This is a genomic window from Mesorhizobium sp. WSM4312 (assembly GCF_002294875.1).
Classification (GTDB): Bacteria; Pseudomonadota; Alphaproteobacteria; order Rhizobiales; family Rhizobiaceae; genus Mesorhizobium.
The window spans coordinates 54,851-166,450 of the sequence record NZ_NSFU01000005.1 but is presented as its reverse complement, the minus strand read 5'-3'; the positions used below and the strand labels follow the sequence as shown (position 1 = coordinate 166,450).

Below are 111,600 nucleotides of genomic sequence, written 5' to 3'. Positions count from 1 at the left end.
CGGCGATGACGGCAAGGCGACCTTCCCTGTTACCGTCGATCAGTTGCCCTCGACCACCAAGCTGGTCAACGGCAAGGTGACGGTGCGCATGCGCGAAACCGGTGGCCGCGCCATCGAGCGCTCGCTCGACATCGGCATTCGCCCGCAAGGCCATATGATCGGCATCCGTCCGGACTTCGCCGACGAAGAAGTGCCGCAGGGCGGCACGGCCAAATTCAGTCTGATTGCGGTCGATCCGGCCGGCAAGCGCGAGGCGCTGAAAGGCGCGCAGTGGACGCTGGTCAAGGTCGAACGCAATTACCAGTGGTACCGCTCCAACAATTCGTGGAGCTACGAGCCGGTGACCTTCACCAAGTCGATCGCCAATGGCCAGATCGACCTCGGGGCCGATGGCGACGCCACCGTCTCCGTTCCCGTCGATTGGGGCCAGTACCGGCTCGAGGTCGAAACCTCCGATCCCGAGGGACCGGCCACCAGCTATGAGTTCGACGCCGGCTGGTATGTCGCCTCGACCACCACCGAAACGCCTGACGGCCTGGAGATCGCTCTCGACAAGGACAATTATGCCGCGGGCGAAGTGGCCAGGCTGAAGGTCTCGCCGCATTTTGCCGGCGAGCTTCTGATCAATATCGGTTCCGACAAGCTGTTGAAGACCATCACGGCCACCGTCCCGGCCGGCGGCAGCACCGTCGACATTCCGGTCGGTGACGATTGGGGCGCCGGCGCCTATGTCACGGCCACCCTGTTCCGGCCGGGCGACGCGCAGGAGACGCGCATGCCGGCCCGCGCCATCGGCGTGAAATGGCTGAAGGTCGATCCGGGCGCCAAGAAGCTCGCGGTCACGCTGACGCCGCCGGACAAGACGATGCCGCGCCAGCAGCTGTCGATCCCGGTTTCCGTAGCCGGCGTGCAGCCGGGCACCAACGCCTATGTCATGGTCGCCGCCGTCGATGTCGGCATCCTCAACCTGACCAACTACAAGGCGCCCGACCCAGAGAACTGGTTCTTCGGCCAGCGCATGCTGGGCATGGAGATCCGCGACATCTATGGCCGCCTGATCGACGGCTCGCTGGGCACCACCGGCAAGCTCAGGACCGGCGGCGACGGCGCCAACATGCAGGCGCAAGGTAGCCCGCCCACCGAAAAGCTGGTCGCCTTCTTCTCCGGCCCGGTCCAGCTCGACGCCGACGGCAAGGCACGGATCGACTTCGACATCCCGCAGTTCAACGGCACCGTGCGCGTCATGGCAGTCGCCTGGACCAAGGAAGCGGTCGGCCATGCCCAGTCGGATGTCATCGTGCGCGACCCGGTGGTCATCACCGCCGGCCTGCCGCGCTTCCTGGCCCCCGGCGACAATGCCGTGATGCGGCTTGACGTGGCCGACACCGACGGCCCGGCCGGCGACTATGCCTTCTCGATCGACACGACAGGCGACCTGTCGACGGGCGACAAGCCGCTGCCCCAGAAGCTGACGCTCGCCCAGGGCAAGCGCCAGACGCTGACCGTGCCGCTGATCGCCAAGACGCCGGGCAATGCCTCGCTCACCATCAAGCTGGCGCACGCCGACGGCACCAAGGTCGAGCAGACGCTCTACGTGCCGGTGCGCCCGGCGCAATTGCCGGTCACCACGCGCCTTGTGGTCGACCTCAAGGGCAATGGCGGCGCGCTGCGCGTCGACAAGGAACTGCTGGCGGCAAGCCTGCTTGATGGTGCTTCCGTCAGCGTCGGCGTTTCGCAGACGGCTGCCTTCGACGTGCCCTCGCTCCTGATGACGCTCGACCGCTACCCCTATGGTTGCGCCGAGCAGACCACTAGCCGCGCCATGCCGCTTCTCTATGTCAACGAGATGGCCTCGGGCGTCGGCATGGAAAGCGACCCCGACCTGCATGGCCGTATCCAGGACGCCATCTACAAGGTGCTGAGCTACCAGTCCTCGAGCGGCAGCTTCGGCCTGTGGGGCCCGGGCTCCGGCGATCTGTGGCTCGACGCCTATGTCAGCGAGTTCCTGACCAGGGCGCGCGAGCAGAAATACGATGTGCCGGCTCTGGCCATGAACCAGGCGCTGAGCAATCTGCAGAACTCGCTCGGCTACGACCAGAGCGTACAGGACCGCGGCAGCGAGATCGCCTACGCCCTCTACGTCCTGGCCCGCAACAAGAAGGCCTCGATCGGCGATCTGCGCTACTACGCCGACACCCAGCTCGAAGCCTTCTCGAGCCCGATGGCCGTTGCCCAGCTGGCGGCGAGCCTTGCGCTCTACGGCGACACCCAGCGCTCGGAGGCGACCTTCAAGACCGCGCTGCAGCTCGCCAAATCGAGCACCGACTACGACTGGTACCGCTCCGACTACGGTTCGGCGCTGCGTGACGGCGCGGCAATGCTGTCGCTGGCGGCGGAATCGAAGCCGGTTTCGTCGGTCGTGCCGGAGCTGATCAAGCTGGTGACCCGGCAACGCGCCGAAGTGCGCTGGACCAGCACCCAGGACGATTCCTGGATGCTGTTGGCGGCCCGCGCGCTGAAGGAGGGCAATGATTCGATCACGCTCTCCGTCAATGGCGCGCCGCATTCGGGTGGCTATTCCAACCAGGTCAACGGCTCCGAACTGGTCGAAAGCCCGCTCGAAATCGCCAACACCGGCAAGACCCCGCTGCAGGCCGTCGTCACCACCGTGGCGTCGCCGATCCAGCCACTGCCGGCCGGCGGTGACGGCTTCAGCATCAGCCGCACCTACTACAAGCTCGACGGCACCGAAGCCAATGTGACGGAGGCAACCCAGAACGAACGCTATGTCGTCGTGCTCAAGGTCACCGAGCAGAACAGCTGGCCGTCGCGCCTGCTGGTCACCGACCTGTTGCCGGCCGGCTTCGAGATAGACAATCCGGGCCTGGTCTCCAGCGCGCAGTTGACGAACTTCTCCTGGCTGGCGCAGACCGACGCGGCTCATCTCGAATTCCGCGACGACCGTTTCGTCGCGGCGTTCAACCCGGCCGACGGCGATCACGACCACAATCTGACGCTCGCCTATGTCGTGCGCGCGGTGACGCCGGGCACCTATGCCCATCCGGCGGCAACCGTGGAAGACATGTACCGGCCGCAATACTCGGCCCGCACCGCCACCGGCATGATGGAAATCAAGGCGCCGTAAGGTGCCTGTGGTGAACATGAACAGGACGATGGCGCTGCCCCTCATCCGCCTGCCAGCACCTTCTCCCCGTATAGAGACGGGGAGAAGGGGACTGCCGCAATCGTCAGCGCCGATTCTGCAACTTTGGAAATTGGCGAAAGCCTTTGTGAAGGCTCCTTTCTCCCCGTCTCTGTACGGGGAGAAATGCCCGACAGGGCAATGAGGGGCGACGCCATGCTTTCAAGAAGATTCCTTCGCCGCGCCGCCATAACGGCAGCTTCCTGCGCCGGCATTCTCGCGGTGTCCGTCGCCACCCTCTGGGAACTCGACCGCGCCTTCCCGCCGCCGCTGCCGGCGGAACTCACGGTCTCGACCGAAGTCCAGGACCGCGACGGCCAGCTGTTGCGCGCCTTCGCCACGCCGGACGGCTACTGGCGGCTCGAAACCCGGATCGACCAGGTCGACAAGCAGTTCGTCGACATGCTGGTCACCTATGAGGACAAACGCTTCTGGGACCATCAGGGCATCGACGTGCTGGCGCTTTGCCGCGCAGCCGGCCAGTTCGGCGCCAGCGGCCACATCGTCTCTGGCGGCTCGACCCTGTCGATGCAGCTGGCCCGTCTGATCGAGCCGCGCGAAAGCCGCAGCCTCGGCTCCAAGATCAAGCAGATGCTGCGCGCCATCCAGATCGAGCGGCGGCTCTCCAAGCGCGAGATCCTCGAACGCTATCTGACGCTGGCGCCCTATGGCGGCAACCTCGAAGGCGTGCGCGCCGCCTCGCTTGCCTATTTCGGCAAGGAGCCGAAGAGACTCACCGTTTCGGAAGCCGCCCTGCTCGTCGCGTTGCCCCAATTGCCGGAGAAGCGCCGGCCCGACCGCAACCTCGCAATCGCCCACGCCGCCCGTGACCGCGTGCTGACCCGCATGGTCTCGTCCGGCCTGATCGGCGAACGCGAGGCCGCGCGCGCCGCCCTTGACGACGTGTCGGGCCTGCGCCGCGCCTTGCCGGCGCTTGCCCCGCACGCCGCCTATGCGATGCTGCCCAGGGCCGTTCCCGGCGAGCCGCTCAAGCTGACGATTCGCAAGAGCGTTCAGGAAGGACTGGAACAGGTGGCCAGGGACGCCGCGACCAAGCTCGGACCGCGTCTGTCCGTCGCCATGGTGCTGGCCGATTCCCGCACCGGCGACATTCTGGGCGAAGTCGGCTCGGCCAATTTCTTCGATGCCAGCCGCTCCGGCTGGATCGACATGACCAAGATCGTGCGCTCGCCCGGCTCGACGCTGAAACCGTTCATCTATGGCCTCGCCTTCGAACAGGGGCTGGTGGCGCAGGAAACGCTGATCGAGGACAGCCCGGTCGATTTCGGCGGCTACCGGCCCAAGAATTTCGACATGGGCTATCAGGGCGATGTCAGCGTCCGGCAGGCACTGCAATTGTCGCTCAACGTGCCGGCGATCCGCGTGCTCGATGCGGTCGGCCCGGCGCGGCTGACCGCGCGCTTCCGTCAGGCCGGCGTCAACCCGATCCTGCCGGTCAACGAGGCGCCGGGCCTGGCCATCGGCCTCGGCGGCGTTGGCGTCACGCTGCGCGATCTCGTCCAGCTCTATACGGGGCTCGCCAATGGCGGCAAGACGCACACGCTGCATGACGGCACCGAGCCGACGAATGCCGAGCGCACCACCGCCACCATCCTCAACGACCAGGCGAACTGGCAGATCATCGACATCTTGTCGGGGGTCAAGCCACCGGAAGGCGCCTTGCAGCGCGGCATCGCGTACAAGACCGGCACCTCCTACGGCTACCGCGACGCCTGGTCGGTCGGCTTCGACGGCCGCTACGTCTTAGGCGTCTGGGTCGGTCGCCCGGACGCCAGCGCCGTGCCGGGCCTTTCCGGCTATGTCTCGGCCGCTCCCATCCTGTTCGAGGGCTTTGTCCGCTCAGGCCTTGCGACCGTGCCGCTGCCGGGCAAGCCGCCCGGCGCCTTCACCCCCAAGCGCGAGGAGTTGCCGGTGACGCTCGCCCGCTTCGGCGCTGGCGCCGATGGCCTGGTGCAGGCGACGCCGACCGAGCCCGCGCCGACGATCATCTTCCCGCCGGACGGCGCCCGCGTCGACCTCGCCACGAATTCCGCCGACGCCACGCCGCTGGTGCTCAAGCTGCAAGGCGGCCGTGCGCCGTTCCGCTGGCTTGCGAACGGCAAACCGCTGGTTGGCATCGACCGCCGCCGCACCGCGACCTGGCAACCGGACGGCACCGGTTACTCGACGCTGACCGTGATCGACGCGGCCGGGCGAGCGGCCAGCGTGAAAGTGTTCGTTGAATAGAGTGAGCCAGGCGATTCTGCGGGTTGGCTTTTACGCGCTGACGGTTGTCGCTTCCGTTCTGCCGGCACATGCCGATGCCCTCCCCGCCGGCTTCGTCCGCCTCGCCGATATCGCCCCGTCCATCCGCCAGGACATCCGCTACGCCGGCGCGGACAATTTCCTACACCGCAAGGTGACCGGCTACGACGCACCACTCTGCATTCTCACCTTGCAGGCGGCGCAAGCTCTTGCCGGCGTCCAGCAGGCAATCGCCGCTCGAGGCCTGACGCTGGTCGTCTTCGACTGCTACCGCCCTGCCCGTGCCGTCGCCGACATGGGCGACTGGACGCGACAAGGCGGGCCGCCCGATCCGCAATGGTATCCCGGGGTTCGGCGTGGCGACCTCATCGCCAAGGGTTATGTTGGTGAGTTGTCGACCCATTCGCGCGGTTCGACCGTCGATGTCGCGATTGCGCGGGCCGACGGCCCATCCGTCGCCAAACCCGCCTGCGGCGCCATCGATGCCGATACGCTCGACTTCGGCAGCGGTTTCGACTGTTTCGACCCGACGAGCGAGACGGCGCATCGCCCGCTCGGCAATGAAGCGACAGCAAACCGCAAGCTGCTCGTCGAGGCCATGCGTGCCGGCGGTTTCAAGAACTACGCGCGGGAATGGTGGCACTATACGCTCCGGCATGAGCCCCTTCCCACCCAGCGCTTCGATTTCCCGGTGAGCGCCGAGTGATGTGCCGGACCGTGCGGCCTTGCCTCGGCACCGCGCATCCCTAGTTAGGACCTCGAATCCGCGCCGGGCGCCGGCGAGGAAAATATTTCCCGATGCAGCAGGAGATCGTCGAAGATTTTCTTCAGGAGGGCAAAAAAGGCAACATTCGATGCATCTAATTTCTATCAATTCGCTAGATTTGGCCCGGGTTCAACGGAGGCAGAAATGACCAAACCTCATTTCCGGAAACTGCTCGGCGCACTGGTCGCCACATCTGTCCAGTTCGGCACGCTCGGTTTCGCGTTTGCCGACACCACCATCCTCAACGTGTCCTATGATCCGACGCGTGAGCTCTACAAGGCCTATGACGAGGCCTTCGCCGCCCACTGGAAAGCCGAGACCGGCGAGGCGATCACCATCCAGCAATCGCATGGCGGATCGGGTGCCCAGGCCCGCGCCGTGATCGACGGCCTCGACGCCGATGTGGTGACGCTGGCGCTCGAGGGCGACATCAACGCAATCGTCTCCAAATCGAAGAAGATCAATCCCGACTGGCGCAAGAAATTCGAAAACAATTCAGCGCCTTACACCTCGACCATCATCTTCCTGGTCCGCAAGGGCAATCCCAAGGGAATCCACGACTGGAGCGACCTGGTCAAGGACGGCACCCAGGTGATCACACCCAATCCGAAGACCTCCGGTGGCGCCCGCTGGAACTATCTGGCCGCCTGGGCTTACGCCAACGCCCATGATGGCGGCGACGAAACCAAGACCAAGGAATTCGTCGGCAAGCTCTACGCCAATGCCCCGGTTCTCGACACCGGCGCGCGCGGCTCGACCGTCACCTTCGCGCAAAAGGGCATCGGCGACGTGCTGATCGGCTGGGAAAACGACGCCTATCTGGCACTCGACGAATTCGGTGCCGACAATTTCGAGATCGTCTATCCGCCGACATCGATCCTGGCCGAGCCGCCGGTGGCTATCGTCGACGCCAACGTCGATGCCAAGGGCACGCGCAAGGTGGCCGAAGCCTATCTCGGCTGGCTCTATTCCAAGGAAGGCCAGACGATCATCGCCAAGAACCACTATCGTCCGGCCAAGCCCGAACTGGTGGCGCCGGCGGATCTGCCCAAGACCCCCGACATCAAGCTGATCTCCATCGACGATCCGCTTTTCGGCGGCTGGAAGAAGGCGCAGCCTTATCATTTCGGCGATGGTGGTATATTCGACCAGATCTACAAGCCGGCCCAGTGAGGTTGGGCAGAGCCCGAAGAAGCCCGTGAATGCGCTTCTTCGGCGACAATCTGGTTGAGTGAGAAGGGACGATCCAGAACTCCATGACCACAGCACCCGCTCAGGCGGGGTGGCGATTCAGGCAGCCGAGTGTCATTCCAGGTTTCGGATTGACGCTCGGCTTCTCGCTTGCCTACCTCACCCTCATCATCCTCATTCCGCTGTCCGGGCTGATCTGGCGCTCGGCCTCGCTCGGCTGGGCTGAATTCTGGGCGATCGCCAGCGACCGCCGCACCATCAATGCGCTGGAAATCAGCTTCGGCACCGCCTTCCTCGCGGCGGCCGTCAATGTCGTCTTCGGCACGCTGGTCGCCTGGGTACTGGTGCGCTACCGCTTTCCCGGCCGCCGCATCGTCGACGCCATGGTCGATCTGCCCTTCGCCCTGCCAACCGCGGTCGCCGGCATTGCGCTCACCACGCTGTATGCGCCGAATGGCTGGATCGGCAAATTGCTGATGCCGCTCGGCGTCAAGGTTGCCTACACGCCGCTTGGCATCGTCGTGGCACTGGTCTTCATCGGCCTGCCCTTCGTCGTGCGCACGGTGCAGCCGATCATGGAGGAGATCGACAGGGAGGTGGAGGAAGCCGCCGCCACGCTTGGCGCCAACCGCTTCCAGATCATCACCCGCGTGCTGTTTCCAGGCCTGGCACCGGCCATCATCACCGGCTTCTCGCTGGCCTTCGCGCGCGGCGTCGGCGAATACGGCTCGGTCATCTTCATCGCCGGCAACCTGCCCTACAAATCCGAGATCGCGCCGCTGCTGATCGTCATCCGGCTGGAGGAATACAATTACCCGGCGGCGACCGCGATCGCGGCGATCATGCTGGCTCTATCGTTCGTCATGCTTCTGGTCGTCAATCTCGTGCAGACATGGAGCCGCAAGCGCTATGGCTGATCCCGAAATCAAATCCTACGAACCCTACCATGAGAGCCGCTCGGCCGCGGTGACGGAAAGCCGTCCCGCGCAAGCCGTGCTGATGGCGATCGCTTTTGTCTTCCTCGGCGTCTTCCTGCTCTTGCCGCTGATCATCGTCTTCCACGAGGCGCTGGCGAAAGGCATCAGTGCCTATACGCTGGCATTGGGCGAGCCGGACGCTCGCTCGGCCATCCGTCTGACGCTGCTGGTCGCAGCGATCTCTGTGCCGCTCAATGTCGTCTTCGGCATCTCCGCTGCATGGGCGATCGCCAAGTTCGAGTTCAAGGGCAAGGCGTTTCTCACCACGCTGATCGACCTGCCCTTCTCGGTCTCGCCGGTCATCTCGGGCTTGGTCTATGTGCTGCTGTTCGGCGCGCAAGGGTTGCTCGGTGAGTGGCTGAAGGCGCATGGCATCCAGATCCTGTTCGCCGTGCCTGGCATTGTGCTGGCCACCGTCTTCGTCACCTTCCCCTTCGTCGCCCGCGAACTGATCCCGCTGATGCAGGAACAGGGCAATGGCGACGAGGAGGCCGCCCTTTCGCTCGGCGCCAATGGCTGGCAGACCTTCTGGTATGTCACGTTGCCCAACGTCAAATGGGGCCTGCTCTACGGCGTACTGCTTTGCAACGCGCGCGCCATGGGCGAATTCGGTGCGGTGTCGGTGGTGTCGGGCCATATCAGAGGCCTGACCAACACCATGCCGCTGCATGTCGAAATCCTCTACAACGAGTACAATGCCGTCGGTGCTTTTGCCGTCGCTTCACTGCTTGCCGGGCTGGCGCTCGTCACGCTGGTCTTGAAAACACTGCTCGAGATGCGCTACGGCGCCGAACTCGCCGCGACGCGCGGACACTGACTAAATGCATGTCGCCCAAAAGTGGGAGCCGGTTTTGGGACAACGACATGCATCAACTACAAAGGGATTTGTATGGAAGTTCGCGTTGCCAACGTGCGCAAGGAGTTCGAGCGGTTTCCGGCGCTCCATGACGTGTCGCTCGACATCAAGTCGGGCGAGCTGATCGCCTTGCTGGGGCCGTCCGGCTCCGGCAAGACGACGCTGCTCAGGCTGATCGCCGGGCTGGAACGGCCGACGCGCGGCAAGATCTTCTTCGGCGACGAGGATGCTTCGCAGAAGTCGATCCAGGAGCGCAATGTGGGCTTCGTCTTCCAGCACTATGCGCTGTTCCGGCACATGACGGTGGCCGACAATATCGGCTTCGGCCTGAAAGTCCGGCACGGATCCTCGCGGCCACCGGCGCAGGAAATCCGCCGCCGCGCCTCCGAGCTTCTCGACCTCGTCCAGCTTTCGGGGCTGGAAAAGCGCTATCCGGCACAGCTCTCCGGCGGCCAGCGCCAGCGTGTGGCGCTGGCGCGTGCCATGGCGATCGAACCCAAGGTGCTTTTGCTCGACGAGCCGTTCGGCGCGCTCGATGCGCAGGTGCGCCGCGAACTGCGCCGCTGGCTGCGCGAGATCCATGACCGCACCGGCCACACCACCGTCTTCGTCACCCACGACCAGGAAGAGGCGCTGGAGCTTGCCGACCGCGTCGTGGTGATGAGCCAGGGCCGCATCGAACAGGTCGGCACCGCCGACGATATCTACGACACGCCGAACTCGCCCTTCGTCTACGGCTTCATCGGCGAATCGAGCTCGCTTCCCGTCAAGGTCGAGAATGGCGAGATCTGGCTCGCCGACCGCCCGATCGGCCTGTCGGCGCCGCACGCGCCCGAGGGCGAGGCGACGCTGTATTTTCGCCCGCACGATGTCGAACTGCTCGACGGCTGCAGCGGCTGCATCGCCGGCACGGTCGCAGCCAGTCGCCGCGTCGCCGGCACACGGCGCGTCGAACTCGAAATCGGCGGCGAGCGCCAGCGGGTCGAGATCGAGCTGCCTGTCGGCCATCCCGCGGCCCAGAAGAGCCGGGTGGCGTTCCGTCCGGGGCGTTGGAAGCTGTTTCCGGCGGCGTGAGACCACGGCGACTTTGGTATGCCAAAGGGACTTCTCGCCCGATGGCAGTGACCTAATCTTTCATCCGCTATACAGCATGACCCTCTTGAAAGAAAATCCTACGATCCACCTGTTCGGGCAACAGTTTTTCTAGCAACAAGACCCAGGCCCTCGCCTCGATGCCTCGCCCCGCCCCCTGCGCCACGGCTATGGTTAGCATACGCATTGCATCCGGAGCCTTTTTCATGAAGCGATTTTTCCTCGGCGTTGCCACTGTTGCCGGCCTGTTCCTCGCATCCTCCCAAGCCTGGTCGGCCGACAAGCTGCTCAACGCCTCCTATGACGTTGGCCGCGAACTGTTCGTCCAGGTCAACAAGGCCTTCGTCGCCGGACATCCGGGCGTGACCGTCGACCAGTCGCATGCCGGCACCTCGGCGCAGGCGCGCGCCATCGCCGAGGGCCTTGGCGCCGATGTCGTCACCTTCAACCAGGTCACCGATGTCGATTTCCTGGTCAAGAAAGGGCTCGTCTCCGCCGACTGGCAGAAGGACTTTCCCGACAATGCCTCGCCCTTCTATTCGCTGCCTTCGTTCCTTGTGCGCGCCGGCAATCCCAAGCACATCAAGGACTGGAACGATCTGGTGCGCGACGACGTGCAGGTGATCTTCCCCAACCCGAAGACCTCCGGCAATGCGCGCTACACCTATCTGGCGGCCACTGCCTACGCCAAAGAAGCCTTCAAGGGCGACGACGCCAAGGTGAAGGAGTTCATCACCAAGCTGTTCAACAACGTGCCGATCTTCGACACGGGTGGCCGCGCCGCGACCACCACCTTCGTGCAGCGCGAGATCGGCGACGTGCTGATCACCTTCGAATCCGAGACGCGCGGCATCCGCAAGGAGTACGGCGACGACAAGTTCGAGCAGGTGACGCCCTCGGTCAGCCTGCTCGCCGAATTCCCGGTGGCGATCGTCGACAAGGTCGCCGACCAGCACGGCACGCGCGAACTGGCCAAGACCTATCTCGATTTCCTCTACACGCCGGAGGGCCAGGACATCCTCGCCCAGAACGGCAACCGGGTGCGTGATGCGGCCGTCGCCGCCAAATACAAGGCCGATTTCCCACAGATACGCCTGCTGACCGTGGAAGACGTCTTCGGCGGCTGGGACAAGATCCAGAAAGAGCATTTCGCCGCCGGCGGCCTGCTCGACCAGGCCTATGGCAGCCGCTGACGGTTGCAGCATCGATTGAGTAGATGAAGAAAGCCGGCAACGAGCCGGCTTTCTTCGTTTCTGCCATCCACCAGGACGAATACGGCGCCATCCCGGCAAAACGTTACAAAGAATCAACGCGTTTGTGCCTAACGTGCCATTCGGCGTCTTGTTTTCGCGAAATATCATCGCGCGGCGAAATCGTCATTATTTGCACACAAACAGCCGCCAGATGCGGGGTGGTTGGGGCTTCAACGGGTTGACTCGGGCATGCTGACAAAAAAAGGCAAATACGGCCTCAAGGCCCTCGTGCATCTTTCCGGCTTGCCGGTCGGCCAATTGGCCTTCGTCAACGACATCGCGGTCGCCAACAACATCCCGAAGAAATTCCTCGACGCCATCCTGGGCGAGTTGCGCAATGCCGGCTTCGTCCAGAGCCGCAAGGGCAAGGAAGGCGGCTATCGCCTCGCCCGCCCTGCCTCCGAGATCAAGATCGGCCATGTCGTACGCGTGCTGGACGGCCCGCTGGCGCCGATACCCTGCGCCAGCCGCACGCAGTACCAGCGCTGCGAGGATTGCGACGAGGCGACCTGCCAGGTCCGGCACATGATGCTGGAAGTGCGCCAGGCGATTGCCGAGGTGCTCGATAACAGAAGCCTCGCCGCCATGCGCGATGCCGATAACGACGATTTCCCGGTCGAGCTGTCCTCGCAGATTTAGATCGACGGCCAGGGGCGGCGTTTGTCATCGTAAGATTCCATGATCGCCCATGGCGATGCCATGACAGGCGACGGGTACCGGCTCATGAATTGGCCAGCAGATGCATTGCGTCCGCGACGACATCGGCGACGGGACGCGTCGCGTCGATCGTCAGCGCCCGCTCATCGCTGCGCGGCGGCTCAAGGATGGCGAACTGGCTGTCGACCAGGCTTGCCGGCATGAAATGGCCCTTGCGGCTGGCGACCCGCTGCCTCGCCGTCGCCGGGTCGATCCCCAGATAGAGGAAGACGAGGTCGGGGCAAAAACCGCGCAGGCGCTCGCGGTAGCTGCGCTTCAGCGCCGAGCAGGCCGCGACCACGCCCTGCCCTTCGCCGATCGACGTCACGATGCGCTCGCCGATGGCGTCGAGCCAGCCTTCGCGCAACTGGTCGGTGAGCGGCTCGCCGCTTGCCATGCGCGCCACATTCTCCGGCGGATGCAGCCTGTCGCCTTCGATGAAGACGGCATCCAGTCCGGCCGCCAGCGCGATGCCGACAGCCGACTTGCCGCAACCGGCGACACCCATCACCACGATGGCCGGGGGCGCCGCGCCGGGAACGCCCGCCGGCGCCTGTGCTGCTTCTTCGTCCACGGCTAGAGCATGATGCCGAAAAGTGTGAAGCGGTTTTCGGACGACATCATGCTCTATCTCCTTGATTTAGAGGCGGATTCAGATTTCGGGTCGATTCGGCCTGGAATCATCCGGCTCTAGCGGCTTGCCGGCGCGCGGCCGTAGAGCAGCAGCATGGCGACGATGACGACGCCATAGGTGATCTGCCGCCCCGCCTCCGGCATCTGCATGACCGACAGGATGGATTGCAGCAGCGTGATCAGGATGACGCCGGCGACGGTGCCGAGATAGGAGCCGCGCCCGCCCAGGATCGAGGTGCCGCCAAGCACCACGGCGGCGATCGATGGCAGCAAATACGCATCGCCCATTGACTGCGCCGCCTTCGAGGCATAGCCGGCCAGCAGCACGCCGCCGAAGGCCGACAGCCCGCCGGAGACGGCGAAGGCGATCATCACCACGCGCCTTGTGTCAATGCCGGAGAGATACGCGGCGCGCTCGCGGTTGCCGATGCCGTAGACGGTGCGGCCAAAGCCGGTGCGGGTCAGCACGAAGACCATCGCGGCCCCGATCAGCGCCCAGATGATGACGGCGTTGGGAACGCCCGGAATGGCAAAGCCGGTGGCGAGGTAGCGCATCGCACCCGTGGCCGAATCCTGGGGCGAGAAGCCGCCGGTGTAGACCACCATCAGCCCTTGCGCGACGGCGTTGGTGGCGAGCGTGATGATCATCGAGGGAATGCGCAGATAGGCGACGCCGATGCCGTTGACGATGCCGATCAGCACGCCGCAGAAGATGCCGAACGGAATGGCCAGCGCCACGCCGAGCGGACCGTAGGCCGCCGCCGCGCAGGCCATCATCGCGCCCGCCGCAACCGACCATGGCACCGACAGGTCGATCTGGCCGAGCAGGATGACCAGCATCATGCCGGTGGCGATGACGCCGAGGAACGAGGCCACCTTCAATTGCTGCAGCAGATATTCAGGCGACAGGAAGCTTCTGGAATAGAGGCTGCCGAGGAACAGCAACAGCACGATGCAGGCGAACGCAGTCAGCACCGCCGGATCGGCGCGGCGGATGAATTTCGGCATGCGGCCGGCAATGCCGCCAAGCGTCGTTTCGCTCACAGGAACCACTCCAGCCGGTTGCGGACCCGAAACAGGGCGAAGGCGCCGAGGCTGACCGCGATCAGCAGGATAACGCCCTGGAACAGCGGCTGCCAGAGCGGATCGAAATCGAACACGAACAACAGATCGCCAATGGTGCGGAAGGCCAGCGCGCCGAAGATGGCGCCGATGGCGCTGCCCTTGCCGCCGAACAGCGAGACGCCGCCCAACACCACGGCGGCGATCGAAAACAGCGTGTAGGCGTTGCCGCTGGCATAGGCAGCGTCGCCCGTATAGGTGAAGAAGGTCAGGAACAGCCCGCCGATCGCCGCCAGCAGCCCGGCCAGCGTGTAGGCGGCGAATTTGCCGCGCCTGATCGGCACGCCCGACATATAGGCCGCCGTCTCCGACGATCCTGCAGCGTAGGCAGCGCGGCCAAGCACCGAGCGGCTGAACGGCACCCAGATCAACAACACGATGGCGAACAGCACGACGAGGCTCGCCGGCACCACATCGAAGACGCGTCCGGTCATCGCATCGGCCAGATCCTCATTGACCGAGCCGCCCGGGAAGGGCCGCAGCAAAAGGCCGATGCCGTAATAGACGGCCCCGGTGGCGATGGTGGCGACGATCGGCTGCAGCCGGCCGTAGATGACGATGGCGCCGTTGACGGCGCCGCACAGAAGACCGACCGCCAGCACGGCGATGACGCCGAGCGTCGTCTGCATGGGCGTGCCCACCACCAGCCAGGAGGCCAGGCAGTTGGTCAGGAGAAAGATCATGCCGACGGATAGGTCGATGCCGGCGGTGATCACCACCAGCGTCTGCGCCATGGCGACGAAAGCGAGCAGCACGCCCTTGTTCGCCGCCGTCTGCACCACATTGGCGGTGAAGCCGGCCGGATGGTTCGAGGTGTAGATGATGAACATGACGATGAAGATGCCGAGCGCCAGCAGCGTTCCGCGCTGCTCCGCCAGCCAGTAGCGCCAATCCTTCACGCGCTTGCTCCCAGGCCCACCGGGCTCTCCTCGCCATGGATGTTGAGCGCGCTTGCAATCAGCGCCCGCTCGGTGATCTCGGCGCCGACCAGTTCGCGCTTGACCGCGCCGTCATAGAGCACCAGCACGCGGTCGCAGCAGCCGATCAGCTCGTCATAGTCGGTCGAATAGAACAGGATCGCGGCCCCGGCGTCCGCCAGCTTGCGCATCAGCTGATAGAGCTCCTGCTTGGTGCCGACATCGATGCCGCGCGTCGGATCGTTGAGCAGGATGATGCGCGGCTGGCGCATCAGCCATTTGGCGATGACCACCTTCTGCTGGTTGCCGCCCGACAGCGCGCCGACCGGGATATCGAGACCCGCCGTCTTGATCGCGAGCAGGCCGACCATGTCGTCGATCAGCCGCTGCTCGGCGGCGCGGTCGATGATGCCGCCTTTGGACAGCCGGTCGAGCGCGGCGAAGGACAGGTTCTCGCGCACTGTCATCGGCAGCATCAGTCCTTCGGTCTTGCGGTCTTCAGGAATGAGCGCCATCCCGATACGGTCCTCGCGGGCCGCCGCGGGACTGCTGATCGCCACCGGCTTGCCGTCGATCAGCACCTCGCCGGAAAGGCCGCGCAGCACACCGAAGAAGGCTAGCAGCAATTCGCGCTGGCCCTGGCCGTCGAGACCGCCGAGGCCGACCACCTCGCCTGCCCTGACGGTCAGCGAGATGTTGTGCAGCCGGTCGGTCCAGGAGAGCTTGCGGGCTTCAAGCCTGGGTGCGGCTGTAGCCGGCACGGCCGCCGGCTTGGGCGGGAAGATGTGACTGTATTCGCGGCCGATCATCAATTCGACCACCTCATTGTCGCTCTTGGAGCCGGCCTTGTAGCTGGCGACATTGCGGCCATTGCGGAACACCGTGCACTGATCGGCAAGTTCGGCGATCTCGTTCATGCGGTGCGAGATGTAGAGCAGCGCCAGCCCTTCCGCGCGCAGCCGCTTCAGGACGCCAAAAATCTTCGAGACATCCGCCGCCGTCAGCGCCGAGGTCGCCTCGTCGAGGATGAGAATGCGCGGCTTCCTGGCCAGCGCCTTGGCGATCTCGACCATCTGCCGGCGCGACAGCGGCAAATCCTTGACCAGCGCCAGCGGATGGATGTCGGCCGCGCCCGCGCGCGCCAGCGCCTCCTCGGCGATGCGTCGCTGTGCCCCGCGGTCGATCATGCCGAAGCGTTTGGGCGGATCGGAAATGACGATGTTGTCGGCGACGCTGAGATCTGGAACCAGCGACAGCTCCTGGAAGATGCAGACGATGCCTGCCTGGTTGGCGGCGGCCGGTGACAGGAAGGTCACCTCCCGGCCATCCAGCGTCATGCGGCCCTCATCAGGCGCCACGACACCGGCCATGACCTTGATCAATGTCGACTTGCCGGCGCCGTTTTCGCCAAGGATGGCGTGGATGCTGCCGGATGTGACGACAAGCTCCGCCTTTTCCAGAGCTCGCACTCCACCATAGCGCTTGGATATGCCTTCCATCCGGAAGAGCGGAACCGCACTGTCCATCGGCCCTCCCCGGGGCGCTTTGATCATCAGCATATCAAGTGACCGGCGCCGCGGGAGATCCCACGGCGCCGGGATTGCAGCTACTGGTCCGCCTTGGTCTGGCCCATGATTTCCTGCGCGGTGAAATTAATGCCGCAGGTCGGGAAGGAATTGCCGACGAAGAAATTATCGGATTGGTCGGGGAAGAAATCCTGACCTGCCTTGAAGTTCGGATCCTCGACGATGGCAAGCGGCAGCTTGACCGACTGCGGGACGACATTGCCTTCAAGCGCTGCGATCGCCGTCTTGATGGCAACCGCCACCTGCGCCGGACCGGTACCGGCTGACGAGCATTTCAACCCGTCGGCCGCGTGGGCCGCGCAGAACTTACGGAAGCCGTTCTCGGTCTCGCCGCCGAACGGCACGAAGGGATGCTTGGCATCGATCATCGCCTGCACGATACCGGTGTCGCCGCCCTGCCCGGTAACGCCGTCGAAGGGGCCGTTGGTGGCGATCGCATCGGCCGAAGCTTTTTGCGCGACGCCGTCATCCCACTTGCCGACGACCTCGGTGACGGCCCATTTCTTGCCGGAGGCATCGAGAACCTCGTGGATGCCGTTGTGGCGATCAGTGTCGACCGAGGTCCCGGCAACGCCGCGCACTTCGAGGATCTTGCCGCCATTCGGCACATGGGAGATCAACCATTTGCCCCATAGTTCGCCAAGACCCTTCTGGTCGACATTGACGTTGATGGCGTCCTTGGTGTCGAGAATGTTATCGAAGGCAACCAGCACGACGCCGGCTTCCTTGGCGCGCTTGATCACAGGCCCGAATGCGGTCGGGTTCTGCGCGTTGACGACGATCGCGTCATAACCGGAATCGATGAAGTTGTTGATCGCCGAAATCTGCGCCGGCACGTCCTCACCGGTCGAGACGACCTTGAATTCCTTCAGCTTCGCGGCGACGTCCTTCTGTGCCGCATAGGCCTTTGCGGTCTGCACCATCTGGATGCGCCAGGTGTTGGCGATATAGCCGTTGGCCAGCGCGATGCGGTACGGCCCGGCCTTCTTGGGGAACTTGAAGAATTGCGTGTCGGCTGCCCAGGGCGCGAAACAGTCAGGCTCGGAAGCCGGACCCTTGACGATTTCGGGACCCGCGGCAATCGCCGACGAGCTCAACATTACGAATGCAGTGGCGGCAACGATGCCACCGACGAGTGACTTGATCATCGATAATCCTCCCGATTGCAGTTCTGATTTGTTGCTTCAGTTTTATGCAATTCCCGCGTTTCCGGCAGGCCCTCCCGCCTTGCCCAGTCACGCCTGTCAGGTGCCAACGACCTTCGCGCCAACCTCCCCTTTGCCGTCCCCATCGACCGAAGAAAAACTATCATATTATACATAATAAACAAGCGTGAGCTGTTGCTTATGTATAATAAACAAGCGGAACACTTCGGACGCGAGGCTCGTTCTGAAAAATGGTAGCGCTACCATAGCGTTGTGTAAAGCGCCATTTGAGCGCCTTCTAAAAAGCGGGTTCAGCGGGCTGTACTCTCGCGGCGCTTGAGCTCGAAGCCGAGATCGACGACCCGCTCCTGTGGTCGGTCACCGGCGATCGCCGCCAGCGCCATGGCGACGGCCCGCCTGCCGATTTCGTAGCGGTAGGTGCGGATGCTGGTGATCGAGGGAAACGCCACCTGCATCATGTCGAGATCGTTGAAACCGACAATGCCGATGGTCTTGGGCACATCGATCGCGGCGCGATGGCACTCGAACAGCACGCCGAGCGCGATGTCGTCGTTGTTGCAGAACACGCCGTCGAGCGTCGGCATCTTGGCCAGGGCATCGCGGAACAATTCGCGGCCGAGCGGCACGCTGGACAGCACCGGCGTGGTGGTGATCAGGCGCGGATCGAACAGTCCGGCCTTCTCCATCGCCGCGCGGTAGCCGGCAAGGCGTCGCTGCGAGCGCGGGTCCATGCGCGCACCGATGAAGCCGATGCGGCGATACCCCACCTCGATCAGGTGCTCGGTCGCCGTCCTGCCGCCGTCGAGATGCGAGAAGCCGACCATCATGTCGATGGGATCGGGCCCGGTCTCCATCACCTGCACCACCGGGCAGCCGGCATTCTCCAGAAGTTTTCGCGAGGTTGGCGTCTGGTCGATGCCGGCGACGATCAATGCTGCCGGCCGCTGCGAGCCGAACAGCTGCAAGAGTCGCTCCTCCTCGAGCCCGGAATAGTGGGTATTGCCAAGCTGGATGCGGAACGGACTGTCCGACAGGCTGTCATAGATGCCGCGCACCACCTCGGCGAAGACGTTGTTGGTGAGCGACGGCACCAGCACGCCGAACACCTCGGCACGCGCCGAAGCCAGCGCCCGCGCATTGGGGTCCGGCACATAGCCGAGTTCGTCGATGGCGGCCTGGATCTGGCGGCGCAGATCCTGGCTGACGCGCTCCGGCTCGCGCAGCGCCCGCGACACTGTGATGGCGCCGACGCCGGCCTTGCGCGCGACATCCGATATGGTCGGGCGGCCGCCGCCCCGGCGCGAGCGCGGCTTGATCAAGGCCACCGCCCGCGCATATGGCCGCCGAAGCGCGCCCGCAATACGATCATCTGAGCTGTCGCCATCTCACCGGCCTGTTGCCGCAACCCTTTGCCTCTGGGGTCGCGCAGCCCTTGCCCATTGTCAAGCCGAGGCGCGCCTCAGGCTGCCATGACGGCCCTGCCCCTTGCCTTCCACATGAACAGCCCTATCGCCACTATGTTCAGCAAATTCCAGGCGATGCCATTGAGGAAGGCTACGGCGTAGGAGCCGGTCAGGTCGTAGATCCAGCCCGACATCCAGCCGCCGATCGCCATGCCGAAGATCGTCGCCATCATGACGATGCCGATACGCTGGCCGGCCTCCTTGGCCGGCAGATATTCGCGCACGATGATCGCATAGCAGGGCACGATGCCGCCTTGCGACAGGCCGAACACCAGCGACACGACATAGAGCGAGGCGAGCCCGTCGAACGGAATATAGAACAGCAGCGACAGGCATTGCAGCACCGAGCCGATGACCAGGGTCTTGGCGCCGCCGATGCGATCGGCAACGAAGCCCGAGGCAAGCCGGCTGACGACGCCCGCCGCCATCATGATCGACAGCATGTCGGCGCCATGTGCAATGCCGTATCCAAGATCCATGCAATAGGCGACGATGTGCACCTGCGGCATCGACATCGCCACGCAGCAGCCAAGGCCGGCGATAACCAGCAGCGCCTGCAGCGCCGCCGGCGACATTGGAATCGGTTGCACAGACCGGCTTCCCGGCGACCCAGCAGCGGCAGCCTCCGGAGCGCCGCGCCGCAGCATCAGCACCAGCGGCACCATGGTGACCAGGCAGAAGATGCCGATGGCCGCATAGCTGAAGCGCCAGCCTTCCACCTTGATCAGCGTCGGCATGATGGTCGGCCAGAGCGCGCCGGCGAGGTAATTGCCGGCCGCCGCCGCCGTTACCGCGACGCCGCGCCGGCGGTTGAACCAGTGCGAGATGTCGGCGATCAGCGGCCCGAAGATCACTGACGTGCCGACACCGATCAGCACACCCTGGGCAAGGGTGAATTGCAGGATCGAGGTCGAAAGTGCGGCAAGCAGGAGGCCGGCCGAGAGTGCTACGGAGGAAATCAGCGCCGGGATCCAATACCCCATGCGATCGATGGCGCGGCCGACCAGCACATTGCCGGCGGCGAAGCCCACCATGGTCGCTGTGTAGGGCATGGATGCCGCGGCGCGGTCGACGCCGAACTCGGCCTGCACCGCAGGCAGCACCACCACGACGGCCCACATGCCGACCGCACCGATCGTCGCCAGCACCATCGAGATGGCCAGGCGCATCCAGGCGTAGGAACTGTCGATGCCGGGGCTCGGCCGGCTCAAGTCGGTTCGGGTCAAAGGCGTTTCCTGTCGACGGTTACGAAAACCGGCTGCCGTTTGCGCCACTATCGGCGCATTCTCGGGACGCAGCAGCGCCACGGCGGGCAAATCCGTGGCTCCAGAGCGGACAAGAAAGCGGGAACCGACGCCAATGTCTGGAGTTTTCCGATCATCAAGCCGCAAAGGAGTCCCAGCCATGACCGCTGCCAGGCAGAAATGGTCGGCCGAGGTGACCGAGCACAGCGACGCCATGGATCTCGAGGATCACATCTTCGAGTCCGACGATGCCAGGAAGATCGCCGCCTCGCTCAAACGGTCGGCCGAACACAGCCATCGCCGCAAGGCCGAACCTTTCCAATCCGCCATGTCGATGCTGAATTTCTACATCAACCGCGCCGGCAAGAACCTGCCCGCCACACGCCGACGAGTGCTTGAGCGCGCCAAGGACGAACTGCGCGTGGCCTTCGGGCGCGAGAAGGAGGATTAGCTCCGGCCTCGGGTGTGTTGAGATTCAGGTCAGGCCGAGCCGAGAAAAACTGCCGCTCGCAGGCCGGCGTCACCTGAATATCAACAACCTAGCGCGACTTGATCACGTTGTCGGTGTTGGCGAGCAGCTTGCGCACCGCGGCGCGCGCCGCGTCCGGGCGTTGCAACCGGATGTTCTTCTCGATCGCCTCATGCAGCTTCTGCACGTGATTGAGGTCGTCGACCGCTCGTGTGGTGAAGGTGAAGAGATGGTCGAATGCCGACTCGATGAGCACGCCGAGCGGCACCAGGAGGTCGTTGCCGGAAGCCCGCAGGATGGCCAGGTGAAAACGCGTATCGGCGCGCGTGCGCTCCTGCAGGGTGGCCGCCTCCCCCATCTCGCGGCAGGCCTGGCTGATCTCGGCCATCTGCTCGTCGGTCCGACGCATGGCGGCGAAGGCGGTGGCTTCCGGTTCGATGATGTGGCGGAACTCCTGCACCGTCTTGAGGAACACCTCGCGGTCGGGCGACGTCGCGTACCAGGCGAGCACGTCGCGGTCGAGCAGGTTCCAGCGTTCCCTGGGCTCGACCCAGCTGCCGATCTTGGGGCGCGAGGCCAAGAGGCTCTTGGCCATCAGCATCTTGATCGCCTCGCGCACCGCCGACCGGCTGACGCTGAAGGTTTCCGACCATTTCGCCTCATTGGGCAGGATGGTGCCGGGCGGGTAGTCGCCGCGCACGATCCGCAGGCCAATTTCGCTGGCCAGCGACGTGTGCACGCTGGCGCCGGGAATGCGCGCCGCATCGGATCGGCGAACGCCGGGCTGGCGCTCGGCGGATGCCGGCTTTTTCGGCGCTCTTTCCTTGTTCGGCTTTGCGTCCCGCATGGACTTCAGAAAGGCCGGTTTGCGGAACCTGTCAAGCGCGGCGCGGGCGCTGGGCCGCAAAGCCCGCTTCTATGCACAACCCAGCCGCGATTTTATCCCCGTTCGGCCTATTTGACATATTTGCGCCAGCTATGCTCCGGACGGAAGTCGAGCATGTCTCGCGCCTTGCGATTGGAAAGCAGCGTCTCGTATTCGCCGAGTTCGGCCTTGACCGGCACATCGGGATAAAACCGCCGCAAAAGTTCGGCCGTCGGCAGGTCGGACGAAGTGTCGTCATTGGCGGCGTTGAACACCTGGTAGCCGAGCCCGTCCTTCTCGATGGCGCGCAGCGTGATCTGGCCGAGATCGCGCGCGTCGACATAGCTCCAGGCGATGCGCTTGCGGAAACCCGGATCGGCGAACCATTTCGGGAACAGCGAATATTCATGCGGCTCGATGACATTGCCGATGCGCAAGGCATAGATGTCGGTGCCATTGCGCTGCGCGAAGGCTCGCGCCGTCTTCTCGTTGACGACCTTGGACAGCGCATAACTGTCCATTGGGTCGACGTCATACTCCTCGTCGAGCGGGAAATATTTGGGGTCACGCGGCTCGTTGGCGAACACTAGGCCATAGGTCGTCTCCGAGGAAGCGACGATCACCTTGCGGATGCCGAGCTTCACCGCGGCCTCGATGACATTGTAGGTGCCCATCGCATTGATGCGGAACACTTCATTGTCCGGCGTGATCATGATGCGCGGGATGGCGGCGAAATGCACCACCGCATCCACCGGTTGCGGGCGCAGCGACGGGTCGAATTCGTGCAGTCCCATATAGCTCGACAGCGCGTTGAACACCTGCCCGCTGTCGGTGATGTCGGTGATCAGCGTGCGCACCTTGGGATTGTCGAGCGGCTTGGTGTCAATGTTGAGCACCTGGCAGCCGTGTTCGACTAGATATTGCACGACATGACGCCCAGCCTTGCCGCTGCCGCCGGTGAACATGATCCGCTTCGTCATTGTGGTCTCCATGACAGGCTCTGGAATTGCCGTCTATTGTCAGACAATATTGCTTTCTGCAACCGCATATGGCTAAAACAGCGGCGCAATTATCGATAATCCGGAATAGGACGACGACATGAACACCACCACCGCGCGCGAAAAGATCGGCTTCATCGGCCTTGGCCTGATGGGGCACGGCATTGCCAAGAACATCGTCGACAAGGGCTATCCCCTGACATTCCTTGGCCGCAAGAACCGCAAGCCGGCAGAGGACCTTCTTGGCCGCGGCGCCAAGGAAGCGTCGACCTCGCACGATGTGGCAGTGGCGTCCGATATCGTCTTCATCTGCGTCACCGGTTCGCGCGAAGTGGAGGCCATCATCCGAGGCCCCGGCGGCCTCAAGGAAGGCTTGAAGAAAGGCTCGGTCGTTGTCGATTGTTCGACCTCGGACCCGGTCTCTACCGTGGCGCTTGCGGCCGAACTCAGGGCGCTGGGCATCGACTTTGTCGACGCGCCGCTGAGTCGCACGCCGAAAGAAGCCTGGGAAGGTACGCTCGACGCCATGGTCGGCGCACCCGACGCCGTCTTTGCAAGGGTCAAGCCGGTAATCGAGACCTGGGCCGGCCGCATCGTGCATATCGGTGACACCGGCGATGGCCACCGCATGAAGCTGCTCAACAATTTCATCTCGCTGGGCTACGCCGCCATCTATTCCGAGGCGCTGGCCCTGGCCGAAAAGGTCGGCATCTCGCCACCGCGTTTCGACAGCGTCATCCGCAATGGCCGCATGGATTGCGGCTTCTACCAGACCTTCATGCGCTGGACACTGGAAGGCGACCGCGACGCCCACAAATTCACCATCGCCAACGCCTTCAAGGACCTGACCTATCTGGAATCGATGGCGGGTGCCGCCGGCATCGCCAACCCGCTCGGCAACGCCACCAAGAACTCCTTCGCCGGCGCCCATGCCACCGGCCCGGCCGAACAGTTCGTGCCGATGCTGGCGACCCATATCGGCAAGGTCAACGGCGTCGATCTGATGCCGACCAAGGATGGCAAGAAGCAGACGATCTAAGGCTGTAACTCTTTGTTTGACGCAATTCCCCAGGGAAAGCGCTATGCGCTTTTCCCGGGAAAACCGTTTCACACTTTTCCTGGAATTGCTCTAACCGCCGGACGGCTAACGCCGCCGGCTGCCGATCCCCTCATCGGTGTCGGCAAGCAGCTTGTGCACGGCATTGCGCGCCGCCGCCGGCCGTTGCAGGCGGATGTTCTTCTCGATCGCCTCGTGCAGTTTCTGCGCCCGGGTCTGGTCGCTGATCTGGCGTGTCGTGAAGACGAAGAGATGGTCGAGCGCGGACTCGATCAGCACGCCGAGCGGCACCAGAAGGTCGTTGCCCGAGGCCCGCAGGATGGCGAGGTGGAACCGCGTGTCGGCACGGATGCGTTCCGGCAGGTTCGCAGCCTCGCCCATCTCGCGGCAGGCCAGGCTGATCTCGGCCATCTGCTCGTCGCTGCGCCGCATGGCGGCAAAGGCGGATGCTTCCGGTTCGATGATATGGCGGAACTCCTGCACGGTGCGCAGGAAGGTTTCACGGTCGGGTGCGGTCGCGTACCAGGCGAGCACGTCGCGGTCGAGCAGGTTCCAGCGCTCCTTCGGTTCGACCCAACTGCCGATCTTGGGACGTGATGCCAAAAGACTCTTGGCCATCAGCATTTTGATCGCCTCGCGCACCGCCGAGCGGCTGACGTTGAACGTCTCGGCCCATTTGGCCTCGTTGGGCAGGATGCTGCCGGGCGGATAGTCGCCGCGCACGATCCGCAGACCAATCTCGCTGGCGAGCGAGGCATGAACACTGGACCCGGGAAAGTGCGCCGCATCCGCCCTGCGCACGACCGCCGGATCGCGGCTGGCTTGCGCCTTGGCCCGGCTGGCTTGCTTCTTTGCCTTGTCCTGGGGCATCCACGTTCCAATACGGTCGACCGCCTGTCGCCCGGAGATACCCCGAACCTGTGGCGCGCCGATCCCGTCACCGAAAAATCCAAACCACGGACGCGTCGAGGCCGGAGCCTGTTGCCCCTTGCCACGGCGTCTCGCTCAGGAATTGACGGGGCGCCCGTCAGACGGGCGCCCCGGATCGAAAGACCTATTTCTGGATGCAGGTGTCGACCGTGTCCTTGGTGCACTCATCGAGGCCGGTGAAGACCGGATCGTCGACCTTCTTGCCCGTGATCAGGTCGATCATCACCGACGGCGCCTTGTAGCCCATTTCAAAGGGCCGCTGGCCGACCAGGGCGGTGACCAGGCCGTCCTTGGCGATCGCCACTTCGTCGCCGATCGTGTCGGCGGCGCCGATGACGAAGTCGTTCTTGGCCAGCCGGTCCTTCAGCGGTCCAACCAGGTCACGATAAGGCTGCGGCGCGCCGAACAGCGGCCAACCGCCCATGATGCCGAAGGCGTCGAGCTTGGGGTTGGCGGCGAGGATGTCCGTCATCGCCTGAACGCCCTTGGCGCCGTCGTCGTTGGTGAACACCGGGCAGCCGGCGACTTCCGTCCATCCGCCTTCACCGGCAAGTGTCGCGAGACCTTCCTTGCCCGTCAGAGCGTCGCGCATGCCTTGTGCGCGGCGCAGGATGTTGTCGGCAGCCGGATTGCCTTCGATCGTGCAGATCGTGCCGCCATTCGGCTTGGCCTTCTTGATGTACTCGCCGATCTTCTTGCCCATCAGATAGTTGTCGGTGCCGAGATAGGTCTTGCGAAGGGCTGCATCTTCCTTGGCAAGGTCGGCGTCGACGGTCATGATCGGGATCGACGGATTGGCGCTCTTGATCGTCTGCGCGATCAGCGGCGCGTTGGACGGCGAAATCGCCATCGCCACCGTGTCGGGCTTGCTCAGCATATCCTGGACGATCTGTGCCTCGCCAGCCTCGTCGGAAGTCGACGCCGGACCGGTGTAGAAGCACGCATATTCCGAACTCGCGTTCTCCTTGTTCCATTTCTCGCAGCCCTGATGGATGGCTTCGAAGAATGGATTGTCGAGACCTTTCACCACGATGACGAGCTGCTTCTTGGCCAAAGCCGGCCCGGCGCCCAGCGCCATGGCGGCGACGGCGGCGAGCAATACTGTTTTCCTCATGTCAGTCCTCCCTTGGAAACAGACGGACACGGCGTGCCCGCCATACAAATCGACCTGATGCGAGATGGCAGAGCCAACGCTCGTGCCGCCGTGCAAGGCCGATAAGCATTTTCAGATGCGACCGGACCGCCAACATGCCGGAACGGCCGATAACCTCCCACCGGTCCCGCCGCAACAATGGTTTGGGACCGGATATCTTTCTCCGACCGTCAACTAATAACGGCGCGGCGCCAACGTCAATTGCTATTTGTCCTACAAAACGGATTTTTCAGAGGCACATGTCGCTATTCGTCTGACAAATAGCCCATTTCGACAATTGACGCCCGTGCGGGCATTCGCGTAAATGCCGAAGATCGTTGCTTCCGGGAGGAATGGGGAGCACGATATCGGAGCTGCGACCTGGAAAAGGCATGCAGCAAGACATGGGAGGCAACAGGCTGGTGGCGGTTCTCGAACTCACCAACATCTCGAAGCATTTTGGCGCCATCCAGGCTGTCAACGACGTGTCGCTGTCGATCGAACCCGGCCAGGTCGTCGGCCTGATGGGCGACAATGGCGCCGGCAAGTCGACGCTGGTCAAGATGATCGCCGGCAATTTCCATCCGAGCCATGGCACCATGCGCATGGACGACAAGGAATTGATCCTGAACAAGCCGGCGGAAGCCCGCCAGCACGGCATCGAGATCGTCCACCAGGATCTTGCGCTCTGCAACAATCTGACAGCGGCCGCCAATGTCTATCTCGGCCGCGAGTTGCGGCGCGGCGTCGGTCCATTCCGCATCCTCGACTATGCCGCGATGTACAAGCGCGCCGGCCAACTCTTCGCCGAGCTGAAGTCCGAGACCCGCCCGCGCGATCTCGTCAAGCAGATGTCGGGCGGCCAGCGCCAGGCGGTTGCGATCGCCCGCACAATGCTGTCGCAGGCCAAGATAGTGCTGATGGACGAACCGACGGCGGCGATCTCGGTCAGGCAAGTCGCCGAAGTGCTCAACCTGATCCGCCATCTGCGCGACCAGGGCATAGCGGTGGTGCTGATCAGCCACCGCATGCCCGACGTGTTCGACGTCGCCGACCGCGTCATCGTCATGCGGCGCGGACGCAAGGTCGCCGACAAGGCAATCGCGTCGAGCTCGCCCGAGGAGGTCACCGGGCTCATCACTGGCGCCATCGAGCAGGTCTCGTGAGCGCGGCTAATCCGGATTTCACCAGGCTGGCGTGCATCGCCGCCGGCAGGAAAGGTCGATAATGGCAGTCACCCTTGATCAGACGATCGCGCAGAAGCAGCACACTTTCCTGTCGCGGCTGTTCTCCACCCAGACCTTCTGGGTGGTGATCGCCGTCATCCTCGCCTGCATCTTCCTGTCGTTCGCCACCGACGCTTTCGCAACCTCGAAGAACCTCTACAACATCACCCGCAACATCACCTTCGTCGCCATCGTCGCGCTCGGCATGACCTTCGTCATCATCACCGGCGGCATCGATCTGTCGGTCGGCTCGGTACTGTGCCTGTCGTCGATGGTGCTGGCCGTCACCATGCATGCCGGCTATTCGATCGAAATCGGCATCCTGGCCTCGATCGCCACCGCGCTCGCCATCGGTGCCTTCAACGGCATCCTGACCGCCTATCTCGGCTTTCCACCTTTCGTGGTGACGCTCGGCATGCTGTCGATTGCCCGCAGCCTGGCCATGGTCGCCTCCAACAACACCGTCGTCTTCCAGTTCGGGCCGGACCATGACAAGCTGCTGGCGCTCGGCGGCGGCGCCTGGGTGTTCGGCATCGCCAATCCGGTGCTCTACATGATCCTTTTGGCGCTGATCACCGGCTTCATCCTGCGCTGGACCAAGTTCGGCCGGCACATCTTCGCCATTGGCGGCAACGAGCACGCGGCAACGCTGACCGGCGTCCCAGTGAAGCAGATCAAGGTAGCCGTCTACATGATATCGGCGCTGTCGGCGGGAATTGCCGGGATCATCCAGACCGGATGGCTCGGCGCCGTCACCACCAATCTCGGCACCGGCATGGAGCTGCAGGTCATCGCCGCCACCGTCATCGGCGGCGCCAACCTGGCCGGCGGCGTCGGCACCGCCTTCGGCGCCATTGTCGGCGCGGCCCTCATCGAGGTCATCCGCAACAGCCTTGGCCTGCTTGGCATCAATGCCTTTTGGCAAGGCACCTTCATCGGCGGCGCCATCCTGCTGGCGGTGCTGTTCGACCGCATCCGCAATTTCAGGCGCAACGACTGACATTTAAGTGCCTGTCCTTCTCCCTCATGGGAGAAGGACATTGCCAAGCGCTGTTCGTTCCGGTTCCTATCGCTCAGTCTGAAAATCAGCCGGAGCGAGCCACCACCGTTTGCCGCCAACAGCCTATGTCTTGACGGAAACAGGCAACCGGCAGCACAATCTCCAGGCAGGCGAAGGGAGGCCAGTCGTCTGCGGGAGGATATACCCATGACGGAAGCGATCAGGCTCTACTGGGGCCGGTTCGGACATGTTTCTGTCCTGAATGTCGCAAGCGACTTCGTCACCCATGCCCATGTCGAGGCGCATATCATCATCTGGCTCGAAGGCACCGCCGGCGAGATGACCATCGGTCGCGAGACGGTAAGGCTCGGTTCCTGCACCGCCGCCGGCATCAATTCCTTCCAGCCGCACAGCCACGTCCTGTCGCAAAACGGGACGCCCGGTCTGTTCCTCGCCTTCTACATCGATCCCGATTGGGCGCGCCGTCGACGCGACCTGCCCTCCTCCGCGCCGCTGTTTGCCCAGGCGGCGATCACGCTGGAGCCCTGGCTGCACCAGGCCGCCGCCAGCCTGCTCGACCATCTGACCGACAATGAAAGCGTCGACGATGTTGCCAATTACGAGATCGAGCGCTTCATTGATTCGGTGCTCGATGCCGCCGATGCGTCGGCGCCGCAGGAGGCGCGCACCCGCACCAACACCCTGCAGGATTTCCGCGTCCGCAAGGCCATCCAGCTGATGAAGGCCAATGTCTGCGAACGCATCTCCTTCGACGATGTGGCGCGCAGCGTCGGCCTGTCGCGGCCGCATTTCTTCGCCCTGTTCAAGGAACAGACCAATCTGACGCCCAACGTCTACTGGAACACGCTGCGCATGGAGGAAGCCGTGCGGCAGCTGCATTGGTCGCAGGAGCCGCTGATCTCGGTCGCCTGCAATCTCGGCTTCACCACGCAGGGCAATTTCTCGCGCTTCTTCCGCGACCATGTCGGCGTGCCGCCGACGCTTTATCGCGAGGCCGCGCGGGCAACCGCCTGAGCCTGCTTTTTTCAGACTCCTTGATACGCGCACAAGACGCATTGATAAGCGTCAGCCAGGCCACCGCCCTACCCTTGCCCGACTATCGCATTCGCAAGGGAACGTCCTATGGCAAAAGTCACCATCTCCAGCGTCATCGACGCGCCGGTCGAAAAGGTCTGGTCGCGCATACGCGACTTCAACGGCCTGCCGGGCTGGCATCCGCGCATGGTCGAAAGCCATATCGAGGATGGCAAGGACGCCTCGACGATCGGCTGCGTGCGCAATTTCGAGCTGATCACCGGCGCGCGGCTGCGCGAAAAACTGCTCGACCTTTCCGATGAGAACTTCCTCGTCAGCTATTCCATCCTGGAAACGCCGCAGCCGCTGACCAACCACAAGGCGACGCTGCAGCTCAGGCGTGTCACCGATGGCGACCGCACCTATGCCGAATGGACCGCCAGCTTCGATGCAGCCCCCGAAGAAGCCGACAAGATCGCCGCCGGCATGGGCACCAACGTCTTCCAGGGCGGTTTCAACGCCCTGAAGAGTCATTTTGCCGGCCAGAGCTGAACTGGGCTTCAGAACAGGAGCGTTCCATGGCGCTTGCCCTCCAGACTTTCCCGACCGTGAAGGACGCCAATGCGGCGCTGAAGGCGCCCGGCACCCGCTATCTCGGCGGCGGCACACTCGTGGTCCGCGCCGCCAATGAAGGCGATGTTTTGGTCTTCGGCCTTGTCAGATCGACCGACCCGGCGCTCACGGCCATCACGGTCGCCGACCGCAAGGTCCATGTCGGCGCATCGGTGACCATGGCGGCGATCGCCCATCATCCCGAGCTCGCCATCCTTGCCAAGGCCGCGCGCGCCGTCGGCGGTCCGGCGATCCGCAACATGGCGACCGTCGGCGGCAATCTGTTCGCGCCGGCACCCTATGGCGATTTCGCCGTGGCCTTGCTGGCGCTCGACGCCATGGTCGGCACCGAGGATGGCGAATTGCCGATCGAGACTTTTCTCGCCAAGCGGGACGGCAGCCGCTCCATCGTCACGTCAGTCGGTTTCACACTGCCAAAGGCCGACGGCTTCCGCTTCCTGAAAGTGTCGCGGGTCAAGCCCAAAGGCGTTTCGGTGCTCAGCATCGCGGCCGTCCTGGAACAGGCCGCCGACGGCACCGTGTCCTCGGCGCGGATCGCGCTTGGCTGCATGGCGGACCGGCCAATGCGGGCCAAGGCGACGGAAAAGGCGCTCGAGGGAAAGAAACTCGACCAGAACGGCATCGCGGCAGCATTGGCCGCCGCCACCGAGGGCATTGCGCCGGTCACCGATCCGATCGCCAGCGCATGGTACCGCGCTGAAGTCCTGCCGGTCCATCTCGGCCGGCTGCTGCTGGCCTGAAATCACCGTTGGGGGGCGCGCGTCTGTCCGATCCGTCGGGCAGGCGCGCAAGGAGGAAACATGGCGAAGATCCCGGTTCAATTCACGCTCAACGGCTCCGAGAAAGCCGAATTCATCGACAGCGGCACGACGCTGCTCAACGCTCTGCGCGACAAGATCGGCGACACCTCGCCGAAGGGCGGCTGCCACCAAGGCACATGCGGCGCCTGCTCGGTCATCATCGACGGCGAACTCAGGCTGTCCTGCCTGACCTTGGCCGAAACCTGCAATGGCGCTGCCATCACCACGACATCGGGCCTCGCCGAAGGCGGCGTGCTGCATCCGCTGCAGCGCGCCTTCCTCGACACCTTCGCCACGCAATGCGGCTTCTGCACGCCGGGCATGATCATGGCCGCCAAGGTGCTGCTCGACCACACGCCAAACCCCAGCCGCGACGAGGTGGTGGAGGCGCTGTCCGGCAATATCTGCCGCTGCACCGGCTACGAGCCGATCATCCAGGCAGTGCTCACGGCGGCCCGTGCCAATTCGCAGAACGCGGCCTGAGGGACCAACGATGGAATTGCGCAAGAACTACTTCGCCGATGTCCGCAAGGACGATCTGCACGAAATCGGCCAGCCCCGGCCGCGTTCGGATTCGCCCGGCCATGTCACCGGCAAGACCGCCTTTTTCGCAGACCGCAGCTTTCCCGGCATGCTGCACCTGAAGATGGTGCGCAGCCCGCACCACCATGCCCGCATCCGCTCGATCGACACATCCGAGGCGGAGAAACATCCGGGGGTCGTCAAGGTACTGACCGCCAAGGACGTGCCGCACAATGTCTACACCATCCTGATCCTCATCCAGATCGGCCCTGAGGACGAGACGGTGCTGGCCGACGGCAAGGTGCGCTGGAAGGGCGAGGCCGTGGTGGCGGTGCTTGCCGAGACCGAGCGCGCCGCGCAGGAGGCCGCAGCCAAGATCAAGATCGACTACGAAGTGCTGCCGGCCGTCTTCGACATGGAGGAAGCGCTGAAGCCCGGCGCGCCGCTGGTCAACGAATATCACGGCCAGAACTATTACCTCTATGACAGCGGCGAGTGCCGCAAGGTGCGTTTCGGCGATGTCGAGGCGGGCTTTGCCGGCGCCGACCATATCCTGGAGCAGAGCTACCAATCCTCGCCGATCGAGCATGCGCCGACCGAGACCACCGGCTGCGTGGTGGCGCCCGAAGGCAATGACCGCTTCACCTGCTACACCAACACGCAGGCGATGTTCTTCACCCTCGACAACACCTCGATCATCCTGCAGATGCCGGGCAGCAAGCTGCATTTCGTCGGCGGCACGGTCGGCGGCGGTTTTGGCGGCAAGGTCGACGTCATCGTCGAGCCCATCGCCATCCTCGGCGCCAAGCTCACGGGCCGGCCGGTCTCCTTTGTCTACAGCCGTGAGGAGGAAATGCAGATATCCTCGCCCCGCGCGGCCGAAAAAGTCGTCATCAAGGACGGCGTGATGAAGGACGGCCGTATCGTCGCCCGAAAGGTCACCGGCTACACCGATGCCGGCGCCTATTCACGCCACTCGCCCTATGGCGCGCAGAAGGGTGCCGGACACTATCCGGGCCCCTACACCATCCCCAATGTCTGGATCGACACCTATTGCGTCTACACCAACCGCACGCCGTCCTCGGCCATGCGCGGCTTCGGCGTCACCATCGGCGACTTCGCGCTGGAGGTGCAGATGGACAAGCTGGCGCGGCTGATCGGCATGGACCCGCTCGAATTCCGCTTCATCAACGCCTATCGCGACGGCGACATGAAGGCGCATCGCCAGCCGACGGAAGGGGCAGCGCTCATCGAGTGCATGCAGGAAGCCTCGCGCGCCGCCAACTGGCCGGTGGCGGAGAAATTCATGGCGATGTCCTCCTACAGGAAGGGAGCCTGATATGGCGATCCGGCGTGGACGCGGCGTCGCTGCGATCAACTATCCCACCGGCATGAATCTTGGCGGCGACCCGACCCAAGCGCTGGTCCATTCGACGCCGACCGGCAATTTCATGGTGACGCTTTCGTCGGTCGATCTCGGCCAGGGCATGAAGCAGATCATGGCGCAGATCTGCGCCGAGACCATCGGCGTGCCGACCGACCGCGTCGTCGTCGACACCGCCGACACCGACACCGGCCCGCACTGCATGGGCACCTTCGCCTCGCGCGGCACCCACCGCGCCGGCAACGCCGTCATCCAGGCGGCCAGGGAAGCGCGCCAGGTGATGCTGGAAGTCGCTGCCGAGGAACTGGAGGTCAACGCCTCTGACCTCGAGACCGACGGCCAGGGCAACATACTGGTCAAGGGCGCACCGCAGAAATCGATCTCGATCTTCGATGTCGCGCTGTCGGCGCATTTCAAGCGCGGCCGGTCCATATCGGGCCGGGGCATGTTCCTGATCCCGCGCTCCTACCCGGACAAGGAGACCGGCGCGATGAAGCCCTCGACCTGCTACGCCCACGCCTGCACCGTGGCCGAAGTCGAGGTCGATGACGAGACCGGCGAAGTCACGGTTTTAACGGTCAAGAACGTGTTCGAGATCGGCCGCGCGCTGAACCCGAAAATGGTCGAGCAGCAGCTGGTCGGCGGTTCCTGGATGGGCATCAGCCACGCGCTCTATGAGACCACCGAGCCCTATTATCCCAACCGCGACCATGGCGGAACCGATTTCAACCAATACCTGATGCCGGGTCCCGGCGACCTCGCGCAGACCGAGATCATTGTGCTGGAGCGGCCGTCGGCGGACGGGCCTTACGGCGCCAAGGGTCCGGGGGAAATGTGCGCCAACCCGCAGATACCGGCGGTCGCCAATGCCGTCTTCGACGCGGTCGGCGTGCGCATCGACACGCTGCCGATCACGCCGGAACGCATCCTGCGCGCGCTCAAGGCGCAAGCGGCAAACTGACATGCCCGAGCTCAGCGCCGAGACTGTCGCGACCTCGCCGGAGGCGGTAGCGCAGCACCTTGCCGCCTCGTGCTACCTGGCCGACGACAGCCTTTCCACGGCCATCTTCCTGGCGATCCGGCTGGGCAAGCCCCTGCTGCTCGAAGGCGCGCCCGGCGTCGGCAAGACCGAAGCGGCCAAGGCGATCGCCGAGCTGCTCGGCCGCGATTTGGTGCGGCTGCAATGCTATGAGGGCATCGACGCCGCTCACGCGCTCTACGAATGGAACTACCAGCGCCAGCTGCTCGCCATCCGCCATGCCGGCGAGCATGAGATCGACATCTATGACGACCGTTTCCTGATCGCCCGCCCGCTCCTGCAGGTCTTGCGGGCACCGGAGCAGCGCGTGCTGCTGGTCGATGAGATCGACCGTTCCGACCATGAATTCGAGGCGCTGCTGCTGGAATTCCTCTCCGACTTCCAGATCAGCATTCCCGAGCGCGGCACCATCCGCGCCGCCGCCCAGCCGATCGTCATCCTGACCTCGAACCGCACCCGCGAACTCGCCGAAGCGCTGCGCCGCCGTTGCGTCTACCACTGGATCGGCTATCCCGAGGCCGAGCGTGAGGCCGCCATCATCATGCTGCGCGCCGGCGATGTCGCCGAGGCCACCGCGCGCGCCGTGGCGGCAGCCGTGCAGACCATCCGTGCCCGGCCGCTGGCCAAGCCGCCCGGTATCGCCGAAGCGGTCGAATGGGCCAACGCCGCCACCATTCTGGAAAAGGGCGGCAGCCCATGGCCCGAGGCCTTCCGCCGCGCCATCGGTGTGCTGATCAAGGACGAGGAAGATCTCTCCTACATCGCGCCCGAGCTTGGCCGCATCGTCGGGGAGGCGCTGGGGTGAGGGCGCTGCCTCGCCCGGCCGCGCCCTTCCTCGGCTTCGGCCGGCTGCTACGCCGCTACGGTTTCGCCGTCGCACCCGAACAAATCTCCGGCTTCATGCAAGCCGTGACATTACTTGGCCCACGCTCAATGTCTGACATCCACGAAGCCGCCCTTGCCACGCTGGCGCCGCCACCCGATCGCCGCGACGAATTCGAGGTCCACTTCCAGAGCCATTTCTACGGCAACACGTCAGCCGTGGTCGAAGGCGAAGCAGACGAGGAAACCCGCATCAAGGATGATGGCGGCGCCGACGATGAGCGGACCGAGGCCGAGCGTAGCCGGGAAGGCGGCGAGCTATCCTCGGCCCTGGAACAGTTGAGCACGCGCGACTTCCAGCGCGACGACGACAGGCTGACCGCCTTTCGCCGAAAACTGTCCTCCGCTTTGCCCGCCCGCCGCTCCTTCCGCACCGTGCGCACCCCTTCGCGTGGCAAGCTCGATCTGCGCCGCTCGCTCAGGGAAATCGTCAGCGCCGATGGCGACGTGCCCTCGCCGCTGCTGCGCCGCCGCCAGACCGTGCCGCGCAAGCTGCTGCTCTTGATCGACGTCTCCGGCTCGATGAAACTGCACACGGCGGACTATCTCAAGCTGGCGCATGCCGCCGTGCAAGGCGCCGGCCGCGCCGAGATATTCACCTTCGGCACGCGGCTCACCCGCATCACCTCGGCCCTGCGCATCCGTGACCGCGATCAGGCGCTGGCCCGCGCGGTAGCCCAGGTCGACGACTGGGACGGCGGCACCCGCATGGGGCCGACGTTGCTCGCCTTTCTCTCCGTGCCGCGCTTCTCGTCCTTCGCGCGTGGAGCAGCAGTCATCATCCTGTCCGACGCTCTGGAGCGCGGCGACCATGCCGAACTGGAGACCGCGATGCGCCGGCTGAGCGCCCGCGCCTTCCGGCTGTCGCTGGCCACGCCTTTGGCCGGCGACCCGCGCTTCCGGCCGGCAACGGCAGCGCTGCGCGCCATCCTGCCTGATCTCGACGATCTCATCGACGGCTCGTCGCTGACCAGCCTCACCGATTTCATCCTGTCGCTCGCCCGCCCTGCCCCCACGGCATCGACAATCTGGAAAAGGGTATCGTGATGCAGAAAGCCATCGACGCGCATTTCCACATCTGGCGCCAGAAGGATCAGCCCTGGCTGGTCGGGCCGATAGTGCCGCGCATCTTCGGCCCCTACGAGCCAATCCGTCGCGACTATCCGATCGGCGAATTCCTCGAGGACCAGAAGAGGTCAGGCGTCGAGAAAGCCGTCTATGTCCAGACCAACTGGGCGAAGGAGGATTTCGAGAAGGAAGTCGCCTTCCTGCAGACGACCGCTGACGAGACCGGCTGGCCGCATGCCATCGTCGGCTATGCCGACATGACGGTCGACGATGTCAGGCCTCAGATCGACCGGCTGATGCAATACAGGCTGCTGCGCGGCATGCGCATGCAATTGCACTGGCACGAGACGCCGGCTTTCCGCTTTGCCGCCTCGGCGGATCAGGTCATCGACCCCAAGGTGCGGGCCAATGTCGCGAGGCTGAAGGATTACGGCCTGTCCTTCGACCTGCAGCTCTTCCCCGCCCAGATGAAGGACGGGCTGACGCTGGTCGGCGAGAACCCCGAGACCAACTTCATCCTCACCCATGCCGGCATGCTGACCGGCGCGGATCAGGAAGCCACCGAGGCCTGGAAGGCCGGACTTCGCACGCTTTCGGCCGCACCAAACCTCTATGCCAAGCTGTCCGGTCTCGGCACCTTCGTCCACCGCAACGACCCGGCGCTGATTGCCTATATCGTCGACAACGCCATCGATATTCTGGGTGCGGATCATCTGATGTTCGGCTCGAATTTCCCGATCGAGAAGCTCTGGACCAGCCATGCCGAGTTGATCAAGGCGCACCGCGATGCGGTGGCGAAACATGGTGCAGAAACTGAGGCCGGCATTTTCTGGAACACGGCCGAAAAGGTTTATCGGCCAGTGTAGCGCTCTCTTCCTTCTCCCCTTTGTTTGGATCGGGAAAATCGCACACCTGTTCGCGATGTCCCCGGTCCAAACACCCTTGCGGGAGAAAGGTGGCCTCGCGAAGCGAGATCGGATGAGGGGTGCTCCAGGGAACACCACGCCTCACTCCGCTGGAATACCCCTCATCCGTCTCGGCGCTGCGCGCCGATCCACCTTCCCCCACAAGGGGGAAGGAAGAAGCCGCCACACAACCCTTACTGCGTCGGCAACATGCCTTCGACGTCGCTTGCCGCGTCATAGAGCGCTTCCTTGGGTGAGGCCGACTGGTCGACGATGCGCGACAGATTGTCGACGATCGTCTGCGTGACCTTGACCCCATTGTGGCCCGGGAAGGCATACCATGGAACCATCAGCGGCATCTGGCTGAGCCCGGCCTGGAACAGCGGGTTCTTCTTGTAGAAATCGCCGAGATACTCGGGAGACTTCGCCGCCAGTTCGTTGTTGGGGACATAGCCGGTACCCGGCACCACGACGGAGGCGCCATAGGGGCCGGCGGCGAATTTCGCGAACTTCCAGGCGGCCTCCTGCTTGGCCGCGTCCTTGGTCAGGATGACCACGGCATTGCCGCCGGTCGGCAGATGGCCGTTGATCGGATCGATCAGCGGGATCTTGGCCGTGCGCAGGGTGAACTTGTCGCCGACATTCTTGATCGTGTTGACCAGCGCACCGGTGGTCTGGAATTCGAAGCCGACCTTGCCGGCCGCGAACGCCTGTTCGCCCGCCGGCTTGGTGAAGACCGGCATGCCGCCTTCCTTCACCATGCGCTCGAGGGTCTCCACCGCCTTCTCGCCTTCCGGCCCGTTGAAGGCGACCTTGCTTTCGTCCTCGTTCAGCATCTTGCCGCCGGCGCCGAACAGCAGCGCCGAGAACATCCAGTCATCGCCCTGCCAGCGGAAGTCGATGCCGTCGATGCCATTGCCGAGCGCCTTGATGTTGCCGCCGAGCGCGATGACCTCGTCCCAGGTCTTGGGCGGATTGTCCGGATCGCCGCCGGCCGCCTTCACCAGGTCGGCGTTGTAATACATGATCGGATTGGAGGTGGCGAAGGCGAGGCCAACCTGCTTGCCATTGACCTGCGCCAGTTTCAGAATCGTGTCGGAGAAGCCGAGCTCCGCCATATTGCCTTCCTTCTTGACCAGCGGGCCGAGATCGACCGCAACGTCGCGCTCATTGAGCATGCGCAGGCGGTTGAGGCCGATGAAGGTGATGTCGGGCATCTCGTCGGTGCCGGCCTGGCGAAGGATGGTCTGGATGCCCTCTTCATAGGTTGCCGACGGGCTGGCGAACTGGATCCTGATGTCGGGATTTTCCTCCATGAACTTCTTCGAGATCGTGTCCATCACGTTCTTGAAGAAGCCGGGCATCGGGTAGTGAACCGTCAGCGTCGTCTCGGCATAGGCGGGAAGGGCCGCCGCCAGTGACACCGCTGCTGCGGCAAAAATCCTAGAAATATGCTTCATCGTTCGTGCTCCTTGTTGGTCCGATCAGCCTTTGAGACCGGTCATGGTGATGCCCTCGACGAAGCGTTTCTGCGCGAGCAGGAAGGCGGCGACGAGAGGAAGGGTGATGATCAGCGTGGCGGCCATCAGCGCGCCGTAGTCGTCGCCGGCCTCGGCGGCGCGGAAATACATCAGGCCGAGCGGCGGCGTGGCGTAGGCCTGCTTGCTGACGACGATCAGCGGCCAATAGAGATCATTCCAGTGCGCAACGACGGAAAAGATCGCGAAGGCGGTGACCGCCGGCCAGGCATTGGGCACGATGACGCGCGCGACGATGCCGAGTTCGGACATGCCGTCGAGCCGCGCCGCGTGCAGCAGGTCGTCGGGCATGGCGCGGAAGAACTGCAGGAACATGAAGATCGCGAACACCGAAATGGTGAAGGGCGCGACCAGCGAGGTGTAGCTGTTCAAGAGCGACATCCTGTCGAAGGCGACATAGAGCGGCAGCGCCGTCGCATGGATCGGCACCAGCAGGCCGAGCATGACCAGCACCATCATCAGCCGCGCGGCGCGGAACTTCAGCTTGGCCATCGCATAGGCGCAAGGGATCGCCACCACGACCTGGAAGAAGAAGATCAGGCCGCACACGATGACACCGTTCCACAGCAGCGTCGCCATCGGCACCTTGGCAAACGCCTTGGCGAAATTCTCGGCGAAGTAGAAATGCTGCGGGATGAGCGCCAGCGACGAGGTGAAGATGTCGCTCTGCGTTTTGCCCGCGGTCGAGATCATGAAGATATAGGGCGCAAGGATCATCAGCGCGCCGAGCGAAAGCAGCGCGAAGCGGATGATGCGGCCGGCCGGGATGCTGTTCATGTGTAATGCACCCGCCGGTCGAGCACGCGGTATTGCAGAAGCATCAGCACGATCAGGATCGCCAGGAAGACGACCGTCATCGCCGAGGCGTAGCCGACGCGCAGATAGACGAAGCCTTCCTGCTAGATGGTGAAAAGCAGCACTTCGGAGGCCTTGTTGGGGCCGCCGTCGGTAAGCATCTTCACCGTTTCGAAGACTTTCACCGCATTGGTGATGCTGATGGTGACGACGAACAGCGTCGTTGGTCCGAGCATCGGCCAGGTGACCAGGAAAAACCGGTCGAGCGCCGATTTCGCGCCGTCGACATGGGCGGCGGCATAGAGCTCGCGCGGGATGGCCGTCAGGCCTGCCAGGAACAGCACCATGTTGAAGCCGACCGACTGCCAGATGCCGATGATCGACAGGCTGTAGAGCACGGTGTTCGACGCGCCGAGCCAGTTCGGGCCGGGAATGCCGGCAAGCGAAAGCAGCGCGTTGAGCGGCCCGATCGTCGGGTGGAAGATGTATTGCCAGACGGTCGCCATGGCGACAATCAGCGAGGCGACCGGCAGGAAATAAACGGTGCGGAAGAAACCGCGCGCCCGCCCCTCGCCTTCGATCAGCAGGGCAACCCCCAGGCCAAGCACGATCGACACGGGCGCGACGATGGCCGTATAGACCGAGGTGTTCCACAGCGACCGGCGGAAGGTGCGGTCGTTCAGGAGATGCGCGTAGTTCTCGAAGCCGACGAAGCGAAACTTGCCGTAGCCAAGCTCGAAATCGGTGAAGCCGAGGAAGATGACGGCGGCCACCGGCAACAGCACGAACAGCAGCAACAGCACGATGGCCGGCGCCGCCAGCAGCCAGGCGGTCCGGTCTTCGCTGCGCGCACGCAGTGCCGCGGCGCTCGCGACATTGCCCGCCAGCGCGACGCTAGACATAGGCCGGCTCCTGCCGCGCACCCGCCGCGACGCGCAGCCGCTTTCCTTCCGGCCCGAAGACCATCGCCTGCTCAGGGGCCAGGACGAGACCCACCTTCATTCCTCCGATCAGGTCCTTCGCCTCATGCGGTGCCAGCTTGGCGACGACGGCGTCGCCGGAGGTCTCGAGCCGGCAATGGGCAATGACTTCCGAGCCGAGGAACTCGAGCCGTTCGATCATCCCGGCAAGGCCGCTCCGGCCGCTGGGAGACAGTTTGACGAATTCCGGCCGGATGCCGAGGCTGACCGGGCCGTTCGCCACCTTCTCCAGCAAAGCCAGCCGGATGCCTTCGAAACCGACACGGCCGTTTTCGGCGAACGCCGGGATGATGTTGATCCTCGGCTGGCCGACGAAACGCGCGACCTCGATATGGGCGGGATCGTTGTAGATCATTTCCGGCGCGGCGAGCTGCAGCAGATTGCCGCCGATCATCACCGCCACCCGGTCGGCCATCGAAAGCGCCTCGGCCTGGTCGTGCGTCACATAGAGCGTCGGCACGCCGGCGCGGCGGTGCAGTTCGACGATCTCGCCGCGGGCATGGACGCGCAGATTGGCATCGAGGTTGGAGAGCGGCTCGTCCATCAGGAAGATGCTGGGATGGCGCACCATGGCACGCGCCAGCGCCACGCGCTGGCGCTGGCCGCCCGACATCTGCCTCGGCTTGCGGTCGAGCAGATGGTCGATCTTGAGCAAACCCGCCATCTCGCGGACATCGCGTGCGATGCCGGTGCGAATATCCTTTTGGCCGGGCAGCAGGGGGCCGACCAACGGCAGGCGCTGCGACCGGCTCAGCCGCTTCATGGCGAGCGGCACGGCGATGTTCTGCCCAGCCGTCAGATGCGGGTAGAGCGCGTAGGACTGGAACACCATGGCGATGTTGCGGTCGGCCGCGGCGACCGGCGACATGTCCTTGCCGCCGACGAAGATTTCGCCGCTGTCGGCATGGTCGAGCCCCGCCAGAATGCGCAGCAAGGTGCTCTTGCCGCATCCGGAAGGGCCGACGAGCGCGATGAATTCGCCGGCTTCGACATCGAGGCTAACGCCATTCAGAATGGCGTTGCCACCAAAGGATTTTTTCAGCCCGCGAAGCGACAGCGCGCTCATGACGCCACCCGCTTTCGGACCTTGTGCGCCTCGTGCGGATAGACCTCGGCCACCACGTCATCGAGGACGTAAGCCGTCATGCCGGGTATGGCGACAATCTCGCTGGCGACGGTGTCGCCGAATTGATGCCCGAGTTGATGGATGACGGCGCCAAGCAGCCGTTCGCCCGGCATGTCGCGCTCCATGTCACCGACCACGAAGGCGGCCGACGGCCCCCATACAAGCGACGTGCTTTCGTAGTGGCCTTGCCATGCCCGGTGCATGTGGCCGCTTGCGAACAGCGCGACATCGTGCGCGGCGATCAGATCGTAGAGGCGCTGGCGCTGCGCCGGCCTGACGCTCCAGTAGCCGGTGTCGCCCTCGCCGGGCGCATCGACGAACAGCGGCTTGTGGGCGAAGAGGGCGATGCTCCGGCCGCCACGGCTTTCCAGCACGGTGCGCAGCCAGTCGAACTGCGCCTCGTCCTCCGCATCGTCGAAGCCCATCAGCAGGCTGTCGAGGCCGATGAGGCGCCATCTCCCTGCATCCTCCATCCAGTAGTCGTGCCCAACCAGCCGGCGCCAGCGCTCAAGGCGCCCGGCATTGACCGGCTGCAACGAACCCGGCAGGTGGCCGACATCGTGATTGCCGGGCACCAGCAGCATCGGCGTGGAGATTTCCCGCATCAGATCCATGCAGAAGGCGATATCGTCATCCTTGTCGGCACCGTCGACACTGAGGTCGCCGGTGTGGATGACAAGGTCGGCGCCGCTCTGCTCGATCCAGGCGGCGAGCGGTGCCCAATTGCCGTTGAAATGCGGCTTGGTCGGACCGAAATGGGTGTCTGTAATCTGAACGATTTTCATGCCGGCTCCACCATACGAGCCGCGCCCCAGGCAAGCGGTATCGCATGGGGCTTCCTTAGTGCCGTTCCATGTCACTTCCTTAACAGCGGCCGGGATAAACCGCGCAATTGCAGGCAACGGTCGTCGAAGAGGGCTGGAGGCACGCACCGCAACGCGGAAACCGAAAAGATTTCAGTCGCTTACCGCCGGTGCGCGACACATTGGCTGCGCTCACAATCTTGTGACGGCGCGCGAAAAGCTCACTTCACCTCGAATTGCGGATCGACCGGGATCTGCATCGCCGTCACCAGATGGTTGGTTTGGCCGGCGAGCCCGATGATCGAGATAAGTTCGCCATGCTGCGCGTCGGTCATGCCCTTGGCCCGGGCCGCCGCCGTATGCGAGTGGACGCAGTAGGAGCAACCATTGGCGGTCGACACCGCGATGTAGATCATTTCCTTGGTCAGCGGATCGATGGCGCTGTCCGCCACCATCACCGCCTTCAGCTGTTCCCACACCCGCTTCAGCGACGCCGGATCATTGGCCAGCCCGCGCCAGAAATTGTTGACGAAATCCGACTTGCGCGTCGCCCTGATATCGTCGAACACGGCCTTCACCGCCGGGATTTTTTCGACCTCGGCATCGCTGAGCAGTCTTGTGGTGGCCATGGCGTTTTTCCTTCGTTGAACCGATGGATCAGGTCGTCGAATCAGGTCTCGAGCAAAGGTGGCTAATCGGCTCTTCTGATTCAGTTTTCGACGTACGCACCAGCCAGCATCCTAATGCACCGCCGCGTACATGATCTTCTCCTCCGTCGCCTCCGCCGGCGAAAACTCTTCGACGATGCGACCCTGTCGGCACACCAGAATCCGGTCCGACAGGTTCATGATCTCCGGCAGGTAGGACGAGATGACGACGACGGCCAATCCCTCATCGGCCAGCCGATTGATGATCTGATGGATCTCGGCGATGGCGCCGACATCGACGCCACGCGTCGGCTCGTCGAAGATGACGATGCGCGGCTGCTGCACCAGCCCCTTGCCTATCACCACCTTCTGCTGGTTGCCGCCGGACAGTTCGACCACCCTGGCATTGTCGTTGATCGCCTTGATGTTGAGCGTCTTCGTCCATTGCGCCGACAGCTGCCGCATCTCCTGCTGGTTGATCACCCAGGCCTTTTCGCGGCCCGCGGCGAGCAGCCCCCCGAACAGGTTCTCGGCAATGCCCATCGTCTCGAAGATGCCTTCGCTCTTGCGGTCCTCGGTGACGTAGACGATGCCGTCGGCCACCGCCTCGCTCGGCACGAGATAGCGCACAGGCCGATCGTCGAGCTCGATCGCGCCGCCGCGCAGAAAATCGCGCTTGTAGATGCCCGACACGATCTTGAAGGTCTCGGTGCGGCCGGAACCGATCAGCCCGAACACGCCGGTGATCTGGCCTTCGAAGATCGAGAAGGAATTGTTGCGCACGACATTGCTCATCGAAATGTCCTGCACCGACAGCACCTTCTTGCCGGCCTTGCGCAGTCTGGCCTCGTCGCGCTGACGGTAGATCTGCCCCGACAATGTGCGCCCGACCATGGCCGCGACGATCTTGTCGCGGTCGAAGGCCGACGTGTCGTCGGTGATGACCAGTTCGCCGTCGCGCAAAACGGTGATGCGATCGGCAATGGCAAGCGCCTCTTCCAGCGCGTGGCTGATGAAGACGATGGAGACGCCGCTCGCCTTGAGCCGACGGATCAGCGCAAAGAAGTGGCGTTTTTCCTCCGGCGTCAGTGTCGCCGTCGGCTCGTCGAAAATGATGATCTCGGCATTGTGGTGGACCGCGCGCGCGATCTCGACCATCTGCCGCTTGGCCGCGCCCAGCGTCGCCACCATGGCGTTGGGATCGACGGGGAAATTCAGGGACTGCAGGAACTGCTGTGCTGAAATATACGTTCCGCGCAGCCGGTTGAGGAATTTCTCAGTGCCGAGATAGAGGTTTTGCGCCACCGTCATCGACGGCACCAGGCTGGTTTCCTGGAACACCATGGCGATGCCGGCCTCGAGAGCCGCGTGCGGCGACGCATAGGCGATCTCGCTGCCCTTGTGGAACATCTTGCCGGAGGTGGCGTCGACCACCCCTGCGATGATCTTGGTCAGCGTCGATTTGCCGGCGCCGTTCTCGCCGAGCAGCGCGTGGATCTCGCCCTTGCGCAAGTCGAAGCTGACATTCTTGACCGCGGGCACGCCGCGATAGTTCTTGGTGACGTTCTCCAGACGGACGATCGGTTCCATCAAAAACCTCCCGAAGCGAGGTCGACAGCCAGAACGCAGTCGCCGCCCTTGGAGGCGATGAACAGCCGGCCGGCCTTTTCCGTCACGCTGCAGATGCCGTGGCGTGTGCCGTTGGCGCGGCTGTGCAGGCTGAATTGCGGCTGCATCTCTGCGTCGAGCCTGACCACCAGACCGTAGGAGCGGCTCGGCGACCACGGCTTGTGGATGCCCATGGTGCGGATGCCGCCGCACTGCAGCGGCTCGAGGAAGCTGCGGTTGGAGGCCAGCGCCGGCGCGATCCAGTAGGCCGGCGGCACCTGGTCGATCATATCCTGCCGGTAGTGCGTTTCCTGCAGAACGAATTCGATCAGCCGGTTGCGTGGTGCAAACAGCGCCAGCCAAGCGCCGCCATCGCCGGCCGGAGAAAGCCGCGCGGGATAGCCGGGCAGATGCGTCAGCACGGTTGAACGGCTGCCCGCAGCGCCGTCAAAGCGGATGAGCTGATGGCGCCAGCTTTCGCTGACCAGCACGTCACTGCCGATTAGGTGGAGCCCATGGGGAAAGGCGAGATCGCCGGCCACCTTGCGGAATTCGCGGCCCATCGCGTCGCGTTTCCAAAGCGAACCGGACGCACCCTTCTTCATCAGATCGGCCGCCCATTGCGAGGGCGCATGTTCGGCCGAACCATTGGCCAGCCACAGCGTGCCGTCTTCGGCATAGGCAAGTGCTGTGATGCAGCTGAGATCAGCCGGCAGCGAAAGCTCCTTGCCTGATACCAGCAGCTTGCCGCTTTCCAGTGCCACCGTGAGTTCGCCCGATGGCGACCCGGCCAGCGCCGTGATGGGCGACGGAAAGGTCTCGATCACCTTGGGCTCGGCTCCGGCGGCAAGCGAATAGACTGCGTTGCCGCTGGAGGCGAGCAGCCGATCACCGGAGGCCAGTAGATTGTCAGGCTCGCTCAGCTCGGCAAACGACGATGCATCGTCCAGCCGCGTGTTGGGCCGGAAAGCGCCATCCAGCGGTGGGATGGTGACCGCCTTGCCGCGAAACATGTCCAGGATCGGATCGAGGATCATGGCTTTGCTCCCCAATAGGAAGCCGGGCTGGTCCAGTTCGGATCGGCGCCTGAAATCCTGTAGCGGCCGACGCGGTTGTTGAGGATGCCGCCGACGAAGAGGTAGCCCTTGTGTTCGCGCATCGAGGTAACCATCGGATGCGCGGCGCCGGAAAGGTCGCCCAGCGCCTCGACGATGCCGCCCTTCTGGTTGAATTTCACCACGCCGCCGGTGTTGATGTTGGGAAACAGCCACTCGTCCTGCGGCAGCCGGCGCGTCATGCGCTTGCGCATGTCGGGATGGCGCAGCGACAGGTCGAAGCTCGGCGTGCGCATGCCGAGCCACGCCATCCAGTAATTGCCGTCGGAAGCGCGGTTGATGTTGTCGGGATAGCCCGGCATGTCGCGGATGACGCATTCGGCGGTGCCGGCCTTCGGCCCTTCCAGCCAGTAGCGATGCACGCGGCAGGCCCAGCTTTCGGCGAAGAACAGCGATTTGCCGTCATGCGCCATGCACACGCCGTTGGTGTAGCGGTAGCCGTCGAGCAGGGTCTTCGTCGACCCGTCCCTGGGGTCGTAGACCAGCAGCCGCCCGGTGGCGCGGTTCTCGATCGAGTCCAGCGCCCAATCATGGGCGTCGTAGCGCTTGGTCGAGTCGGTGAAATAAATGCGCCCGTCGGGAGCGATGTCGCAATCGTTGGGATCGCGCAGCCGCGCATCGTCGACGATCGAGGTCCAGGAGCGCGCGGTCTCGGCCGACAGGCGTTTTACTTCCCGCTGCGGCGAGACGGAATAGAGCCCCATGGCGCCAACGCAGCTGATCAGATTGCCTGACTTGTCGAAGGCCAGGCCCAGCGGGAAGCCGCCAATATGGGCGAACACTTCCGACCTGACATAGTCCGGCGCGAAGAAGCGGACGATCTCGCCATGGCGGGTGCCGCAATAGAGATGGTCGTCGCGGTCGAGGATGACATCCTCCGGCCCCTCCAGTTCGCCAAGCCCGATATGGTCGGCCGCCGACAGCCGGTTGTCGAGTTCGTAAGGCGTGCCGGAGCCCGGTACCGCCGACTGTGTCTCGCCCATCTTGAGGTAGACCGGCGCGACATAGACCTCGTTCAGCACCTTATGGCGGTTCTTCAGCCAGCGGATGTCGATGGTCACCGCCACCGCCAGCATGATGCCGAGCACCATCTGGTTGGTGCCGGTGCCGTAGCCCAGCCGGATCAGCCCGTTGGTCATGGTCAAGACGATGATGGCGCCCATCAACCCCTTGATCACCGAGCCGCGCCCGCCGCCCAGGCTGACGCCGCCGACCACCGCCGCCGTCAGCGCCATGATCTCGAGGTTGAGGCCGGTGCCCGGCCCTGCCCCGCTCAAACGGCAGGCGATGAGAAAACCGCCGATCGAAGCGCAGAAACCGGAGAAGACATAGGTCATGAACACGGTGCGGCGCACGCGGATGCCGGCATTGTGCGCCGAGCGCCGGGAGCCGCCGACCGCCAGCACATGCCAGCCCGGCCGCGAGCGCGTCAGCACGATATGGGTGACGATGGCAAGGATGATGGCGAGCCACACCGAGACCGACAGGCCCCAGAAAGTGCTGTCGCCGATGAAGTCGAGCACGTCCGAGGTGGCGGTCGAGAGCTGCACGTCGGCGGCATAGGTGGTGACCAGGATGTCGAACAGCGCCCGGCCGAAGATGAAGGTGACCAGCGTGGTGAGAAAGGCGCGCAGCCTGAGGTAGCCGACGAGGTAGCCGTTGATGGCGCCGAAAATCAGGCCGGTGGCGAGCGAGGCGGCCATCGCCAGCCAGATCGACTGTTCGAGGATGAAGAAGACATAGACGGCGGAGAAGCAGGACAGCGCGAAGATCGAGCCGACCGACAGGTCGATGCCGCCGCCCAGCATCACCACCGTCATGCCGGTGACGACCATGGAGAACTCGCCGAGCTGGCGGGTCGATTCCTGCAGCGCGTTCAGCTTGAAGAAGCCGGGAATGATCGAGCCGAAACTCGCCAATGTCACCACCAGCGCCAGGAACGGAATGGCGTTGTCGGTCCAGCGTTTGGTCAGGATCTCGCCGACCAGATGGTCGGGCACGAGATTGTAGCGCCAGGACTGCAGGCGTTCGCGAAAGGACATTGGCAGCCGTTGATCAAGAGAAAGAGGTGGCCGAACTGATCCGGCCACCTCATGGAGTCTATTCGACCGCGTGGCTTATTTCGCCGCCGCTTCGGCCTGCAGCGCCTTCAGATCCCAGCAGCTGTCGGGCTTCAGGTCAGCCTTGGTCGTCGCCTTCTCCAGCGTGTAGATGTAGGTGTGCGAGGTGCCGGCCGGCTGGCCGCTCTGCAGCAGGAACTTGATGATGGCGTTCATGTCGCCCGACTGGCGGGCAAGCTCGGTCATCACCACGGCGCCATAGGTGCCGTCGGCCAGCTTGTCGCAATCTGCGGCTTTTTCGCCACCGCCGGTGGTGACCAGGAACACCTTGCCGTCGAGCTTGGCGTCGCGGATCGCGGCGGATGCGCCGGTGGCGTCACCGTCCCAGAAATCGATGATCGAGCAGATGTCCGGGTTCTGCTGCAGCATCGTCGTCGTCACGTTGCGCGAGGTCGTCGCGTCCCAGTTGGAGTCGGGCTTGGCCACCACCTTGAAGTCGGGATGCTTGTCCAGCACCTTCATGATGCCGGCATACTGGTAGAGGCTGGAAGAGTTAGCCTGATCACCCTGCACCAGGCCGATCTTCTTGGAAGAATTCTCGCCGCAGCCCTTGATCGCCGCTTCGGCCTCGAGCTGGCCCAGCCGGTCCCAATCGCTGCCGACGAAGGCGTCGGCCGGGAAGTTGGCGGGGTTGTCGACCAAAAGCACATAGGTGCCGGCGGCCTGCGCCTTCTTCATCAGCTTGGAATAGGAGTTGAGGTCCGGGGCGTGGATGATCAACACGTCGGGCCTGGTGTCCGACGAGATGGCGTCGGTGATCGCCTGCGCGCCGGCATCGACCACCCAGTTTGGATCGCGCGTCTCGAACGTGCCGCCCCAGGCCTCGACCTCCTTCTTCAGATAGTGCGCCCAGCCTTGTGCCAGATCGAAGCCCATCGCCAGCGGCACCAGCATGACGCGCTTGCCCTTGAGCGCCTGTGCGTAGGCCGCCGGACCCGGATCGTCGGCGGCGAAGGTCGGCGCCACGAAGGCGGTAACGGCGAGCGCCGTTGCGGCGGCCATAAGTGTCTTGATCAGTCTCATGTCACGTCCTCTGGTTCGGTTTTCATTGCCGGCCGATCGTCGCGATCGCGCCGGGTACCCCGAGCAAGATGGGCTAGCCCATCTGCTCTAAATGTCGCCCTGTTGTGCGGTCTGTTCGTCGCGCGGATTGATGATGCCGTCGACGATGATGGCCCCAAGCAGGATCGCCGCCTTGATCAGGTTCTGGTAGAGCAGCGGAATGTCGATGATGGTCATGGCGTTGAGCAGGATGCCGATCAGCGCCGCTCCCACCAGCACATTGCGCACCCCGCCTCGCCCGCCGGACAGGCCGATGCCGCCGATCACCGCCACCAGCACGATGTCGTAAAGCAGCGTCGAGTTGACGACGCGGGTGTTGATCGAATGCAGGCTGGCCGCCGTCAGCAGGCCGGCGATCAGCGCCACGAAGGCGGAGAGCATGTAGCGCAGCACCAGCATCGGCCGCACCGGAATACCGATGTTGCGGGCGGCGACCGGATTGTCGCCGGCGAAATAGATGTAGCGGCCCCATTTGGTGTAGCGCAGGAACAGGAAGAACAGGAAAGCCAGCCCGGCAAAGACGAACACCTCGATCGGGATGTCGAGGAAGCGCAGGCCGCCAAGCAGCTCGACCCAATGGCCCTGCGGCACCGGCACGGCGTCCTGCGTGATCAGTTGCGAGCGCACATAGCCGAAGACGAAGGAGCCGGTCGCCAGCGTCACGAAGATCGCCGGCACGTCGGCATAGGCGACGAGAAAGCCGTTGAGCAGGCCGATGGCGAGCACGCCGGCCAGCACATAGGCGAAGGCCAGCCCGTCCGAGGTTCCGGTGTTGAGCAGTTGCAGATACCAGGCAACCGACATCGCCATGATCGCCACGGCCGACAGGTCGATGCCGCGCCCGATGATGACGACCGCCATGCCGAGCGCCAATATGCCCAGCACCGACACCGACCTGACGATGGCGACGAGGTTGTTGGGGTCGATGAAGCCCGGCAGGCCGATGGCAGCTGCAACGAACAGCACCACTGCGATGGCAAAGACAATGCCTTCCTGATTCAGGCTCCTGAGATTTAGCCAGCCGATCGCATTCATGTCTGCATTCGCCCCGATGGCAGCGCTGCCATCCCGAAAGCAAAAGCTAATCGGCTCTGCGCTAGTTCGTCAAACGAATCCGCGTTCAGAACGCGGCCTTACGCCGAAATTCGCCGAGTGGACGCATCGATTGCCAAAACTGGCGCAATGCCCGGAAACTCCTGCATTTTTGGCAATCGATTTCGCCATCGCAGCCATTCGCGAAAGTGCCGCATCAAGGCGAAAGGATGAGGCGGAATTTATCTCCGCATCAGGCGAGAAAATCCGATTTTCAATTCCCCGGCGCGTGGCCGGAAACCTCGGCGCCCGCAGTTGGCGGCAGCACCAGAAAACGCAGCGCCGCCACCAGCCCGATGGCGCCGATCACGAAAAAGGCGATTCGAAAATCGACGAGGTCGAGCGACGGTTGCGCCCTGGCGATCTGCGACAGGTTGAGGATCGCCGCCGCCATGGCGACGCCGAACAGCATCGCCACCTGCTGCAGCATCGAGGACAACGTCGCCGCCGAGCTTCGCTGCGCGGCGTCGATATCGGCGAAGGCCAGCGTGTTGAGCGCGGTGAACTGCATCGAGCGCGACAGGCCGGCGATCAGCATCAGCGCCACCACCAGTGCCTGCGGCGTCTGCGGCGAGATCACCCCGCAAGCCATGATCGAGGCCGAGGCGATGATGCCGTTGACCACCATCACCGGGCGGAAACCGAAACGCCGCAGCGTCGGCGTCGTCACCGTCTTCATGCCGAGATTGCCGAGGAAATAGGCCAGGATCATCAGGCCGGCATCGACAGGCGAGAGGTCGAAGCCGAGCTGGAACAATAGCGGCAGCAGGAACGGCGTGGCGTTGATCGCCATCCGGAAGATGGTGCCAGCGGCAAGCGTCGAGATGGCGAAGGTCAACACCTTGAACGAGGAGAGGTCGAGCAGCGGATGCGGAGCGCGCCGCAGATGCCGCACCGCCAGCCAGCCGATGACGCCACCCGCCGTGATCAGCGCCGTGGTCGGCAGCACGCCATCCTCGGGATGCGCGATGCGCTCGAGACCGTAGAGCAGGCAGGCGAGCCCGAGCGACGTCAGGAAAAATCCCGGCCAGTCGAGCGGCTTCGGGTCCGCCTCGCGATCGCCCGGGATGAAGCGGGCGACCAGCGCCAACCCGATCAGCCCAAGCGGGATGTTGATGAAGAAATTCCAGTGCCAGGATAGATAGGTGGTGATGAAGCCGCCAAGCACCGGACCGACCACCGGCGCGAACAGCGCCGGCCAGGTGATCAGCGCGGTGGCGTTGAGCAGCTCGGATTTCGACGCATTGCGCAGGACGAGAATGCGGCCCACCGGCGTCATCAGCGCGCTACCCAGCCCCTGCACGGCACGTGCGGCAACGAATTCGGTCAGATTTTGCGAGAAACCGCAGGCGAGCGAGGCCAGCGTGAACAGCGCGATGGCCAAGAGGAAAATGTTGCGCGCGCCGAAACGGTCGGCGAGCCAGCCCGACAGCGGCACGAACACCGCCATGGTCAGCATGTAGACGGTGATGCCGATGCTCATCGCCACCGCCGGTACGTCGAAAGACTGGCCCATCTGCGGCAGCGAGGTCGAGATGATCGTCGAATCCAGCAGTTGCATGAAGAAGGCGATGGCAACGATTAGCGCCACGCGCCGTGCATTGGTGGCCGTTTCCGGCAAGGTCTCGGTCTCGGGAATGGCAGTCATTTCGGTCCGGTTTGAACAGCATTTAGCCGGCGGCGTCCAGACACGGCGCAACAAACTTTCGTGTCGCGTCGCGGCCTGCTATGGGATGCGCGGGTGATCGAGGAAAGTGCGCGCGCAAAATGAAGCCCATCTATATCGACTATCTCAATGCCCTCGACATTGAAGCGCTTGCCATGACCGATGGCGAAGTCATCGCGGCGGTCGAGGCTGGCCTTGTCGCCCAGGGCAAGGGCCAGACGGTGATCGAGCCGCGCGTTCATCTCGAACCGGACCCATCCTTCCATGGCCATTTCAATGTCTTGCGCGGCTATGTGGCGCCGCTCGACACGGCGGGCGTGAAAATCGTCGGCGACTATGTCGACAACTATCTGCACGGCCTGCCCTCCGAATTCGGCATCCTCAATCTGTTCGATCCACGCACCGGCACGCCGCGCGCCATTCTCGACGCCACCGTCATTACCGACATGCGCACCGGTGCGGTCACCGCGATCGGCGCCAAGCATCTGGCGCGCAAGAATTCGAGGGTGCTGGCCCATGTCGGCGCGCGCGGCACCGCCTACTGGAACGTGCGGCTGCTCGACCATCTGTTCGACTTCGATGAAATCCGCGTCCATTCGCGCCGCCCGGAAAGCCGTGACGGCTTTGCCGCCAAGCTCTCCGCCGATCTCGGCAAGGCGGTCACGGCCGTAGCCGACTGGAAAAGCTGCGTCGAGGGCGCCGACATCGTCGTCGAAGCCTCACGGCTGCCGGAGCCACAACCGCTGCTCAAGACCGAATGGATCAAGCCCGGTGCGCTGGTCGTGCCCTATGGCACGATGAGCGCGGTGGAGCTGTCGCTGACCGACATCATGGAGAAGATGGTCGTCGACGATTGGGGCCAGTGCAAGGGCGGCAAGTTCGGCTCGCTACGCGCTCATGTCGAGACCGGGCGGCTCAGCGAGAAAACGCTGCATGCCGAGCTCGGCCAGATCGCCGCCGGCCTCAAGCCGGGCAGGCAGAGCGACGACGAGACCATCCTGTTCTGGCATCGCGGCCTGTCGCTCTCCGACATTGCGCTGGGCAAGGCGATGCTCGCCAAGGCAGGAGAAAGCGGCATCGGCCAGAGGCTGCGCTTCGCATGAGCGCGCTGGTCCTCACCGGAGCCGGCGTCAGCGTCGGTGATGTCGCCACCGTCGCCCGCCAGGCGCGCAAGGTAGAGATCGGACCCGACATCATCGGCCGGCTGGACAAGGCGCGAAAAGTGCTCGACCAGGCCGCCGCCTCAGGCCAGCAGATCTACGGCCTGAACACCGGGCTTGGCGCCAATCTTGGCACCTCCGTCGAAGGCAACGCCAGCGCCTTCCAGCGCCAGCTGCTGCACGGCCGCAGCGGCGCGGTCGGTGAAACTCTGCCGGTAGAGGCCGTGCGGGCCACCATGGTCGCCCGCGCCTCGATGCTGTCGGCCGGCGGCTCCGGCCTGTCGCCCATGGTCTTCGTTGCTCTGGTCGACGCGCTCAATGCCGGCGTCCATCCGGTGATGCCGTCGCTCGGCTCGATCGGCGCCGGCGACCTCGTGCCGATGACCGCGCTTGCTCGCCTGCTGATCGGCGAAGGCGAAGCCGACTATCAGGGCCGGCGCATGCCGGCGGCCAAGGCGCTGATAATGGCCCGCCTCGCCCCGATCAGCCTGGCTCCCAAGGACGGACTGTCGCTAATCAACGCCTCGGCCGTCTCCGCCGGCAGCGGCGCCCTCGCGATCACGGATGCGCTGTCGGCGCTCGCCCAGCAGCAGCAGGCCGGCGCGCTGACCATGGAAGGTTTTGGCGCCAACCGCACCATCCTCGATCCGCGCCTGCAGATGGCGCGGCCGGCGGCCGGACAGCAGGAGGCGGCGAAGGCCTTGCACGACCTTCTCGCCCGCGACGAGATGCCGGCGCCCACGACCATTCAGGACCCGTTGTCGATCCGCTGCATGCCGTCGATCCACGGCGCGCTGATCGAGGCAATCGGCCAGGCAAAGAGTGCTGTCGAGATCGAACTCAACGCCGCCGCCGACAACCCGCTGGTGATCGGCGACGATGAACTGGTGATGTCGACCGGCAATTTCCACACGGCCTCACTCTCGCTTGCCTTCGAGACGCTCGGCCTGGCCATCGCGCAATGCGCCGCCGCCAGCGTTGCCCGCTTCATCCAGCTCACCGGTTCGGGCCGCAACGGCTTGACCAAATATCTGTCGCCCATCGGCGGCGCCTCGGCCGGTTTCGTGCCGCTGCAGAAGACGGCGACATCGATCTTGGCCGCCATCCGCCACAAGGCCAATCCGGTGATGCTCGACTTCCTGCCCGTTTCGGAAGGCGTCGAGGACCATGCGACCCAGTCGCCCCTCGCCGTTTCGAAATGCGCCGGAATGATCGCGCTGTGGCGGCGGCTGATCGCCTTCGAATTGATGGCCGCCGCCCAGGCCGTCGACCTGCGTGAAGGGTTGACGCTGGCGCCGCGCACTGGCGCGATCTATGCAGCGGTGCGCGCGCATGTATCGATGCTGAAAGACGACCGGCCGCTGGGGACCGACGCCGAGGTGCTCCACGCCATGCTCGCCGACGGAACATGGCAAGGCGCTGCGGCGGTCAGCAAAGAAATCGAATAGTCAGCTCTTTGCGTCTACCCTTTTCATGAACAGGCTGAGCTCGGCCGGGTCCATGCGCACGACGTGCCTGTCCTCGGGATAGGCGCCGCTGTTGACGTCGGCGACATATTCGGAGAACGCCGCCACCCGCTCCGCCTGCAGCCGGTCATACTCGGCGGCGAAATTGCGATAGACCTTGGAGTGACGCGGCATGTGGCCCCGGTTCTGGCCGAGAATGTCGTCGGCGAACAGATATTGCGCGTCGCAGCCGGTCCCCGCCCCCATCGACAGCATGATCAGCGAGGTGCGCTCGGAAATCGCCTTGGCCACCTCGACCGGCACCACTTCGATCTCGGCGCCGACAGCACCGGCGGCCTCCAGCTGTTTCACCGCCTCGAAAACCTGGATGGCTGTGTCGGCCGTCTTGCCGACCGCCTTGAAGCCGCCGGTCCAGGTGGCGCGCGACGGAATGAGGCCGACATGGCCGATGACGGGGATGGCATCGTCCGCCATGCGCTTGATGGTGGCGTAGCCGGCGCTGCAATAGACCGCGTCGGCGCTTGCCTTGTAGAGCCGGAAGGCCCAGCGCACGAAATCATCCGCCGTGCCGATCTCGAAGAAATTCTCGCCCGGCATGGTGAACAGGCTGGGCGCGGCATCGCGATATTGCGGGTTGAGCACCAATTCGGGTGGCACCGAGACGATATCGACCCCTGCCCGCTCGGCGGCCTCCGCCTCATCCAGGTTGAGCACGCGCAGCATGGTCAGCTGACGCTTGCCCTTCATCGCCCGCAGATCGGCGACGGTCGGTCTCTTTCGGCTCATTAAAGCGTCCCCTTTGTGATGCTGGATCGGTTGCCGCGCGTCAAATCTGGATCATCACCTTACCGGCCTCGATCTTCACCGGATAGGTCACGAGATTGACGCAGACCGGCGCGCCCTTGGCGGCACCTGTCTTGTAATTGAAGCGGCCATTGTGCTTGGGGCATTCGATGATGTCGTCCATCACCAACCCGTCGGCCAGATGCGCCTTCTCATGCGTGCAGTAGCCGTCGGTGGCGAAGAACTCGTCATCGGGCGAGCGGTAGACCGCGAAGGTGCGGCCGCCATGGTCGAAGCGGATGACATCCTCTTCCTCGACATCATCCACCGCGCACGCTTCAACCCAATCGGCCATCTCGGTCTCCTGCAAAATTCGCGATCGCTATTCGGCCGCAGCCGACATATCCACCTCGTGGAACTCGCCGCGATAGGGCCTGGCCGTCGGCGGCAGTTCGCGCTTGAGATAAGAATCCTCGTATTTCAGCTGCCTGAGCAGCACCGGCCAGACCTCGCGATAGGCATGCCACATCGACGGGTTCGGCTCCGGCAGGTCGTGTTTGATCAACTCATGCAGCCTGGGCAGCGCGTGATACGGCACCATCGGAAACATGTGATGTTCGACATGGTAGTTCATGTTCCAGTAGATGAAGCGGCTGATCGGGTTCATGTAGACGGTGCGGGTGTTGAGCCGGTGGTCGACGACATTGTCGGCCAGCCCAATATGCTGCAGAAGGCCGGTCGTCACCATGTGCCATGTGCCGTAAAGGCGTGGCAGGCCGACCAGCACCAACGGGATCCATGACCCCAGCGCGATCGCGGAAGCGATCGTCGCAATGTACACGGCCATGTGCCAGCGGGCGGCGACGACAGCCTTGTGCTGTTCCATCTCGGGGATGTAGCTCTTCTCCTCCTCCGACAGGCTGCCGAAGGCCTGGCGCACCAGCGTCGGCAACGAATAACGGAAATCGAGAATGCCGGTGAAGGCCAGCGCCGCCTTCAACAGGTCCGGCGGGCGCATGACCGCGATCTCGGCGTCGCGGCCGACGATGATGGTGTCGGTGTGGTGGCGGGCGTGGCTCCAGCGCCATTGCACGGGATTGCGCATCAGCATGAAGGAGGCGATGTGGTAGACGACATCGTTCATCCAGCGCGTGCGGAAGGCCGTGCCATGGCCGCATTCGTGCCAGCGCGAGTCGCTCGACGAGCCGTAGAGCACGCCATAGACGAACAGGAACGGCACCACCCACCACGAGCCCCAGAACCAGGCGATGCCAGCCGCCGAGCCAACGATGGCGGCGAGCCAGATGATGGTGTCGCGGATCGCCGGACCGTCCGAGCGCTGCATCAATTCCTTCATCGCCTTGCGCGGCACGTCGGTGTGGTACCATTCGGCCGAGGCCAGGCCGGTCTCGATCGCCCTGCGCGTGCTTTCGCCGACCAGGCTGTAATCGCGCTTTTTTGCCATCGTCGTCACATCGACCTCCAATCGTCATGCACCGCTGGCAATCCGGTCCGCCGGCCGGAGGGCTTGCTTGGGACAAATGTAGCGCTCACGCCTTGCCCGCCAGGCTTGGGAAATTGCCGGAGGGCTGAGGATAATCCTGCTCGGGCTGGCGGGCGATGGCCGCGATCCTGCCTTCGGCCGCGGCAATCTCACCAGCACCGTCGAGCGCCCGGAACACTGTGTTATAGGCCCGGGCTTCGCCATGCTCCAGCCAGATCATCTCGCCGCGGTCGCGGGCGGCGAGATCGCCAAGCACATGATGGGTCGAAGGCTCGATGCCCAGCGCATACTGGCCGGCCTGGAAATTCTGCCATTGATAGGCGCAAGGCAATTGATCCTTGCGCGTCACCACTTCGAAGCCCAGACCGAGCCGGTCGTTGACCACGGCAACAGGCACCTCGCCCTTTGCGTCGGCGCCCATCTCATGCTGCCACACCTGCTCGCTGAACCCCAATCGCGGTTCCGGCATGGTGCGGTAGCCGACCTTCTGCGCCTCGTAGCGCTCGCCGGCATGACCGGCCCACACCACGTCGCGGATTGGCGCCAGATAGCGCGAGCCCTGGTCGAGTAAGGGATGGCTGACATTGACATGGTAGAAATACATGTGCGGCGTGCGGTTGAAGCCATGGTTGACGACACGGTCGAAAAGCCGGACCTCGTTGCCGCCGACATCGGCCTCGATACGACGGATGAGATGCAGGTCCTCGCCGAACACCGCCGACTGCTGGACGATGCCTTCGGCCCACAGCACGCAGCGGTCGCCATCCCAGCTTTCGCCATAGCCGGTTAGCCGCGCCGGGATGGTGCCGACGCGACCGTGCAGCGAATGGATGATGGTTTTCTTGCCTGGGTAGTTGTAGTTTTCGGCTGGCACTTCTTCGCGGCCCAATATGTGGTCGAGGCCGCAGGTGACGAGCAGGCCGGAAAAGGAGCGCGCCCAGGCGAGCCCGCTTTCACCCTCATAGTCGTGCAGCCCGGGATGGCGGAAGCCGCTCGGGGAATGCCAGCCGATCGCCTGGCCCTTGAAGTCGCAATCGGCGATGTCGAGTGCGCGGTCGACCAGCGAGGTGAAGCGCAGGCCCGAGCCTGTGCGGAACTCCAACATGCGGATGCCGCGCTCCACGCCGTCGCCAAGCGTCATGAGCCGCACACCGGCGAATTGCGACAGCAGGCCGGAGCGCTCCGCCACCTGCCTTCGCGACAGCGTCTTGCCGTAAAGCTCTACCATGTCACGGCCGCTTCTTCACTGCACTGTCGTCCCTTCAATCGGCGGCACTAACGGCCCTCACAGACCGTTGGCGCGGAACTTCCCGTCGAGGAATTTCTTGGCGCGCGGCACGTCGTCTTCCGACAGATGCTCGATGATGACCGGGATGTTCGGGTGCTTTTCCGCCAGCCGCTTGAGGTAGAGGTCGTAGTTCAGCGAGCCGAGGCCCGGCGCCGGCAACTCGATCTCACCGACGCCCCGGAAGGTGTGGCTTTCCATCGCATCGGCGTCGCCGATATCGGCGTGCTTCTCCGACTTGTCGTCGCCCGAGCGCTTGACGTCCTTGGCATGCGCGATCTTGATCTTGTCGGTCAGCGTGTCGAACACCTGGTTGAGGATCTGGTCCATCCGGTCGATGTTGTGCGTCTCGAAATAGTTGGTCGGGTCCATCAACAGGCCGAGGCCGGGATGGTCGACCTGCGCGAACATCTTCACCGTCTCCTCGACCGAGCCGACGACGTTGTTGACATAGGTTTCAAGCAGGAACACCGCGCCGTGGTCGTAAGCCGTCTGGGCGAGGTCCGCGATCACCATGCGGCATTCCTCGAACCCCTCCTCGGTCTTGTTCTTGGGGTGATGCACCCAGTCGGACTCGGTGTTGTAGGTGCCGGTCTCCGAGATCACGTAAGGCGAGCCGAAATGGCGGGCGTTGCGGATGATCTCCTTGAGATAGCCCACGCGCTTGTCGCGCTCCGCTTTGTCGGGGTGGATGATGTTGGTGTAGCCCGACACGCAGCAGACCGGCAAGTTGTGGTCGCGGAAAACATCACGCACCTTCTTGGCCTTGTCCTTGGTGATCTGCCCGGCCGACAGGTCGACATCCTTGAAGTGGAGGTCGAGCTGCACCGTGTTGAAACCAAGACCGCGGATCTTCTTCGCCGTCTCTTCGAGGCTGTACGGGAAATAGCCCGTAAAAATGCCTGCCTGCATCATGATCTTGAATTCCTCCCTGTAAGCGATTCAATTATCTGGTGTTTCAGTTGCGGTGATCAGATAGCGATTTCGGAAAGCTTGACCGTGCGCCTCGATGCCATCGAGCGGTAGCCTGCCTCGACGAGCGCCATGGTCTTGACGTTGTCGGCGACGGACAGCGCCGGCGGCGTACCGGTCTTCACCGCGTGCTGCAGCTGCTCCATGACGCCGATAAAGGCATGCGGGAACCACATCGTCTCCCAGCTTGGGCTGACCCATTCGCCGCCAGTGGTCTCGGCCGAAGCATAGGTCAACGTCGAGGCAGCGCCCGTCGGCCAGCCGATCGTGCCCTTGGCGACACCCTTGGTGCCATCGACGCGCCAGTTGATGTGCTGGTCGTCCTTGTAGCCTTCCTGGCGCGGACCGGACCAGACATCCTCCAGCGAAACCGCGAGCACGCCGGACGGGAAACGCAGCGTCGAGACGGTGATGCCATCCAGATGGTCGAATGTCGTGCGTGGGTCTTTCCGCGTGACTGTCGTGATCTCATCGGGATCGCCGAACAGGAAACGCAGCACGTCGAGATGGTGCACGCTCATATTGGCGAGGGTCAACCGGTCGTAATCCTCGAGAAACGTTTGCCAGTGCGGGATCGCGTGCATGTCGATCTGCGCGAAGACGATGTCGCCCAGCGCGCCGCTGTCGATAATCTGCTTCAGGACGCGCATCGACTGGTCGTAGCGCATGTTCTGATTGACCGAGAGGACCTTGCCGGCCTTCGCCGCCTCGTCGCGCAGCTTGACGGCTTCCTCGACCGACAGCGCCAAGGGCTTCTGCGCCAGGATCGCCTTGATGTGCTTCTGCTTCAGCGCGTGGCGAATCAGCGCCGGCTGCAGGTCGGGCGGAAAGGCTAGGTCGATGATCTCGACGTTTGCATTCTCGATCAGCTGTTCCGGCGTGTCGTGCACGGTCGGGATCCCCCAGCGCGTGGCGACCTTTTGCGCATTCGGCCGCGTGCGCGAGGCGATCGCAACGACCGGAAACCCGGCCTCCTTGTAGGCGGCAAGATGGCACTCGGCCATGATCATGCCGGCGCCGACGCAGCCGATCCTGTATTCGTTCGTGCGGATCTTCACATCCGGCTCGAAGCCTTTGCCTGCCATGTCTTCCTCCCGAAATTCTGTCCTCGCGGCTGCAATCATCTCACCAGCGCGCCTCCGCTTTGCCCGAAATAATGCACGCGGGCGGGCTCGCAGAAAATCGCCACCATGGCGTCGGGCTTGATGTCGGGCTGGCCGCGCAACAGCGCCTTCAGCCGCGCCTGCCCGGCGGCGAGTGTCACGACGGTGTAACCACCAAGCGGCTCGACCTCGAACACCCGCGCCGGCCGGCCCTGGCCGCCATCCGCCCACGGCCTGACCTTGATATCCTCCGGCCTGAGCCCAATCTCGACGGCATCAACGGGGGCAGCCTTGTCGGCAATCCGGATTGTGCCTTCGGCGGCTTCGACGCCGCCCTCGCCCCGTGCGGATTTCAGTATATTCATCATGGGCGAACCGAGCAGCCGCGCCACATAGGTGCTCGCCGGACGGTCATAGATCTCGGCGGGCGCGCCGATCTGCCTGATCTTGCCATTGTCCAGTATGGCGATGCGGTCGGCGATCGACATCGCCTCTTCCTGGTCGTGGGTGACATAGATCAGCGTCTTGCCGAGCTCGCGCTGGATGCGCTTCAGCTCGACACGCGTCTCCTCGCGCAGCCGCGCATCGAGCGCCGAGATCGGGTCGTCCATCAGATAGGCGTTGGGGTCGCGCACAAGCGCACGCGCGATCGCCACGCGCTGCCGCTCGCCGCCCGAGAGCTGCGCCGGCGGCTTGTGCAGGATGTGGCCGATATGCAGCTTGGCCGCGACATCGGCCACCCGCCTTTCGATCTTTGCCTCGGCGACTTTGCGCTCGACCAGCGGGAAGCGGACATTGTCGCGCGCGCTCATATGCGGGAACAGCGCGAGGTTTTGGAACACCATCGCTACATTGCGATCGGCCGGCGACACCGCGTTGACCGGTCTGCCGCCGATCAGGATTTCGCCGGCGTCCGGCCTCTCCAGTCCAAGCACCAGGCGCAGGATCGTCGACTTGCCGGACAGTGGCGGCCCGAAGAAGCAGAAGAATTCGTTATCGTTGACGATGAACGAGGCATCGTCGACAGCGAGTGTGTTGCCGTAGCGCTTGGTCACATTGCGAAAAACGATGTCAGCCATCTCAACCCGCCTTCATCGCAACGCCGGAAGCCGCATCGAAGATACGCACGGACGAAGCCGCCGGCGCGACGACTGCGGTTTGCCCGATCGACAGCCCGACATCATTGTCGAACACCGCCTTCACGGCGCCATCGCCTTGGCCGAGATGGACGATGGTGCGCGCACCGATGCGCTCGACAAAGGTGACCGGCATGGCGAGCCCACGCCCGTCTTGCGCCAAAGCCACCTGCTCCGGCCGGAAGCCGTAGAGCATGTCGCCACGTGCACCGCGCAAGTATGCCGCCAATTCGTCCGGCAACGGCGGCGTGATGCCCAGCGGCCCGAGATCGATGACAAGGCCCCGATCGCTCTCCGCCGGCTTACCGTGGAGCAGGTTCATGCCCGGCGCGCCGATGAAGCGAGCGACGAAGACATTGGCCGGATTGTTGTAGACTTCGAGCGGCGTGCCGACCTGCTGCAGGACACCATGATCCATGACGGCGATACGATCGGCCATCGTCATGGCTTCGAGCTGGTCGTGGGTGACATAGACCATGGTCTGCCTGAACTGGCGCTGCAGCTGCTTCAGCTCCGTGCGCATGACAGAGCGGAAGGCCGCGTCGACATTGGAGAGCGGCTCGTCGAGCAGGAAGATCGCCGGCTCCATGATCGCCGAACGGCCGATCGCGACGCGCTGCAATATGTTGACGGACAGCCGGTCGGCCTTGCGGTCGAGCAGCGCCGTCAGTTGCAGCAGCTCGCCGATGGCGCCGACGCGGCGGTCGATCTCGGCTTTGGCGGCGCCCCGCATTCTCGGCCCATAGGCCAGGTTCTGGCGCACCGTCATATGGGTGAAGATGGCATAGTTCTGGAACACGAAGCCGACGCCACGCCGCCCCATCGGCACGCCGGCCATATCGCGCTTGCCAAACAGGATCCTGCCGCTGGTCGGCTCCTCCATGCCGGCGATCATGTTCATCGTCGTCGACTTGCCGCAACCGGATGGCCCGAGCAGCGCCATGAACTCGCCGTCTGCTATGTCGAGGTCCATGGTCTTCAGCGCGGTGAAGTCGCCGAATGTCTTGGTGAGGTTGCGCAGCTGGATCGCGCTCATGCCGCCACCTGCCTTGCCCGCGCCATACGCTTGATGGCGAACACGGCGACGATGGAGAGCACGATCAGGATGGCCAGCGCGATCGCCGCGACATAGCCCCAGATCAGGTCCTGCGTGGTGACCTTGTAGATGTAGACGGAGATCGTTTCGGTCGCGACGCCAGGGCCGCCGCCGGTCATGATGTAGAGCGTGTCGAATATCTTGAAGTTCTCGATCACGCGGATCGCCAGCGCGATGATGATGATGGTCTTCATCTTCGGCAGCGCGATGGTGACGAAGCGCTGCCATGGGTTGGCGCCAAGCAGCGTTGCCGCCTTGATCTGGTCCTCCGGCACGCCGACCAGGCCGGCAAGCAGGATGAGGAACATCAGCGGTGTCCACTGCCAGATATCGGCGATCATCACCGCGATCAGCGCAAGCGTGGGTTCCGACAGCCAGGCGATGGTGACTGATGTGCCCGTGATGGCGGAGAGGATGTCGTTCACCGGGCCGCCCGACTGGAACAGCATGAAGAACATGTAGCCGGCCACCGCCGGCACCACCATCATCGGCATCAGCAGGATCGAATAGAAGATGCGCTTGCCGGGAAAATCGTCCGCGAACAGTGTTGCCAGTCCTAGGCCGAGCAGGAACTCCGCCGGCACGCAGACGATCATGACGAGCGCCGTACGCTTCAGTGCGCTCCAGAACCGGGCGTCGGCGGCAAGGTCGGTGTAGTTGGCGAAACTGTTCCACATCTCCCAGGCATTCCACCAGCCGAGGCCCGAAAGCGGCGACCAGTCGGTGACGCTGATGTAGAGCTGCATCAAGAGCGGAAAGGCCGAGATGAACAGCACCAGGATCTGCGCCGGCAGCGTCAGCCGGAAGCCCAGTCGCGCGCCCTCGTCGCGCAGGGCCGGCTTCGCACGAGCGGCACCCATTTCGTCCTCCGAAACAGTCACGGTCGCCGCGCTCATTGCTTGAGCGCCCCAAAGGTCAGCCCGCGCACCAGATGGCGCTGGATGGCGATGCCCATGATAACCGGCGGCACGGCGGCGATCAGGCCGAGCGCTGCCTTGGCGCCATAGAGCTGGCCGGTCATCGAGGACGATAGCGAAGCCATATAGACCGGGATCGTCACCCATTCGCGCGTCGTCAAAAGCAGCGCGATCAGATAGTCCGACCAATTGAGGATGAAGACAAACAGGGCAGCGCTAGCGAGCGGCGCGCGCATCATCGGCAGCGTGATGCGGGTGAAGACGCGCAGCCGCGAGCAGCCCTCGACCAGCGCCGCCTCCTCGATCTCGCGCGGCATGTCGTCGAAGAACGTCTTCATCAGCCAGAAGGCGAACGGCAAGGTGACGATGCCGTAGATCAGCGCCAGCCCCCACCAGCTGTCGGTAAAATTCAGGAAGGCCCACATGATCATCACCGGGATCATCACCGCCATCGGCGGAAACAACCGCAACTGGATCAGCGCCAGCGGCAGGTTCTGCCCAGAGCCGAAGCGCGACAGGCCATAAGCAGCAGCCGTGCCCGCCGACATGGCGATGGCCGTGCCGAACACCGCCGACAGCAGCGACGACAGGATCGGTTTCAGCGCCGTGCGGTCGAGCGCCACGATCAGGCTGTTGGTGGATTCGCCGAAGACGAACTGGAAATTGCTGAGTGTCGGGTTCTTCGGCCACCATCTCAGGTCGGCGCCGGTCGCCGACCATTCGGCGATCGGCTTGAAGGCCATTGACACCATCCACAGGATCGGCACCAGCGTCACCGCCATCGCCGCGAGGATCGCGGCATAACGAAATATCTCGAAAGGTACGGAACGCTTCATCTGGCTGCTTTTGCTGGTGGCGTTGAGTGCGGAGGGGAAGAGCTTTCGCCCCTCCCCTCCGGCTCGATCCAGGGAAACGGATCAGCTGATCGGATCGAGAACGGTCGGCCAGGCCTCCTTGTTGGTCCTGATGGCTTCGAGCAATTTGTCCTCGCCGATGCGCCGGGCGATCTTCTTCCACTCGGTCTCGGTGTCGGCCATTGCCTGTTCAGCGGTCTTGGCCTTGGTCAGCGAGGCCATGAGGTTTTCGTCCAGCGCATTGTGGAAGGCGGTGGCGCCGGGATAGTTGATGGTCGGCACCGTGCGGGCGACCGTCTCGCGCACCACGTCCATGTGGTAGGCGTGGTAGGTCTGCCGCACCAGCGGATCGGAGAAATCCGACAGCCGGAACGGATCCAGATAACCGCCGGGATTGGCGCTCATCCAGGCGTAGATGCGGGCGGAGCCTAGCCATTGCAGCAGAAGGTAGGCGACCTCCTGGTTTTTCGACTGCGACGAGACCATGCCGGTCAGCGAGAACCACAGAACGGAGCGGCTGATCAGCTTGCCGTCGATTTCGCGGCCGGGCGGCAGCATCGAGCCGATCTTGCCGGTGACAGCCGAATCCTTGTTACCGGGATTGTCGAGGAATTTCGGCAGGTTGGAAAAGGCACAGGTCATCGCCGCACCGCCCTTGGCAAAATTGCCGTACTGCTCCGGCCAGCCCCACGAGATCGCATCCGGCGAGTGATGGGCGAGCGAGCCGACATATTCGTTGGTGGCGGCGATGCCATGCTCGGAATTGATCAGCGGCTTGCCGTCGTCACCGAACAGGAACTGGTTGGGCGAAGCCATCGAAACATAGCGCTGGTACCAGTTGGTATAGCCCCAGCCCTGGTTGCGCAGGTCGGTCGAGCCGAACAGGCCCTTGTCCGGGCGCTGGAAGAAGGCGGCGATGTCGCCATGCTGCTTCCAGGTCTTTGGCGGCGCCAGATCGTAGCCGTATTTGTCCTTGAACGCCTTCTGCTCGACTGCGTCGCCGAACAGGTCGCTGCGGTAGACCCAGGTCTGGAAGTCGCCGTCCAGCGACACGCCATAGTTCGACCCGCGATATTTGTTGAGCAGTGATACGCCCTTGGCTCCGTCGACATAGCCGGTCTTGGGATCATCCCACTCGGGCTTGTACTGGGCAACGAAGTCGTCGAGCTTGGCGATGCCGCCGGTCTCGGCGAGATCGCCGAGGCGGTTCCATTCGGTCGAGTAAATGTCATAGGCCCCACCCTTGGTGGAGATATCCTGCATCGTCTTGGTGAATTCCTGGCCGTTCGGCAGGCCGACGATCTCGATCGGAATGCCGGTTTCCTTTTCCCACAGTTCCTTGATCGACGGCGCGCCGGCCGGGAAAGGCTGCGTGAGCTGGCCGATCGAGCCGTCCGACAGGCCGAGCACGATCTTGGCAGGTGCCTTGCCCGCGCCCTTCAGCGACTTGGCCGCCTCGATGGCACGGCCTTCCGGCGTGTCGGCGCCGTATTGGTAACGCTCGGCGCCCTCGAAGCCGGTCGGGCCGCCGATCATGCCAGGCGCCAGCGCGTCGGCCGCAAAGGCGCGGCCGGGACGAATGAATTGCGGCGCGATACCGGCCGCTGCCACGAACGCCGCCAACTTTCCTCCGGACGCCAGCAATCGGCGCCGCGATATGCGGATCAGATCAGACATTGGAATTCCTCCCTCAGGGCTCCATGTTTCCTCCACGAGCCCATGAGGGATATTGACGGCAGGATCGGAAGACTGTCAACATCATAAATAATCAAAACACCTCATAACATCGCAATGAGGCGAGGAAATGCGTCATATCAAGGTTCATATACCGCTCCTGATGCCTCGATTTGATGGGAAATGTGCCTTCCCATTCCGGAATAGCCGTGCCGGGCGACCTGATTTAGCCCGACGGCTTGCGCATCGGCCAAGGCCGGATACATCATTTCCCATCAGAATCGCCGACGGCAGACAGCCGGCATTGCGTGATCCTGATGCGTTGAGGAGATGAAAGACGTGCGTTCCACCCTGACCGACATAGCCCGGGAAGCCGGCGTTTCCGCCGCCACCGTCGATCGCGTGCTCAACAACCGTCCCGGCGTGCGGACGCGCACACGCGAGATCGTGCTCGAAATGGCGCAGCGTCTCGGTTACATAGCCGAAGGCCCGAACGGAGCAGCGCCCCGGCCCTCGCCCGGCGAGGTCATCCGGCTCGACTTCGCGCTGCCGGCCGGCACCAACTCCTTCATCAAGATGCTGCACCGACACATCGAGGCGCAGGCCTTGGCGCGCCCGGATCTCGATGTCCACATCGCCACCATAGAGGGTTTCAACCCCGACCGGCTCGCCCGCCTGCTGCAGGAATTGCGCGGACAGACGCAAGGCGTCGGCGTCATCGCGCTCGACCATCCGACGGTGCGTGAGGCGATCCGCTCGCTATCGGCCAACGACGTCAAGGTGGTGACCATCGCCTCCGACATCCTGCATGTGCCGAGGGTCGCGTATATCGGCATCGACAACCGCGCCGCCGGGCGGCTGGCCGGCTATCTGCTCAACCGTTTCATGGGGCCGGAGCGCCCCGGCAAGGTGGCGCTGTTCGCCGGCTCGCTTTCCTATCGCGGCCATGAGGAACGCGAGATGGGATTCCGGCACATATTGACCGAGGAATCCCCCAATCTCGAGATCGTCGAGATGCGCGAAATGCTCGATGATCGCGAAAAGGCTTATTCTGAAGCATCAGCACTGCTGGACCGACACCCCGATCTCGCCGCGATCTACAATGTCGGCGCCGGCAACACCGGCATCGCCCGCGCGCTCAAGGAACGCGGCCGTGCGCAATCGATGGTCTTCCTCGGCCATGAGGTGACGGACGGCACCAAGGACCTTCTGCTCGACGGCACGCTGGATGCGGTCATCGACCAGAACCCGCGCGTCGAGGCGCGTGAGGCGCTCAACACTCTGACCCAGGCGGTCCGGGGACTACCCTATGAGCTGCACCAGCCAAGGCTGCAGGTGATCTTCAAGGAAAACATCCCGGAGATTTGAGCGGCTAGCTTTCTGTTTTAGCCCTTATGACCGCCTGGCCATCCGTGCCAGTGCGGATGGCTAACCGATCACAGGAAACGATCCCGCCAATATCACACACCACCAGCGGCATACTTTTCCCGTACAGAAACTCCGCTACAATGGCCCCCACCGCCAGGATCGGATCCGGCCGCTCCAGAAGAATGCCAGCCGGCGCCGTACCCCGGCGGATCGCTTCGGCCAGGACGGAGGATGAGGAGGATGACCCTCGCCCGCTTGGCATGACCAGTATCCTGCCGGCGACATTCTGGCCCAATCCAGGATGCGAATGGTCGATGATTTCCCCCGTCTCGGCGTCGATGCCACCCCAGAAACTGAGCGGCTGCGAGAACACCAAAGCCGGGCCATCGGCCTCACCGGCGAGTTGGAAAGTGCCCAGCCTATCGGCCGCGTCCTTTGCAACGGGCTGCGTCATGAGGCACCCCGCACGACATGTCCGGCCGCTGCGGAGCGGATGCAATCCTTCATCTCGGCAAAGGCGACGGTCACGCCGATATTGCCCGGCGCGTAATGCGCCCATTTGCCGGAATTGGTCATCACCACGCCGTCGAGCCGCTCGAGGATGGAGGTGACATAAGTGCACGTATCGGCGACCGGGATCAGGCCGAATGCCTCCATGCCGGCCAGCGCGCCTTCCTCCTGCAACCGCGTCAGCGTCGCGCGTCCGGTGTTGACATAGATCGGGATGCCCTTGCCCGGCGCTGCCTCGCGCAGCATGGGCAACAGGCGCGTCCATTCCTCATACGAGAAATGCGGCGTGCCCAGCGACACTGCGGCAAGCGGCGCCCCGTCGGCCACTCCGGACAATCTGGACAACGCATGATCGATATCTGCCCGGGTGATGCGGATCGTCTCATCCGGCGCGTGGCCGTGAAACGCTTCGTCGAGCATGTTGGCCTCCGGCGTGATGCCGACCGCATGGAACAACGCCACGGCACCGGTCGTCGCGGCCGCCGCGCCAAGCGCCTTGAGCTGATCCTCGTCGCGCGGCCGCGGCAGGCCGGCAATGACCGGAATGCGGTCGCCACTGACTTGTCCGACGATCAGCCCGACGCCGACGAACAGGCTGTCGCTCGGTTCGGCTTCAACGATGTCCAGCTCGAACAGGATGCGGCCGCGCCGGTTTTCGCTGAGATGCAGGCCCCAGGCCGGTGCGCGCCCGGTCATGGCGCAGCACAAATCGATGAAGTCGCCATAGCGGTTGGTGCGCGCGCCGATCACCGAATTGGCGAAGACGATGGCATTGGATTCGCCCCAGGCGATCTGTTGGCCGAATTCAGGCCGGAACCGGGTCTGGTAGGGCGCGCAAGTGAAGGTCGCCTGGCAGCCAAGCTCCAGATGCGCCTTCATCAGCCGCCGCGCCGGCACCTCTTCCGCCGCCGGCATCTTCACCATGCCCGGATGGATGAGGTCGAACGAGCCGACATTGAGCGTCGTCGGCACCTGCACGCGCCCGCCGCCCTCGACCAGCCGTTCGACGAAATCCAGCCCGGCCTTGCCGTGATAGAGACAGCCGTCGATATGGGCACCGCTGATGTCGAGCAGGCCGCATGCGCCGATGGCGTTGGAGAACGCGACGAGGATTTTCATGGCGGCGGCTGCCGACGGGCCTTGCTCGCCGTCGAGCATGGATCGGTCACGCGCCATCAATTCTAGCGTCATCGGAATGCTCCGGACTTATGCCCGGCTATGCTGTTCCCTATTGTCCCCCGTCTGGCAAGAGCCGAAGCGAGGATCAGGTCGCAGCAATCAGCACCGTGCTTTCCGGCGACCAGCGCAGCACTACATCCTGCCCTTCCGCCAGCCTGTCGGCGCCGGTGTTCTGTACGATCACCTTCAGTGTCTGGCCGGCACGCTCGACGAAATAGGTGCTGTTGTTGCCGGCGAAGATGCGTTTGGAAACCTGGCCCTTCAGCATGTTCGCATCGCTATCCACAGCCCCGGCATCGGTGCCGATCCGGATGCGCTCGGGCCGCACCGCGCAGCTCGCCTTGGCGCCGGCGGCAAGCGTCGCACCCGCGCCTGCGGCAATCGCCGTACCATCCTGCAGGCGGATGCCGTTGCCGGTCGTATCGCCGCGAAAAATGTTGGCGTCGCCGAGAAAGGTGGCGGCGAATTCGCTTCTCGGCCGATCGTAGATCTCCTCCGGCGGCCCCTCCTGCACCAGCCTGCCGTCGCGCAATATGCCGATGCGATCGCTCATCGTCAGCGCCTCTTCCTGGTCGTGGGTGACGAAGATGGTGGTGATGCCGATCTCGCGCTGGATGCGCTTCAATTCGATCTGCATGTCGACGCGCAGCGCCTTGTCGAGCGCGCCGAGCGGCTCGTCGAGCAGCAGCACGCGCGGCTTGGTGACGATGGCGCGCGCCAGCGCCACGCGCTGGCGCTGGCCGCCGGAGAGCTGGTGCGGCCGGCGGCCGCCGAGCTTGCCCAACTGCACAAGGTCGAGCGCGCGCTGCACTTCGGTCGCAATCACCGCCTTGGCCTCGCCCCGCACCGAAAGGCCGAAGGCGACATTGTCGGCGACGCTCATATTGGGGAACAGTGCATAGTTCTGGAACACCATGCCGATGCGTCGCTTCTCGACCGGCACCCGCTCCACGCTCTCGCCGCCGATGGAAATGCGGCCGGAGTCAGGAAAATCGAAGCCGGCGATCTGCCTGAGCAACGTGGTCTTGCCGCTGCCCGACGGACCGAGCAGCGCATAGAAGCCGCCATCGGCGAAGTCGATGGAGACATCGTCCAGCGCCTTGTGCGCGCCAAAACTGCGCGAGACATCAGATACCTTCACGCCGGCCATTATTTCTCTCCGCCGAATTTGAAGAAGCGCGCCGTGAGCAGCATCAGCGCCATCGACACGACAATGATGATGGTCGAGACAGCATTGATCTCGGGCGTGAACCCTTTGCGGATCGCGGCATAGATCTCGACCGGCAGCGTCGTCTGGCCGGGCGTCGACAGGAAGTAGGACACGACGAACTGGTCGAACGACACGGCAAAGGCAAACAACCCGCCGGCGATGACGCCCGGCATGATCCAGGGCAGCGTGACACGAACTGTGACCTGCCACTGATTGGCGCCGAGCGAGCGCGCCGCCTCCTCCAGTTCCGGCGCGAAGGTCTGCAGCCGCGCCGAGACGACGACGATGACATAGGGCAACGCCAGCGCGACATGGCCGAGCAGAATGGCGAACAGGCCGCGTCCGATGCCGACGCCGAAGAAGAAGATCAGCATCGCCGTGCCGGTAATCAGCCAGGGAATGGCGATCGGCGGGAAGAGCAGCGCCTGCAGGACCTTCTTGCCGCGAAATTCGTAGCGGAAGAGCGCCAGCGACGCCGCCGAGCCGAGCACCACGCTGATAATGGTGGTGAGGATTGCGATCTCCAGGCTGTTCCAGGTCGCGGCAGTCAGCTGGTCGTTCTGCCACAGCGAGGCGTACCATTCGGTCGTCCATTCGAACGGCAGCTGGTAGAAGGGCGAGACGTTGAACGACATCAGCGCCATGATGATGATGGGAAGATAGAGGAAGGCGAGCAGCAGCCCGATGTACAGCCGGCCAAGTCCTTCCAGGATGCGGGTCGTCGCCATCACGCAGCCCTCCGCAGCACCGGCGAGGCGATCGCCAGGATGACCAGCACGACGGCGAGCAGGATGAAGGATAATGCCGCCCCCAGCGGCCAGTTGAACACGGCGACGAACTGGTCCTCGATCACGGTGCCGTAGAAGGTGCCGGTGCGCCCGCCGAGGATGCGCGGCTCCATGAACGAGCCGACGACGGGGACAAATATGAGCGCGGCACCGGCCACTAGGCCCGGCATCGACAACGGAATGATCACCCGCTTCAGCACCTGCAGCCGCGTGGCGCCGAGCGAGCGCCCGGCCTCGATCAGCGAGTCGTCGATTGCCTGCAAGGTGAGATAACAGGTCAGCACCATGTAGGGCACGTAGGAGTGCACCAGCCCGATGATGACGGCCGGGTAGGAATACATCAGATCGATGTTGATCTTGAACGGCAGCACGGCGTTCAGCGCCGTATCGAGGATGCCGCCTTCGCGCAAAACCATCGCCCAGGAGAAGATGCGCACCAGCCCGTTCGACCAGAACGGCAGGATGACGAGCAAGAAGATCGCTTCGCGGCTGCGCCCCTTCAGCACCTTGGCGAGCACGTAAGCGGCGGGATAGCCGATGACGATGCACCACAGCGTCACTTCGAGGCCGAGGCGCAGCGAGGCGAGCAGCAGCGTGAGATAAAGGCTCTGCGAGAAGAAGGCGGCATAGTTGCCGAGCGTGAAAGCCCAGGGCTTTCCCGACAGCGGCAAGTCGGTCATGAAGGAGAAGAAGACCATGGCCGACAGCGGCAGGAAGATCGCCACCGTCAGCCAGATATAGGCCGGCGCCAGCAGCGGCAGAGCCGATCTCAACCCGCTGCGCGATGCGGTCGCGCTTTGTGCCGCCATGCCACCCTCCTCCCCAGGATTGAAAGGACCAGCCGGCGCGAACCGCCGGCTGGTTCGGACGTGCGTTTTATTTCACGTCGACCTTGAGCTGCTGCCAGAGCGCCAGATAGGCCTCGCGCTGGGCATCGGTGATCGGCGCCTGGAACTGGATGCGCTTGGCGACCTCTGGATCGCCCATCACCTTGCGGTTGAAGGCATCCTGAGGCAGCGCCGCGACGGCCTTGGTGTTGGCGGACACAGGGGCGCCGACTTTGGTGACCCATTCGACGTAGAATTTCGGGTCGATCATCCAGTTGATGAAGGCCTGCGCGCCCTCGACATTCTTGGAGCCGACAGGAATGGAGAAGGCATCCAGCCAGGCGACGGCGCCCTCCTGCGGAATGACCAGCGAAACCGGCAGCTTGAAATGCGTCTTGGCGCGATCGGCCGAGCCGCTCCAATAGGTGCCGATGTCGATCTGGTTGGAGGCGACCATCTGGTTCCAGTCGTTCTCCGAGCTCCAGAACGTCTTGATCTGCGGCATCAGCGAGGTGAGCTTCGTCTTGACCGCATCCATATCCTTGATGTCGTTGATGTTCTGACCGGTGGCGATAGCGCCGAACTGCACCGCCTCGACGGCGTCGTCGCGAATGACGACGCGGCCCTTGTGCTTGGGATCCCACATTTCGGCGATCGACGTCGGCGGCTTGTCGAAGGATTTTTCATTGATGGCGAGCGCGGTCAGGCCCCACACCCATGGCACGCCATAGACCTTGCCGTCATGGTCGAGCATCGGCGAACCGGCCTTATCCTTGCTGATGTCGGCATAGTTCGGCAATTTCGACGTATCGATCGGCTGGATCAGTTTTTCCGCCATCGCCTGGTCGTTGAAGGCGGCGTTGATCATGACCACGTCATAAAGCCCCGGATTGGTCCGGATCTTGGTCAGCATTTCCTGTTCGGAATTGAAGAAGTCGTTGACGACCTTGTTGCCGGTCGCCTTCTCGAAGGCGGCGACCGCCCAGGGCTCGTCGGCGCCGTAGCCTTTCCAGTTGAGCACATGCACTTCGGCGGCATTGGCGGCCAGCGTGAGTGCGGTGGTGAAAACGGCAGTCGCCGTCAGCAGGGCAGTCAATCTTGGCATGCGCATGTCGGTTCCTCTCATTGTTTGCCCGCTTGGCGGGGCTTGTCAGGCTGTCTGATGGGCCTTCTGGTTCTGGCCCGGCGCGCCGGTCGCGGCGGCCTGGCTCAGGAAAGTCTGGATTTCCGCATCGGTCGGCGCCGATGAGCCGCCATGGCGGGTGACCGAAATGGCCGCCGCTGCATTGGCGTAACGCCCCGCCTCGAAGGGCGGCGTACCGCGCGCCAACGCACTAATGAAAGCGCCGATATGGGTGTCGCCGGCGCCGTTGGTGTCGACTGCCGTGACCTTGAAGCCGGTAATGGTCTGCGCCATGCCGTCGGCCAGCCTGATATGGCAGCCCTTGGCCGCCGAGCGGATGACGACGCCGGCGGCCCGGGGGCAACGGTCGGCGAGCAGCCGCGCCGCCAGGCTCTCGACGTCACCGGAGCCGGCAATGTCGGCGGCCTCCGCCGCGTTGCAGCTGAGCCAGGTGGTGCGGGCAAGCACCCGCGACAGGATCGGGCGCGGAATGTCCGAAATGATCGGCGTCGGGTCAAAGACGAACGGTGTTTGCGCAGGAAGCGCCTCGATCCAGTCTGTGAGCGCGTCGCGGCTTCCCGCATAGCTCAGCGTATAGCCAGAGGTGAATACCCAATCGTCCGGCGCCGCCGATACGGGCGCCATCATGTCGAGGGTGAGCACACTTTCTGCCCCCGGCCACGAGACGAAAGTGCGCTCGGCATCGCTCGAGATCATGGCGACGCAATTGCCGCTGTCCATCGCAAGCGATGGCGGCGTCAGTGTCTCGATGCCTTCTGCGGCGAAGGCGGCGCGCAGGAAATCGCCGTTCGGCCCGCTGCCGAGCTGGCCGCCGAACACCACTGTCATGCCGGTGCGGGAGGCCGCGACCATCATGTTGAAGCCGCCGCCGGCGACCTGGGCAAAGCTCGATGCCGTCTTCTCGGTACCCGGCGCGGGCAAGGCGTCGATGCGGTAGACATAGTCGACCACCGCGCTGCCGATATGGACGAGGCGCCCGCTCATTCGGCCGCGTCCTTGCCGAACCCGGTCTTGGCCACCCTTGCCGCCACGAGATCGGCGGCAAGCGCGCGCACCTCTGACATGTCGATGCCGACAAGCCGGGCAATATGCTGCTGCGGCAACAGTGAAAAGCCGGTGCAGGCGCCGGCCATACCGGCCGCGATGGCGCCGATCGTGTCGGTGTCGCCGCCGAGATTGGCGCTGATCACAGCCGCCTGCCAGGGATCGCCCCCGGCGACTTCCAGCACAGCGAAGGCGGCCGGAACCGATTCCTGGCTGGCAACGCCGGTGCCGACCAGGTCGGTGATCAGCCGGATCGCATCCCCCGCCGCCTTGCCGCGCACCAGATCCTGCGCCCAGACGATACGCGAGGCGATGTCGCCGCCGGTCACCCAATGGCCAAGTGTCGCCCCTCGCCTCGCCGCCGCGACGGCACTGTCGGAGGCGGCGCGCCAGTCACCGCCGGAAACGCCACGGCTGACGGCCGCCGCGACCGCTGCGGCCGAGGCTATGGCGATCGAGGTGTTGTGCGTGGCGCGGCAGGTCTCGGCCACCTTGGCGACGAACGCGTCGAGTGGCTCCAGCGGCATCATGATGCCGACAGGCGCGATGCGCATGGCAGCCCCATTGGTGTCGCCGCTGCGCCCCGCTTCCTCGGCCGGCACGCCCTTGTTGATGGCGTCGATGGCGCGCTTGGTCGACGGCCCCAGCAGATCGTAGCTGCCGCGCGCCTTGACCTCGCGCTCCCAGTCGAGCAGCGCGTTGACCCAGCGCGTGTGGTCGAAGCGCTCGCCTGAAACAACCAGGATGCGGCCGAGCAGCAGCGCCTGTTCGGTATCGTCGGTAATTGTGCCGGCCAATAATCCCTTCGACACGGGATGCTCGGCGAAGGGCGCGACGAAATCGTCGACACGGCCGTAGAGCTCGGCGATGCGCGCCGGCGACAGGAGCTGCGTCGGCATGCCGAGCGCGTCTCCCAGCGCCCCGCCGACAAGCGCGCCCATGGCGCGATCAAGCGTGTCCGGCATCGCTCAGAACCTCATATGCAGCGCGAAATGCGCCGGATTGAGCAGGCTGGTGACATATTCGATCGGCCGGTCGTCGGCCGCGCGCGTCAGCCGCCGCCCGCGCAGGAAGGGCGTGCCTTGCGGGCAACCCAGGATGGCCGCGTCCTCGGCGTTGAGCATCTCGATGCCGACCCATTCCTCGCCATGGTCGGGGATGAGGCCGGCGCCGCGCAGCGTCTGGTGCAGCGATCCTTCGCGCAGGCCGCGCAGCGGCACATCCTCAAGCTCCGGCGACAGCGGCAGGCGGCTGCGCTCGATGGAAATCGCGTGGCCATCGCTGGCATTGGTGCGCACACGGTCGACGGCGATGAAGAAGGGGCTTTCGATCTCCAGCAAGGCAGCGAGATCGGCGTCTTCGATGATCTCCAGCCGCAGCGTCCTCGTTTCGGCATTGGCGCCGGCATTGGCCAGCGCCCGCGACCAGCCGATCGCGTCGTCGACCGGCTTGCCGTCGAAGGTGACGAAGGAGCCGATGCCAACCTTGGTGGTGATCAGCCCACGGCTGGACAGTTCCTCGAGGCCCTTGCGGACCGTGTTGCGGCTGACGGAGAAACGCTGGACGAGCTCGTTCTCGCTTTGCAGGCGGTCTCCGAAGCCGAGCACGCCGGAGCGGATTTCATGTTCCAGAACGGTCGCGATCTGCTCGGGCTTGCCCGTTCCGGGAGACAGTTGAACCATGCGCCGCTTCATATGCATACCTGTTCAATGAACCTGTATGGTCCTGTTCAATATATGGCTGTAAACCTCCTGTCAATGCGATGCCGAGACCCCAGGCAGCGACTGGAAATTGCCTGTTTCGGACAATGGCGTCAGCAAAATCGCCAATGACGTGCCGAGCAAGGGGCTCGGGCCAGCCATCGTCGAGGCCTTGGAAGCCCGGGTGGAACGATCAGCGACACCGGCGGCACAAGCGTCTCGGTCACCCCGGCAAAAAAGCCCGCTCCGGGATACCGGCGCGGGCCTTGGAGGAGGATGAAGGGGTGGGGACCCTCTCCTGTAGTTTCCTCGGGGGTGGACCGAAATCACAATACGCCAGTCCCGCGTGACGGCGGATCACAAGCCGGCTGGCTTGCATCACAATCCGCTGCGCCTGGGCCCCGTCATGGTCTCGAGATTTCGATCATCCCGGCGGCTTGCAGGCAGCTAGATGCGCCCTAGTACGACGAGGATGATGATGATCAGCAGCACAAGCCCGAGCCCGCCGCCGCCATAGTAGCCGGTTCCATAGAACGGCCCGCCGCCGAGCCCGCTAAAGCCGCCAAGCAGCGCGAGGACAAGAAGGATGATGAGTATCGTGCCTAAGGTCATGGTTCCCGCTCCCGTGGGCGCTGGTGCGCCGGTTTCGAACACCGTCATTTGCAGTGTTTCGAAAATGAGAACGTTCGAGCCGCCTTACCGTTCCGCCCCTAATGTTCGCCGGCGAAGGAAGGATCCGATATCCCGATAGATACAGGGTAGGAATTGACAGCGCCAGACACGCGGAAGCCCGCCCGAGAGACGGGCTTCCGAACGGCCGGAGGTCAGACCGTCAAAAAGGTTCACGCCGATTGCGCACGTCCATTCCTGGCGCCCCTGGCTTCAGCGGCGGGCGATCAACAGGCAGAGCTGACGCAGGTCGCGATCATAACTGCCCTCGCTGCTGAGCACGTCGACGCAGCGCTTCTTCATACGCGCCACCTGGCTGTTGGACATCTGGGCTACGACACCCGGCAGGCTCGGATGATTGGGATTGCTCGCGTACGAGGGATTGCTCGGGCTGGACGGATTGCTTGGATTGGTTCCGCCACCAATGCCGACGCGCGGACCGGTATGGCGACCGGCCGATCGCGGACCCCAGCCTCTTCAATCGACAATCCTGCCCTCAAAACAGGCGGTAGAACAGCCTGTAGCGCACACGTTCCATGTAAGCGCGATACTCCGGTTCGGCGGCCAAAAGGGCCTCCTCGCGCAGGATGCGATACAGCTGCATGTAGGTGATTACCGCATAGACAGCGAGGTTGTGGAAGGAAAAGGCCGACAGCAGATAAAGCACATGGCCGGCGAGGTAGCCGGCATAGATCGGGTGCCGCACAATCCGGTAGGCGCCGCCGGTCATCACGCCGCGATTGCCAGGCAGGATGGCAAAGGAACGGCCAAGCGATATCTTGCCCCAGATGACGAACAACAGCGCAACAAACTGCAGCGGCGCGGCGAAATAGACCGGAACAAGCGCTATGCCAGGCTGGAGGCTGATCAACGCGACACCGAAACTGGCGGTCACGGAGACGACGACCGTAAGCGGATTCCAGTCACGCGTCACCGGACGCCGCGACAGAAGCAGCCAGGTGAAAGTGAGGATCTCGGAAATCGCCACCAGCGCGGCGTTGATCCGGGTCGGGTCCTCCACGAGCTGGGACATGCCGCGATAGACGAACAGCCCCGCGCAGGCCAGGGCACAGAGGCGAAAAAAGCCTTCGCGCAGATCGACCAGTATGTCACGCTTTCGCGCCGCGGAGAAAAATCCGCCCTCATTATTATGCGAAAACGCTTCACTTTTTGACGTGAGCAACGCAAACACCCCGATGATCCCTCGAAGCGACCATTGCACGCAACCATTGCCGGGGGGTTAACCGGGACGATCGGATCGGCATCAAACGGGACAACTCCTGCGAAAGCATGCGGGTGCGGGACGCCCCCCGCATGCGAACCTAACGGAACAGGCCGTCCGCTACCGGGTGATGCTTGTCCAGCCTCATCCCAAATTCAGATTTACGAAATACTTCGTGAAATCAGGGCGCTGCGTCAGGATCTTACCATCAGCGTCGCGCAAGATGCCCGCTTTGAAGAGATAGTCGCCGATGGCGTCCATCTTGGCCGGATCCATCGTGCCGATGGCGCCGTTCTTCGCGCGCAGATAATGCCCGTCGATCAGCGCCTTCAGCGACGCCTCGATCAACGCCGGATTGGTCAAGGCATCCTTGTTGGCGGCGATCAGCAGCGCTGCGGCTTCGGCTGGATGATCGACGGTGAACTGATAGCCGCGCCGCGTTGCCTGAATAAAAGCCGACGCCAGTGCCGGGTTTGCTTCGAGATAGGCTTCGCTCGAGGAGATCAGCGTCGTATGCTCGTCGGGCACGCCGTAGTCGGCATAGACGAAGCTGCGCTGCTTGATGCCTTTGAGTTCGGCCTCGACGCCCTCCCAGGTCGAGACCTCGAGCGTGAAGTCGACAGAGCCATTGGCCAGCGCTTCATAGGCGGAAGTGCCGAGCGTCACCGTTTCGAAATTGCCCTTGCCGCCGTCGTGGCGGATGATGGTCGAGATCAGTGCGTTTTCCCAGGCGCTGCCGAAACCGCCATAGGTCAGGCCGTCAAGGTCCTTCGGACTTTTGATCTCGCTGCGCGCCGCATTGAAGACCACGCGGCCGGTCTCCGACTGCACCACGGCGTAGACGGCCTTCAAGTCGGCCCCGGCGGTCTTCTGGGTGAACAGGCTGATGGTGCCGTTGATGCCGAAATCGGCAACGCGGTTGGCGACGAGCGTGCCGGCGCCGGTATTACTGTAGGGCAAAATGTCGACCTCGAGGCCGGCCTCGCGGTAAAATCCCTTGTCGCGGGCGACGAACAGCCCGATGTGGTTGGTGTTGACAGTCCAGTCCAGCGCGACGGTGATTTTTTGCGTCGCGGCGAAGACACGGCTCGCTCCGGCGATCAGCGGAAGACCGCTGGCAAGGGTGAGCAGCAAAGCCTGCCGGCGTGTCAGATCAGTCATGGTCATGTCCTTTGGATGGTTGGGGGTTGAGCAAGATGTCGAGGATCTCGGCCTCGAGTGCGCCGGCCTGTTGCGCGGTGGCGCCGGTCGGATCGCGCGGACGCGGCAAGGGCACCGTGATCTCGCGCAACACACGGGCCGGGCGCGCCGACAGCACATAGATGCGGTCGGACAGGAACACCGCCTCGCGCACATCGTGGGTGATCAGCAGCGCCGTCCAGCGATGATGCCGCCACATCTGCTCGAGCCAGCGCTGCATGGCCGCGCGGGTCAGTGCGTCGAGCGCGCCAAACGGCTCGTCGAGCAAAAGCATGTCGCGCTCCTGCACCACGGTGCGCAAAAGCGCCGCGCGCTGGCGCATGCCGCCGGAAAGCTGTGCCGGAAAATGCCGCTCGAAGCCGGCGAGCCCGAACTCGGCAAGCAGCGGCGCGACCCGCGCCCGCGCCGCCTGGCGTCCGACGCCTTGCACTTCCAGCCCGAGTGTCGTGTTGTCGAGGATGCGCCGCCACGGCATCAGGGCGTCGCGCTGCGGCATGAATGCGAAATGCCGGCCATGGTCGTCGAGCGGCGTGTCGTCGAACAACATCTCGCCTTCGCCATGCTCGGCACCCGTCAGAAGCTGGAACAGCGTCGACTTGCCGGCACCCGAAGGCCCAAGGATCGAGACGAATTCGCCGGCACCGACGCTGAGCGAAATGTCGGCGAGCACGTCGAGGCCCCCAAACGCCTTGCGCACATGCCGCAATTCGAGCCGGCTCATCGCCCCGGCCCCTTCCCTGCCGGCTGGCGGTCGATCCGTTCCCAGGGCATGGCGAGGCGCTGCAAGAGCGCCGTCAGCCCAAACAGGATCAGCGTGAGTGCGGCACTGACGCCGACCGCGGCCAGCACCAGATCGGGGCGGAAATTGTTCTTGGCGTTGAGCATGTAGATGCCTAGTCCCTTGGCCGCACCGGCATATTCGGCGAAGATGGCGCCGACCACGGCATAGGTGATGGATATCCGCAGGCCGGCGAAGAAATACGGCAGTGCCGAAGGCAGCCGCGCCAGCACGAAGACACGCCAGCACCCTGCCCCCATGGCGCGCAGCATCTGACCGATCTCCACCTCGGTCGCCTCGTAGCCCTGCACCAGAGCCACCAGCATCGGGAAGAAGGTGACCAGTGCCACCAGCATGATCTTCGGCGTCAAACCGAAGCCGAACCACAACACCACCAGCGGCGCGATGGCCACCAGCGGCAAGGTCTGGCTGACGATGAAGACAGGAAACAGCGCCCGCCGCAGCGGCTGGAAGAAGTCGACCAGCATAGACAGCGCGAAAGCGGCGCCGAGCGAGCAGGCAAAGCCCATCAGCGTGGCGCGGATGGTGGGAATGGCGTTGTCGATCAGCGCCTCGCGATTGAGCATTGCCTGTTCGAAGACGCGCGACGGCGCCGGCAGGATCGTCGGTTTGATGCCGGAATAATTTGCGTAGAGTTCCCAGGCCACGAGCAGCAACCCGACCGACATCACGGCCGGTGCTGCCTTGGCGAAGAGACCCGCGAGCTGCCGCGGGCGGCTTGACGACGATGAGACCAAGAGAGGATAACCTTGACGGCCGCGCGACGAAGGCGCGTTCTGTTCAGACAGCGGTGGGGCTGTTGGCGGAAACCGTGACGTCAAGGGTTACGTGGCCGGCGCCCGGCCCGAAGCGGCAGAAGGCTTCATTCAGCGCCGAAAAGATCGCGCCGGTATCGCCGCGCAGTTTGGTGCAGAAGTTCTTGGAGCGATCGTAGACGCCGGACTGTTTCAGGAAATCGATGCAGCCATAGATCTCATCCATGTGGTCGCCGGTGCCCATCACATAGAGCGAGAATTGCGCCGCCGCCGGCTGGCCGGTGGCAGCAGCATTGCGCACGGCGGTGATGGCGGCTTCCTTGCGCGGCCCGAGCGGCCCGACAGGCCCGCCAAACGCGTCGGAGCGGCAGATCGGATCGTCCGGCTCGCCGGGACAGCCGCGCGAAATGGCGGCCGACAGCACGCAATGCTTGCCGCTCCGCGCCGCCGCCACGAACAGGTCGCGCAGCGCCGGGAACAACACTTCGGGTGGCCCGACCAGCAAGGTCGAGATGTCGTCGGTCTCGATACGGAGCCTGTCCCGGTAGGGGTCGAGCGCGCCGAGCGCGCCCAAGATGACACCGACGAAATCGTCGGCCATGGGATAAAGGGAAATCTGTGCGCCTGAAAACATCGCCCGCCTCGCTCCGCTGGTATTACCCAGATCAGCTTCTAGGGTCTGTGGGCTTGCCGCCCCCGTCTCAGCCCCGACCGTACGGAGCACCCCTGTGGATGAGCGCGTTAAAGCACCATTCGAACGGAAGGGAAAGCCGTTTTTTCAGCGCACCGGGCCAAAAGCGTTACACCAGCAACACCGCAAACGGCATGGATGGGTCCGGCGGCAGCGGCCGGTCAGTGACTGTAGACCCGAGCACGCCGGCTTCGCCCGATACGGTCGATCCGGCAATTACCAACAGCACGACCATCGCGCCGGGCGACATGAACTCCGATGCGGATCGCAATTGCCCGACCAATCCGCAAGGCGCGCAGTCCGATGCCAACGGCAACGCGACGGCCCCCACCGTGAACGACAACAACTGCGGCAAGTAAGTGATTGCCCAAACTGAAAAAGCCGCCGGACATCCAGCGGCTTTTCGATATCATTCCCAACGATGCGTTTGCCCAATCGTTAGGATGCGGCCTTCTCGCGAACCGGCAGCTTCCAGCCCGGCCTGACGAAGTGGCAGGTGTAGCCGTTTGGATATTTCTCCAGATAGTCCTGATGCTCGGGCTCGGCATCCCAGAAGGCACCGGCCGGCGCGACTTCCGTGACGACCTTGCCTGGCCACAGGCCGGAGGCATCGACATCGGCAATGGTATCTTCGGCGACGCGCTTCTGCTCGTCGCTCGTATAGTAGATCGCCGAACGGTAGCTCAACCCGACATCATTGCCCTGGCGGTTGCGCGTCGTCGGGTCGTGGATCTGGAAAAAGCGCTCCAGCAGCGTGCGATAGCTGATCACTGCCGGATCGAAATTGATCTCGATGGCTTCGGCATGGGTGCCGTGGTTGCGATAGGTGGCGTTGGCCACATCGCCGCCACTATAGCCGACGCGCGTGGAGATGACGCCGGGATAGCGCCGTATCAGATCCTGCATGCCCCAGAAACAGCCACCGGCAAGCACTGCGCGTTCGGTCGAAGTCGCCATGTCACGTCTCCTCAAAAAGCAATTCCAGCTCATGCGAGGGTTTCCCGCCCGGAATTGCGCAGACAAAATTGGATTTCCCAATAGATGGGCATTGTCGTCCGCTTCGTCCAGTCGCGTGGAAACAACGCGGCCATGAACGAACGATATCACGACGCGATCGGGGATCGAACCGTTTCAGTTGGGCGGATGCTGGGTCGGGCTGTCGACGGCAAGCTGCGGATAGAGCGTGCCCGGCGGAATGGCAGCAAAGCTGATTGCCAAAGGCGGCGCCGTGCGCGACCAATTGAAAAGAACGGTCTTGACCGGGAGGTTGCCCAGCCATGTCCGCAACTGCGGCGGCACGCCATGTCCTCGCCAAACCATCAGCATGCCGTGGTCGCGCAAGCGCTGCCTGGTGATCCAGGGCGCCAACCGGGTGTCAAGATCGGTGAAGATCGACGGCTTGTCATAGGCATTGAGGCCAGCCAGCAAGGCCACCTGGGTATCGCCGCCGACAATGTCGAGCCGGCCGGGCGCCGCCGCGTGCCAGACCGCCTCGGCCTCGTCCGCGATCGGCTCCGCCGGCCAGCAGACGGCGTCCAAGCGCCCCCGCACATTGCAGCCCGTCCAGCGCAGCGCAGCATAGGCGCCCGACACGGTGACGATGCAGAGGAACGCGCAGATCGCCAGCCTTCGCATCTCGATGGCGCCGAGCCGGTGGCCGAGGAAGGCCAGCACCGTGACACCGACAAGATTGTACATCGGCGCGCCCCAGGACTCGCCGGTGCCAATGAACAACGAGGCCACCATGATCAGGGTCCCCGGGCCGAGCCCCATCCACACGAGATAGACCAGAATGCTGCGCTCGACGGGCACTTCGGGGGCGGGCGAGCGCCGCAGCAGGCCTGATATCGCCAGCACCAGAAGAAGGCCGGAGAGTCCGGCCATCTGGACACCTATGTAGTAAAGGCGCGCCCGGTGTTCGGCCACCCATTGGTCGCGGGCGGCGAAATAGGTCAGCGGCAGGAAATCGATGCGGTAGAGCGCGATGGCCAGCGGTGTGGCAACGGCGAGAAAAACGGCAAGGCCGAGCCATGGCCAGGGCGTCGCCAGCCGGCTGCGCGCGCGTGCGTCGCGCAACAGCCAGAGCGCGCCGAAGGCAAGCAGCAGGCCGGTGGAGAACTTGGCATAGAGCCCGACGCCCGACACCAGTCCAAGCGCCAGCCACCAGCCCGGCCCGCCGCCACGGCCGGCGCGCCAGAGCAGCCAGCAGATGGCCGCCCAGAACGGCATCTGCGCGTAGTCATGATTGAATTGCGGGGTCGGCCAGCCGAAGAAATAGAGCGACGGCATCAAAAGCACGGCGGCCAGCGCACGGCTTTGCCCGAGCATGTCGCGGGCCAGCAGGTAGACCAGGACGAAGGTCGACGAGATCGTCAGCTGGGCAACCAGATATTGCGGCCAGCGGAACGATCCGGTCAGAAGATGGCTGGTTTCGAGCAGCCAGCCTGGAAGCTGTGGGTGCTTGTAGGTCAACAGCACCCATTCGCGGCCCCACATGAAACCTTCCACCACGTCGCCGGGCGGGGCGGGATCGATCAGTGCCGGCACCGCCGTCCAGCACAGGATCTGCACCAGGCACAAAAGCGCCAGCAAATACCAGGGATGGCGGAGCAGGCCGGGCCATACCGATGACGAGTCGAGGCCGGCGGAAGTCAGCCCCGCCGGCGCCCAACCATCCATGGAGTCGTTTATTCCCACCATGCGGCGCTTAAATCACATCGTCCGGTTTGCCGAACAGTCCCCATAATCAAAGCTTACGAAAAAGTATACTTGCAAGCCATTGCAAAACCAAGATTGGGCAGGAATTTCGGCGCTCCGCTGCCCTCCCCCGGCAGAACAGCCGCCCATTTGGTCCTGTCTGAACATCCCTGATATCGATGCGTCACCACCATGCCGTCATCCACCATCGCGCGCTCGACTTCTGGCTGGCACGTGCGGCTGTCCTCGTCATCATCTGTTTGCAGCTCCTGGTGATCAACGATCTTTCGTTCGGCCCGCGCTGGCTGGCGCCGGCGCTGGAGGCCGCCTTGCTCGTGCCCCTGTCCGTCGCCACCGCCTGGACACAGGTCGCCAGCCAGAAAGCGCTCGAGGAGGAGCACTGGTATCTGGTCGGCCGGTTTCGCGTCATCATCCGCAGGACGGCGCTGGTGATGACCGGCGTCGTCAGCGTCATGAACTGTGGTTCGCTGGTGTTCCTGGTGCGCGCCCTGCTGGCGGGCCATGCCGGCTCCAGCGGCCAGACGCTGCTGATCGACGCGCTCAACATCTGGGTCACCAACGTCATCGTCTTTGCCTTGTGGTTCTGGAGCACGGACCGCGGCGGGCCGCCGACATGCGGCCTCGTCAATCGCGCCCATTCCGACTTCCTGTTCCCGCAAATGACCTTGAACGACCGCGAGATCCGCGACTGGCTGCCGGGCTTCGTCGATTATTTCTTCCTCGCCTTCACCAATGCGACGGCATTTTCGCCGACCGACACCTTGCCGCTGTCGCAGCGCGCCAAGCTTTTGATGATGGCCGAGTCGATGATATCGCTGCTGACGATCGCACTGGTCGCCGCCCGCGCAGTCAACATCCTCGCCTAGGCCCAGAAACGCGAAAATAGCCCGCCCGGCGAACCGGAGCGGGCTATCGGATGGTTTGCGCCCAAAGCTGGAGCGCGAGGTCGACGATCTCACCCTCAATCCGCGCCGAGATCGCGTTCGAAAACCACCTGGTCGCGCAGCGGAATGCCGTTCACAAGCAAGCCTTCGGGGTAACCGGTCGATGGCCCGAAGGCATCCTGCACGATGCGAGACATTCGAAAGCCCTGTCTTTGGTAAAATCGCAAATTGCCGATATCGGCCGCCGCGGTCGACACGATCAGGCGCCGGCCGTAACGCTCGCGGCAGCGGGTGACGGCCGCCGCGACAAGGGCACGCCCCAGCCCCTCGCTCTGTCTTGCCGGACGGACCGCCAGGCTCTTGAGCTCGAAGACACCGCCCTCGCCTGTCTCGATGAGCTGCACGTGGCCGATGATCCTGTTGCCCTCTCGCGCGACCAGCACCTCGCCCTCATCGATATAGCTGGAAACCTGCGTGGGGGAATCGTCGGCAAGGGCAAACAGCGGCAGCAATATTTCGCGGTCCCCATCATATCGTTCAATCTGCATCCGTAACCCCGGGCTGGATCAACGCCGCCGCGAGTTCGGCAACCTTTCATCGGGATATAGCAGTGGCCGGGCGGGCGCCACAAACGCAAAAAGCCCGCCTCGGCGCGGGCCGAGGCGGGCATTGGCTCGATCGAGCCGTCAGGCGCGAATTCTCGGACGCACGGCAAGCCTTCGTAGGCAGGAATGAACGTGAAGATACTGGCCGTCGATCGCGCCCCGCCGCGGGCAATCCGTCACCCAAACCAGCCAAACGTAAGGCTAACCACCAAGACCGCGATGAGGATTGAGAGCGGCACCGCCATGAACAGCCCAGCCTCTAATAATCGGGTTTCCTTGTCACTGAACATTAGGCCCTGCCTCAACAAGCTTCGCTCAGATAGAAGCTGCGAAGCCTGTTTCCGTTCCGAATACCGGCGACATGCGATCCACGAGCGATTTGGCTCAACATGGTTGCCTGGAGATCGAAATCAGTTCGGTTTCCCCAATGATGCCGGCCATGTATTTTGCAATGATACGGGAGGCCAGCGCATCATTCGATTGGTGCCCCATTCCGGCCCAACAAAGGCGGTTTCGGGAGCGATTTCAGCAGAGGCTAATTGAATCGCGGTTTTTCAAGGAGCGGGCAACTGTCGAAAAACCCGCCGGCCGCAGCCAGCGCGCCTCGCCCTTCCTTCGTTCGCACGTTTCGCTGATATGAGCAGGGGTGCAAATATCTTCACCAGTCGGCGCTGCCATCTCAAGGCCCTGCCGGTCAGGCCCAGTGGCCTTCCGCTGCCAGTCCCCACTAGCAACCAAGCCGCTGGGCCGCAGGCACGATTTGCGCCACATATGCGGCATGAAGGCGCTGAACAGAAGGTGTTGCTCGATGCTCCGGACAGACAATGGCGCGGCACTGAGGCTTTCAGATTTTGCCGATCCCAACGATGCAGTAATTGCCGCAATCGAGCTCTATGGGCCGGAAGCGCAGACCGCAGCGGCCTACTGCGCCATGGAAGCACACTTCGCCGGGCGACTGGCCGATTTCCGCCTCTGGTGCGAGGTCTTTCGCGTCTTCAAAACCAGATTCCATTGAGAGGCACATATATCGGGCTGCGCAGCCATCAGCGCGTTCTCGCAGTGCAGCCTGCCGCACGAAGCAACCATCGGAAATACGGAAGCCCGCTTCGGCGGGCTTTCAGTCTTCCGTCGCCGACTTGAACTTCTGCACGATCACCTCGAACAGAATATCCGAAAAGGCGTCCAGATGGTTGACGGCGACATCGAAATCCCTGGGCAGCACCGACAGCACGATCTTCAGATACTGGTCGGGCTTGCCGGCCCGCACCTCGGCGATGACGGCGGCGCCATGCGCGCGGAAATCGGCCCGCACGGCGGCGAGAAAATCGTCGCCCAGCGTCTTCTTCGTCCGCTTCGGACGGGGCGTCGGCGCGACCGCCGCGCGGGCGGGCTTGCGCCTTGCCGGCTTTGTCATGCGGCGCGCCGGCCCGGCGGCGGCTTCGTCAGCCATCGACTTGATCCATGGTGCTGGCTGCGTTTGCGGAAGCAGCCAAGCCGGTCTTCGGCACCGATCTGGCCGGGTTCCTGGTGCGGGATTTCCTTTTCGCCACCTTGGCCCTCTTCGCGCGCTTCGGCTTTGCGGTCGCGGCAGGTTTTGGCGCACCGGCGCGTTTTGCCACGCTGGCCCGCGCCCTGAGCCGCGCCAGGACGAGACCCATGGCGTGGCCGCCGATGCCGGACTGGGGAAAACCAAAGCCGCCCGTCGCATCCCGCACCATGCCGATCAGCACGCCGGATGCCACCGGTTCGATCCGGCCCAGACGCGGGCGTGGCGCCGCACCCTCGAACGCGCCGATGGCGCTGACGATTTCGCGACCGTCATCGTCGGTGATGATCGTGGCGTAGCGTTGGGTCATTGGATTTCCCGCTGAGGTCGCGCCCTACGGCCCGCCACCATACGAAGTTGGCGGCCGGCGGCTGCCAAGGCGCCAGAAACACAAAACCCGCCTCGGCGGCGGGTCGTTGGCGCAAATCAGCACCATGGACAAATATGTAGCATGGCTGCCCTCACCCGGTCAAGGAAAAAATTCCTAGATCATGGAGCCTCTCAAGCCTCCTTCTCGATCAAGCTCTGCGCCGTCGCCGAAACTCGAACCGGATAGCCGGCTTTTCATCAGCCGGCAGCTGTGGGACCATCAGAAGAAGCTCATGGAATGATTCGCGTCGTACGGCCTTGCAGGAGAGGGCGATGGACAGACCAGCCATGGCATCCGTCTTCAGGATGCGGCATGCTCCAGCCACGGTTTCCGGTGTGCGCAGCACCGGTCAAGGCCAGGCTGATCCGATCATCCGCGTGAACTCGCTTGGCGACGCGATCCGCTTCGTCGCCAACGCCTACCCCAACTACGACATCAGCGCCGTCGCCATCACCTGCGGCGATCCGTCGATCCCGCGCCTCGGCAGCCTGGACGTCAAGGCGGTGTGGCGCGAATATGGCGAGCGCCTGACGCAGGAATAGGCCGGCAGCACGAGCCGGCGCCTGCCCGGCATCCCGGTTGAAACCGGCTCCGCGCCTGGCTTCGGATCGGAAACGCCGCTGGCGCGTTTCCCCTTTGGTCAATGGAGGGAACCCCATGAACGTCGCCAATCTGCAACTCGAAGGCCTGCTGATGGCCGTCGCGTCGATCAACCACGTCCTGGTTCGCAAGGGGGTGCTGACATCGGAGGAGATCGACATCGCGCTGCGCAAGGCCGAGGCCAGCGAAACCGGCGAGGAGCGATCCAACGGCATGTCGGCGTCTAGCCGCGACGCCGTCAATTTTCCGATTCGGCTGCTGGAGCTCGCCAACCAGTGCCAGCCGGAGGCCGACATGCCGTCCTTCTCGAAACTGGCCCGCATGGTCGGCCAGATGAAGGAGCCCTATAACGATCAGCTGTGAGGCTAGGAGCAGTTCACCGTTTCACGCAAACGGCGAACTCCTCCGATTGTAGCTCGTCTCAAGCCTTGCCCGGCCAGCCCAGGTTCAGCGCCAGCGTCCGTCCCGGCCCGTGGACGGCGGCGAAGAGCAGGCCGGCGGCGAACGGGAAATGCGACATGAAGGCGCCGAACTCGGCCTGGTTCGAGGCCCAGTGCGACGGGCCGTGGAAGGCAAAGCCGAGGAAGGTGACATAGACTGCCGCGACCAGCGCCGCCGGGGTCAGGAAGGCGCCGGTCAGGAAGGCTATCACCAGCAGCGTCTCGAGGATCGCGGCGCACCACGCCAGAAACAGCGGAAACGGGAAGCCGGCGGCGGCGATGTAGCCGGCGGTGGCGCCCATGTCCATGAACTTGAAGACCACCCCCATCAGGAACATGGCGGCGAAGACCAGGCGGGCGATGAGAAGGGCCGCGGTCTGCCACGGCGATTGAGTGATGTCCGGCATTTTGTCTCTCCAGGGTTGCAATGGATATCGACCCAAGGACGAGCGACGCCGTGCGGTTCCGACACCGGCCTGAATTTTTGTCCGCAAGCGCGGCCGCGACGGACGCCGTCGCCGGTCTGGCGCTGACGGACGGGCGCCGTCGCCGGGCCGGGAACCTTGCCGCGACCTGCCCCGAAAGCTACCCTCGCAAAGGGGGCGTGATCAGTTTGTGAGGAGAGCCAGCAATGGCGACGGTCCGGTATCTCGTCAGCGATGTCGAGTTGGCGATAGAATTTTACACCAGCCATCTGGGGTTCGCGCTGCGGCAGCAGTTCGGCCCGGCGATGGCCATCCTGAAGCGCGACGACCTGACGTTCTGGCTCGCCGGCCCGATGGCGTCGGCGGCGAGACCGATGCCGGATGGCCGCACGCCGCAGCCCGGCGGCTGGAACCGCATCGTCATCGAGGTGCAGGACCTGCCGGCGCTCGCCGCCCGGATGCGCGATGCCGGCGTGCCGTTCCGCAACGAGATCGTCGATGGCCCCGGCGGTCGCCAGATCCTTTGCGAGGACCCGTCCGGCAACGTGGTCGAACTTTTTGAACCAAGAGCATGATCCCTTCCGAAGCCCGTTCGGGATCATCATTGGTTTCTTCGTTGCCTCGCTTGGACCTCAGTTCGCCACCGGCGCCGGCGTGCTGAGTTCGAGGAACGGCACCGTCGAGCCGGGGATCATCGACTTCGGCAACTGCCCGTCCCATTTTTCGGCCTTGGTCAGTTCGACCAGCAGCGGATTGTTGGCGAGCGCTGCGGCGCGCGCCTTGATCGCTTCGGCCGTCGCCTCGCCTTCGATCTTGGTCTTGTAGGCGCTGGCTTCGGCTTCCGCCTTGACGCTGTCGGCACGGCCCTTGGCCTGGGTGACCGCGATGTCGGCCTTGATCTTTTCCTGCTGCAGGTTCTGTTCCTGCTTCTGCACTTCCACCTGCGCCGTCATCCGCGCCTCGACCGCCTGCTCATAGGCGTCGGAAAAGTCGATGTTCTCGACCTGGACGCTGTCGATCATCACTGGGCCGTCGGTCACCGACGAGATGGCGTCGGCGACATCCTTGTTGAACTTGGCGCGGTTCTGGATCACCGACACGGCGTCGTACTGGCCAAACACCGTCTTGATCTCCTGCGGCGCCTTGCGGGCGATGACCCGGTCGGCCAGCGCCTCGATCGACCCGTAATTGGTGTAGACGTTCGAGACCTCGGCCGCCGGCACGTGGAAATTGACGGTGACGCGCATGTCGGCCGGCTGCTGGTCACGCGAATAGGCCTGCATGGCCGGCAGATTGCCGCAATCGCTCTGGTTCTCGCAGCCCCATTTCAACACCTGCTGGCGCAGGCTGATCTTCTCGACCCTCTGCAACCACGGCAGTTTGAAATGCAGGCCCGGATCGACGACCGAACTCAACGCGCCATTGGTCAACAGCACGCCGCGGTCACCCTGGTCGATCGTGTACCAGGACCCCATGACGGCACCGATCAGCGCCAGCACGATGGCCAGCGCGACGATGCCGCTGCCGATCGAGCGCGAGCCCACGGCCCCGTGCTGGAGGGCACGGTTCGAATTGCCTTGCGTGTCAGTCATTGCCACCCCCCGTTGTCATTGCCCGATACCGCGATTGCGCGGAATCATGGAGGCAAGATTGCTGAGATGTGGAGTGCCTCGGCCGTCCGCGCCAGTGAAATCAGATTATTTCGGTTTGCCTGCTGATGGTATGGGGCCGCTGGATGCGATCGCGACCGGCCGCGTCGGCGCTCCTATTTATGGTGCTGCCAGGCGGTTGAACCCAGCCAACGCGTTTGGCACTTGGCGCCAGCTTTCACCAACAAATAGCGATCCCGAAACTTGTCCGTAACCCGCGACGTGATATTGTTAGCTTGGGCTAATGTACAGGCATGTCCGGTGCAACCATTTTGGGGGGTGAGTTTTGGGCGCGAGCGTCAGGTTCAGGACGAGGTCCTATCTGGTCCGGTCACCGGTCCTCGAGTGTAATGGCTGTGGCGGCACCGGGCAGGTTTTCCAATGCCCACGCTGGACAAGCTCCAACGGGCTTTGCTGTCCCGCCGGCACGCATCAGCGCGGCTGCCCCGGCGCCAGCGCTGCTTGCGCCGAATGCGGCGAGGCCGATCCCCATGCCGCGGGCCCCGCCCCTGCATCGGCCTGACAGCCTCGATCCGCGTCGGGCAGGCTTCTGTCCGCCATCTGCCTTGGAACCAGCAGCGCCGATCGCTGTTATGTCTGATCGCGGCATCCTATATACTGATGCCCCGCGACCGTGCGGCTGACAGAAAGCGAGGCACGCCATGCCCGACGACAAAACGAAGATCAAGCAGGACCGCAAGCTGGTTTCGAGCGAGGAGACCTACGAGGTCGCCGCCTTCGCGCGCAAATACGGCATCCCGCAGAGCGAAGCCCAGACCATCATCAAGCGCTACGGCCCGTCGCGCAAGAAGCTCGACAACCACATGGCCGCGCGCGGATAGGCGGGGGCGGCCGCGAGCCGCAACCATTTCGCCGGCATTGCGTTGAAGGATGTTGCGGGCCGCATCGGCCGGGTCGGGAGCACCAGCCCGGTCGGCGGTGCGAACGGGATTTTTCCCGGTTTCTGGCCAACGAAATGGCCAGCATCTGTTCCGCCCGGCCCTTGGCGTGCCAGACTGACGAAAGCCAGACCGAGGGAGGGCCGCGATCATGTCCGACACCACACGCAGAACCGGCAGTTGCCTGTGCGGCGGCGTGCATTTCGTCATCATCGGCCAGCCGACACGCGTCGGCCTTTGCCACTGCAAGGACTGCCGCAAGGCCAGCGGCTCGGCCTATTCGGCCTTTGCGATATGGCCGCGCGACGCCTTCGAGACATCGGGCGAAGTCGCCTCCTACGGCACGCGCAGCTTCTGCCCGACCTGCGGCAGCCGCGTCGCCTGGGTCGGCGACGATGAAGTCGAGGTGATGCTCGGCAGCCTCGACGTCGCGCCGACCGACCTGGAGCCGCAATATGAATTGTGGATCAGCCGCCGCGAGACCTGGCTGCATGCCTTGCCCGGCACCGCACAATTCGAGCATGACCGGCCCTTTGACGGGCCGGCGCCCGAAGACGCCGCTCCGCCGCCACCGAGGCCTTTGTCCGACGCCGTCGCGCAGACTGAAAATTGATCTTCGGGCCTGGAACCCTCCCTTGTCGACGACGTTATCCGGCGCCCCTCACAAGTGCCGTTGTCCACAACCGCGGTCAGTGTCGGGCGACATGCCACGGAGACGTCAGTTGAACGACAAGATTTTTCCCCGACCGATCCGCCTGAAATTCGCCCCCGAGCGTGAACGCATCGTGCGTAGCGCCTGGGAGGGCCTGGAATGCCTGGGCGACTGGCCTGCCGGCCGAGGCCGGCGATATCAGGCGGCGCTGCGCTGCTGTCGCGATGCGCTGGACGGCTGGACACCGCCGGAAAAGGCGATGCGGGCGATGATCGACGCCGCGCGCGAAGCCCGCATCCTCCAATAGTGGAAAAACCAGAGGCGGGAAGAGCAATGGCCGATGTGATGCTGACGACACCGGTGCGGATCAAGCCGCATGGCTCGGACACAATCCGTGAGGTGGCGACCCTTCAGGACGCCAGTGAAGTCCTGATCGACTGGCCGCAAGCCAGCCGCGGTCCCTTCTACCAGGCCGCGCGCGCAAAGGTCGAAGCGGCGCTGGAAAACAAGGACGGCACGGCGCAGGCGCAGGAAGCCTTTACGGCGCTGTGCGATCATGCCGGCGTGCTGGTTCGCTAACCCAGAAATGCAGGCGGTGCCCTTCGCCTGCTCTTCTGTTGCTGCCGATACCTATTTTTGCGGGGCAGATCGCCATCCACGATCGGATGAGAGGTCTCGAACCCAAAATTCTTCGGCGCGCCTGGCTTTCTACTTGGCCTGCGGCTGAGCCGGCACCTGGCCCGGCTTGATGACCGGTGTCTTGCCCACGTCGGGCGCCGGTGTCGCCATACCCTGGTCGCCGGTGGCCGGCGGCTTCAGCACCCCGCCGCAATCATTGAGCTTTTCGCTCAGATTGCCGCCACCTGGCTGCTGCTTGCCTTGATCCGGCTCGACCCGGCATTTGTCGGCCTGCGGAGTCGGGTTGTTGGAGCCCTGCTGCTGATCCGTCTGTGCCGCCGCCGGCACGGCCAAGGCCAGCAACAGCGACGCGATGGCCAGAGGTTTTTTCATCTGAGCCTCCTTTTGCTTTGACGGCCGCCCGCGGCGGCAGCCTGCCTCGCAGGGACAACGCCCAACCGCCCGAAAGGTTGGCGAACAAAGGTCGGCGCTCCGACGCGACCGCCCGCAACCAAATCCGGCCTCCGGCCGTTGCCGAAAAGGAGGCACCACCATGTTCGGTAATTTTCAGTCGATAAAAATCGATGCCGGCGATGCCGGCATATTTTTCCGCCGTGCGGGCAACGGTCCGGCGCTGCTGCTCCTGCACGGTTTTCCGCAGACCCATCTGATGTGGCGCGACGTGGCACCGGCCTTGGCCGAGCGGTTTACCGTCATCTGCGCCGACCTGCGCGGCTATGGCGCCAGCGCGTGCCCGTCGTCCGACAGCGCTCACGCCCCTTATGCCAAACGGGCCATGGCCGCCGACATGGCGGCCCTGATGGCCAAACTCGGCTTCGGCAGCTTCATGGTCGCCGGCCATGATCGCGGTGGGCGGGTGGCGTACCGCATGGCGCTCGATCATCCCGGCCGCGTTGAAAAGCTTGCGGTTCTGGACATCGTCGCAACGGCCGACGCATGGGATCGGGCCGACGCCAGGCTGGCACAGGGCTATTGGCCCTGGTCACTGCTGGCGCAGCCCGAGCCCTTGCCGGAGTTGATGCTGCGGGGATCCGCCGAGGCGGTCGTCGACAACGCGCTCGGCGGCTGGGGGTCGTCGCCGTCAACGTTTCCGCCCGAGGTCCGCCAGGCTTACATCGATGCCTTGCGCGATCCCGCCCACATCCACGCCATCTGCGAGGAATACCGCGCGGCATCGACGCTTGACCGCGAGCATGACCATGCCGACAAGGCCGCCGGCCGGCGTATCCGCTGTCCGGTGCTGGCGCTGTGGAGCGGGCAAGGTGCGCTTGCCGACTGGTACGCGGGCGACGGCGGGCCGCTGGCTCTTTGGCGAGGCTGGGCCGATGACGTCCGCGGACGGGCCATGCCCGGCGGTCATTTCTTCCCCGAGGAGGCGCCGCAACAGACCGCTCGGGCATTGGCGGACTTCTTCGGCGAACCGGGTGGGGCCTAGGGGGTCAACCTTGCCGGAGGCGCCAGCACGGTTCTCCGCATCGTGCGATGGGGCAGCAGGCGGATCGGTCCTTTGCGGGCACGCCTCAAAGCAGTGGTCGCGTCCGCCGCGGAAGGAACAGCATGGCTTCGGGACCCTCGCTTCCGGGCCACCATTGCGGCGTTTCGTAAGGCTTCCTGCCATCCATGACCAGCAATGCGCGATGCTTGATTTGCGCGGGTGGCCTCGCGCCGCCTCTTGCCCCGCGCAATACGCGGCCCGTCGCGGAACGGGCGGACACATGATGGGTTTTATGGGACAATGCAGCACCCCGAACCAAAGAGGAGCCGCCATGCCCGCTCGCCTTCCTGTCCTGTTGATCACCTTGGGCTCCGTGCTCGCCGCGACCAGCCTGGCCGAGGCCCGCCCCGACAGCCGCGGTATGAGCTGCGCCGAGATCCGGGCGATGATCCAGAGCCGTCGCGCCGTGGTGTTGACCACGGGACCGGACACCTATGACCGCTATGTCAGGCAGTTCGGCAATGAATGCGACTGGCCGGAAGTGCCGATGTCGGCCTATATCCCGGCGCGCGACGGGCACTGCCCGGTCTATCGCTGCGAAGAGCCGGTCGACAACTTCCCGAATTGACGCCTCGCCGTCCTGACGGCATAAGCATCGGAGCTTCTCCCGCTTCGTCTAATGGTAGGACAGCGCCCTTTGAAGGCGTGAATCGTGGTTCGAGCCCATGAGCGGGAACCAATCTTGTCAATGGTTTGGTGCGGTCTCGACCGAAATCGTCTGATATCCAGCGATAAACGTGTCCGTATCAGGCGAACGCTGGCCTGCAGGGCGCGAGCATTTGGACACGACCAACTCAAACCTGTTCCGTCATCTTCGGAAACTTGATGTCCTGGATCATGAAGCCGCGGCGCGAGATCGATACGCCTGCAGTTTGTCGACGCTACGGGATTTGCGACACCACCCTAGACCGGTGGCTCGACAACCGCGCAAACGGCTTTCCCCAGCGCATTGGCGCGGCCGGCGCCGGTTCTGGCTGAGTTCGACGCCTATGATGCGTCGATCTAAGGCAACGGTTTGAAAGGCTGACTTTCTTTTTGTTGCATCTTTCGCAGTCAGTGTGTATTTATACACATGAAAAGTGCGGACGTTATCAAGGCCTTGGAGGCCGACGGTTGGTACGAAGTCGCTCGAAAGGGCAGTCATGCACAATTCAAACACAAGAAGAAAGCCGGCAGGGTCACGGTCCCGCACCCCAAAAGGGATATCCCTTTGGGAACTTTGCGGAGCATTGAACGTCAGTCCGGTCTGAAACTGAGGTAGAGAGACATGAAGCAGTATATCGGACTGATCCATAAGGACGCCGACAGCGACTTCGGCGTGTCCTTTCCCGATTTTCCCGGCGTTGTCACCGCCGGCGCCGATCTAGATGACGCTCGCGCTATGGCGGAGGAAGCGCTTGCCTTCCACATCGAAGGGCTTGTGGAAGATGGCGAGGCGATTCCAGAACCTTCCAGCCTGGAAGATGTCATGGCCGACGCCACCAATCGAGACGGCGTTGCAATCTTGGTAGCGGTGAAGACCGAGACCAAAAAAGCTGTCCGGGTGAACGTCACGCTCCCTGAAGATGTTCTGCGCCGGATTGATGCCTTTGCTGAGGCGCACGGCTATACCCGATCCGGCTTTATCGCGAAGGCAGCTCAAAGGGCCATGGAGCTTGAGGCGGCCTAAAGGATCGCGAGACGCTTTCCCGCAGCGACGCCTCCAGCGCTTCGGCAAGATGGCACGATCTCCGGCGGCGGCGGCAACGCAAGGTGTAGCCGCACCTTGCGGTCCCCTGATCGGGGAGCGCAAAATCCGTGTTTGTGGGCGAGCCCCGAGCTGCCTTCCGCGATCACACCATAGGCCAACGCGGCCATGTGGGTCACAGTGCAATCACAAGCGGTCGATTCCTTCGGGACATAGCCACTGCGAAAGCCTGCTGCGGGTCGCTCCCGTGGCGGGCTTTGCCATGGGGACCAAGGTCCCATGGCCCTCGCGCAAAGGTCTGATGTAACCGCTTTGGTTCCGGTATCGTCCATTGGACGTTCCGTTAATTTATCCAATCGCGATATACATTCCTTCATTTGAATGCTTCAGTTGGATTGGTCGTGCCGCATACATAGCCAGCCGGCAGCCGCCCCAGGCCGGTTAGGCCCGGTGCGCTGCTTACCCCAACCAGAGGTGTACCGGGCCGCCTGAGGGATAAAAGCCCGCGCTCTCGGCCAGAGGCGCGCGGGCCGATCGGAAACCCGATCTTCGGCAGGGAATGCCCCCGCCCTGCCGACAAACACAAACAATTAGAAACGACTAATGTTCCATCAGCCCGTCGAATGCCGGTTTCCCGTCGCGCTAAAATCGCCATTCAATTAGCGCAAACTTAATTAGCCATCTTGGATTTTAACGAATCGTTGACCGCGCTGTCCTATTTTGGAACAGCGCGGTCAAACCCCAACCGGACCGCGTAGGCGGCTCCGGCAACCCGGCCCCTGTTGCACTGCCGGAGCCGCTACCACACCATACAAAATACCAGCAATGGTTGAATCAACAGTTACCGCGCGTGCTTTCCGGTGCGCCACCGACGCCAAGGCAGTGCCGCGGATCGGGGAACGCGTTCCGCTTTCGATCGGGGGAGCCCGCAGAACCCTCAGGTCTTGCGCCACGTGCATATCCCGAGCGAACATTCGAAGGTGCCGCCACAGCCCAGCCTCACGCGCCAGTGATTGGAACCAGTGAAACTTTGGGCCGACACGCGCGTTTTGCATCAGCAACCTTGTCGAGGTTCCAATGCAACCTGCGTGGTTCTCCAAGCCCGTGGTCGTTTCGGTCGGTGTGGCCGGCGCCACCCGCCACTTGTCCAATACACAACAGGCGATCGAATTGTTGACGACACATTGGCGCGACGCCGGCAGCCTGAAACATCAGTCCGCGCTACGCGCCTGCCGCCGCGCGACAAGCGGCGACGTGCCTCCCGATATCGCCAGGGAGGCTTTGGTCGAGGCCGCGCGCGAGGCGCATATACTGGTCGAGTAGGCCGCGCCGTATTCACGGATCGCAACCCTCATTCACAATTTCGTGATCGACGGAACCGTCTGAAACCGCAAGCGTTTTTTTACGGACGTCTTTTCGTCAGGCAACATCAGGAGGCGTTTATGCGCATCATGAACCTCGTCACTCTCGCCCTCATCATCCTTGGCGGTCTCAACTGGCTGTCCATGGGGGTGACCGGCTATGACGTAATCGGCACGGTCCTTGGGGGCGCCATGCTGGCCCGCCTGGCCTATCTGATCATAGGCCTTGCAGCCATTTGGCAGCTCATGCCGGGCTTCCAGAGCTTCACCGTTGGGGAAGTCGATGCCGAAAGGCATCTCCCGCATCACCGGTGACCGGCAAGCCGGGGCGGCGGAAAACCTGCCGTCCCGTCCCGGTTGAGCACAACGGCCTTTGGCGGGCAGTTCCAGGCGCATCGCCTGATTGTCGCTGATCTTGAACAGTGCCGCGATGGCAGGGGCAGTCAAAACCCTGCCGTTGCCTGACGGAGAGACGACGCCGACGCCAATCTCCTCTTACGGGGGATACGGGACGTTCAGATGCCGAAACCCTGCGCTGCGCCGTCGTCGGCTTCGACACCGGCTTGCGGCACGATGATCGATGCCAGAGGTGCACTGAGCCGCCAGCTGAGACGGCCGGGCGAGCGCTCCAGTTGAGCCGAACCGCCCAGCGACTGCGGCGCCACCCGCTGCAGGACAACGGTGCCGAACCCCTTGCGCGCGCTCTCCTCGCGCTCCGGACGGGGCGTGGACGTCTCGGTCCAGAGCAGCTGGAAGTCGCGTCCGTCCGATGCACCGACACTCTTGGTGCCCAAGTCACTGGCACCCAATTCCTTGGCACCCAAGTCCTTGGCGCCCAAGTCCTGGGTGCCGGAGCCCTGGGTGCCGGGGCCTTGGTCGCTTGAGCCGATTGTCCAGGTGATCTCGACCTTGCCGTCTTCGCTGCCCAGCGCGCCATATTTGGAGGAATTCGTGCCGAGCTCGTGGAAAGCCATGCCGAGATTCTGCACCGCATTCGACTGCAGCGTCAGGACCGGGCCGGAGAGCAGGATCTGCTCCTCGCGGCCGAAAGGTTTCAGATGTTCCTGGATCAGGTCGAACAGGCTTGCGCCGGCCCACTCCGAGGTGACGAGCAGATCATGCGAACGCGAAAGCGCCATGATGCGGGCGCGGATCAGTTCCTCGAACTCCTGCGGGTCGCTCGAGCGCCTGCTCGTCTCCCTGACCATCGACAGGATGACAGCGAACTGGTTCTTGACGCGATGGTTGACCTCCCGCATCAGCAGCCTGATCCGGCGCTCACTCTCCTTTGCGGAGGAAATGTCGCGGGCGATCTTGGAGGCGCCGACGATCTCGCCATTGGCGTTCCTGATCGGCGAAACCGTCAGCGAGACGGAGATAAGCGCGCCGTCCTTGCGCCTCCGCGTCGTCTCATAACTCGCCACGCGTTGGCCACTGCGAACCCTGCTGATGATCTCGGTCTCCTCGCTCTTGAGGTGATCGGGGATGAGCATGAGGATCGACTGGCCGATGGCTTCCTCGGCGGTGTAGCCGAACATGCGTTCGGCCGCCAGGTTCCAGCTCGTGATGATGCTGGTCAAATCCTTGCTGATGATGGCATCGAAAGAGGAATCGACGATGGCCGCGAGGCGTGCGTCGGCAGTCGCGTCCTGTTTCTGGTTGTTTGTTGCGATGTCCGCCGTCGCCGCCACGATTTCGCTCATCGGCATGAGGTAGTGCGCGAGCGGATCAAGACAATCTCCCCGGCCGCAATTCGCATGCGGCGCGCCACGGATGAAGCCAGCGTCACTCCGACGGCCGATCGCCCGTCTTGCCGTCGCCGTCCGGCAGCACGCCGAACTCCTGCGACTTGACCCCCTGCTCGGCCGTCAGGAACCCGTCCGAGGAAAGGCCGCGCCGCAGCAGCTCCCGGACCGCTGCCGAGCGGCTCGGCATGCGCTTTTCGAAGCGCCAGTTTTCCAGCGCCGCCAATTCGTCCGTGGTGAGCATGATCTGCAGCCGTTCCGGACGTTCCAGTTCAGCCATGTGCGCGCTCCTCGCTCAGGACTAAAAACACGGTGAGTTAGCATCTAGCTCATTCAGCTTATAAGTATGGTGACCCCCATTATGCGTCAAGACCGGCCAGTGAGGCCTCCGCACATCAAACGCATGATGCTCATCGAACGCCTGATACGCATTCCTGTAATTTAACTAACCAACTGATTTTATTTGTATATTTTTCAGATTTCACTTGCCAGACCGATACCCCGAGCGCATGCTTCAACCTGAACAGAAAACCGTTCCCTTTGGGAGGTTTCGATGCGCTACGATTACTCCATGCGCTTGCACGATGACGTCAATGCAGCGGTCGAGAGGGCATTCAAGACGGCCGGCATCGTCAACATCACGGTGACGGCCGAGCAGGTCAGGATCATGAATCTGGCCGAGAATGTCGCCCTCGAGGACATTGAATATCTGGTCCTGCGGGCTGCCCAACTGCTTGGCGCGGCAATCGAATTCGACTCCATGAGCAGCGGTTTGGCGCTGTCTGGAAACGTCGAGGGTGAGGAACGGGCGATCAGCCCCCTCGTTCTTTCGCAGCCGGCCTCGATCCAGTGATGTCGCCCTGACGCCGCGCCCGGTCGCGGCGTCGCTTCCAACATCCGGACTGGCTCCGGCCTGGGCCTGCCTGGCGCCCGGCACCCTTGATCACAGTCGGTTGAGACAGCGCTGCACACCTATGGGAATTGGGCGCGTGCTCTATATGGTGCTGCAAACCCCAACCGGAGCAGCGCAGCCATGACCCTCGCGACACGAAAACTCGGCAGCCAGGGATTGAAAGTCTCGGCCATCGGCCTCGGCTGCATGGGCATGAGCCAGTCCTACGGCCCGGCCGACGAGGCCGAGTCCATCGCCACGCTGCATCGCGCGATCGAACTTGGCTGCACCTTCCTGGATACCGCCGAGGTCTATGGCCCGCACACCAACGAGGCACTTCTCGGCCGGGCGCTGAAGGGCAAGCGCGACCAGGTGACGATCGCCACCAAATTCGGCTTCCGCATCGAAAACGGCAAGCAGCTCAGCGGCGTCGACAGCCGGCCCGAGCATATCCGCGAGGTTGTGGAAGCCTCGCTCGTCCGGCTCGCCACCGACCATATCGACCTGCTCTACCAGCACCGCGTCGACCCTGACGTGCCGATGGAGGATGTCGCCGGCGCGGTCGGCAAGCTTGTGGCCGCGGGCAAGGTGCGCTTTTTCGGCCTGTCGGAGGCAGGTAGCGCCAACATCCGCCGGGCGCATGCCGTCTTTCCCGTCTCGGCGCTGCAGAGTGAATATTCGCTGTGGGAACGCAATCTGGAGCCGGAGATCATCCCGCTGCTCAAGGAACTCGGCATCGGCCTGGTGCCGTTCTCGCCGCTCGGCCGCGGCTTCCTCACCGGCGATGTCAAGCGCGCCGAGGATTATCCGGAAGGCGACTATCGCCGCAACGACCCGCGCTACCAGGGCGAAAATTACGACGCCAATGTCGATGCGGCCGGCACGGTGCGCGACATCGCGGCGGCCCGGGGCGTCAAGCCAGGACAGATCGCGCTGGCCTGGCTGCTCGGCAAAGGCGGCGATTTCGCTGTCGATATCGTGCCGATCCCCGGCACCAAGCGCAGAAAATACCTGGAGGAGAACATCGCCGCCGCCTCGCTGAAACTCGACGCCGCCGAAATGGCCGCACTGGACGAGGCGCTGGCGCCGGGAAAAATCGCTGGCCCGCGCTATGGCGAGCGCGGCATGGCGATGGTCGATCGGTAGCTCCAGCGCGTTCATCGCAAGCGGCATTGAATACGGGAAGCGGATGCTTTTCTCCTCGGCAGTCTGCCGCTGAAGTCCATTGGTGATGGCTCAAAGCCTCCCAGCCCGACGATGGCAGCTGCCCGCGAACCACGAGGAATGGCCGGACAGACATTCTGCTGTCGCAAACCGTCGGTCGAAGATCGGAGCGGCAGGGCCCGCCACGGGGAAGCGGCGGGCCCGGATGGGCTTGGATCACTGTAGTCGGGCTCCCGCCGCAACGCCCTCGGATGTGGGTTGTTCCTTCAAATTTCCGCCTGTCGCTTTTGCCAATTCGCCTGGAACGAAATTTTTTCGTCGAGGTTTATCCCGCGAAGGGACTGATGCTTTCGAGGAGACCTCCCATGAAGCATATGTTGATCACCAGCATGCTCGCGCTCGGCATCGGATGCGGTGCCGCGGTGGCTCAGACACAGCCGGCTGAAACTCAGTCGGGCGGTGACGCTAATTGCGCGGCCGGCGCGGCCAACTGTCAAAAAGGCTCGAAGATGAAGATGGGCGAGCAGGCCCAAGGCAAGGCCAAGGCCCAGACGGACCAGCAGGCTCAAGGCAAGCCGAAGCTCAAGACCGACGAGCAGGCTCAGGGCAAGGCCAAGGTCGAGACCGACCAGGCCCAGGGCAAGGCAGGTGCGACCACCGATCAACAGGCTCAGGGCAAGGCCAAGGTCCAGACGGACCAGCAGGCCCAGGGCAAGCCGAAGCTCAAGACCGACGAGCAGGCTCAGGGCAAGGCCAAGGTCGAGACCGACCAGGCCCAGGGCAAGGCAAATGCAACCACCGATCAGCAGGCTCAGGGTAAGGCCAAGGTCCAGACCGACCAGCAGGCCCAGGGCAAGGCAAATGCGACCACCGATCAGCAGGCTCAGGGCAAGACCTCGACACAGACTGATCAGGGTTCGACTGCCTCTATCAGCAATGTGACGGTCGAACAGAAAACCCAGATCACCCAGGTCATCAAGGAGACCCGGGTCGAGCCGGTGTCCAATGTCGATTTCGACATTTCGGTCGGCATCGAAGTTCCGCGGCACAAGATCCGGCTGCATCGTCTGCCGGCGCGCATCGTCAAGATTGTTCCGGCCTATGAAAGCTACGAGTATTTCGTATTGGCCGACGGTCGGATCGTCATAGTCGATCCAGACACATTGAAGATCGTCCTTATCCTGACCTGACTTGGGCCAACGCTCTGAAACGCCCGCACACCCAGGTGGCGGGCGTTTCCATGAGATCTGCCGTTGAATCAATTGTGGGCGGAGGCTGCCGTGTTCGGGGACAAGGCCGGGGATCTAGCCGCCAGGACGTCAAAGCTGGATTTCAGCGCCTGCCTGTTCGTCGAACAAAACCGGGCAGCCTCGTGCAAGCGCTACCTTGGAAAGGGCGTTCGCCACCACATCGTCCGGCGACACGAAATCGCCGGTCAGCACCCGCAACTCTTCCACGCCTTCAGCCATCGAGACAAAATTTCCGACCACGCGGTCGTGCTTACAGGCCTCGACCACGTAAAGCAGATCGACCAGTTCGAAGCTGCGCATGTTCAGCCTCCAAAAAAACGTCCCTTGCAGGATCATGAAACGCGTTGGCGGAGCGTAATGTTCCGACAGACCCGACTTAGCTCTGGCTCGCCGCCGGCAACCAGAGCTCAGATGTCAGGATCGTCGAGAATGCGAGCGAGCGTGCTGCGCCCCAGCGCGCTCATGGCTGGGTTGGTGCCACGGTAATACCAGACGAGACCCATGGCCTGCTGGAACGCCCAGGCAGCACCGCGCTTCCATAAGAGGTCCTCGACCTGAAGGCCGCTGCGAAAGGCCGCCCTTCGCTCGCGGTCGAGAAGATGCCACGCCACCACCAGATCCAGCGACGGATCGGCCGGCCCGAAACTGCCGCCATCAAGCACGCCGACAAGACGCTCGCCCTGCACGAGAAGGTTTGCCGGGATAAGGTCCTTGTGACTCATCACGACAGGCCCGGCGGCGGGCAACTCCCGCAACCGGGCCCACAAATCGCGCAGTCGGGCCACATCAAGCAGGCCATCGCTGTTTTCAAAGCAAACAGCCATCCAATCGTCATGATCGGGGAGATGTCCGCCACGTCCTTGCCCGTCGAAGCGCCGGCCCCGTGTGTCCGCCTTGCGCAACGATGCCACGAGGCTTGCAAGGTCAAGCGCGAACATCGTCGATCCACTTAGCCCGTGCGGCGTGGCAACCTCGCCTTCGATCCACGTTTGCAATGCCCATGGCATTGGATATCGAGGACCGGGCTCGCCGAGCCCAATCGGGCGTGGCGTCGCAAACAGGCAATGTTCGCCGATCTCGACCATGGCAGCGGCCTCCGACCGAAGCATATCGGCGCATTCGGCAGGGTTCATCGCCCGCAGCGGGAAGCGCGCAGCGCTCTTCGAGCCGATGCGGAAGATGGCGTTGACGGTTCCCGACGATCCGACCGAGGTGATGTGCTCATGACGATATTGGGGAAACTGATCGTCGATCATGTGGCGGGCGATATCGATGTCGATATTCACCTGATCGTCATGCATCATGTGTTCTCGTCCTGCCGGGCATGATCCGCTGGCGCCGACGACCGGGATGCGGCGCAAAGCCACTATAAGCGCCCTTACCGGTAGGTCGAACCAGCGCTCGCGGCGATCGGCTTCTGCCCCTAGCCCGCCGGCACCTTCCTTGGCGCGGCGCGCGGCCGGCGCATGCGCCGTTTGGCGACGAGCTTCAGCGCCACCGGCGGCTCGTTCGACAGCGCGCCGGTCACGGCGTCGACCATGCCGTGCGCGACGAAATCCGCGTTGATGTCCTGGGCGAGCTTGGCCGCCGCTTCCTTGTCTCCGTTGCCGGTTTCCGACCAGAACACGATGCCCACCCGAAGCGCCGCCTTCGCGCGCTTCAGCCGCCGAACCAGGAAGCGGGCATGCTTGACGGAATCGCGGTTGAGGAAGCCGACCACCACCGTGTCGACGGTCTCGAGCTCGAGATGGCGGATGCCGGCGGGTTCCATGTCGACAAAGTCAGCCTTCGACACGGTCGCTCCCTGGACCTCCAGCACCTGCGCCAGCATCGCCGCGGCGGCGTCGTCGAGCTCGCCGCGCCCGCCGGCGCAAAGCACCGATAGGCCACTGCCGTCGGGCAGCTCGGCCTCGTCCTCGGCGGCGGCATCGCCGGGCTCGCCCCCTTCCCCGGCCACATGCCGGCTTTCGTCTTCGGCCGCCTCCTCCTTGGCATCATCTTCGAGATTGGCCACCAGCGCGAGCGCGCTGGCCGCCACCTGCCGCCTTTGCAGGTCGCCCATGACGCCGCGCACACGGTCGCGCTCGCCCAGCAAAAGGGCGGGAACAGCCACCTTGTCGTAGAATTCGACCAGATATTTTTCCTCGAGCATTTCCTCCGCGTGATCGGTGGCCTCGTCCGGGTCGCCGGCCAGGAGCCGCTGGTACAGCCGCGCATGCGGTTCCAGCACCGGCTCGTTGCCGAACAGCACGTCGAGGAATTCAAACTGCGGTACGTGCCTGCCCAGCACCACGAGGCAGACGGTGAGCGGCGTCGACAGGACGAGCCCGAGCGGCCCCCACAGCCACGTCCAGAAGATCGCCGCGACGATGATCGCCAGCGGCGACAGCCCGGTTCGCGAGCCGTACAGCCAGGGCTCGACGACATTGCCGGTGACCAGTTCCATCACCACGAACAGGGCCGCCGTCCACAACACGAGCGACCAGCCGGGAGCCACGGCAAGCGCCAGGAACAGCGGCAAAAGCATGCCGATGGCCGGACCGATATAGGGAACGAACCGCAGCGCCAGCGCCAGCAGGCCCCACAACAGCGCATTGGGAATGCCAAGGATCCACAGCCCGATCGCAATCGGTATGGCGTAGAGGATGTTGACCACCAATTGCATGAGCAGGTAGCGGCCCACGCGCTTGGCTGCATCCTGAAGCGCCTCGGTGGTGCGGTGTAGGTCGCCATAGCCGACAAGCCGGATGAAGCGGTCGCGCAAATCCTCCCGCTCGAGCAGCATGAAGATGACGACGACGACGATCAGTCCAGCCGATCCCAGCGGGCTGATCAGCGGACCGACGATGTTCTGCAGGACTTCGAGCGGCCTTTCACGCGCAACGATCTCGACCGGGACCGGTTCGCGCGGCGGCTTGTCGGGCGTGGCGGCCGGCAGCGTGGCGTCCTGCCTGTCGATCTCCTGGCCGACACGCTCGACCACGCTGCTCAACCTGGCGATGATCCCGCCCCCGACTCCGGTTTCCTTGAGCGAGCGGATCTTGGCCAGGATGTTGGTCTGGTAGACCGGAATGTTCTGCGCCAGCTCGCTGACCTGCGTGGCGACGACGAAGCTGAACAGGGCAAGGGCCGCGAAGGCGCCGAGCACACTGGCGATGACGGCGGCGATCCGGGGAATGCCGACCCGTTTGAGCGCCGAAACCAAAGGCGCCAGCGCGAAGGTCAAAAGCAGCGCGATCGCGATCGGCAGGAACACCTCGCGGCCGAAATACAGCGCAGCCACCGTCGTCACGGTGGTCGCCACATTGGGCAATGCGGTTCGCGGACGGGGCGCGGCGGCCGAAAGAATATCGTCCAGCCCATGCGCCTCGGACGCCGTCCCGTTTCGACGATTGGCCGCCACTTGCTGTCTCTCCCCCTGCCAGCGGCCATGGTCTGACATATTGAGCCGGCGTGCAACATTTGCCGGCAGACCGCTGGTTACCCTTCAATTCCGGGCGGGTCAGTATGTTCCCTGCGGCCGGAGGCAATGGAGAGAAGTGATTTTGTCCGCTCGTCGGGATTCACGCTGCAGGGCGGACGGCAAGCCTGGCGTGACGCTGCACGGAGCCGATCAGCGCCCCGCATGCCTTGCCAGCGCGTGCTCGATCAGCACGTCGATCACCTTGCTGTAGCCGATGCCGGCCGCGGCAAGTGCCTTGGCGTACATCGAGATGTCGGTGAAGCCGGGCAGCGTGTTGACCTCGTTGACCAGCAGCGAACCGTCGGCGCGCAGGAAGAAGTCGACGCGCGCCATGGCCTCGCAACCGAGCGCCCGGAAAGCCCGCGCCGCCATCTCGCTCGTCCTGGCAACGACATCGGCCGGGACATCGGCGGGCACCTTGACCAGCGCGCCGTCGGCATCGAGATATTTGGCCTCATAAGTGTAGAAGCCATGCTTGCCGGCGGGAATGATCTCGCCCGGCAGCGAAACCGTCAGCGAGCCGTCGGCCCGCTCCAGCACCGAGCACTCGATCTCGCGGCCGTCGACGAACTCTTCGATCAGCGCCTTGCTGTCATAGCGCAAAGCCGTTTCGACCGCCTGCTCGAAGCCATCCCTGTCATGCACCTTGCTCACCCCGAAGGACGAGCCCTGGCGCGCTGGCTTGGCGAAGAAAGGCAGCCCAAGCGCCCCGGCAATCTCCTGGAACGAACCGACATCGCCTCTCAGCACGGTGACCGAGCGGGCAACGGCAAGCCCGGCCTCGCGCAGCAGCCGCTTGGCGACATCCTTGTCCATGGCGGCTGCCGAAGCCAGGATGCCGCAGCCGACATAGGCGACGTCGGCGACCTCGGCATAGCCCTGTACCGAACCGTCCTCGCCGAACGGCCCGTGCAGCACGGGAAAGACGACATCGACGGGGTCAGGCTGTTCGCCATTCTTGGTGAGAGCCACCAGCCGGCCCTTGCCGCCGGGCAGCAGCGCGATCTCCACGCCATCCTCCGACACCGGAGCCCCTGCCCCGTCGGCGCCGGCCTCGGACGAAGGCTGCAGCAACCACCTGCCCTCCCTGGAAATGGCGATCGGCACCACCTCGTAGCGCGTCCGGTCGATCGCCTTCAGCACATTGGCGGCCGACAGCCGCGACACGTCATGCTCGGCCGAGCGCCCGCCATAGAGGATGGCGACCCTGATCCTATCCTTCATTGAAAAGCCTGTTCTTCATCGAAATCCCTCGAAATCAAATGGTGACGGCAATGCCGCGATTGGCAAAGAAACGGTCGAAATCGGCTGGCGCCAACACTGCGTTGGCCTGTGTGGCGCTGGTATGGCCGGATGGGTTGTGAAAGCGAAAACCGTCCTGTGACGCCGCCGTGACCAGCACCAGATGGCCGCCCTTCGACGGCGGCTCGCGCTCGGGCCAGCGGATCGAACTGCTGACCGAGGCGATGAAGAAGCGTGACTGCCCGAGGATCGCCGGAATGTCCGACGTCGCGACATTGGTCATCACCTGCGCCTCCAGGCCGAATTCCGCCTGCACGAAGGTGACGAAGGGCGCGTAGATCAGGCCCTTGATCGAGCCTTCGTTGACGACATAGCCGCCATATACGGTGCAGCGTCTGGCCAGTTCGATGGTCGGCACGATCTCGCCGCGCGTCGCCAGGATCATTTTCAGGCACGCCATGCCGCAGATGTTGGCGGCCCAGACCGCGTATTCGTCGAGGCTTTCCGCGCCCGACCCTTGCCATAGCGGATCGCGCCGCAGCGCCACATCGGCGCCATCGGCGAGCACGGCCAGCGTGATGTCAGGCGTTTCCCACTGGCTGAAAAACGGCACCGCTCCAGGCAACGGGTTCATACGGATTTCTCGGATAGTTGGCACGATCTCGCATACGAGGATACGAGATCGTGGGAAAGCCGCTTGGGCCCCCGAACACCGAAAGCCCTGACGGGCAACGCCGCGCGCCGCCGCCGGCCTACTCGGCCTTCGTCCAGCCGAAGACCATCCAGGCGTATTTCGATTTCTCGTCGGGCTCGGCGGTGTAGGTCATCTGGATGTCGCCGTCCTTGGCGTAGATGTCGAGCCTGGGCGCCGTGTCCAGCTTGAGCCATAGCGAGCTCTTGCTGAAGGACCAGGTTCCGCACCAGACGCAGGCGCCCGACGCCGCGTCACCCGGCTGATGGAAATTGTAGCGGCCGTCCGCCGTGATCTCCAGATAGTCGAACGCGCCGTAGAAGGCGGTCACCGTCTGCTGAAACGCGGCGGCCGCCGCTTCCTGTTCGGGCGTCGGCGCATCCTTCATGTCGCGCGGCGGGCGGATGGCTGAGCCGCTGAGCTTCCATTTGCCGACAAAGTCCTTCTTGGTCGGAAGATATTCCTCCTGAGCCTGCGCCGATGAAATATAAGAAACCGATAATATGCTTGTCGGCAAGATGGCTCCGCCCGCAAGTAAAAGCGCGGCAGCGCAGATTGCCCTGGTCGATTTTTGCATGAAATATATTTCTCCACGATGGGAAAGGATGTCTCGGTCCAGTGGAAATTTAGGGCGTACCTTGCCTGGACGCCGATTCCCACCGCCTTTGCACGGTTAGCATTGGGGCCAGCGACCTGGCAACGACGGGACGCCGTCAATCCCCGTTGGGTCAGCAGGCGCGCAAAATGCCGCCGGCGGTGGCCGCGGCTGCGTTCGATGGAAGCCCCTAGAAGGTGATCTCCACCGAAGCGACGCTGCGCGTATGCGCACCGTGATGGACGGCCTCGATGTTGTTGCCGTCGGGGTCGAGCAGGAAGGCGGCGTAATAGCCGGGATGATAGGGCCGCTCGCCCGGCGCGCCATTGTCCGTGCCGCCGGCCGCCAGCCCGGCCTTGTGGAAGGCATCGACCATCGCGTGGTCCCTGGCCTGGAAGGCCAGATGGTGACGGCCAGTGAGTTTTCCCAGTGCTGCCCGGCTGTCGGCGCTGGAGATGAACAGCTCATCGGACCAGAAATAATCCTTGCCAGTCCCGCCGATCGGCACGCCGAGCACCTGCAAGACCGCCTCGTAGAAACGCCGGCTGGCGGCGAGATCCCTTACCACCAGCTGGATGTGGTCGATGAGCCGGCCGCGATGCAGTTCCTGGGTTTCCACGAAAATTCCTCCTCGCAATGTTGCAAATCTAAATTCGCTTGGGGCGCCGTCAATGCGGGCGGGCGCAGGCTACTGGCAGCCGCTGCCTTCCGGCGTCGTCGCCGAAAATCCCGCCCTTCGGTCCTCTGCAAATGAAAAGCCCGCCGGAGAGGGGAACCCGGCGGGCTTTGGAAGGCCTCGTTGACCAGGCCTTCAGATGTCTGCGGGGGATCAGACACCTAGGAACACCTGTCGGCTGAAGAGGTTCCACGCCGATCTTTTTTCGGGAGAAAATTCTCCTGACGGGAACTTTCCGATCAAACCGGAGTTTCGTGGCGCGGCGGGAGGAACCACGATTGGATTGTTTTGAGAGACTGGAAGCGCTTATCGACAGCGCCGGGGCCGGCGACGTCGAGGAGGCAAACGCCTTGCTGCGGCGCTTCAAGGGCAAGTCGCAGGCGGTCGCCACGGCAATGGACGAGTTCATGCTCGACTTCGTGACATTGGTCTTCGTCGTCGAGACCGGCGAGGAAGATTTTGAAAAACCGCTCCGCAAGCTGGCGCGCACCAGGCTTGCGATACTCAGGCATCTGGTCACCGTTACGGCGTAGAAATGCCGCCTTCCGCGACCGGCCTACCGCTTCAGCAGCGCCGCCAGCCTTGGGATGCCCTCGGTCACGGCGCGGCGGTCGGCCAGCGTGAAGGACAGCCGCAGCGTGTTGCGTCCGGTGCCGTCGGCGTAAAAAGCGTTGCCGGGCACGAAGGCGACGCGTGCCTCCTTCACCGACCGCGCCAGGAGTTCGGTGGCATCGGACCCTTCGGGCAATGTCGCCCAGACGAACATGCCGCCTTCCGGGCGGCTCCAGGTCACGCCGTCCGGCATGTTGGCTTCGAGCGCGCCGAGCAGCCCGTCACGGCGCTCGCGATAGGCGCCGATAAGTTTGTCGACCTGGCCGTCGAACACGGATTCCGCGACGCGGTGCATGACCAGCTGGTTGATCGACGGGCTGTGCAGGTCGGAAGCCTGCTTCATCAGCACCAGTTTTTCCACCACATGGCGCGGGGCGCACACCCAGCCGACGCGCATGCCCGGCGACAGGATTTTCGAGAACGAGCCGCAATAGAGCGTGCGCGCCTTGTCGATAGAGCCGCAGCGCGCGCAATCGAGCGCCAGGATCGGCGGCACGCCCTCGCCGTCATAGCGCAGGGCGCGATAGGCGGCGTCCTCGATGACGGCGATGTCGAGTTCGCCGGCAAGGTCGAGCACCGCTTCACGCTGCGTCCTGTCCAGCGTGTTGCCGGTCGGGTTGGCGAAATCCGGCACCAGATAGGCGAACTTGACCTTGCCGCCATTTGCGGCGGCCGCCGCGCGATAGGCGTCCGGCGTCATGTTGCCGCCTTCCGGCCGCAGCCGGTCATAGCGCGGCTCATAGGCGTTGAACGCCTGCAGCGCGCCGAGATAGGTCGGCCATGTCACCAGCGCCGTGTCGCCCGGCGACAGGAACAGCTTGCCCAGATAATCCAGCGCCTGCTGCGAGCCGGAGGTGATGAAGATGTTGGCCTCGTCGCAGGCGACGCCGAGCTTGCCCATCTGCCCGGCGATCCAGCGCCGCAACGGCAGATAACCTTCCGACACCTGGTATTGCAGTGCCGCGCCCGCCTCCGCACCGCCCAGCACCTCGGCATAGGCATCGCGGATGGCCTCGGCCGGAAACAGCGCCGGATCGGGAATGCCGCCGGCGAAGGAGATGATGTCCGGCTGGTCGAGCAGCTTCAAGAGTTCGCGGATTTCGGAGGCCTTCATGCGCGACGAGCGCGAAGCCAAGAGGTTCAAAAGGGTCAAGTCACGCCTCCCCAGACGATTTTCATATAGGTCAATGTAGCTGACCTATATCCGCTTTGTCAGGCAATTTGAATAGTGCCTGAAAGCCTTCCGCTATACGCCAGTCGTCGCAGGGGCGGAACGGATGCGCCTAAAGGCTCTTCTTGTAGCCAATATGGCTGCCGGTGAAGCCGAGGTCTTCATAGAAGCGATGCGTGTCCGCCCGCCCCTTGTCGGTGGTCAGTTGCACGAGGCCGCAGCCGCGCGACCGGCATTGATCGATCGCCCATTCGACCATCAGCCGGCCGATGCCACCCGAGCGCCGATGGCCGGCGACCCGAACCGCCTCGATCTGCCCGCGCCAGGCGCCCTTGCGCGACAGCCCGGCAAGGAAGGTGATCTGCAACGTGCCGATCACCTCGGCTCCGTCCACGGCCACCGCCAGCAGCTGGTTGGGATCGGCATCGATGGCAGCAAAAGCATTGAGATAGCCCTGTGCCAGCGGCAACGAGGCATCCTCGCGGGCGGCGCCCAGCGGATCGTCGGCCAGCATGGCGACGATTGCCGGCAGGTCGGAGGCTTGCGCCTTGCGGAAGGTGATCATGGCGCCGGGATAGCGCGGGGCAGTGGCGGCGGCAAGGCGGCTTCTTCCTTCCCCCCTTGTGGGGGAAGGTGGATCGGCGCGCAGCGCCGAGACGGATGAGGGGTGTTCCAGCGGAGTGAGGCGTCGGCACTCCCTGGAACACCCCTCATCCGACCTCGCTTCGCGAGGCCACCTTCTCCCGCAAGGGGAGAAGGAAGAGGCGCTAGTTACTCCTCGCCCTCATACACCCTTTGCGCCTTTATCAGCGCCTGATCCAGCCTCTCGCCCTCGGCGTATCCAGCCAGGTTCTGCGGCCGCTCAACACCGTTCATCAGCCTCGGACACGGCTCGGCCGCGCCGATCACCGTCCGCACCGGGATGACGCCGGCCCACACCGGATGGCCATAGTCCTCCTCGTCGTCGCCGACGCCCTTGGCGCGCACTTTGGCTGACGCCTCCTCGATGCGCATGCCGATCACCATCGTCGCCTTGGCTTCCTGCGCCGAGATCGGCCGCAAGGTTTCGCTGCGGCCGGGATAGAAGCGGTCGACGACGCCGGCCAGCGCCTTCATCTTTTCCTCCGGCTCATCAACAATCCGCGCGGTGCCAAAGCACATCGCCGAGCGGTAGTTGGCGGAATGGTTGAAGCCGGTGCGCGCCAGCACCAGTCCGTCGAGATGCGACACGGTGAGACAGGCCGGCGTGCCGCCGCGCAGCTGGCGCAGCATGCGGCTGGCCGATGAGCCGTGCCAGTAGAGCATGTCGCCCTCGCGCCAGTGAATGGTGGGCGTGCAATAGGGCTGGCCGTCGAACGTGTAGGCGACGTGGCAGAGCAGCCCGGCATCCAGCACCGCGAAGACGGCCGCATGGTCGTAGCTGCCGCGCTCATGCAGGCGCTTGACCCGATTGCGGCTGGTGGTCGGAAAGCTGGCGGAGACGTCGTTCACGGCTTGCATCCTCGGCTGTTGTCTGCCAACCATGCGCCATGGCATTGGTCGATAAAAGAACCAATCAGGGAGATAAAATTCAGACCAATCCGCCGGATTGGTCGGCGCTGATCCCGGTCCTGCCGGGCGACGGCCCGCGCAGCCGCGAGCTTTACGCCGCACTCAGGCGGCTGATCGAGACCGGCGCGCTGGCCGCCGGCGCCAAGCTGCCGACCACCCGCGACCTTGCGCAACGTTTCGGCCTGTCGCGTTCGGCGGCGGTCGCCTGTTTCGAAATGCTGATCTCGGAAGGCTTTGCCGTGGCCAAGGTCGGCGCCGGCACCTTCGTTGCGCCCGACGTGCCATATCTGCCGACAACGCTGGCCAAGGCGCGCCCGCCAGAGATCGACGCCGCCACTTCGCTGCCTTGCGGCCTTGGCGTGGCGGTGTCCGACCCGCGCACGCTGAACCTGTTCCGCATCCTGCTGTCGCGCCACCTCGCCCGCCCCGGCCCCGAACATTTCCGCTATGGCGATCCGCGCGGCGGCCTTCCGCTGCGCAGCGCGATTGCCACTTATCTCAGGACCGCGCGCGGCGTGCGCTGCGACGCCGGCCAGATCCTGCTGACCTCGGGCACGCAGCAGGGGCTGGACCTTCTGGCGCGCGCGGCACTTCGC

115 protein-coding genes, 1 tRNA gene, 1 pseudogene and 1 riboswitch (2 of these 118 only partly in view) are annotated in these 111,600 nt (G+C 64.0%); of the genes and pseudogenes, 48 read left to right on the top strand and 69 right to left on the bottom strand.

The features are described from left to right. The 9 genes from CK228_RS09700 to CK228_RS09660 all read left to right on the top strand — a co-directional run. Positions 1–3,145, top strand: the 3' portion of a protein-coding gene (locus CK228_RS09700) for an alpha-2-macroglobulin family protein (RefSeq protein WP_095787688.1). It extends 2,354 nt beyond the left edge of the window; only the last 3,145 of its 5,499 coding nucleotides appear in the window; the start codon falls outside the window, past its left edge; its stop codon occupies positions 3,143–3,145. 213 nt (positions 3,146–3,358) lie between these two features. Then, positions 3,359–5,449, top strand: coding sequence for a penicillin-binding protein 1C (gene pbpC, locus CK228_RS09695; RefSeq protein ID WP_245438001.1), 2,091 nt, complete (start codon positions 3,359–3,361; stop codon positions 5,447–5,449). Further along, positions 5,442–6,173, top strand: a complete 732-nt coding sequence (locus tag CK228_RS09690; protein ID WP_095787686.1) for a M15 family metallopeptidase — start codon at positions 5,442–5,444, stop codon at positions 6,171–6,173. The genes pbpC and CK228_RS09690 overlap by 8 nt, the downstream gene beginning before the upstream one ends. A gap of 204 nt (positions 6,174–6,377) precedes the next feature. Further along, positions 6,378–7,406 carry a sulfate ABC transporter substrate-binding protein gene (locus CK228_RS09685; protein ID WP_095773866.1) on the top strand — a complete coding sequence of 343 codons (1,029 nt, stop codon included), beginning with the start codon at positions 6,378–6,380 and terminating at the stop codon, positions 7,404–7,406. Positions 7,407–7,489: 83 nt separating this feature from the next. Next, positions 7,490–8,341 carry a sulfate ABC transporter permease subunit CysT gene (gene cysT / locus CK228_RS09680; protein WP_095787685.1) on the top strand — a complete coding sequence of 284 codons (852 nt, stop codon included), beginning with the start codon at positions 7,490–7,492 and terminating at the stop codon, positions 8,339–8,341. Next, positions 8,334–9,218 (top strand): sulfate ABC transporter permease subunit CysW, encoded by an 885-nt coding sequence (cysW, locus tag CK228_RS09675; RefSeq protein WP_095773864.1) that lies wholly within the window; start codon positions 8,334–8,336, stop codon positions 9,216–9,218. Before cysT ends, cysW begins: the two co-directional genes overlap by 8 nt. A gap of 72 nt (positions 9,219–9,290) precedes the next feature. Further along, entirely contained in the window at positions 9,291–10,331 is a 1,041-nt protein-coding gene (locus CK228_RS09670) for a sulfate/molybdate ABC transporter ATP-binding protein (protein ID WP_010910344.1), read from the top strand. Positions 10,332–10,555: 224 nt separating this feature from the next. Continuing rightward, positions 10,556–11,542, top strand: a complete 987-nt coding sequence (locus CK228_RS09665; RefSeq protein WP_095787684.1) for a sulfate ABC transporter substrate-binding protein — start codon at positions 10,556–10,558, stop codon at positions 11,540–11,542. Between the two features lie 249 nt (positions 11,543–11,791). Then, the gene (locus CK228_RS09660; RefSeq protein WP_095773862.1) at positions 11,792–12,241 is read left to right on the top strand and encodes an Rrf2 family transcriptional regulator; all 450 of its coding nucleotides are present in this window, start codon (positions 11,792–11,794) and stop codon (positions 12,239–12,241) included. 82 nt (positions 12,242–12,323) lie between these two features. Here CK228_RS09660 and CK228_RS09655 read toward each other — a convergent pair whose 3' ends face one another. From CK228_RS09655 to CK228_RS09625, 7 genes are all read right to left on the bottom strand, one after another. Further along, the gene (locus CK228_RS09655; protein WP_095787683.1) at positions 12,324–12,872 is read right to left on the bottom strand and encodes a gluconokinase; all 549 of its coding nucleotides are present in this window, start codon (positions 12,870–12,872) and stop codon (positions 12,324–12,326) included. Positions 12,873–12,988: 116 nt separating this feature from the next. After that, complete coding sequence (locus tag CK228_RS09650) at positions 12,989–13,975, bottom strand: ABC transporter permease (RefSeq protein ID WP_095787682.1); 987 nt, start codon at positions 13,973–13,975, stop codon at positions 12,989–12,991. Continuing rightward, entirely contained in the window at positions 13,972–14,952 is a 981-nt protein-coding gene (locus tag CK228_RS09645; protein WP_095773859.1) for an ABC transporter permease, read from the bottom strand. The genes CK228_RS09650 and CK228_RS09645 overlap by 4 nt, the downstream gene beginning before the upstream one ends. After that, on the bottom strand, positions 14,949–16,496 hold the full coding sequence (locus CK228_RS09640; RefSeq protein ID WP_095787681.1) for a sugar ABC transporter ATP-binding protein: 1,548 nt from the start codon (positions 16,494–16,496) through the stop codon (positions 14,949–14,951). Before CK228_RS09640 ends, CK228_RS09645 begins: the two co-directional genes overlap by 4 nt. 80 nt (positions 16,497–16,576) lie before the next feature. Then, on the bottom strand, positions 16,577–17,704 hold the full coding sequence (locus tag CK228_RS09635) for a sugar ABC transporter substrate-binding protein (RefSeq protein WP_095787680.1): 1,128 nt from the start codon (positions 17,702–17,704) through the stop codon (positions 16,577–16,579). 308 nt (positions 17,705–18,012) lie between these two features. Continuing rightward, positions 18,013–19,041: a LacI family DNA-binding transcriptional regulator gene (locus CK228_RS09630; protein WP_095774026.1), complete on the bottom strand. Its 1,029-nt coding sequence runs from the start codon at positions 19,039–19,041 to the stop codon at positions 18,013–18,015. 140 nt (positions 19,042–19,181) lie between these two features. After that, on the bottom strand, positions 19,182–20,411 hold the full coding sequence (locus CK228_RS09625; protein WP_095787679.1) for an MFS transporter: 1,230 nt from the start codon (positions 20,409–20,411) through the stop codon (positions 19,182–19,184). 178 nt (positions 20,412–20,589) lie between these two features. Between CK228_RS09625 and CK228_RS09620 the strand changes: the two genes are divergently transcribed. Beyond that, positions 20,590–20,880 carry a DUF3175 domain-containing protein gene (locus tag CK228_RS09620; RefSeq protein WP_179295866.1) on the top strand — a complete coding sequence of 97 codons (291 nt, stop codon included), beginning with the start codon at positions 20,590–20,592 and terminating at the stop codon, positions 20,878–20,880. A gap of 88 nt (positions 20,881–20,968) precedes the next feature. Here CK228_RS09620 and CK228_RS09615 read toward each other — a convergent pair whose 3' ends face one another. Together CK228_RS09615 and CK228_RS09610 are read right to left on the bottom strand one after the other, a co-directional pair. Next, complete coding sequence (locus CK228_RS09615; protein WP_095774025.1) at positions 20,969–21,745, bottom strand: FadR/GntR family transcriptional regulator; 777 nt, start codon at positions 21,743–21,745, stop codon at positions 20,969–20,971. 107 nt (positions 21,746–21,852) lie between these two features. Then, positions 21,853–22,743 carry an NAD(P)-dependent oxidoreductase gene (locus CK228_RS09610; protein WP_095787829.1) on the bottom strand — a complete coding sequence of 297 codons (891 nt, stop codon included), beginning with the start codon at positions 22,741–22,743 and terminating at the stop codon, positions 21,853–21,855. 118 nt (positions 22,744–22,861) lie between these two features. On the opposite strand from CK228_RS09610, the gene CK228_RS09605 reads away from it, so the two are divergent. Next, positions 22,862–23,800: an NAD(P)-dependent oxidoreductase gene (locus CK228_RS09605; RefSeq protein WP_095787677.1), complete on the top strand. Its 939-nt coding sequence runs from the start codon at positions 22,862–22,864 to the stop codon at positions 23,798–23,800. Positions 23,801–23,905: 105 nt separating this feature from the next. Here CK228_RS09605 and CK228_RS09600 read toward each other — a convergent pair whose 3' ends face one another. Together CK228_RS09600 and CK228_RS09595 are read right to left on the bottom strand one after the other, a co-directional pair. After that, complete coding sequence (locus tag CK228_RS09600; RefSeq protein WP_095787676.1) at positions 23,906–24,688, bottom strand: FadR/GntR family transcriptional regulator; 783 nt, start codon at positions 24,686–24,688, stop codon at positions 23,906–23,908. 184 nt (positions 24,689–24,872) lie between these two features. Continuing rightward, on the bottom strand, positions 24,873–25,862 hold the full coding sequence (locus CK228_RS09595; protein ID WP_095773853.1) for a sugar-binding protein: 990 nt from the start codon (positions 25,860–25,862) through the stop codon (positions 24,873–24,875). A 440-nt stretch (positions 25,863–26,302) separates the two neighbouring features. Here CK228_RS09595 and CK228_RS09590 point away from each other — a divergent pair, with 440 nt between their 5' ends. From CK228_RS09590 to CK228_RS09540, 11 genes are all read left to right on the top strand, one after another. Beyond that, on the top strand, positions 26,303–27,046 hold the full coding sequence (locus CK228_RS09590) for an ATP-binding cassette domain-containing protein (protein ID WP_027047043.1): 744 nt from the start codon (positions 26,303–26,305) through the stop codon (positions 27,044–27,046). Between the two features lie 61 nt (positions 27,047–27,107). Further along, on the top strand, positions 27,108–28,106 hold the full coding sequence (locus tag CK228_RS09585; protein WP_095773852.1) for an ABC transporter permease: 999 nt from the start codon (positions 27,108–27,110) through the stop codon (positions 28,104–28,106). A 207-nt stretch (positions 28,107–28,313) separates the two neighbouring features. Next, complete coding sequence (locus CK228_RS09580; RefSeq protein WP_095787675.1) at positions 28,314–29,141, top strand: AraC family transcriptional regulator; 828 nt, start codon at positions 28,314–28,316, stop codon at positions 29,139–29,141. A gap of 108 nt (positions 29,142–29,249) precedes the next feature. Further along, positions 29,250–29,693 carry an SRPBCC family protein gene (locus CK228_RS09575; RefSeq protein ID WP_095773850.1) on the top strand — a complete coding sequence of 148 codons (444 nt, stop codon included), beginning with the start codon at positions 29,250–29,252 and terminating at the stop codon, positions 29,691–29,693. Positions 29,694–29,719: 26 nt separating this feature from the next. Further along, positions 29,720–30,514 carry an FAD binding domain-containing protein gene (locus tag CK228_RS09570; protein ID WP_095787674.1) on the top strand — a complete coding sequence of 265 codons (795 nt, stop codon included), beginning with the start codon at positions 29,720–29,722 and terminating at the stop codon, positions 30,512–30,514. Positions 30,515–30,574: 60 nt separating this feature from the next. Further along, entirely contained in the window at positions 30,575–31,057 is a 483-nt protein-coding gene (locus tag CK228_RS09565) for a (2Fe-2S)-binding protein (RefSeq protein WP_095773848.1), read from the top strand. Between the two features lie 10 nt (positions 31,058–31,067). Beyond that, on the top strand, positions 31,068–32,435 hold the full coding sequence (locus CK228_RS36300) for a xanthine dehydrogenase family protein molybdopterin-binding subunit (protein WP_095787673.1): 1,368 nt from the start codon (positions 31,068–31,070) through the stop codon (positions 32,433–32,435). Between the two features lies 1 nt (position 32,436). After that, positions 32,437–33,441: a molybdopterin cofactor-binding domain-containing protein gene (locus tag CK228_RS36295; protein ID WP_095773846.1), complete on the top strand. Its 1,005-nt coding sequence runs from the start codon at positions 32,437–32,439 to the stop codon at positions 33,439–33,441. A gap of 1 nt (position 33,442) precedes the next feature. Continuing rightward, the gene (locus CK228_RS09550) at positions 33,443–34,324 is read left to right on the top strand and encodes a MoxR family ATPase (protein ID WP_095787672.1); all 882 of its coding nucleotides are present in this window, start codon (positions 33,443–33,445) and stop codon (positions 34,322–34,324) included. A gap of 128 nt (positions 34,325–34,452) precedes the next feature. Then, entirely contained in the window at positions 34,453–35,448 is a 996-nt protein-coding gene (locus CK228_RS09545; RefSeq protein ID WP_245438000.1) for a VWA domain-containing protein, read from the top strand. Next, positions 35,448–36,335, top strand: a complete 888-nt coding sequence (locus CK228_RS09540) for an amidohydrolase (RefSeq protein ID WP_179295865.1) — start codon at positions 35,448–35,450, stop codon at positions 36,333–36,335. The genes CK228_RS09545 and CK228_RS09540 overlap by 1 nt, the downstream gene beginning before the upstream one ends. A 233-nt stretch (positions 36,336–36,568) precedes the next feature. Here the strand turns inward: CK228_RS09540 and CK228_RS09535 are convergent, their stop codons facing one another. From CK228_RS09535 to CK228_RS09480, 12 genes and pseudogenes are all read right to left on the bottom strand, one after another. Next, complete coding sequence (locus CK228_RS09535) at positions 36,569–37,834, bottom strand: ABC transporter substrate-binding protein (RefSeq protein WP_095787669.1); 1,266 nt, start codon at positions 37,832–37,834, stop codon at positions 36,569–36,571. 24 nt (positions 37,835–37,858) lie between these two features. Then, on the bottom strand, positions 37,859–38,689 hold the full coding sequence (locus tag CK228_RS09530) for a carbohydrate ABC transporter permease (protein WP_095773841.1): 831 nt from the start codon (positions 38,687–38,689) through the stop codon (positions 37,859–37,861). Beyond that, a pseudogene (locus CK228_RS09525) lies at positions 38,686–39,609 on the bottom strand (sugar ABC transporter permease). The gene CK228_RS09530 and the pseudogene CK228_RS09525 overlap by 4 nt, the downstream one beginning before the upstream one ends. Then, the gene (locus CK228_RS09520) at positions 39,602–40,753 is read right to left on the bottom strand and encodes an ABC transporter ATP-binding protein (protein WP_095787668.1); all 1,152 of its coding nucleotides are present in this window, start codon (positions 40,751–40,753) and stop codon (positions 39,602–39,604) included. The pseudogene CK228_RS09525 and the gene CK228_RS09520 overlap by 8 nt, the downstream one beginning before the upstream one ends. Beyond that, on the bottom strand, positions 40,750–41,598 hold the full coding sequence (locus CK228_RS09515; protein WP_095787667.1) for a metallophosphoesterase: 849 nt from the start codon (positions 41,596–41,598) through the stop codon (positions 40,750–40,752). The genes CK228_RS09520 and CK228_RS09515 overlap by 4 nt, the downstream gene beginning before the upstream one ends. A 239-nt stretch (positions 41,599–41,837) precedes the next feature. Further along, positions 41,838–42,245 (bottom strand): carboxymuconolactone decarboxylase family protein, encoded by a 408-nt coding sequence (locus tag CK228_RS09510; protein ID WP_095773837.1) that lies wholly within the window; start codon positions 42,243–42,245, stop codon positions 41,838–41,840. A gap of 111 nt (positions 42,246–42,356) precedes the next feature. Then, positions 42,357–43,853, bottom strand: a complete 1,497-nt coding sequence (locus tag CK228_RS09505; RefSeq protein ID WP_095787666.1) for a sugar ABC transporter ATP-binding protein — start codon at positions 43,851–43,853, stop codon at positions 42,357–42,359. Next, positions 43,853–44,908 carry a hypothetical protein gene (locus tag CK228_RS09500; RefSeq protein ID WP_095787665.1) on the bottom strand — a complete coding sequence of 352 codons (1,056 nt, stop codon included), beginning with the start codon at positions 44,906–44,908 and terminating at the stop codon, positions 43,853–43,855. The genes CK228_RS09505 and CK228_RS09500 overlap by 1 nt, the downstream gene beginning before the upstream one ends. Beyond that, positions 44,905–47,028, bottom strand: coding sequence for an SMP-30/gluconolactonase/LRE family protein (locus CK228_RS09495; protein WP_095787664.1), 2,124 nt, complete (start codon positions 47,026–47,028; stop codon positions 44,905–44,907). Before CK228_RS09495 ends, CK228_RS09500 begins: the two co-directional genes overlap by 4 nt. 75 nt (positions 47,029–47,103) lie before the next feature. Further along, a complete protein-coding gene (locus CK228_RS09490; protein WP_095773833.1) occupies positions 47,104–48,129 on the bottom strand; it encodes a sugar ABC transporter substrate-binding protein in 1,026 nt (341 codons plus the stop codon). A gap of 87 nt (positions 48,130–48,216) precedes the next feature. Continuing rightward, complete coding sequence (locus CK228_RS09485) at positions 48,217–49,203, bottom strand: ABC transporter permease (protein ID WP_095787663.1); 987 nt, start codon at positions 49,201–49,203, stop codon at positions 48,217–48,219. 271 nt (positions 49,204–49,474) lie between these two features. Beyond that, positions 49,475–50,908: a DHA2 family efflux MFS transporter permease subunit gene (locus CK228_RS09480; RefSeq protein WP_095787662.1), complete on the bottom strand. Its 1,434-nt coding sequence runs from the start codon at positions 50,906–50,908 to the stop codon at positions 49,475–49,477. A 119-nt stretch (positions 50,909–51,027) separates the two neighbouring features. Between CK228_RS09480 and CK228_RS09475 the strand changes: the two genes are divergently transcribed. Together CK228_RS09475 and hutH are read left to right on the top strand one after the other, a co-directional pair. After that, a complete protein-coding gene (locus CK228_RS09475) occupies positions 51,028–52,029 on the top strand; it encodes an ornithine cyclodeaminase family protein (protein WP_095787661.1) in 1,002 nt (333 codons plus the stop codon). Continuing rightward, positions 52,026–53,534 carry a histidine ammonia-lyase gene (gene hutH, locus CK228_RS09470; protein ID WP_095787660.1) on the top strand — a complete coding sequence of 503 codons (1,509 nt, stop codon included), beginning with the start codon at positions 52,026–52,028 and terminating at the stop codon, positions 53,532–53,534. Before CK228_RS09475 ends, hutH begins: the two co-directional genes overlap by 4 nt. On the opposite strand, the gene CK228_RS09465 is transcribed toward hutH, so the two are convergent. The 11 genes from CK228_RS09465 to CK228_RS09415 all read right to left on the bottom strand — a co-directional run bounded on the left by CK228_RS09465 (position 53,535) and on the right by CK228_RS09415 (position 64,879). Next, positions 53,535–54,338, bottom strand: a complete 804-nt coding sequence (locus tag CK228_RS09465; RefSeq protein WP_095773828.1) for a 3-methyl-2-oxobutanoate hydroxymethyltransferase — start codon at positions 54,336–54,338, stop codon at positions 53,535–53,537. It lies immediately after the preceding gene. A 40-nt stretch (positions 54,339–54,378) separates the two neighbouring features. After that, a complete protein-coding gene (locus tag CK228_RS09460; protein ID WP_095787828.1) occupies positions 54,379–54,690 on the bottom strand; it encodes a MocE family 2Fe-2S type ferredoxin in 312 nt (103 codons plus the stop codon). A 27-nt stretch (positions 54,691–54,717) separates the two neighbouring features. Next, positions 54,718–55,800, bottom strand: coding sequence for a fatty acid desaturase family protein (locus CK228_RS09455; protein WP_095787827.1), 1,083 nt, complete (start codon positions 55,798–55,800; stop codon positions 54,718–54,720). Positions 55,801–55,885: 85 nt separating this feature from the next. Then, complete coding sequence (locus CK228_RS09450; RefSeq protein WP_095773826.1) at positions 55,886–57,067, bottom strand: aldose 1-epimerase family protein; 1,182 nt, start codon at positions 57,065–57,067, stop codon at positions 55,886–55,888. A gap of 57 nt (positions 57,068–57,124) precedes the next feature. Further along, on the bottom strand, positions 57,125–58,039 hold the full coding sequence (locus CK228_RS09445; protein WP_095787659.1) for a sugar phosphate isomerase/epimerase: 915 nt from the start codon (positions 58,037–58,039) through the stop codon (positions 57,125–57,127). A 56-nt stretch (positions 58,040–58,095) separates the two neighbouring features. Further along, positions 58,096–59,181: a Gfo/Idh/MocA family oxidoreductase gene (locus tag CK228_RS09440; RefSeq protein ID WP_095787658.1), complete on the bottom strand. Its 1,086-nt coding sequence runs from the start codon at positions 59,179–59,181 to the stop codon at positions 58,096–58,098. A 35-nt stretch (positions 59,182–59,216) separates the two neighbouring features. After that, positions 59,217–60,278: an ABC transporter ATP-binding protein gene (locus CK228_RS09435; protein WP_095787657.1), complete on the bottom strand. Its 1,062-nt coding sequence runs from the start codon at positions 60,276–60,278 to the stop codon at positions 59,217–59,219. Position 60,279: 1 nt separating this feature from the next. After that, entirely contained in the window at positions 60,280–61,371 is a 1,092-nt protein-coding gene (locus CK228_RS09430) for an ABC transporter ATP-binding protein (RefSeq protein WP_095787656.1), read from the bottom strand. Continuing rightward, complete coding sequence (locus CK228_RS09425) at positions 61,368–62,327, bottom strand: sugar ABC transporter permease (RefSeq protein WP_095773821.1); 960 nt, start codon at positions 62,325–62,327, stop codon at positions 61,368–61,370. The genes CK228_RS09430 and CK228_RS09425 overlap by 4 nt, the downstream gene beginning before the upstream one ends. Next, positions 62,324–63,184 (bottom strand): carbohydrate ABC transporter permease, encoded by an 861-nt coding sequence (locus tag CK228_RS09420; RefSeq protein ID WP_095773820.1) that lies wholly within the window; start codon positions 63,182–63,184, stop codon positions 62,324–62,326. Before CK228_RS09420 ends, CK228_RS09425 begins: the two co-directional genes overlap by 4 nt. Before the next feature lie 81 nt (positions 63,185–63,265). Further along, the gene (locus tag CK228_RS09415) at positions 63,266–64,879 is read right to left on the bottom strand and encodes an extracellular solute-binding protein (protein ID WP_095773819.1); all 1,614 of its coding nucleotides are present in this window, start codon (positions 64,877–64,879) and stop codon (positions 63,266–63,268) included. A gap of 336 nt (positions 64,880–65,215) precedes the next feature. Between CK228_RS09415 and CK228_RS09410 the strand changes: the two genes are divergently transcribed. After that, complete coding sequence (locus tag CK228_RS09410; protein ID WP_095774022.1) at positions 65,216–66,244, top strand: LacI family DNA-binding transcriptional regulator; 1,029 nt, start codon at positions 65,216–65,218, stop codon at positions 66,242–66,244. 4 nt (positions 66,245–66,248) lie between these two features. Here CK228_RS09410 and CK228_RS09405 read toward each other — a convergent pair whose 3' ends face one another. The 15 genes from CK228_RS09405 to CK228_RS09325 all read right to left on the bottom strand — a co-directional run bounded on the left by CK228_RS09405 (position 66,249) and on the right by CK228_RS09325 (position 79,925). Then, positions 66,249–66,698, bottom strand: a complete 450-nt coding sequence (locus tag CK228_RS09405; protein ID WP_095787655.1) for a DUF126 domain-containing protein — start codon at positions 66,696–66,698, stop codon at positions 66,249–66,251. Then, positions 66,695–67,945 carry an aconitase X gene (locus CK228_RS09400; RefSeq protein WP_095787654.1) on the bottom strand — a complete coding sequence of 417 codons (1,251 nt, stop codon included), beginning with the start codon at positions 67,943–67,945 and terminating at the stop codon, positions 66,695–66,697. Before CK228_RS09400 ends, CK228_RS09405 begins: the two co-directional genes overlap by 4 nt. Before the next feature lie 73 nt (positions 67,946–68,018). Further along, positions 68,019–69,083, bottom strand: coding sequence for an ABC transporter ATP-binding protein (locus CK228_RS09395; RefSeq protein ID WP_095787653.1), 1,065 nt, complete (start codon positions 69,081–69,083; stop codon positions 68,019–68,021). Then, positions 69,083–69,871: an ABC transporter permease gene (locus CK228_RS09390; RefSeq protein ID WP_095787652.1), complete on the bottom strand. Its 789-nt coding sequence runs from the start codon at positions 69,869–69,871 to the stop codon at positions 69,083–69,085. The genes CK228_RS09395 and CK228_RS09390 overlap by 1 nt, the downstream gene beginning before the upstream one ends. Beyond that, positions 69,871–70,740, bottom strand: coding sequence for an ABC transporter permease (locus CK228_RS09385; RefSeq protein WP_095787651.1), 870 nt, complete (start codon positions 70,738–70,740; stop codon positions 69,871–69,873). The genes CK228_RS09390 and CK228_RS09385 overlap by 1 nt, the downstream gene beginning before the upstream one ends. Before the next feature lie 67 nt (positions 70,741–70,807). Continuing rightward, positions 70,808–71,869, bottom strand: coding sequence for an ABC transporter substrate-binding protein (locus tag CK228_RS09380; protein WP_095773813.1), 1,062 nt, complete (start codon positions 71,867–71,869; stop codon positions 70,808–70,810). A 39-nt stretch (positions 71,870–71,908) separates the two neighbouring features. After that, positions 71,909–72,886 carry a PfkB family carbohydrate kinase gene (locus tag CK228_RS09375; protein WP_095787650.1) on the bottom strand — a complete coding sequence of 326 codons (978 nt, stop codon included), beginning with the start codon at positions 72,884–72,886 and terminating at the stop codon, positions 71,909–71,911. Beyond that, complete coding sequence (locus CK228_RS09370; protein WP_095787649.1) at positions 72,883–73,911, bottom strand: ADP-ribosylglycohydrolase family protein; 1,029 nt, start codon at positions 73,909–73,911, stop codon at positions 72,883–72,885. The genes CK228_RS09375 and CK228_RS09370 overlap by 4 nt, the downstream gene beginning before the upstream one ends. Positions 73,912–73,914: 3 nt before the next feature. Further along, positions 73,915–74,640, bottom strand: coding sequence for a GntR family transcriptional regulator (locus tag CK228_RS09365; RefSeq protein WP_095774021.1), 726 nt, complete (start codon positions 74,638–74,640; stop codon positions 73,915–73,917). Positions 74,641–75,093: 453 nt separating this feature from the next. After that, complete coding sequence (locus tag CK228_RS09355) at positions 75,094–75,258, bottom strand: DUF3309 family protein (RefSeq protein WP_095774020.1); 165 nt, start codon at positions 75,256–75,258, stop codon at positions 75,094–75,096. Between the two features lie 553 nt (positions 75,259–75,811). Next, the gene (locus CK228_RS09345) at positions 75,812–76,507 is read right to left on the bottom strand and encodes an isoprenylcysteine carboxylmethyltransferase family protein (RefSeq protein WP_095773810.1); all 696 of its coding nucleotides are present in this window, start codon (positions 76,505–76,507) and stop codon (positions 75,812–75,814) included. A 174-nt stretch (positions 76,508–76,681) separates the two neighbouring features. Continuing rightward, on the bottom strand, positions 76,682–77,698 hold the full coding sequence (locus tag CK228_RS09340) for an ABC transporter substrate-binding protein (protein WP_095787826.1): 1,017 nt from the start codon (positions 77,696–77,698) through the stop codon (positions 76,682–76,684). After that, entirely contained in the window at positions 77,691–78,458 is a 768-nt protein-coding gene (locus CK228_RS09335) for an ABC transporter ATP-binding protein (RefSeq protein WP_095787648.1), read from the bottom strand. Before CK228_RS09335 ends, CK228_RS09340 begins: the two co-directional genes overlap by 8 nt. Beyond that, a complete protein-coding gene (locus CK228_RS09330; protein WP_179295864.1) occupies positions 78,455–79,273 on the bottom strand; it encodes an ABC transporter permease in 819 nt (272 codons plus the stop codon). Before CK228_RS09330 ends, CK228_RS09335 begins: the two co-directional genes overlap by 4 nt. Positions 79,274–79,316: 43 nt before the next feature. Then, positions 79,317–79,925 (bottom strand): YkoF family thiamine/hydroxymethylpyrimidine-binding protein, encoded by a 609-nt coding sequence (locus CK228_RS09325; protein WP_095773808.1) that lies wholly within the window; start codon positions 79,923–79,925, stop codon positions 79,317–79,319. Continuing rightward, a riboswitch (TPP riboswitch) is annotated at positions 79,916–80,029 on the bottom strand. (Overlaps the previous gene by 10 nt.) Between CK228_RS09325 and CK228_RS09320 the strand changes: the two genes are divergently transcribed. Beyond that, positions 80,024–80,341: a hypothetical protein gene (locus tag CK228_RS09320; protein WP_348629233.1), complete on the top strand. Its 318-nt coding sequence runs from the start codon at positions 80,024–80,026 to the stop codon at positions 80,339–80,341. It overlaps the preceding riboswitch by 6 nt. A 79-nt stretch (positions 80,342–80,420) precedes the next feature. Here the strand turns inward: CK228_RS09320 and msrA are convergent, their stop codons facing one another. Then, positions 80,421–80,939, bottom strand: a complete 519-nt coding sequence (msrA, locus tag CK228_RS09315; protein WP_095787647.1) for a peptide-methionine (S)-S-oxide reductase MsrA — start codon at positions 80,937–80,939, stop codon at positions 80,421–80,423. A gap of 174 nt (positions 80,940–81,113) precedes the next feature. Continuing rightward, a complete protein-coding gene (locus CK228_RS09310; RefSeq protein ID WP_095787646.1) occupies positions 81,114–82,661 on the bottom strand; it encodes a glycosyltransferase family 39 protein in 1,548 nt (515 codons plus the stop codon). A gap of 197 nt (positions 82,662–82,858) precedes the next feature. Between CK228_RS09310 and CK228_RS09305 the strand changes: the two genes are divergently transcribed. Further along, positions 82,859–83,566, top strand: a complete 708-nt coding sequence (locus CK228_RS09305) for a hypothetical protein (protein WP_095787645.1) — start codon at positions 82,859–82,861, stop codon at positions 83,564–83,566. A 95-nt stretch (positions 83,567–83,661) separates the two neighbouring features. On the opposite strand, the gene CK228_RS09300 is transcribed toward CK228_RS09305, so the two are convergent. Next, positions 83,662–84,132 (bottom strand): GNAT family N-acetyltransferase, encoded by a 471-nt coding sequence (locus tag CK228_RS09300; RefSeq protein WP_095773804.1) that lies wholly within the window; start codon positions 84,130–84,132, stop codon positions 83,662–83,664. A gap of 835 nt (positions 84,133–84,967) precedes the next feature. Between CK228_RS09300 and CK228_RS09290 the strand changes: the two genes are divergently transcribed. Continuing rightward, a complete protein-coding gene (locus CK228_RS09290; protein ID WP_095203861.1) occupies positions 84,968–85,204 on the top strand; it encodes a hypothetical protein in 237 nt (78 codons plus the stop codon). Positions 85,205–85,306: 102 nt separating this feature from the next. Here the strand turns inward: CK228_RS09290 and CK228_RS09285 are convergent, their stop codons facing one another. Together CK228_RS09285 and CK228_RS09280 are read right to left on the bottom strand one after the other, a co-directional pair. Further along, positions 85,307–85,639 (bottom strand): hypothetical protein, encoded by a 333-nt coding sequence (locus CK228_RS09285; RefSeq protein WP_095787643.1) that lies wholly within the window; start codon positions 85,637–85,639, stop codon positions 85,307–85,309. Further along, positions 85,632–86,045 (bottom strand): hypothetical protein, encoded by a 414-nt coding sequence (locus tag CK228_RS09280; protein WP_095787642.1) that lies wholly within the window; start codon positions 86,043–86,045, stop codon positions 85,632–85,634. The genes CK228_RS09285 and CK228_RS09280 overlap by 8 nt, the downstream gene beginning before the upstream one ends. A 332-nt stretch (positions 86,046–86,377) precedes the next feature. Here CK228_RS09280 and CK228_RS09275 point away from each other — a divergent pair, with 332 nt between their 5' ends. Further along, a complete protein-coding gene (locus tag CK228_RS09275; RefSeq protein WP_095773800.1) occupies positions 86,378–86,647 on the top strand; it encodes a hypothetical protein in 270 nt (89 codons plus the stop codon). Positions 86,648–86,762: 115 nt separating this feature from the next. Then, the gene (locus CK228_RS09270) at positions 86,763–87,068 is read left to right on the top strand and encodes a hypothetical protein (protein WP_010910423.1); all 306 of its coding nucleotides are present in this window, start codon (positions 86,763–86,765) and stop codon (positions 87,066–87,068) included. A gap of 58 nt (positions 87,069–87,126) precedes the next feature. Here CK228_RS09270 and CK228_RS09265 read toward each other — a convergent pair whose 3' ends face one another. Continuing rightward, a complete protein-coding gene (locus CK228_RS09265) occupies positions 87,127–87,552 on the bottom strand; it encodes a DoxX family protein (RefSeq protein ID WP_095787641.1) in 426 nt (141 codons plus the stop codon). 224 nt (positions 87,553–87,776) lie between these two features. Between CK228_RS09265 and CK228_RS09260 the strand changes: the two genes are divergently transcribed. Beyond that, entirely contained in the window at positions 87,777–88,145 is a 369-nt protein-coding gene (locus CK228_RS09260) for a VOC family protein (RefSeq protein ID WP_027047052.1), read from the top strand. Between the two features lie 57 nt (positions 88,146–88,202). On the opposite strand, the gene CK228_RS09255 is transcribed toward CK228_RS09260, so the two are convergent. Then, positions 88,203–89,162: a prohibitin family protein gene (locus CK228_RS09255; RefSeq protein WP_095773796.1), complete on the bottom strand. Its 960-nt coding sequence runs from the start codon at positions 89,160–89,162 to the stop codon at positions 88,203–88,205. A 719-nt stretch (positions 89,163–89,881) separates the two neighbouring features. On the opposite strand from CK228_RS09255, the gene CK228_RS09250 reads away from it, so the two are divergent. The 4 genes from CK228_RS09250 to CK228_RS09235 all read left to right on the top strand — a co-directional run bounded on the left by CK228_RS09250 (position 89,882) and on the right by CK228_RS09235 (position 91,349). Further along, a complete protein-coding gene (locus CK228_RS09250) occupies positions 89,882–90,061 on the top strand; it encodes a DUF3606 domain-containing protein (RefSeq protein ID WP_010910426.1) in 180 nt (59 codons plus the stop codon). Between the two features lie 208 nt (positions 90,062–90,269). After that, positions 90,270–90,731, top strand: a complete 462-nt coding sequence (locus CK228_RS09245; RefSeq protein WP_095787640.1) for a GFA family protein — start codon at positions 90,270–90,272, stop codon at positions 90,729–90,731. A 109-nt stretch (positions 90,732–90,840) separates the two neighbouring features. Then, positions 90,841–91,077 (top strand): DUF982 domain-containing protein, encoded by a 237-nt coding sequence (locus CK228_RS09240; RefSeq protein WP_095773794.1) that lies wholly within the window; start codon positions 90,841–90,843, stop codon positions 91,075–91,077. A 26-nt stretch (positions 91,078–91,103) separates the two neighbouring features. After that, positions 91,104–91,349 carry a DUF982 domain-containing protein gene (locus tag CK228_RS09235; RefSeq protein WP_095773793.1) on the top strand — a complete coding sequence of 82 codons (246 nt, stop codon included), beginning with the start codon at positions 91,104–91,106 and terminating at the stop codon, positions 91,347–91,349. A gap of 129 nt (positions 91,350–91,478) precedes the next feature. Here CK228_RS09235 and CK228_RS09230 read toward each other — a convergent pair whose 3' ends face one another. After that, positions 91,479–91,781, bottom strand: coding sequence for a hypothetical protein (locus CK228_RS09230; protein WP_095787639.1), 303 nt, complete (start codon positions 91,779–91,781; stop codon positions 91,479–91,481). Between the two features lie 160 nt (positions 91,782–91,941). Between CK228_RS09230 and CK228_RS09225 the strand changes: the two genes are divergently transcribed. The 8 genes from CK228_RS09225 (at position 91,942) to CK228_RS09195 (ending at position 96,267) form a co-directional block, all read left to right on the top strand. After that, positions 91,942–92,844: an alpha/beta hydrolase gene (locus CK228_RS09225; RefSeq protein WP_095787638.1), complete on the top strand. Its 903-nt coding sequence runs from the start codon at positions 91,942–91,944 to the stop codon at positions 92,842–92,844. A gap of 331 nt (positions 92,845–93,175) precedes the next feature. Further along, positions 93,176–93,472: a hypothetical protein gene (locus tag CK228_RS09220; RefSeq protein WP_095773790.1), complete on the top strand. Its 297-nt coding sequence runs from the start codon at positions 93,176–93,178 to the stop codon at positions 93,470–93,472. A gap of 37 nt (positions 93,473–93,509) precedes the next feature. After that, a tRNA-Gln gene (locus CK228_RS09215) sits at positions 93,510–93,583 on the top strand. A gap of 146 nt (positions 93,584–93,729) precedes the next feature. Next, positions 93,730–93,882, top strand: coding sequence for a hypothetical protein (locus tag CK228_RS35215; RefSeq protein ID WP_179295863.1), 153 nt, complete (start codon positions 93,730–93,732; stop codon positions 93,880–93,882). Between the two features lie 94 nt (positions 93,883–93,976). Next, positions 93,977–94,165, top strand: a complete 189-nt coding sequence (locus CK228_RS09210) for a type II toxin-antitoxin system HicA family toxin (RefSeq protein ID WP_095773789.1) — start codon at positions 93,977–93,979, stop codon at positions 94,163–94,165. 6 nt (positions 94,166–94,171) lie between these two features. After that, positions 94,172–94,573 (top strand): type II toxin-antitoxin system HicB family antitoxin, encoded by a 402-nt coding sequence (locus CK228_RS09205; RefSeq protein WP_095787637.1) that lies wholly within the window; start codon positions 94,172–94,174, stop codon positions 94,571–94,573. Between the two features lie 1,095 nt (positions 94,574–95,668). Next, a complete protein-coding gene (locus CK228_RS09200; protein WP_095773787.1) occupies positions 95,669–95,914 on the top strand; it encodes a DUF982 domain-containing protein in 246 nt (81 codons plus the stop codon). Between the two features lie 119 nt (positions 95,915–96,033). Further along, on the top strand, positions 96,034–96,267 hold the full coding sequence (locus CK228_RS09195; RefSeq protein ID WP_019859308.1) for a DUF378 domain-containing protein: 234 nt from the start codon (positions 96,034–96,036) through the stop codon (positions 96,265–96,267). Positions 96,268–96,467: 200 nt separating this feature from the next. Here CK228_RS09195 and CK228_RS09190 read toward each other — a convergent pair whose 3' ends face one another. Further along, complete coding sequence (locus CK228_RS09190) at positions 96,468–97,661, bottom strand: PAS domain S-box protein (RefSeq protein WP_095787636.1); 1,194 nt, start codon at positions 97,659–97,661, stop codon at positions 96,468–96,470. 76 nt (positions 97,662–97,737) lie between these two features. After that, positions 97,738–97,977, bottom strand: a complete 240-nt coding sequence (locus CK228_RS09185; RefSeq protein WP_095773785.1) for a hypothetical protein — start codon at positions 97,975–97,977, stop codon at positions 97,738–97,740. 273 nt (positions 97,978–98,250) lie between these two features. On the opposite strand from CK228_RS09185, the gene CK228_RS09180 reads away from it, so the two are divergent. The 3 genes from CK228_RS09180 (at position 98,251) to CK228_RS09170 (ending at position 100,943) form a co-directional block, all read left to right on the top strand. Then, positions 98,251–98,550, top strand: coding sequence for a hypothetical protein (locus CK228_RS09180; protein ID WP_095773784.1), 300 nt, complete (start codon positions 98,251–98,253; stop codon positions 98,548–98,550). Positions 98,551–98,730: 180 nt separating this feature from the next. After that, positions 98,731–99,735: an aldo/keto reductase gene (locus CK228_RS09175; protein WP_095787635.1), complete on the top strand. Its 1,005-nt coding sequence runs from the start codon at positions 98,731–98,733 to the stop codon at positions 99,733–99,735. Between the two features lie 383 nt (positions 99,736–100,118). After that, positions 100,119–100,943 (top strand): DUF1236 domain-containing protein, encoded by an 825-nt coding sequence (locus CK228_RS09170; RefSeq protein ID WP_095787634.1) that lies wholly within the window; start codon positions 100,119–100,121, stop codon positions 100,941–100,943. A gap of 129 nt (positions 100,944–101,072) precedes the next feature. Here the strand turns inward: CK228_RS09170 and CK228_RS09165 are convergent, their stop codons facing one another. The 7 genes from CK228_RS09165 to CK228_RS09135 form a co-directional block, all read right to left on the bottom strand. Continuing rightward, positions 101,073–101,303, bottom strand: coding sequence for a hypothetical protein (locus tag CK228_RS09165; protein ID WP_095774017.1), 231 nt, complete (start codon positions 101,301–101,303; stop codon positions 101,073–101,075). Between the two features lie 107 nt (positions 101,304–101,410). Continuing rightward, positions 101,411–102,307 carry an aminoglycoside phosphotransferase family protein gene (locus CK228_RS09160; RefSeq protein WP_179295862.1) on the bottom strand — a complete coding sequence of 299 codons (897 nt, stop codon included), beginning with the start codon at positions 102,305–102,307 and terminating at the stop codon, positions 101,411–101,413. 119 nt (positions 102,308–102,426) lie between these two features. Then, a complete protein-coding gene (locus tag CK228_RS09155; protein ID WP_179295861.1) occupies positions 102,427–104,406 on the bottom strand; it encodes an AI-2E family transporter in 1,980 nt (659 codons plus the stop codon). Positions 104,407–104,616: 210 nt separating this feature from the next. Further along, positions 104,617–105,690 carry a D-alanine--D-alanine ligase family protein gene (locus CK228_RS09150; RefSeq protein ID WP_095787632.1) on the bottom strand — a complete coding sequence of 358 codons (1,074 nt, stop codon included), beginning with the start codon at positions 105,688–105,690 and terminating at the stop codon, positions 104,617–104,619. A gap of 34 nt (positions 105,691–105,724) precedes the next feature. Continuing rightward, complete coding sequence (locus CK228_RS09145; RefSeq protein WP_095787631.1) at positions 105,725–106,342, bottom strand: C39 family peptidase; 618 nt, start codon at positions 106,340–106,342, stop codon at positions 105,725–105,727. Between the two features lie 118 nt (positions 106,343–106,460). After that, positions 106,461–106,976, bottom strand: a complete 516-nt coding sequence (locus CK228_RS09140; RefSeq protein WP_095787630.1) for a hypothetical protein — start codon at positions 106,974–106,976, stop codon at positions 106,461–106,463. 208 nt (positions 106,977–107,184) lie between these two features. Beyond that, the gene (locus CK228_RS09135) at positions 107,185–107,613 is read right to left on the bottom strand and encodes a VOC family protein (RefSeq protein WP_095787629.1); all 429 of its coding nucleotides are present in this window, start codon (positions 107,611–107,613) and stop codon (positions 107,185–107,187) included. A 335-nt stretch (positions 107,614–107,948) separates the two neighbouring features. Here CK228_RS09135 and CK228_RS09130 point away from each other — a divergent pair, with 335 nt between their 5' ends. Continuing rightward, a complete protein-coding gene (locus CK228_RS09130; protein WP_245437999.1) occupies positions 107,949–108,203 on the top strand; it encodes a hypothetical protein in 255 nt (84 codons plus the stop codon). Between the two features lie 23 nt (positions 108,204–108,226). On the opposite strand, the gene CK228_RS09125 is transcribed toward CK228_RS09130, so the two are convergent. The 3 genes from CK228_RS09125 to CK228_RS09115 form a co-directional block, all read right to left on the bottom strand. Next, positions 108,227–109,396, bottom strand: coding sequence for a PLP-dependent aminotransferase family protein (locus CK228_RS09125; RefSeq protein ID WP_179295871.1), 1,170 nt, complete (start codon positions 109,394–109,396; stop codon positions 108,227–108,229). Positions 109,397–109,565: 169 nt separating this feature from the next. After that, positions 109,566–110,018, bottom strand: a complete 453-nt coding sequence (locus CK228_RS09120; protein ID WP_095787626.1) for a GNAT family N-acetyltransferase — start codon at positions 110,016–110,018, stop codon at positions 109,566–109,568. 206 nt (positions 110,019–110,224) lie between these two features. After that, positions 110,225–110,977, bottom strand: a complete 753-nt coding sequence (locus CK228_RS09115; protein ID WP_179295860.1) for a pyridoxamine 5'-phosphate oxidase family protein — start codon at positions 110,975–110,977, stop codon at positions 110,225–110,227. Positions 110,978–110,982: 5 nt separating this feature from the next. Here CK228_RS09115 and CK228_RS09110 point away from each other — a divergent pair, with 5 nt between their 5' ends. Then, positions 110,983–111,600, top strand: the start of a protein-coding gene (locus CK228_RS09110) for a PLP-dependent aminotransferase family protein (protein WP_095787625.1). 828 nt of this gene lie beyond the right edge of the window; 618 of the gene's 1,446 nt are visible here — the first part of the coding sequence; it begins with the start codon at positions 110,983–110,985; its stop codon lies beyond the right edge, outside the window.

What these genes read in the sequence shown, in the direction of transcription:
- CK228_RS09480 (WP_095787662.1), bottom strand. Translation starts at nt 50,908, where the DNA reads ATGACTGCCATTCCCGAGACCGAGACCTTGCCGGAAACGGCCACCAAT.
- CK228_RS09475 (WP_095787661.1), top strand. Translation starts at nt 51,028, where the DNA reads ATGAAGCCCATCTATATCGACTATCTCAATGCCCTCGACATTGAAGCG.
- CK228_RS09435 (WP_095787657.1), bottom strand. Translation starts at nt 60,278, where the DNA reads ATGGCTGACATCGTTTTTCGCAATGTGACCAAGCGCTACGGCAACACA.
- CK228_RS09335 (WP_095787648.1), bottom strand. Translation starts at nt 78,458, where the DNA reads ATGAGCCGGCTCGAATTGCGGCATGTGCGCAAGGCGTTTGGGGGCCTC.
- CK228_RS09460 (WP_095787828.1), bottom strand. Translation starts at nt 54,690, where the DNA reads ATGGCCGATTGGGTTGAAGCGTGCGCGGTGGATGATGTCGAGGAAGAG.
- CK228_RS09445 (WP_095787659.1), bottom strand. Translation starts at nt 58,039, where the DNA reads ATGATGCAGGCAGGCATTTTTACGGGCTATTTCCCGTACAGCCTCGAA.
- CK228_RS09195 (WP_019859308.1), top strand. Translation starts at nt 96,034, where the DNA reads ATGCGCATCATGAACCTCGTCACTCTCGCCCTCATCATCCTTGGCGGT.
- CK228_RS09415 (WP_095773819.1), bottom strand. Translation starts at nt 64,879, where the DNA reads ATGTCTGATCTGATCCGCATATCGCGGCGCCGATTGCTGGCGTCCGGA.
- CK228_RS09125 (WP_179295871.1), bottom strand. Translation starts at nt 109,396, where the DNA reads ATGAAGGCCTCCGAAATCCGCGAACTCTTGAAGCTGCTCGACCAGCCG.
- CK228_RS09255 (WP_095773796.1), bottom strand. Translation starts at nt 89,162, where the DNA reads ATGACTGACACGCAAGGCAATTCGAACCGTGCCCTCCAGCACGGGGCC.
- CK228_RS35215 (WP_179295863.1), top strand. Translation starts at nt 93,730, where the DNA reads ATGTCCTGGATCATGAAGCCGCGGCGCGAGATCGATACGCCTGCAGTT.
- cysT (WP_095787685.1), top strand. Translation starts at nt 7,490, where the DNA reads ATGACCACAGCACCCGCTCAGGCGGGGTGGCGATTCAGGCAGCCGAGT.
- CK228_RS09355 (WP_095774020.1), bottom strand. Translation starts at nt 75,258, where the DNA reads ATGACCTTAGGCACGATACTCATCATCCTTCTTGTCCTCGCGCTGCTT.
- CK228_RS09685 (WP_095773866.1), top strand. Translation starts at nt 6,378, where the DNA reads ATGACCAAACCTCATTTCCGGAAACTGCTCGGCGCACTGGTCGCCACA.
- CK228_RS09225 (WP_095787638.1), top strand. Translation starts at nt 91,942, where the DNA reads ATGTTCGGTAATTTTCAGTCGATAAAAATCGATGCCGGCGATGCCGGC.
- CK228_RS09570 (WP_095787674.1), top strand. Translation starts at nt 29,720, where the DNA reads ATGGCGCTTGCCCTCCAGACTTTCCCGACCGTGAAGGACGCCAATGCG.
- CK228_RS09180 (WP_095773784.1), top strand. Translation starts at nt 98,251, where the DNA reads ATGCGCTACGATTACTCCATGCGCTTGCACGATGACGTCAATGCAGCG.
- CK228_RS36300 (WP_095787673.1), top strand. Translation starts at nt 31,068, where the DNA reads ATGGAATTGCGCAAGAACTACTTCGCCGATGTCCGCAAGGACGATCTG.
- CK228_RS09455 (WP_095787827.1), bottom strand. Translation starts at nt 55,800, where the DNA reads ATGGCAAAAAAGCGCGATTACAGCCTGGTCGGCGAAAGCACGCGCAGG.
- CK228_RS09170 (WP_095787634.1), top strand. Translation starts at nt 100,119, where the DNA reads ATGAAGCATATGTTGATCACCAGCATGCTCGCGCTCGGCATCGGATGC.
- CK228_RS09550 (WP_095787672.1), top strand. Translation starts at nt 33,443, where the DNA reads ATGCCCGAGCTCAGCGCCGAGACTGTCGCGACCTCGCCGGAGGCGGTA.
- CK228_RS09235 (WP_095773793.1), top strand. Translation starts at nt 91,104, where the DNA reads ATGGCCGATGTGATGCTGACGACACCGGTGCGGATCAAGCCGCATGGC.
- cysW (WP_095773864.1), top strand. Translation starts at nt 8,334, where the DNA reads ATGGCTGATCCCGAAATCAAATCCTACGAACCCTACCATGAGAGCCGC.
- CK228_RS09640 (WP_095787681.1), bottom strand. Translation starts at nt 16,496, where the DNA reads ATGGACAGTGCGGTTCCGCTCTTCCGGATGGAAGGCATATCCAAGCGC.
- CK228_RS09115 (WP_179295860.1), bottom strand. Translation starts at nt 110,977, where the DNA reads ATGGTTGGCAGACAACAGCCGAGGATGCAAGCCGTGAACGACGTCTCC.
- CK228_RS09210 (WP_095773789.1), top strand. Translation starts at nt 93,977, where the DNA reads ATGAAAAGTGCGGACGTTATCAAGGCCTTGGAGGCCGACGGTTGGTAC.
- CK228_RS09275 (WP_095773800.1), top strand. Translation starts at nt 86,378, where the DNA reads ATGGACAGACCAGCCATGGCATCCGTCTTCAGGATGCGGCATGCTCCA.
- CK228_RS09660 (WP_095773862.1), top strand. Translation starts at nt 11,792, where the DNA reads ATGCTGACAAAAAAAGGCAAATACGGCCTCAAGGCCCTCGTGCATCTT.
- CK228_RS09285 (WP_095787643.1), bottom strand. Translation starts at nt 85,639, where the DNA reads ATGGCTGACGAAGCCGCCGCCGGGCCGGCGCGCCGCATGACAAAGCCG.
- CK228_RS09370 (WP_095787649.1), bottom strand. Translation starts at nt 73,911, where the DNA reads ATGCCGGACACGCTTGATCGCGCCATGGGCGCGCTTGTCGGCGGGGCG.
- CK228_RS09585 (WP_095773852.1), top strand. Translation starts at nt 27,108, where the DNA reads ATGGCAGTCACCCTTGATCAGACGATCGCGCAGAAGCAGCACACTTTC.
- CK228_RS09310 (WP_095787646.1), bottom strand. Translation starts at nt 82,661, where the DNA reads ATGGATGGTTGGGCGCCGGCGGGGCTGACTTCCGCCGGCCTCGACTCG.
- CK228_RS09200 (WP_095773787.1), top strand. Translation starts at nt 95,669, where the DNA reads ATGCAACCTGCGTGGTTCTCCAAGCCCGTGGTCGTTTCGGTCGGTGTG.
- CK228_RS36295 (WP_095773846.1), top strand. Translation starts at nt 32,437, where the DNA reads ATGGCGATCCGGCGTGGACGCGGCGTCGCTGCGATCAACTATCCCACC.
- CK228_RS09270 (WP_010910423.1), top strand. Translation starts at nt 86,763, where the DNA reads ATGAACGTCGCCAATCTGCAACTCGAAGGCCTGCTGATGGCCGTCGCG.
- CK228_RS09420 (WP_095773820.1), bottom strand. Translation starts at nt 63,184, where the DNA reads ATGAAGCGTTCCGTACCTTTCGAGATATTTCGTTATGCCGCGATCCTC.
- CK228_RS09600 (WP_095787676.1), bottom strand. Translation starts at nt 24,688, where the DNA reads ATGCCCCAGGACAAGGCAAAGAAGCAAGCCAGCCGGGCCAAGGCGCAA.
- CK228_RS09325 (WP_095773808.1), bottom strand. Translation starts at nt 79,925, where the DNA reads ATGTTTTCAGGCGCACAGATTTCCCTTTATCCCATGGCCGACGATTTC.
- CK228_RS09485 (WP_095787663.1), bottom strand. Translation starts at nt 49,203, where the DNA reads ATGAATGCGATCGGCTGGCTAAATCTCAGGAGCCTGAATCAGGAAGGC.
- CK228_RS09260 (WP_027047052.1), top strand. Translation starts at nt 87,777, where the DNA reads ATGGCGACGGTCCGGTATCTCGTCAGCGATGTCGAGTTGGCGATAGAA.
- CK228_RS09670 (WP_010910344.1), top strand. Translation starts at nt 9,291, where the DNA reads ATGGAAGTTCGCGTTGCCAACGTGCGCAAGGAGTTCGAGCGGTTTCCG.
- CK228_RS09665 (WP_095787684.1), top strand. Translation starts at nt 10,556, where the DNA reads ATGAAGCGATTTTTCCTCGGCGTTGCCACTGTTGCCGGCCTGTTCCTC.
- CK228_RS09175 (WP_095787635.1), top strand. Translation starts at nt 98,731, where the DNA reads ATGACCCTCGCGACACGAAAACTCGGCAGCCAGGGATTGAAAGTCTCG.
- CK228_RS09305 (WP_095787645.1), top strand. Translation starts at nt 82,859, where the DNA reads ATGCGTCACCACCATGCCGTCATCCACCATCGCGCGCTCGACTTCTGG.
- CK228_RS09400 (WP_095787654.1), bottom strand. Translation starts at nt 67,945, where the DNA reads ATGACGCTAGAATTGATGGCGCGTGACCGATCCATGCTCGACGGCGAG.
- CK228_RS09220 (WP_095773790.1), top strand. Translation starts at nt 93,176, where the DNA reads ATGCCCGCTCGCCTTCCTGTCCTGTTGATCACCTTGGGCTCCGTGCTC.
- CK228_RS09505 (WP_095787666.1), bottom strand. Translation starts at nt 43,853, where the DNA reads ATGGAACCGATCGTCCGTCTGGAGAACGTCACCAAGAACTATCGCGGC.
- CK228_RS09610 (WP_095787829.1), bottom strand. Translation starts at nt 22,743, where the DNA reads ATGACGAAGCGGATCATGTTCACCGGCGGCAGCGGCAAGGCTGGGCGT.
- CK228_RS09635 (WP_095787680.1), bottom strand. Translation starts at nt 17,704, where the DNA reads ATGATCAAGTCACTCGTCGGTGGCATCGTTGCCGCCACTGCATTCGTA.
- msrA (WP_095787647.1), bottom strand. Translation starts at nt 80,939, where the DNA reads ATGGCGACTTCGACCGAACGCGCAGTGCTTGCCGGTGGCTGTTTCTGG.
- CK228_RS09380 (WP_095773813.1), bottom strand. Translation starts at nt 71,869, where the DNA reads ATGCGCATGCCAAGATTGACTGCCCTGCTGACGGCGACTGCCGTTTTC.
- CK228_RS09595 (WP_095773853.1), bottom strand. Translation starts at nt 25,862, where the DNA reads ATGAGGAAAACAGTATTGCTCGCCGCCGTCGCCGCCATGGCGCTGGGC.
- CK228_RS09565 (WP_095773848.1), top strand. Translation starts at nt 30,575, where the DNA reads ATGGCGAAGATCCCGGTTCAATTCACGCTCAACGGCTCCGAGAAAGCC.
- CK228_RS09580 (WP_095787675.1), top strand. Translation starts at nt 28,314, where the DNA reads ATGACGGAAGCGATCAGGCTCTACTGGGGCCGGTTCGGACATGTTTCT.
- CK228_RS09160 (WP_179295862.1), bottom strand. Translation starts at nt 102,307, where the DNA reads ATGATGCATGACGATCAGGTGAATATCGACATCGATATCGCCCGCCAC.
- CK228_RS09520 (WP_095787668.1), bottom strand. Translation starts at nt 40,753, where the DNA reads ATGAGCGCGCTGTCGCTTCGCGGGCTGAAAAAATCCTTTGGTGGCAAC.
- CK228_RS09535 (WP_095787669.1), bottom strand. Translation starts at nt 37,834, where the DNA reads ATGAAGCATATTTCTAGGATTTTTGCCGCAGCAGCGGTGTCACTGGCG.
- CK228_RS09490 (WP_095773833.1), bottom strand. Translation starts at nt 48,129, where the DNA reads ATGAGACTGATCAAGACACTTATGGCCGCCGCAACGGCGCTCGCCGTT.
- pbpC (WP_245438001.1), top strand. Translation starts at nt 3,359, where the DNA reads ATGCTTTCAAGAAGATTCCTTCGCCGCGCCGCCATAACGGCAGCTTCC.
- CK228_RS09190 (WP_095787636.1), bottom strand. Translation starts at nt 97,661, where the DNA reads ATGCCGATGAGCGAAATCGTGGCGGCGACGGCGGACATCGCAACAAAC.
- CK228_RS09300 (WP_095773804.1), bottom strand. Translation starts at nt 84,132, where the DNA reads ATGCAGATTGAACGATATGATGGGGACCGCGAAATATTGCTGCCGCTG.
- CK228_RS09165 (WP_095774017.1), bottom strand. Translation starts at nt 101,303, where the DNA reads ATGCGCAGCTTCGAACTGGTCGATCTGCTTTACGTGGTCGAGGCCTGT.
- CK228_RS09340 (WP_095787826.1), bottom strand. Translation starts at nt 77,698, where the DNA reads ATGACTGATCTGACACGCCGGCAGGCTTTGCTGCTCACCCTTGCCAGC.
- CK228_RS09140 (WP_095787630.1), bottom strand. Translation starts at nt 106,976, where the DNA reads ATGCAAAAATCGACCAGGGCAATCTGCGCTGCCGCGCTTTTACTTGCG.
- CK228_RS09620 (WP_179295866.1), top strand. Translation starts at nt 20,590, where the DNA reads ATGACCGCTGCCAGGCAGAAATGGTCGGCCGAGGTGACCGAGCACAGC.
- CK228_RS09425 (WP_095773821.1), bottom strand. Translation starts at nt 62,327, where the DNA reads ATGAGCGCGGCGACCGTGACTGTTTCGGAGGACGAAATGGGTGCCGCT.
- CK228_RS09265 (WP_095787641.1), bottom strand. Translation starts at nt 87,552, where the DNA reads ATGCCGGACATCACTCAATCGCCGTGGCAGACCGCGGCCCTTCTCATC.
- CK228_RS09120 (WP_095787626.1), bottom strand. Translation starts at nt 110,018, where the DNA reads ATGATCACCTTCCGCAAGGCGCAAGCCTCCGACCTGCCGGCAATCGTC.
- CK228_RS09515 (WP_095787667.1), bottom strand. Translation starts at nt 41,598, where the DNA reads ATGAAAATCGTTCAGATTACAGACACCCATTTCGGTCCGACCAAGCCG.
- CK228_RS09575 (WP_095773850.1), top strand. Translation starts at nt 29,250, where the DNA reads ATGGCAAAAGTCACCATCTCCAGCGTCATCGACGCGCCGGTCGAAAAG.
- CK228_RS09465 (WP_095773828.1), bottom strand. Translation starts at nt 54,338, where the DNA reads ATGAGCCGAAAGAGACCGACCGTCGCCGATCTGCGGGCGATGAAGGGC.
- CK228_RS09615 (WP_095774025.1), bottom strand. Translation starts at nt 21,745, where the DNA reads ATGCGGGACGCAAAGCCGAACAAGGAAAGAGCGCCGAAAAAGCCGGCA.
- CK228_RS09385 (WP_095787651.1), bottom strand. Translation starts at nt 70,740, where the DNA reads ATGGCGGCACAAAGCGCGACCGCATCGCGCAGCGGGTTGAGATCGGCT.
- CK228_RS09405 (WP_095787655.1), bottom strand. Translation starts at nt 66,698, where the DNA reads ATGACGCAGCCCGTTGCAAAGGACGCGGCCGATAGGCTGGGCACTTTC.
- CK228_RS09530 (WP_095773841.1), bottom strand. Translation starts at nt 38,689, where the DNA reads ATGAACAGCATCCCGGCCGGCCGCATCATCCGCTTCGCGCTGCTTTCG.
- CK228_RS09440 (WP_095787658.1), bottom strand. Translation starts at nt 59,181, where the DNA reads ATGGCAGGCAAAGGCTTCGAGCCGGATGTGAAGATCCGCACGAACGAA.
- CK228_RS09150 (WP_095787632.1), bottom strand. Translation starts at nt 105,690, where the DNA reads ATGAAGGATAGGATCAGGGTCGCCATCCTCTATGGCGGGCGCTCGGCC.
- CK228_RS09145 (WP_095787631.1), bottom strand. Translation starts at nt 106,342, where the DNA reads ATGAACCCGTTGCCTGGAGCGGTGCCGTTTTTCAGCCAGTGGGAAACG.
- CK228_RS09245 (WP_095787640.1), top strand. Translation starts at nt 90,270, where the DNA reads ATGTCCGACACCACACGCAGAACCGGCAGTTGCCTGTGCGGCGGCGTG.
- CK228_RS09250 (WP_010910426.1), top strand. Translation starts at nt 89,882, where the DNA reads ATGCCCGACGACAAAACGAAGATCAAGCAGGACCGCAAGCTGGTTTCG.
- CK228_RS09500 (WP_095787665.1), bottom strand. Translation starts at nt 44,908, where the DNA reads ATGATCCTCGATCCGATCCTGGACATGTTTCGCGGCAAGGCGGTCACC.
- hutH (WP_095787660.1), top strand. Translation starts at nt 52,026, where the DNA reads ATGAGCGCGCTGGTCCTCACCGGAGCCGGCGTCAGCGTCGGTGATGTC.
- CK228_RS09320 (WP_348629233.1), top strand. Translation starts at nt 80,024, where the DNA reads ATGAGCGCGTTAAAGCACCATTCGAACGGAAGGGAAAGCCGTTTTTTC.
- CK228_RS09390 (WP_095787652.1), bottom strand. Translation starts at nt 69,871, where the DNA reads ATGGCGACGACCCGCATCCTGGAAGGACTTGGCCGGCTGTACATCGGG.
- CK228_RS09375 (WP_095787650.1), bottom strand. Translation starts at nt 72,886, where the DNA reads ATGAGCGGGCGCCTCGTCCATATCGGCAGCGCGGTGGTCGACTATGTC.
- CK228_RS09280 (WP_095787642.1), bottom strand. Translation starts at nt 86,045, where the DNA reads ATGACCCAACGCTACGCCACGATCATCACCGACGATGACGGTCGCGAA.
- CK228_RS09450 (WP_095773826.1), bottom strand. Translation starts at nt 57,067, where the DNA reads ATGGTAGAGCTTTACGGCAAGACGCTGTCGCGAAGGCAGGTGGCGGAG.
- CK228_RS09205 (WP_095787637.1), top strand. Translation starts at nt 94,172, where the DNA reads ATGAAGCAGTATATCGGACTGATCCATAAGGACGCCGACAGCGACTTC.
- CK228_RS09290 (WP_095203861.1), top strand. Translation starts at nt 84,968, where the DNA reads ATGAAGGCGCTGAACAGAAGGTGTTGCTCGATGCTCCGGACAGACAAT.
- CK228_RS09230 (WP_095787639.1), bottom strand. Translation starts at nt 91,781, where the DNA reads ATGAAAAAACCTCTGGCCATCGCGTCGCTGTTGCTGGCCTTGGCCGTG.
- CK228_RS09540 (WP_179295865.1), top strand. Translation starts at nt 35,448, where the DNA reads ATGCAGAAAGCCATCGACGCGCATTTCCACATCTGGCGCCAGAAGGAT.
- CK228_RS09545 (WP_245438000.1), top strand. Translation starts at nt 34,453, where the DNA reads ATGTCTGACATCCACGAAGCCGCCCTTGCCACGCTGGCGCCGCCACCC.
- CK228_RS09395 (WP_095787653.1), bottom strand. Translation starts at nt 69,083, where the DNA reads ATGGCCGGCGTGAAGGTATCTGATGTCTCGCGCAGTTTTGGCGCGCAC.
- CK228_RS09185 (WP_095773785.1), bottom strand. Translation starts at nt 97,977, where the DNA reads ATGGCTGAACTGGAACGTCCGGAACGGCTGCAGATCATGCTCACCACG.
- CK228_RS09365 (WP_095774021.1), bottom strand. Translation starts at nt 74,640, where the DNA reads ATGAAGCGGCGCATGGTTCAACTGTCTCCCGGAACGGGCAAGCCCGAG.
- CK228_RS09605 (WP_095787677.1), top strand. Translation starts at nt 22,862, where the DNA reads ATGAACACCACCACCGCGCGCGAAAAGATCGGCTTCATCGGCCTTGGC.
- CK228_RS09430 (WP_095787656.1), bottom strand. Translation starts at nt 61,371, where the DNA reads ATGAGCGCGATCCAGCTGCGCAACCTCACCAAGACATTCGGCGACTTC.
- CK228_RS09510 (WP_095773837.1), bottom strand. Translation starts at nt 42,245, where the DNA reads ATGGCCACCACAAGACTGCTCAGCGATGCCGAGGTCGAAAAAATCCCG.
- CK228_RS09495 (WP_095787664.1), bottom strand. Translation starts at nt 47,028, where the DNA reads ATGTCCTTTCGCGAACGCCTGCAGTCCTGGCGCTACAATCTCGTGCCC.